Here is a 115343-nt window from a genome sequence, read left to right as displayed (position 1 = left end):
TTGATGGTATAAAATCGTCGGCCTTCAAATCGCTGTTGCCAGAGTGGAGCCTCAATCTGCCGCTGAGCGAGCAAGGGTTGGCCTGGCTGCCTCCGTCACTGCTGATTTTACTGGTTGCGGTAATTTACGACAGACTGTGTGGCCGTCAGGAAGTGACGGTACATCAATAATATCGTTAATGCCTGATAGCGCTGGGGCGGTAGGGATAGCGTACTGCTCCAGCACAAGGTTGGGTTTATGCACCACAGGTCTTTGCCTGTGGTTTTTCTTTTTGTAATGTTTTTCTTTCTATAAGACAGGGTTGCTTATCAATGGAACAACCATCCTCCAAGCTCAAGCGTGGGTTAAGCACGCGGCATATCCGCTTTATCGCCCTTGGCTCGGCGATCGGAACCGGTCTGTTTTATGGTTCCGCGAGTGCGATCCAAATGGCTGGCCCCAGTGTGTTACTGGCTTATCTGATCGGCGGGGTTGTCGCGTATATCATCATGCGCGCACTGGGCGAAATGTCGGTGCACAACCCGCAGTCCAGCTCGTTTTCCCGCTATGCGCAGGACTATCTCGGGCCATTAGCGGGGTATATCACCGGCTGGACCTACTGCTTTGAGATGCTGATTGTCGCCATTGCCGATGTGACCGCGTTTGGTATCTACATGGGCGTCTGGTTCCCTGCCGTGCCGCATTGGGTGTGGGTTCTGAGTGTGGTGCTTATCATCGGTGCCATTAACCTGATGAATGTGAAAGCCTTTGGTGAACTGGAGTTTTGGCTCTCTTTCTTCAAAGTCGCCACCATTATCATCATGATCGCAGCCGGGATCGGCATCATCATCTGGGGCATTGGCAACGGGGGGGAACCGACGGGTATCCACAACCTCTGGAGCAATGGCGGGTTCTTCAGTAACGGCGTGATGGGGATGATTCTGTCGCTGCAACTAGTGATGTTTGCGTATGGCGGCGTGGAGATTATCGGGATTACGGCCGGTGAGGCCAAAGACCCACAGAAGTCTATCCCTCGCGCGATTAACTCTGTGCCATGGCGTATTCTGGTGTTCTATGTTGGTACGCTGTTCGTCATTATGTCAATTTACCCATGGAATCAGGTAGGCACCAACGGAAGCCCGTTCGTGCTGACGTTCCAGCATATGGGCATTACGGCGGCGGCAGGTATCCTGAATTTTGTTGTGATTACCGCGTCGCTGTCGGCGATTAACAGTGATGTCTTCGGCGTAGGCCGTATGTTGCACGGGATGGCGGAGCAGGGGCATGCACCGAAGGTGTTTAGCCGTATTTCCAAACAGGGTATCCCGTGGGTCACGGTGGTTGTGATGATGATGGCGCTGCTGGTGGCGGTGTACCTGAATTACATTATGCCCGGCAAAGTTTTCCTGGTGATTGCTTCACTGGCCACCTTTGCGACGGTGTGGGTATGGATCATGATTCTGTTTTCTCAGATCGCTTTCCGCCGTCGTCTGAGCCCGGATGAAGTGAAGGCGCTGGCGTTCCCACTGCGCGGCGGCATCGTGACCTCCGTGTTCGGTATTGTCTTCCTGTTCTTTATCATCGGGTTGATTGGCTACTTCCCGGACACGCGCGTGTCACTGTATGTCGGCATCATCTGGATATTGCTGCTTTTAGTGGGCTATGTCTGGAAGAAGAAGCGTCAGAACGCGGTAGCGGCACAGAATTAAGTAGTCGCTTGCTATTAGAAGAATCGAGGTTGCTGACAAAGTCCGCAGAGCGGGAGTAACGGATAGATCGTAAAGACGCTGTGAATACGTCCATGTACACTCGGCTTGCGCAGATATGAATCTCATCCCTGAGATTCACCCTTTCAGGGCCGTCGCAAGCGACGTTCAAAAACGTTCCTGACGTTTTTGTCCGTGGCGCAAACGCTTTACTCTTCTATTCCATTACTCCCGTTTTCATTCGGTGTCAGCCGCTTTCGTTCCTTTGCATGAGATATTACGCTTTCGGCGTCGTCATTTGCTGCGCCATGATCCGCATATCGTGGCCGGTTGGTATTTGATGAATGCGGAGATCGAACTCCGGTAAGATCGCAAAGATATGGTCGAAAATATCAGACTGAATGCTTTCGTAATCGACCCAGGCGGTCGTGTTGGTAAACGCATAAATCTCCAGCGGTACCCCTTCTGACGTTGGCGCAAGCTGCCGTACCATCAGCGTCATCCCTTTATGAATACCCGGATGCGTGCGCAGATAAACCTGAAGGTAGGCGCGGAACGTGCCTAAATTCGTCAAACGACGGCCGTTCAGCGGTGATGTCAGGTCGGAGTCGGACTGGGCATTATGCTGCTCCAGTTCACTCTTCTTGTTCTGAATATAAGGCGACAGAAGCTTGCTGCGCAGCAATCGCGCCTGCTCGTCTTCCGTCATAAAATGCACGCTGGTGGTATCGATATTGATACTACGCTTGATGCGCCTGCCCCCAGATTCGGACATCGAACGCCAGTTCTTAAAAGAATCGGAGACTAACGCGTAGGTGGGAATGGTGGTGACGGTATTGTCCCAGTTTCTCACTTTTACCGTTGTCAGCCCGATATCGATAACGGCTCCGTCAGCGCCGTATTTGGGCATTTCGAGCCAGTCTCCCAGCGTTAACATGTCATTGGCGGAGAGTTGGATGCCCGCGACCAATCCCATAATCGGATCTTTGAACACCAACATCAGGACGGCGGCCATCGCGCCTAGCCCACTGATCAGAATCAGCGGCGATTTCCCGATGAGCAGTGACACCACCATGATGCTGATAACGATGGTGGCAATTAGTTTCAGGCTCTGGAAGATACCGCGCAGCGGCAGCTGGCTGGCGACTTTGGTACGGGCGGAAACGTTGAGCAGAACATCGAGGAGCGAGAACAAGGACAGCAGCGCAAAAACCATGATCCACACTTGGGAACAGATGATGAGCGCTTCACGGGTTTCACTCTGCGAGGGAAGCCACACAAAGACCTGAATATTCAGGATCACCCCTTGTAGCAAGAAGGCCAGCCGGTTAAACAAGTTGTGTTGCGTCAGCGCCTGCTTCCACCCGTGTCCCTCGGTTTTTCCCGGCTTATTGAGTGAGCACAGTACCATTCTTTTCAGCACAACCTGATGAAAAATCAGGTGGATGACGGCAGAAATGAGCAATATCAGCCCGAGAACAATCAGTAACGCAATGAGGCTAGCGTGTTGTATTCCAGCTTCTCTCAGCCATAGCGCGAGATTTTGTTGCATGCGTTCTCCTTTTATTCCAGTGAATCTGTCGTGCATGAACACGATGTGGCTTTAAGGCTAAGGATTTAGCGCCCCTAGTCAACCTTTTGTATTATTTAAGATATCGTCGGGAAGAGGCGGTGAGAGGTGAGGAAGAACAGAGGGATAACTTGCGGGCAAAGAAAAAGCCAGTCGCATCGCGACTGGCTTGGTCATCATATTGCCATGTCGGCAGGATGAGGAATTACAGCTTGTCTGCGTTCTCAGACAGGTATTTCGCTACGCCGTCTGGTGACGCGCCCATACCGGATTTCCCTTTTTCCCACTGCGCCGGGCACACTTCGCCGTGCTCTTCGTGGAATTGCAGGGCATCAACGGTACGCAGCATTTCATCGATGTTACGACCCAGCGGCAGATCGTTCACCACCTGGTGACGAACTACGCCGTTTTTGTCGATCAGGAAAGAACCACGCAGTGCAACACCAGCTTCTGGGTGCTCAATGCCGTAGGCCTTCTGGATTTCGCGCTTGATGTCAGCAACCATCGCGTATTGCACTTCGCCGATGCCGCCTTTGTCCACAGGGGTTTTACGCCATGCGTTGTGAACAAACTCGGAGTCGAAGGAAACGCCAACCACTTCTACACCGCGTTTCTTGAACTCGGCATAGCGGTGATCGAAAGCAATCAGCTCTGACGGACAAACGAAGGTGAAGTCCATCGGCCAGAAGAAGATCACGGCAGCTTTACCGTTGATGTGCTTCTTCAGGTTGAAATTTTCGACGATTTCGCCACTGCCTAAAACGGCAGCTGCGGTGAAGTCTGGGGCTTGACGAGTTACCAGGACCATAATTACTCCTGTAGATAGCGGTTAATGATCGGATGATATAAAAAACAGCGAGTAGTATAGGGACTCTGCCTAAGTGAATACAGGCAAAGAGACCAATCAATGAGATAGTTTCTGTCTATTGAACTCATCGCTATTTCCTTTCAAGGGGCTAGATTAACCCTTTTGATGGAAAGGACAATACGCCGCGTAGAAAAACGGAAAAGTCGCGATCTTACAGCTGCTGCGCTTTCGCTAATTGCATCATCCGTGGATAAAACTGCCAGAAGAGTGTTTCAAATTGGTGATAGTGCTGCTCGATATCCTGAAAAGAGCCGGACAGCGCCGCCAGTTTCGGACGGCGTACCGACATTCTGTGTAGCACATCGGCGATAAACGGCAGCTCTGCGTAACGGGTCATCCAGCGTTCCGGCCACAGATAGCGATTCAGGTTCTGAAAGCGTTCCGGCGTTTGCGCCAGATGCGGCTCGATTTGTGATTGCGCCTCGTCGATAAAGGCTTGCAAGGGCGTGTCTGGCACCAGCTGTAGCCAGTGACGCGCAAGATAGTGATCCCACAGGACATCCAACGTAATCGGCGAAACGCGGCGGAATTCATCGCTGAAATACTGACGTGCCTGTTTGACTTCCGGCAGGCTGTCGGTCAGCGAATCAACACGACGATGCAGACGAATACCCGCGACGATCTCGTCAGCGTAGCTGTCCTGCGGGTTGCCGCGCACGAAATCCGCCATCAGATTACCTAATAGGGAGCTGTCGGCCAGCGTGGCCAGGTGGAGGTGGGCAAGAAAATTCATCGTGACAGTATATACCTTTTCTATTGGATATCATGCATTCCACGACTCAGGTGCTTATTTCTTGCAGCCATGCGCTTGCGGCTCTAGACTAGGCCGCCCATTTTTAATGTATTACAGCTAAGTGAATTGCCATGCGTGTTACCGATTTTTCGTTTGAACTTCCTGAATCATTGATTGCCCATTATCCACAAGCAGAACGCAGTGGGTGCCGCCTGCTATCGCTGGACGGGCCGACGGGAAATCTGACGCACGGCGTGTTTACCGATTTGCTGGATAAACTGAATCCCGGCGATCTGCTGGTGTTCAACAATACGCGCGTGATTCCTGCTCGTCTGTTTGGCCGTAAAGCCAGCGGCGGCAAACTGGAAGTACTGGTCGAGCGTGTGCTGGATGACCATCGGGTACTCGCGCACGTTCGGGCGTCAAAAGCGCCAAAACCGGGTACGGAGCTGCTGCTGGGCGATGACGAAAGTGTCAAGGCCACGATGACCGCTCGCCACGATGCGCTATTTGAGCTGCATTTCGATGATGATCGTGATGTTCTGTCGATCCTGAATGATATCGGCCACATGCCGTTACCACCGTATATCGACAGGCCGGATGAGGATGCCGACCGTGAGCTTTATCAGACGGTGTATAGCCAACGTCCAGGCGCCGTAGCGGCACCGACGGCGGGCTTGCATTTTGATGAGCCGATGTTGGCCGCGCTGCGCGAGAAAGGCATCGACATGGCGTTCGTTACGCTGCACGTTGGGGCGGGGACTTTCCAGCCTGTGCGCGTCGATACGATTGAAGATCACATCATGCACGCCGAATATGCCGAAGTGCCGCAGGACGTCGTTGATGCTGTTCTGGCGTGTAAAGCGCGGGGAAATCGTGTGATCGCCGTTGGTACTACCTCAGTACGTTCACTGGAAAGTGCCGCGCAGGCCAGCCAGAACGCTGCGATCGAACCGTTCTTCGGCGATACCAAAATTTTCATCTATCCGGGCTATCACTACCGCATTATCGATGCGCTGGTGACCAATTTCCATTTACCCGAATCGACGTTAATCATGCTGGTGTCGGCCTTTGCTGGTTACCAGAACACGATGTCTGCCTACCGCCAGGCGGTGGCAGAGCAATATCGTTTTTTCAGCTACGGTGATGCGATGTTTATTACGCACAATCCGATGGCCGAACAGGAAAACGTGGGCTAAACCCACTTTCCACATAATAGGAACGCCACAGACCACGCTCTGTCAGGCGTTAATACATCATTACCATCAGACTGTTTTTCTGATGCAGGAGGCTAAGTGAAGTACGAATTACAAACAACGGACGGCCGTGCGCGACGCGGTAGATTGATTTTTGAACGTGGCGTAGTGGAAACCCCGGCTTTTATGCCCGTGGGGACGTACGGCACGGTGAAGGGCATGACGCCGGAAGAAGTGAAAGAGACCGGCGCACAGATTCTGCTCGGCAATACGTTCCATTTGTGGCTGCGTCCCGGTCAGGAAATCATGAAGCTGCATGGCGATCTGCACGACTTCATGAACTGGCACGGCCCGATTCTGACGGACTCCGGCGGTTTTCAGGTGTTCAGCCTCGGCGATATTCGCAAGATTACCGAACAGGGCGTGCATTTCCGTAACCCGATCAACGGGGACTCGATTTTCCTTAGCCCGGAAAAATCGATGGAGATTCAGCACGATCTCGGTTCCGACATCGTCATGATCTTTGATGAGTGTACGCCGTACCCTGCCGATTGGGATTACGCCAAGCGCTCTATGGAGATGTCACTGCGCTGGGCAAAACGCAGCCGTCAGCGTTTTGATGAGCTGGAGAATAAAAATGCGCTGTTCGGTATTATTCAGGGAAGTGTTTACGAAGATTTACGTGATGTATCCGTAAAAGGGCTGGTAGACATTGGCTTTGATGGGTACGCTGTGGGCGGTTTGGCTGTCGGTGAGCCGAAAGAAGATATGCACCGTATTCTGGAGCACGTTTGCCCGCAGATTCCAGAAGATAAACCGCGCTACTTGATGGGCGTTGGCAAGCCGGAAGACTTGGTCGAAGGTGTCCGCCGCGGTGTCGATATGTTTGACTGTGTGATGCCAACGCGCAACGCGCGTAACGGGCATCTCTTCGTGACGGATGGCGTAGTGAAAATCCGTAATGCGAAGCATAAAGATGATGTCAGCTCGCTGGATGAACACTGTGATTGCTACACGTGTCGCAATTATAGCCGCGCCTACTTGCATCATCTTGACCGTTGCAACGAAATACTCGGAGCACGACTCAATACCATTCATAACTTGCGTTATTATCAGCGTTTAATGGCAGGTTTACGCCAAGCCATTGAAGAGGGTAAATTAGAGCACTTTGTGGTGGATTTTTACCAACGCATAGGTAAACCGGTTCCACCGCTTGCTGAAAAAGACGTTGCCGCAAGCAACTGATAGTCCGTTTTTTATGCATTGTATCTTGTTATGAATTGTATTTTGTTGTGAAGCGTTTTTACGATTATAAGGTTGATAACTTATCTTTTTGATAGCTTATCTTTTGACAAAAAAGAGGATATTTAAATGAGTCTTTTCATCTCCGATGCTGTCGCTGCAACTGGCGCTCCGGCTCAGGGAAGCCCGTACTCTCTGGTTATTATGCTGGCCGTTTTTGGTCTGATTTTCTACTTTATGATCCTGCGCCCTCAGCAAAAACGTGCCAAGGAACACAAAAAGTTAATGGATTCTATCGGCAAGGGCGATGAAGTCTTAACGACCGGTGGTCTGGTTGGTCGCGTAACCAAAGTGTCCGAAACTGGCTATATTGCGATTGCGTTGAACGAGACCAATGAAGTGGTTATCAAACGTGATTTCGTGGCTGCCGTGCTGCCGAAGGGCACGATTAAGGCCCTGTAATTTCCGATTTTCCCGAAGGGAACTGCCGTGTTAAATCGTTATCCTTTGTGGAAGTACCTGATGCTGGTCGTGGTGTTGTTTGTCGGCCTGCTCTACGCACTTCCTAACCTATATGGTGAGGATCCGGCGGTACAAGTTACTGGCGCGCGGGGAACCGCCGCCAGCGAAACGACGCTGATCCAAGTCCAGAATGTTTTAAAAGAACAGAATATTACCAGTAAGTCGATTGCATTGGAAAACGGTGCAATTCTGGCTCGCTTCTCTAACCCTGATGTTCAGCTCCGTGCGCGTGAAGCGCTCGTTAATGAGCTGGGCGAAAAGTTCGTCGTTGCACTTAACCTTGCACCTGCTACGCCAACCTGGCTGCGGTTGTTGGGCGCTGAACCGATGAAATTGGGGCTTGACCTGCGCGGTGGCGTTCACTTCCTGATGGAAGTGGATATGGATACGGCGCTGGGTAAACTACAAGAACAAACCATGGACTCTTTGCGCAGCGATCTGCGTGAGAAGAACATTCCTTATGCCTCTGTGCGTAAAATTGATAATTACGGTGTCGAAATTCGTTTCCGTGATGCTCAAACGCGTGATGAGGGCATCAACTATCTGACTACTCGTCACCGTAATCTGGTTCTCAGCAGCAGCGGCAGCAACCTGCTACGCGCAGTGATGTCTGATGAACGTCTGCGTGAAGCACGTGAATACGCCGTACAGCAGAACATCAATATCCTGCGTAACCGTGTGAACCAACTGGGTGTTGCTGAGCCTCTGGTACAGCGTCAGGGTGCCGATCGCATCGTCGTTGAGTTGCCGGGTATTCAGGACACGGCGCGCGCGAAAGAAATTCTTGGTGCAACCGCTACGCTGGAATTCCGTCTGGTCAACAGTAATGCTGATGCAACCGCAGCGGCGAACGGCCGTGTGCCGGGCGACTCTGAAGTGAAGAACATGCGTGATGGCTCACCAGTGGTGTTGTTCAAGCGTGTGATTCTGACAGGCGACCATATTACCGATTCGACATCGAGTACGGATGAATACAACCAGCCTCAGGTGAATATTTCTCTGGACAGCGCGGGTGGTAACACCATGTCCAACTTCACCAAAGACAGTATCGGTAAGCTGATGGCGACGCTCTTTGTGGAATACAAAGACAGCGGCAAGAAAGATGCAACTGGCCGTTCGATATTGGAAAAACACGAAGAAGTGATCAACGTAGCGACGATTCAGTCGCGACTGGGTAACAGCTTCCGTATTACCGGCATTGATAACCCGAACGAAGCGCGTCAGCTTTCTCTGCTGCTGCGTGCGGGTGCGCTGATTGCACCGATCCAGATCGTTGAAGAACGTACCATTGGGCCAACGCTGGGGATGCAAAACATCACTCAGGGGCTGGAAGCCTGTTTGTGGGGCTTGATCGCATCGATCCTCTTTATGGTCTTCTTTTACAAGAAGTTTGGTGTCATCGCGACCAGTGCACTGGTTGCTAACTTGGTGTTGATTGTCGGCGTGATGTCGCTGCTGCCAGGGGCGACGCTGACCATGCCGGGTATCGCGGGTATCGTGCTTACGCTGGCGGTGGCTGTCGATGCTAACGTACTCATTAACGAACGTATCAAAGAAGAACTCAGTAATGGCCGCTCCGTGCAACAGGCCATTCATGAGGGCTACAAAGGTGCATTCAGTTCGATTGTTGATGCGAACGTCACGACGTTGATTAAAGTCATCATCCTGTATGCGGTGGGTACCGGTTCTATCAAAGGGTTTGCTATCACGACTGCGATTGGGATTGCGACCTCAATGTTTACGGCGATCGTCGGTACTCGTGCCATCGTTAACCTGCTTTACGGCGGTAAACGTATCAACAAGCTGTCTATCTAGGAGTGCGTTGTGGCACAGGAACAGGAATACAACATTGAACAACTAAACCATGGGCGTAAAGTCTATGATTTCATGCGCTGGGATACATTGGCATTTATCATTTCCGGCCTGCTGATCATTGCTTCTATCGCGATTATGGGTGTTCGTGGTTTCAACTGGGGACTCGATTTTACCGGTGGTACGGTCATTGAGATTAACCTTGAGAAACCGATTGATCTCGATGTCCTGCGTAGTTCATTAGAGACCTCTGGGTTTTCAGAGCCGCAGGTGCAGAATTTCGGTAGCAGCCGTGACGTGATGGTACGTATGCCACCCGTTTCTGGCAGCGAGAACGAAGCGCTTGGAAACAAAGTGCTGAAGGTAGTGAATGAGACCTTCCAGCAGCATGCGACGGTGAAACGTATTGAATTCGTCGGTCCGAGTGTGGGGAGTGATTTGGCACAGGCGGGCGCATTGGCGCTGATGTCAGCGCTGATTGCTATCCTCATTTATATCGGCTTCCGTTTTGAATGGCGTCTTGCTTTGGGGGCTGTACTGGCTTTGGGGCACGATGTGATCATCACGATGGGTCTGTTGTCTCTGTTCTCTATTGAGATTGACCTAACGATCATTGCGTCGCTGATGTCGGTAATTGGTTATTCACTTAACGATAAGATCGTGGTGTCTGACCGTATTCGTGAGAATTTCCGCAAGGTTCGTCGTGGCACACCTTACGAAATTACCAACATCTCTCTGACACAGACGTTGCATCGTACCATCATCACATCGGCGACCACACTGGCGATGATTGTGATCCTTATGGTCTTCGGTGGAGCCTTGTTACATGGCTTCTCGTTGACGATGTTTATCGGTGTGATCATCGGTACGATTTCTTCTATCTATGTTTCTTCCGCTCTGGCGTTGAAACTGGGTATGAAGCGTGAAAACCTGATCGTTCAGAAAGTGGAAAAAGAAGGGGCGGACCAACCGTCTATCCTGCCTTAATTTGCTGACTGTAAACATAAAAAACCCCGCGTTGCTGCGGGGTTTTTTGCATCTTAGCGTTGGGAAATGCGTTCATATCCTAAATAATTCGAGTTGCATGCAGGCGGCGACACAGTGAATCCCCAGGAGCTTACATAAGTAAGTGACTGGGGTGAGCGAGGAAAGCCAACGCACATGCGGCTTGAAGTATGACGGATATATTAAGGGGACTCGGTGGCGGCAACCAGTGGCGGACTTTGTATTTCCTGAACCTGATGTAAACGAACGAAGCCGAGTTCTTCCGGCGACAGACCGCTCAGGCGCAATTCAATAATCGCCTCGGCTTTTGGTAACAGAGTAGGGGAGACGACAAACGACTGTGTTTGCGTGTCGCTAGCTAAAGGCTTACCGCTCACTGGGTCGAGCCGTCCCCAGTCAAGCTGTGCGCCAAAGGCCTGTAACCCCTTCGCATCAAGCGTGCGAATGTGCAGCAACGCGCTTGTTCCGTTCGCTTCCGTCTCGATATTGCGTAACGACACGTTGAGTCTGCCAATACTGCTTTCCAGCACTGTGCTGGTTTTTGCTGCTGGCAGTAAATAAACGCCGGAGGTGGACTGGGAATTCAACGCATTTTGTCGCTCTAATGCCGTGGCCTGATCGGTCAGCGTTTGTAATTGTTGATTGAGCTGGCCTACCTGATTTTGCAATTTTGGCATCTGGCGCTGTTCAGCGCACCCTGCTAGCAAAATGAGCGCTGGCAGGAAGGTCAGTACGCGATATCGGGTTCTCATGTCTGTGGTTCCCCTTTCGATGTTTTTATTCATTGATCCGTTGATCCCTGTTGCTGAGTTTAGCTGCGATTAAGTCTAAGTCATAGGTGAGACAGCTTTTTTCATCCTATTACCGGAAGAGATGCGAACCCCCCCCCGCAACGTCAATCAGGAGTTTTGGTTAGTCCGTTAATTCAGGGTAAACTGTCGCTACGTTTAAGGATTACTGGTCAGGACACATCATGCATTGCCCATTTTGTTCCGCTGTTGATACCAAAGTCATTGATTCCCGTTTGGTCGGCGAAGGTTCGCAAGTACGTCGTCGTCGGCAGTGTCTGGTTTGTCATGAACGCTTCACCACGTTTGAAGTGGCTGAACTGGTGATGCCGCGAGTCATCAAAAGCAATGAAGTACGCGAGCCTTTTAATGAGGATAAATTGCGTAGCGGCATGCTGAAGGCGCTGGAAAAAAGGCCAGTCAGTTCTGATGACGTCGAAATGGCGATTAATCACATTAAATCCCATCTTCGTGCGACCGGAGAACGCGAGGTGACCACCAAGATGGTGGGGAATCTGGTGATGGAAGCGTTGAGAAAGCTGGATAAAGTGGCTTATATCCGCTTTGCATCGGTGTATCGCAGCTTTGAAGATATCCGCGAATTTGGCGAAGAAATTGCGCGTTTGCAGGATTAAGTTGCGTCGACGCAATAGAGATAAGAGGTTCGGGAATGAGCGCTTTTCAGGAAAACGGCTACTTGCCGCAGGATGAATTATACATGGCGCGCGCGCTAGAGCTGGCGCGCCGTGGCTGCTTCACGACAGCACCCAACCCTAATGTTGGCTGCGTGATTGTTCGTGATGGCGAAATTGTCGGTGAAGGCTATCATTTTCGTGCTGGTGAGCCACACGCGGAGGTGCATGCGCTGAGAATGGCGGGGGAGCGTGCACGTGGGGCGACGGCCTACGTCACGTTGGAACCGTGTAGCCATCATGGGCGAACGCCGCCTTGCGCCGATGCGTTGATTACTGCCGGCGTTTCCCGCGTGGTTGCTGCGATGCAGGATCCGAATCCACAGGTGGCGGGTCGTGGTTTGCATCGCTTACAGCAGGCGGGGATTGTCGTCAGCCATGGTTTTATGATGGCTGAAGCAGAGAAGGTGAATGTCGGCTTCCTGAAACGCATGCGGACGGGCTTTCCTTACGTGCAGCTTAAAATGGCGGCGTCTTTGGATGGGCGTACTGCGATGGCATCGGGAGAAAGCCAGTGGATCACCTCACCGCAGGCGCGGCAGGATGTGCAGCGCTTTCGTGCGGAAAGTGCAGCGATTCTGAGCAGCAGTGCGACGGTGTTAGCTGACGACCCTTCTCTCACTGTACGCTGGTCAGAGCTGGAGGCAGATGTGCAGAAACGCTATTCAGAAGCGGATCTCAGGCAGCCCGTGCGGGTGATTGTGGACAGCCAGCAGCGCGTCACACCACAGCATCGGATTGTTAGCCAACCGGGCGAGACCTGGCTGGCGCGCGTGCAGGCGGACGAACAAGCGTGGCCGCAGGGCGTTGAACAAGTGATGCTACCACAGCACAATGGCGGTGTTGATCTGGTTGCGTTGATGATGGTGCTGGGGAGACGGCAGATTAACTCCGTCTGGGTCGAAGCTGGGGCCAGTCTGGCCGGTGCGCTGCTTAATGCTGGCGTTGTTGATGAACTTATCGTTTATCTTGCCCCTAAACTGTTAGGTGAAAATGCCCGTTCGCTGTGCCTCTTGCCCGGACTGGATCAACTGTCTCAGGTACCGGAATTTGATATCGCAGACGTTCGCCAGGTTGGCCCAGATTTGCGATTGCGTCTGAAACCTAAATTCTGATGTGTATGTAAATACGTGGTGCAGGTCCGACAAAACCGGATACGTGCCAACAAAAATTATGATAGAATCCGCCCCCCTGCGGGCCATAAAGACCAGATACAAGGAAAGCTATGAACGTTATCGAAGGTATTGTTGCTACTCCTGATGCCCGTGTGGCGATTGCGATTGCGCGTTTTAACCATTTTATTAACGACAGCCTGCTGGACGGTGCGATTGATGCATTGAAACGCATCGGTCAGGTTAAAGACGAAAACATCACCGTTGTCTGGGTGCCGGGTGCTTACGAACTGCCATTGACGGTTCGTGCGCTGACCAAAAGTGGGAAAAATGGCGGATATGATGCCGTTATTGCTCTGGGAACGGTCATCCGTGGTGGAACAGCGCATTTTGAATTTGTTGCTGGTGAATGTAGCTCAGGCCTGTCCTCTGTTGCGATGGACAGTGAAATCCCTGTCGCTTTCGGCGTTCTAACGACGGAAAGCATTGAGCAGGCGATTGAGCGTGCCGGTACGAAAGCGGGGAACAAAGGTGCTGAAGCTGCTTTGACCGCGCTAGAAATGATTAATGTATTGAAGGCGATTAAGTCAGCCTGATTAAGTAAGGGGAATTCCGTGAAACCTGCTGCTCGTCGCCGCGCTCGTGAATGTGCGGTTCAAGCGCTTTACTCCTGGCAGTTATCTAAAAATGATATTGCCGATGTTGAACACCAATTCCTGAGCGAGCAGGATGTCAAAGATGTCGACATTACCTATTTCCGTGAATTGCTGGCGGGTGTTGCCACTCAGGCTGAGAAGCTTGATCAACTGATGGCACCTTTCCTGTCTCGTCAAATTGAGGAATTGGGACAGGTTGAAAAAGCGATTCTGCGTTTGGCGATGTTTGAGCTGAGCAAGCGCGAAGACGTTCCTTACAAGGTGGCGATTAACGAGGCCATCGAACTGGCTAAAATCTTCGGTGCCGAAGATAGCCATAAGTTTGTGAATGGCGTGCTAGATAAAGCTGCTCCGAGTGTACGGAAAGGCAAGAAGTAAAACGAATCGAATCAGGGCCGGATATCCGGCCCTGATCGCTTTTGAATGATAGGCTGGCTGGAAAGGTTATGGTTGAAGGCGAGTTTGACCTTATTGCCCGCTATTTTAATCGGGTCCGAAGTTCACGTCGCGATGTCGAGCTGGGCATCGGTGATGACTGCGCGTTACTGACGGTGGCAGATAAGCAGATGCTGGCGGTGAGTACCGACACGCTGGTATCTGGTGTTCATTTCCTACCTGATATCGATCCCGCCGATCTGGGTTACAAATCTCTGGCAGTCAATTTAAGCGATCTGGCTGCAATGGGCGCCGATCCTGCCTGGCTTTCTCTGGCCATTACCCTACCTAAAAGCAATAGCCAGTGGCTATCCGCGTACAGCGACAGCTTGTTTGAGCTGCTTGATTACTATGGCATGCAATTGGTAGGCGGGGATACGACACGTGGCCCGTTGAGCCTGACGCTGACTATCCATGGTTTGGTGCCAGCAGGTCGGGCGTTGACGCGCCGCGGAGCCAGAATTGGTGACTGGATTTATGTTACTGGTTCATTAGGCGACAGCGCGGCGGGTCTGGCTATCCTCCAGAATACCCTGCACGTTGAGGATGAAGAGTCGCGTCAGAGATTGATCCAACGTCACCTTCGTCCTCAGCCGAGAATCCTGCAAGGTCAGGCGCTGCGCGATCTGGCCAGCTCGGCCATCGATCTTTCCGACGGCCTCATCTCCGATCTACAGCATATACTTAAAGCCAGCGAGTGCGGCGCGCGTATTAATCTGGATGCGATCCCACAATCTGATTGGCTGCGGGGCTGCGTCGATGAAGAACAGGCGCTGCGTTGGGCGCTATCTGGTGGCGAAGACTATGAGCTGTGCTTCACCGTGCCGGAAATTAACCGTGGTGCGCTGGAACTGGCCTTGGGGCATCTCGGCGCTGACTACACCTGCATCGGGCAAATCGGGCCTTCTTCTGAAGGGCTACGCTTTTTCAGAGATAATAAAGTGACCGAGCTGAACTGGAAGGGGTATGACCATTTTAGCGAGCAAAACTGACTCTGCGGACAAGGCGAAAGGTGCTGAAGTGGCAAAACGCCGCTTACGGCTGAGTAACCCGTGGCACCTGCTGGCAACCGGGTTTGGCAGCGGTCTGTCTCCCTGGATGCCGGGTACGGTAGGCTCGCTGGCGGCGATTCCACTGTGGTACCTCATGTCGTTCCTGCCGCTTGAATTGTATTCGCTGTTGGTCATGCTGAGCATTTGCATCGGTGTTTACCTGTGCCATCAGACCGCGAAAGATATGGGCGTTCACGATCACGGCAGCATCGTCTGGGACGAATTTGTCGGCATGTGGATTACCCTGATGGCGATCCCAGTGGATAAATGGCAATGGGTGGCAGCTGGGTTTGTCGTCTTCCGCTGTCTGGATATCTGGAAACCCTGGCCGATTCGCTGGTTCGATCGCAACGTGCATGGCGGCATGGGGATCATGATCGATGATATTGTCGCGGGGGTGATCTCTGCGGGTATTATCTACTTCATCGGCTATCACTGGCCGATATTCTGACGCTATTGTGTTATTGAACGACTGACATTATTGAACCGGGGCCATGTGCCCCGGTTATCGTTAACGGCTTATTCCATCCACTGTGCGATTCTGCGTTCGATGCCAGCGGCATCCAGACCCAGATCGGCACGGATTTCTTCCTGAGAACCTTGTGGGATAAAGACGTCTGGTAGCCCAATGTTCAGCACCGAGACAGCAAGGCGTTTCGCCATCAGGAATTCATTCACGCCGCTCCCTGCACCGCCCATGACCGCATTCTCTTCCAGCGTCACAAACGTGCTGTGGGACTGCGCCAGCTCTTCAAGTAACGCTTCATCCAGTGGCTTAACAAAACGCATGTCGACGAGGGTGGCGTTTAACTTCTCTGCCGCAATCTGGGCTTCTGGCAATAGCGTCCCGAAATTCAGGATTGCGATCGTTTCGCCCTGACGACGTACCACGCCTTTACCGATTGGCAGTTCTGAGAGTGGCGTCAGCTCCGTCCCCGTACCGTTTCCGCGCGGATAGCGCACCGCCGTAGGGCCTTTCTGGTAGTGATAGCCCGTGTGCAGCATCTGGCGACACTCATTTTCATCGCTGGGCGTCATGATGATCATGTTCGGGATACAGCGTAAGAAAGAGAGATCGAACGCGCCCTGATGTGTTTGTCCATCCGCCCCCACAATACCGCCGCGATCGATAGCAAACAGAACGGGTAGATTCTGGATTGCCACATCGTGAATGACCTGATCGTAGGCACGTTGCAGGAAAGTGGAATAAATAGCGACAACCGGATGATAACCACCGACAGCCAGACCAGCAGCAAACGTGACGGCATGCTGTTCGGCAATCGCGACGTCAAAATATTGTTGTGGATAGTCGCGGGAGAATTGCACCATGCCCGAACCTTCGCGCATTGCAGGCGTGATTGCCATCAGCTTGCTGTCTTTGGCGGCTGTTTCTTGTAGCCATTGACCGAAGATTTTGGAATAGGTGGGTTGGGCACCTTCTTTGCTTTTCGGCAATGTACCGCTGGCCGGATCGAATTTCGGCACGGCGTGCCAACTGATCGGATCCTGCTCGGCAGGGGCGTAACCTTTGCCTTTCTTCGTCATGATGTGCAGGAGCTGCGGGCCTTTCAGGCTGCGCATATTTTTCAGCGTATGCGCTAGCGCCTGAACGTCGTGGCCGTCAACTGGGCCGATATAGTTAAAACCCAGCTCTTCAAATAGCGTGCCCGGCACGACCATGCCTTTAAGGTGTTCTTCGGTGCGTTTTACCAGCTCTTTGATAGGCGGTAGGCCGGATAAAACCTTTTTACCGCCTTCGCGCAGGCTGGCGTAGAGCTTGCCGGATAACAGCTGTGCCAGATGGTTGTTCAGTGCTCCGACGTTTTCTGAAATCGACATTTCATTGTCGTTCAGCACAACCAACAGATCGGATTTGATATCGCCCGCGTGGTTCATCGCCTCAAAGGCCATGCCTGCGGTAATCGCGCCGTCGCCAATCACACAAACGGTACGGCGGCCTTTGCCTTCACGCTCGGCCGCAACGGCCATGCCCAGTCCAGCACTGATTGAGGTGGATGAATGCCCGACGCTTAATACGTCATAGTCGCTTTCATCACGCCATGGAAAAGGGTGTAAGCCGCCTTTTTGGCGGATCGTTGAAATACGATCGCGACGACCGGTAATGATCTTGTGCGGATAAGCCTGATGGCCGACATCCCAAACCAGATGATCGAAAGGGGTGTTATAGACGTAATGCAGTGCAACCGTTAATTCAACCGTCCCTAACCCTGAAGCAAAATGGCCGCTTGAACGGCTGACGCTGTCCAGCAGATATTGGCGCAGCTCATCGCACAGCTTTGGCAGGCTCTCTTTTGGCAACAACCGAAGTTCATCCGGTGTTTCCACTAACGCCAATGTAGGGTACTTCGCGGTATCAAAACTCATTAGAGACTCATTAGGTAATTACTTATCGCGTTCAACGATGAAATTCGCCAGCGCTTGTAATGGGGCAATATTCAGGGGAATTGAGCTGGATGCGACGAGGTCGTCAAGCGATGCCAGTGATTCCTGATAGAGCTCCTGTGCTTTTTTTCGTGCGTTATCTAACCCCAGTAAACTGGGATAGGTGCTTTTACCTAGCTGCTGGTCTGCACCCTGACGTTTGCCTGTCGTCGCGCTATCGCCAACAACATCGAGAATATCGTCCTGAACCTGAAAAGCGAGCCCAATCGCATTAGCGTAGCGATCCAGATGGGGCAACGCGTCACGGCCTGCTTCACCGGCTGCTAGCGCGCCTAGTCGGACTGCCGCGCGAATCAAGGCACCGGTTTTGTGGCGGTGAATCCGCTCTAATGCGGCCAGATCGACCTGATGACCTTCCGCTTCCAGATCGAAAGCCTGACCACCGCACATGCCTGCAACCCCGCTGGCGTGAGCCAATTCTGAGAGCATCGCCAGCCGATCGCGGTCAGAGACCTGTGGCATCGGTGCATCGGTCAAAATGGAGAACGCCAGCGTTTGCAATGCATCACCTGCCAGAATGGCATTAGCTTCACCAAATTTGATGTGGCAGGTCGGCTGCCCACGGCGTAAATCGTCGTCGTCCATCGCCGGTAGATCGTCATGAATCAATGAATAAGCATGGATACATTCGACTGCCGCAGCAGGGGCATCCAGACTCTCTAACGGCATACCAAACAGTTCGCCAGTAGTATAAACCAGAAACGGGCGCAGGCGTTTGCCTCCTAAGAGTGAGCCATACTCCATCGCATTGACCAGTGGACTACGCTGAAAGGGGAGGTCGGCGATGAAATTCCCCAACATACGGTTCGTGCGTTGGTAATGCGCATTCAGTTTCGTGCTGAAATCGGTCATAGCGAGTCGTTATCCGGCGTAAACGGTGACAGCGGCGCTTCGGGATCGTCGCTCAGCAGGATTTGTACGCGCTGTTCTGCCTGTTGCAGTTTTTGCTGACCCTGGCGAGCGAGCTGGATGCCATGCTCAAACTCATTTAGCGCATCGTCCAGCGGCAGTTCGCCTGATTCTAGGCGGGTAACGATTTTTTCCAGTTCGTTCAGCGAGCTTTCAAAGCTGACTGGCTGCTCGGTCTTCTTAGGCATAGTGGTTTCAGAATCCTGGTGTTATACGCCGTTGGCTTGTGGCGGCAGAGCGTGGTGTTGCGTGTGGTCATCCGTGGATGCGCAACAATTATACGGTTAAAGCGCACAGTATATCTTCATATAATGATATACTCCGCGCCTTGGATGCTATTGGTAAAATCATCCCTGTTCTGGCTGATTTTACCGATAACGTGATTTTAGTGCTCAGGGTAAATTTATTTACGCCTTTCTGACCAAGTAACGACAGCCACCATGAAGTTTATCATTAAATTGTTCCCGGAAATCACCATCAAGAGCCAATCTGTGCGGTTGCGCTTTATCAAGATTCTAACCGGAAACATTCGCAACGTATTAAAACACTATGATGAAACGCTGGCGGTTGTCCGTCACTGGGATCATATCGAAGTTCGGGCCAAAGACGAAAGCCAGCGTGAGGCAATTCGTGATGCGCTGACAAGAATTCCCGGCATTCACCATATTCTGGAAGTTGAAGATCACGCCTATACCGACGTGCACAATATCTTTGAACAAGCGCTGGCGTTGTACCGTGAGCGGTTGGAAGGCAAGACGTTTTGTGTGCGAGTGAAACGCCGCGGTAAGCATGAATTCAGCTCACAGGACGTAGAACGCTACGTCGGCGGTGGTTTGAACCAGCACATTGAAACGGCGCGAGTCAACCTCACTGCACCGCAGGTCACCGTGCATCTGGAAATCGAGCAGGACCGTCTGCTGCTGATTAAGGGGCGCTATGAAGGTATCGGCGGTTTCCCGATCGGTACGCAAGAAGATGTGCTGTCACTGATTTCCGGTGGTTTCGATTCCGGCGTATCCAGCTATATGTTGATGCGTCGCGGATGTCGTGTGCATTACTGCTTCTTCAACCTTGGCGGTGCAGCACATGAGATTGGAGTGAAACAGGTCGCACACTATCTGTGGAATCGCTTTGGTAGCTCACATCGGGTGCGTTTTATTGCTATCGACTTCGATCCTGTCGTGGGTGAAATTCTCGAGAAGGTCGACGACGGCCAAATGGGCGTCGTGCTGAAGCGCATGATGGTGCGTGCGGCCTCCAAAGTTGCTGAGCGCTACGGTGTTCAGGCGCTGGTGACTGGGGAGGCGTTAGGGCAGGTGTCCAGCCAGACGCTGACCAACTTACGTTTGATCGATAATGCCTCTGACACGCTGATTCTGCGTCCGCTGATTTCTCATGATAAAGAACACATTATCAAACAGGCTCGTGAACTCGGAACAGAAGATTTCGCCAAAACGATGCCGGAATACTGTGGTGTAATCTCGAAAAGCCCGACGGTGAAGGCGGTGAAAGCGAAGATTGAGGCCGAAGAAAGCCACTTCGATTTTGCTATCTTGGATCGCGTGGTGAGTGAAGCTCGGAATATTGATATCCGTGAGATCGCCGAGCAGACCAAGCAAGACGTGGTTGAAGTGGAAACGGTCGCGTCGTTTGCGCCAACCGACGTGCTGCTGGATATCCGTGCGCCGGATGAGCAGGACGATAAGCCGATTGAACTTGATCAGGTCGAAATCAAATCCTTACCGTTCTACAAGCTGGGTACGCAGTTTGGCGATTTGGATCAGAGCAAAACCTATCTGCTCTACTGTGAGCGTGGCGTGATGAGCCGCTTGCAGGCGCTATACCTGCGTGAGCAAGGTTTTACCAATGTGAAGGTATACCGTCCGTAATTAATATAGAAAGGCGCGCAAGCGCCTTTTTCATCTACGCTAATCGCGATAGTTATGAATTCCCGGTGGCAGGATGAGCTGTGCGGCGACTTCGGCGGCTTTTTCTTTTCCCAGCAGCAAATCAATGATCTTCAAAGCGAAATCCATGCTGGTGCCTGGCCCCTGCGTGGTTAACAGATTCACACGCGGATCGTAGACGACGCGCTTTTCCATCCATTTTTCTGGCGCAATCTTATCCTTAAACGCCGGATAACCCGTCATATTTCCCACGGGGAACAATTGGTGATACTCCAGTACCAGCGCAGGCGTTGCACACATCGCAGCGACAATTTTCCCGTCCAGATGCGCTTGTCGAATGCATTCCACCAGTATTGGGCTATCGCGGAAGCACTCCGCACCTTGCAGTCCACCCGGTAACACCAGCACATCGAAAGGCCGATCGGCGACGGTAGCCAGTGGGGCATCTGCCAGTAGCCTTACTCCACGCGAGCAGACGATTTCCAGATTGCCATCGCTGGCTACGCTGGCAAGCGTGACCTGAATACCTGCCCGGACAAGCAAATCGATGGTCGTGACGGCCTCAGTTTCTTCACTACCAGGTGCCAGACACACCAGTGCCGATGCGGTCATAATCATTTTCCTTTTGCTTAATGTAGTCAAACAGACGAGCATTTTCGGGGAGCGTCAGGCCGTGGAGACGCGCACGGTGCAGTAAATACCCGGTAATGTAATCAATTTCGGTATGCCGCTGGGCGATGATGTCCTGCAACATCGATGAGGTGTTTGCCGCCGTGTTCTGAATAATTTGATTCACGTATAGCAGCAGACTATCTCGTGATGTATGGAAGCCTTCTCGTTCCATGACGCTGGCCACTTCCTGACAAAGTGACACAATCAGTTCCGGGTAGGCAGAAAGCTCACCATTAGTGCAGTGATATTTCACCGTCAGCGGATTGATAACGCAGTTAGCCGCCAGTTTCAGCCAGCAGGTGGCGCTAATGTTGGTGTGCCAGGCCACATCAGGCAAAGCCTGATGCAGTACTTCAGCTAAATGGCTTTGACTGCTGTCACCGTTAAATGTGCCAATATGCGTTGTGCCTGCCGCAACGTGTACGACGTTATTGATGTCGCGTCGGGCGGCGTGGGTGGTGATGCCGAGCACCAGTGGCTGCTGCAACGACGGTAATTCTTCCCGCGTGCCCATCCCATTGTGTAAAAGTAGAATCGTGCACTGTGGGTTGAGCTGCGGCAACAGCACGGTAATGGCATCGGAAACCTGCCAGGCTTTTAGCGTCACCAGCAGAAGTTCGCTTTGGGCAAGGTGATCGGGGTCGTTCGCTGTCAGGTTGAGATTACAGTGCTGACCGTCCAGCATAGTGACATTGACTGGACAATACGGTTGCGGAATGCGCAGCCATCCCTGGACATCATGCCCTTGCTGATGCAACGCGGCGAGCCAAAGTTGACCTAGCGCGCCACAGCCAAGAACGGTGATTTTCATGTACGTCTCCCCTATTTGATGCGGGCGCTGTCGTTCTGCCATGATAGGCTATCATTCATGTCACGATCCTGTGTTATTCGGCCTGTTTGCCGGATGCCGAGTAAAAATCGGGATTGTGTCTGGCATCTTGCTTATCGCAGAAGAGCGGTTATTATGCTCGCCAGCCAAATTTGTCAGGAGAGCGAATTATGCCATCTTTCGATATTGTTTCGGAAATTGATATGCAGGAAGTCCGTAACTCGGTGGAAAATGCGACGCGCGATCTGAGCACCCGTTGGGATTTTCGTAATGTTCCGGCCAGCTTTGAACTGAATGAGAAATCACAGAGTATCAAAGTGGCCAGCGAGTCTGATTTTCAGGTACAACAGCTGGTTGATATTCTGCGTGAAAAGCTGGTTAAGCGGGGTATTGAAGGCGGTTCACTGGAAATCCCAGAAGAAATGGAACACAGCGGAAAAACGTACAGCGTGGAAGCGAAGCTGAAGCAAGGTATTGAAACGACGCTGGCGAAGCAAATCATCAAGCTGATTAAAGACAGCAAGCTGAAAGTGCAGGCGCAGATTCAGGGTGAACAGGTTCGCGTCACCGGTAAATCACGTGATGATTTGCAGGGCGTGATGGCGTTGATTCGTGGCGGAAATCTGGGGCAGCCGTTCCAGTTTACCAACTTCCGCGATTGATACCTTTAGTCAGCCGCCGATGAACCGAAAGGCCAGCAAAAGCTGGCCTTTCTATTTAGTTCTGTCCTACCAACTGTTCTAGCTGCTGCCGATTGGTCTTTTTGTTGTCGATCTTCACATAGGCGCTGTATTCATCCGGCACAATAACCACTTCTGCAACGCCGGATTGGGTACGAATTTTCTGTTCCAGTTCACTATCCTGCAAGGCTAAATCAGACAGCGTGATTCTCAGGCTACTGAGATAAGGCGGCTCTTGCATGGTGAAGCTGACGAGTAGCCAGATGGCCGCAATGGCCGCGCCAGCCATAAAGACGGCAGACGCGCCATAAAGCTCAAACAGGCCGCCGCCGAGGCTTCCGCCAATTGCCACACCGATAAACTGCGTGGTGGAATAAACGCCCATCGCGGTGCCTTTATATCCTGCTGGTGATTCCTTGCTAATCAGCGATGGCAGTAGCGCTTCCATGACGTTGAAGGCCAGGAAGAACAGCTGTACGCCGATGATAATTTGCCAAAGATGGTTACCCGCCGCCCATAAGACAACCTCTGAGGCGATCAGCACCACGATACAGCCGATGAAGACCTGCTTCATTCGTCTTTTCACTTCAGCATAAATGATAAAAGGCACGACGCCGACAAAAGAGATCAGCATCGTGACCAGGTAGACTTTCCAATGGTCCTGCGGTATCAAGCCCACAGATTCCATTACGCGCGGCAGGGCGACGAAGCTCGACATCAATAGAATATGCAGACACATGATGCCGATATTCAGTTTCAGCAGGCGGCTATTGCTGAGCACTTTGCGGAAACTGCCGCGCACCATCGCCGATTCTCGATTCAGAACGTGTGCAGGCGCAGAAGGAATAAAGGTCAGCGTGATGACAATGCCTGCGAGTGACAGAAGGGCGATGCCCCAGAAGAGCGCCTGTAAACCGAAGGCATGGGTAATGATAGGCCCAACGACCATGGCGATAGCAAAGGTGACGCCGAAGCTCACGCCGATAAACGCCATGGCTTTGGTTCGGTTCTGTTCACGCGTCAGGTCAGAAAGCAGCGCCATAACGGCAGCGGAGATTGCCCCTGCGCCTTGCAGTGCCCGGCCAAGGATAATGCCCCAGATAGAGTCGCCCAGTGCAGCAATGACGCTGCCGAGAGCAAAAATCAACAATCCCCCAACGATCAGGGGTTTTCTGCCGATGCGGTCAGAGGCTAGGCCAAAGGGAATCTGGAAAATAGCCTGCATCAGGCCATAAATACCGATGGCAATACCGATCAGCGCTTCACTGGCGCCCTGTAAGGCCATGCCGTAAGTCGTTAGCACAGGCAGCACCATGAACATGCCAAGCATGCGCAGTGAAAAAACGGCTCCCAAACCCCATGTGGCACGTAATTCGCCAGGGGTCATTTTATTATCGTTCATGTGTACCTCTGAAAAGCAATTGCCACTATTTTAGTGCGTTCTTGGTCAGACAGTAAACGATAGGTTTGTTACGTGATTTGGCGGAGGAGACCGTAGGGGAGGGGAAAAGAAAAAAACGCAGGGGCATTTTCCAACATTGCGTGACGGTCTGAAGGGGACGTGCAGAAAATAGGACATAAAAAAACAGGCGGACAAGCCACCTGTTTTTCTTAATGTATGTAACGCTACTTGTGATTAACGCAGGTAGGTCAGCATGATTTCATGCGCGGGTGCCATTGAATCCACAGACATCATGACGCTCAGTGACGTAATCGCGACAATGGAGAAAACAAACAGTTTTCTTGCCCATACACGGTCATCAATCGCATTTTTATAGCCTGACAGCGCCATACCCAACCACCAGACGCTCACTGCTGCGGCAACGATCAGATATTTATAGCCGGCATAGCCGCCGAGAGACAGCATTAGCGTCGCTACCGCAAACGCTACGATATAGAGCGTGATGTGGTGTTTCGCAACGGAGATGCCTTTCACAACAGGCAGTACCGGGATGTTGGCGGCCTGATAATCCTTGAAGCGGAAAATCGCAATCGCGTAGGAATGCGGCATCTGCCACAGGCTAAAGATCAGCAGCAGAATCAACGCGCCAGCGTCGAACTGGTTGCTGACGGCACAGTAACCGATAACCGGTGGTGCCGCGCCAGACAAGCTGCCAATCAGCGTGCCATAGACAGAATGCCGCTTCATGTACAGACTATACACACCGACATACACCACGAAGCCCATCACCGCCAGCCACATGGCCAGCGGGTTAGCCGCGATGTAAAGCAGAGCAAAGCCCGCAATACCTAACAGCGATGCGTAAACCAGCGTTACCTTCAGCGAAATCAGTCCCTTTACCAGAACCCGATTTTTGGTTCTCTCCATTTTCTTGTCGATGTCGCGGTCAATGACGTTGTTAAACACGCAGCCAGATGCAACGACTAACGACACACCCACGAGGGTGGCGAAAAACAGGGGATAATCAATGCGGCCTTGGGCCGCAAGGAGAAATCCACCGATAACGGAAATCAGATTTCCGAAAATAATTCCTGGTTTAGTAACTTGCAGGTATTGCTTAATCATCTTTTACGGCTCTGTTACTGGATCATCATATTGTGGTGTGCGCTCATCATAATCCAGATGGAGCCCACGACGACAATAGCGATAATCAGGACGGCAAACACAAGAGCCACCACGTTCCAGCGCTCTTCTGAGGACGTATTCAGGTGCAGGAAGTACACCAGATGCACCAGAATCTGAACCACTGCACATCCCACCACCGTGAAAAGAATGGCGCTATGTGAGGCAGTGCCGCTCATGACCATACTGAAAGGAATCACTGTCAAAATTACTGACAGTACAAAACCTATTACGTATGACTTGACGCTGCCGTGGCTAGCACCTGAATGATCGGTTGTTGAATGACTCATTAGATTGCCCCCAGCAGATAAACAACGGTGAAGACACAGATCCACACCACGTCAAGGAAGTGCCAGAACAGGCTCAGGCACATCAGACGTGTTTTGTTGGTTGCCGTCAGGCCACGTTTGGACACCTGAAGCATCATGATGACCAACCAGATCAGACCGCCCGTTACGTGGAGCCCGTGAGTGCCGACCAGTGCGAAGAAGGCGGACAGGAACGCGCTGCGATCCGGGCCATAGCCTTCCACGATCAGGTGATGGAATTCATAGATTTCCATCCCGATAAACACCAGACCGAACAAGAACGTTATGCCCAGCCAGGCATTAACCTGAGATTTGTTACCCTTGTTCATGGCGATCATCGCCATGCCATAGGTAATACTACTGAACAGCAACGCGAACGTTTCTACCAGCACGAAGGGCAGTTGGAAAATGTCCTTCCCGCTTGGGCCACCTGCGGTACCGTTAACCAGTACCGCATAGGTCGCGAACAGTGACCCGAAAATAATCAGGTCGCTCATCAGGTAGACCCAGAAGCCGAATACTTTATTGGCGCCTGTGTCGTGGTGCCCATGCTCGGCATGGGCAGTATTGTGGTTAGTCAGAGTTTCAGTTGACATGTTTCACGCCTGCCTTACTGAGTTGATCAAAATTCTGATTCTCAATTTGCTCAATTTCTTTAACCGGCACGTAGTAATCCACGTCTTGATTAAAGCTATGCACAATCCAGGTCACAATCATGCCTGCGAAGCCAGCGATGGCCAGCCACCAGATATGCCAGATCATGGCAAAACCGAATACCAGGCTGAATGCGGAGATAATCACACCGGCGCCGGTGTTCTTCGGCATGTGAATCTCTTCATAGCTGGCAGGGCGCTTGTAAGCTTCACCTTTCTCTTTCGCTTCCCAGAACGCATCACGTTCGTCAACATGCGGCACGACAGCGAAGTTGTAGAACGGTGCAGGAGAAGAGGTTGCCCACTCCAGCGTACGTCCACCCCACGGATCGCCCGTCAGGTCACGGTTCTGGTGACGGTCACGGATACTGACGTAGAATTGGATCACCTGACACAGCACACCGATACCGATCAGCACTGCACCGATGGATGCCACAACCAGCAAGGCGTGGAATTCAGGGTTGATTTGCTGGCTCAGACGACGCGTCATCCCCATGAAGCCGAGGACGTACAGCGGCATGAAGGCAACGAAGAAGCCAATAATCCAGAACCAGAACGCACGTTTACCCCAGGTTTCGTTCAGGGTGAAACCAAAGGCTTTCGGGAACCAGTAAGTAATACCTGCGAAGCAACCGAACACCACACCGCCGATGATCACGTTATGGAAGTGAGCAATCAGGAACAGGCTGTTGTGCAGGACAAAGTTCGCGCCTGGTACGGCCAGCAGTACGCCGGTCATCCCACCGATGGTAAAGGTGATGATGAAGCCCGTGGTCCACAGCATCGTGGAGTGAGACTGAATACGGCCTTGATACATGGTGAACAGCCAGTTGAAGATTTTAACCCCGGTTGGGATTGAAATAATCATGGTGGCTATACCGAAGAAGGCGTTGACGTTCGCGCCGGACCCCATGGTAAAGAAGTGGTGCAGCCAAACGATGAACGACAGAACCGTAATCGCAATAGTTGCCCACACCAGTGAGGTGTAGCCAAACAGACGTTTTTTACAGAAGGTGGCAACCACTTCGGAGTAAACACCAAAGATCGGCAGCACCAGAATGTAAACCTCAGGATGACCCCATGCCCAAATCAGGTTGATGTACATCATCATGTTGCCACCCATATCATTGGTAAAGAAATGGGTGCCGAGGTAACGGTCAAGCGTCAGCAGCGCAATGGTAACGGTCAATATTGGGAATGCGGCAATGATCAGCACGTTGGTACACAGTGCCGTCCAGGTAAATACTGGCATTTTCATCAGCGTCATGCCAGGTGCGCGCATCTTCAGAATGGTGGCGAAGAAGTTAACACCTGTCAGCGTAGTACCGATACCGGATATCTGTAGACTCCATATCCAGTAATCGACCCCGACGCCGGGACTGTACTCCTTTCCTGAAAGCGGCGGATACGCCACCCAACCCGTCTGTGCGAACTCACCTACCCCGAGAGAGAGGTTGATCAAGATAACGCCCGCAACAAACAGCCAGAAGCTAAGGGAGTTCAGGAAGGGGAAAGCAACGTCACGCGCACCGATCTGCAAAGGAACCGCAAGGTTCATCAGACCAACGACGAACGGTGTCGCCACGAAGAAGATCATGATCACACCGTGCGCGGTGAAAATCTGATCGTAGTGGTGAGCGTTTAGGAAGCCTTCTTGCCCAGCAGAGGCCAGCACCTGCTGGCCACGCATCATGATGGCATCGGCAAAACCACGTATCATCATCACCAGACCGACGATGATGTACATGATACCGATTTTCTTGTGGTCGACGGAGGTGAACCATTCGGCCCACAGCCATTTCCACTTGCCGAAATAGGTTATTGCCGCTAGCAGCGCAAGGCCGCCAACGATGATCGCCGCCACGGTGACCATAATAATGGGTTCGTGATACGGAACCGCATCGAGTGTAAGTTTTCCGAACATCGTATTATCCCTCGGCTCCTTTGTGCGAGCTATGCTCGCCCATGTTCATACCCTCACCGTGTTGCATGTTTTCTTCGTGCTTCATGCCTTCACCATGATGTTGCATGTTCATGCCGCTGCCTGTGAATTTGCGAATAAGATTATTAAACAAATCCGGCTGGACACTGGAGAAGTATTCGACAGGATGGAATTCACTTGGTTTAGCTAAAGCGTTGAATTCATCCATAGTATTCAGTGTCTTAGGGGACGACCGAACGTTCGCAACCCACTGTTCGAACTCTTGTTGAGTTGGTGTAGCAATTGCGGTGAACTTCATACCAGAGAAGCCTTTACCACTATAGCCGCCAGAGATACCGTCATATTTACCCGGTTCGTTAGCGATCAGGTGGAGCTTCGTCTGCATTCCGGCCATGGCATAGATCTGTCCACCAAGACGAGGGATGAAGAAGGAGTTCATCACGGAGTCGGATGTAATCTTGAACGCAACAGGTACGTTGGCAGGGAAAGCCAGTTCGTTAACCGTCGCGATACCCAGGTCCGGGTAAACAAACAGCCATTTCCAGTCAAGCGAAACAACTTCGACATTGATAGGTTTGACGTCTGATACCAGTGGCTTATAGGGATCAAGCGAGTGGGTCGTCTTCCAGGTAATCGTCCCAAGAATGACGATAATGATAATTGGTACAGTCCAAACTACTGCTTCTATCTTATTGGAGTGTGACCAGTTCGGGGTATATTTTGCCTTTTCATTGGAAGCACGGAACTTCCAGGCAAAAGCTATCGTCATAACGATAACGGGAATCACAACGATCAACATCAGCCCGATGGCAGTCAGTATTAACGATCTTTGCTCTAACCCGATCTCTCCTTTGGGGTTCATCAGTGCCATATCGCAACCGCTCAGTAGAGCAGTGGCTGCAAATAAAGACAGCATCCCAAAAATTGTATTGTATTTCTTGAGTCTCATCTAGCGACCTCAATAACAAGGGCTCTATTGTCATTTTACGCGAGCGGGCATTTTACGGGAAGGTTACTGCACTGTAAACATGATTAAGGTTATGTCAGCCGTTTGTTGCTGTTTTTTGCCCTTAATGTCACAAAGATAGCCAAAATAAAAATGGTATTGAAAAACAGCAAATTAAGAGGCTACCCCGATAAGAGTATGGATGGATAATAAGAAATTACAACTCACCATAACGCTTATTTTCTATTTCCGATTTAGTGAAAATTTTTGTTCAATCTGCGTTTTTGATGACAAATGAAATTAGTTCTGACGGATTTTTACGAGGAAATAAAATTCCAGCTAGCAAGATAATTATGGGAAAAATAATTAAATAAAGGAAAACTGTAATAGGTTCAGGCAACATGCGGGCGCTGCCTGAACGAATATCGTCAGTGTGTTGACGGTTTTGATGCACGTCTGAGCGACAGGTAATCCAGCAAGCTACCGAAGAAAATGCCCAGCAGAGCGAGTGCGCCGCCTGCGGCGAGCAGGTACTCTGCTACCTCTGGCAGTGAGGACCATTCCAGCGCATTGCTGATCAGCAGCATGAGCCACAATGCCAGCACGATCGCACCCAATCCTAACAAATATAAAGCTTTCTTGTAATAGCTCTGGAAATTTGTTCGTAACTGAAAGGTGTCGGTTTTCTGGGTAAACTCCAACGTCTCACGGCAGATCAGCAGGATGGCCAGGCCCGGTAATGCGGCAAAAATCGAGAACAGGTAGAACCATGCCCAGCCATAGGATTCGACAAACCAGCCTGCGATAGGGCCAACGTAAACCCGTCCGACGGCGGCAAGGGCGGAAAGCAGAGCAAACTGTGTGGCTGAGAACGACTTATTACATAGCGTCATCAATAGTGCGACGAATGCTGCTGTCCCCATACCGCCGCAGAGATTTTCCAGAAAAACAGCGGTAGCCATGGTGAACAGATTTTTGGCGGTTATAGCCAGCAGCCAGTACCCCGCGTTGGATACGGCCTGAAGAATACCAAACAGCATCAGCGCTCTGAACAGGGAGAGCCGCTGCATCAATAATCCGCCGTAAATGGCTCCCACGATGGTGGCGAAGAGTCCAAGCGTCTTATTAACCAGCCCGACATCACCGGCATTGAAACCAACGCCGCGAATCAGGAAGGTTGTCGTCAGGCTGACCGCAAAGGCGTCACCGAGCTTGTATAACACGATAAGCAGAAGAATGAGCCAGGCGTTGTTGCGTGCGAAGAAATCGCGCAGGGGGGCAACAATCGCTTGTTCCATGCTGCGTGGTGCTGGCTGACTATTAAGTGGTTCCGGTGCTAACAGGGTCGCGAACACACCGATCAGCATGAGTCCTGCCATTAACCAATAGGTGGCCTGCCAGCCGAAATAGCGATCGGCCATCCATAACGCCAGTCCACCAGAAACCAGCATCGCCAGACGATAACCTAATACCGAGGTGGCTGCGCCTGTGCCGCGTTCTTCTGGGGGAAGTAAATCCGTCTTATAGGCATCAAAAACAATATCCTGAGAAGCGGAGCAGAATGCGACCAGAACCGCCAGCGCAGCCAGCCACCAGAGATCGCGAGCCGGGTTCATAAACCCCATACCAATAATGGCAGCAATCAGCAGAAGTTGACTGACTATCAGCCAGCCGCGGCGTCGGCCGAGAAACGGTGGGGTGTAGCGATCCATCAGCGGGGACCACAGGAACTTGAATACGTAGGCCTGACCAACCAAAGAGAAGAAACCAATGGTTTTCAGATCGACATTCTCGATGGTCATCCAGGCTTGCAAGGTGCCGGAGGTCAATGCCAGTGGTAAACCGGAAGCGAAGCCAAGCAACAGCATAAAAAGCGAATTACGTTGGCTGAACAAAGCAATGATGCGACTAAACATGAAGAGTCCTTTCCCTTGCTCCGTGAGCGTTCAGGAGCAAGGGAAGCGGCGTACAGAAATTAACGGGCGTTTTCTTTGATAAAGCTACTTACTGTTGTGTCTTGTGCCATGTCGTTGATGACATCGCCTAACACCGTGTTAACGGCATTGGTAATGTTCTCATTATTGGCAGTAAACGCGCCCTGAACGTTATAGGTTGAGCGGTAGTTCTTCACCTGCTTGTTGCCATTTGCTGCCTGAGAAATGATGGAGATATCTGCTTTGGTGGTGATGTTGTAGCGCAGGTTGCCTTCGGAGACATCGGCGTACAGGTGGTTAACCACGATCTGCAAGGCTACCGGGCCGCCAGTACCGATCATGTAACCACGCGCGGTCATTTGTTTCTCCAGCGCTTCTTGCAACAGGAAACGCAGATCGCGAGAAGGCGTCAGCGTAATCAGTTGGCCATCGCGATTCACTTTCGCCAGAGCCTGATCGGCGCGTTGGTCTGCACCATTGATACTAATCGTTACGCCCATCAGCGTCGGGTCCTGGGAAGGCAGGCTGATTTTTGGGGTGATGTTCAGCGTGTTGCTTTTTGCTGCACATCCTGCAAGCAGAATGACGGCCAGAAGAGGGAAAAATAATTTTTTTAACATTCGTATTTTCTCAGTAATGATTAGTGTGGTGAGCTGACAAATATTGTTGATATCATATCATCGCCACAGGCAGGAAAAAGAGCCGATAGCAGGTAAATTGTCCTGAAATTCATCTTTTTCATGCCGTTGACCCAGAAAAACGTTTTTATCACATCAATACCGCCGATGATATCTCCACTCTTCGTGACCCTTTTTTCTTCTTTGTCATGCCGCTCTTAGGCATAACAGATTGAAAAAACGCTAAGGTTATACTGATTCGGACATCGGTGAATGACAGCAATGTCGCGTTGATATCACATTTTCCCCAAGCCGAAAGGGTAGTCGTATGATGCGTGAAACGATAGAAGAAAAGCTGCGTGTGGGTTTTGAACCCGTTCATTTAGAAGTGATTGATGAGAGCTATCGCCACAACGTGCCTGCGGGAGCGGAAAGTCATTTTAAAGTTGTGTTGGTCAGCGATAAATTCACGGGCGAACGTGTGATTGGGCGGCATCGCGCAGTCTATGCCGTACTGGCCGCGGAGCTGGCGGGGTCGGTGCATGCACTCGCGCTACATACGTATACGACAAAAGAGTGGACCAGCTTGCAAAATGCGGTCCCTTCTTCACCGCCTTGCGGTGGCGCTGGCATCCTTTCTTAAGTCATGAATATGGCCCGTTCCTGACATATCGGGACGGGTTACTGACAAAAGTGTGAATCTGTTGCTGTAATAGTCTGCCCGCCGTTCTCGACTCATCCCTTCTATATCGCTATAATGCTGCGTCTATTTTTCCTGAATGTATTCGGGACGCTTCTGACTACAGGGACGGGGTTGGCAATTTCCCGGTTCTGCGAGGTTTATTTAAGCCTGTGCGCCTTGGTGCCAGCGCTGAATCAGCCCTGCTGTCGTGAGAGTTTTCGTCGCGAGAATAGTTTTGGGGTTGACCGATCACTGTGATTTTTTGAGGTAACAAGATGCAAGTTTCAGTTGAAACCACTCAAGGTCTGGGACGTCGCGTAACGATTACCGTTGCTGCTGACATCATTGAGAGTGCGGTGAAGAGCGAGCTGGTCAACGCGGCCAAAAAAGTACGTATTGACGGTTTTCGTAAAGGCAAAGTGCCGATGAATGTTGTTGCTCAGCGTTATGGTGCCTCCGTGCGTCAGGACGTATTGGGTGACCTGATGCAGCGCAACTTTGTTGACGCGATCATCAAAGAAAAAATTAATCCGGTTGGCGCGCCTAACTATATCCCTGGCGAATATGCTGTAGGCGGCGACTTCACTTACTCTGTTGAGTTTGACGTGTACCCGGAAATCGAACTGAAAGGTCTGGATGCGATCGAAGTTGAAAAACCGGTTGTTGAAGTGACTGATGCTGACGTTGATACCATGCTGGACACGCTGCGTAAGCAACAGGCAACCTGGAAAGAAACTGACCGCGCTGCGGCAGCGGAAGATCGTGCAACGATCGATTTCACTGGTTCTATCGACGGTGAAGTCTTTGAAGGCGGAAAAGCGTCCGACTTCGTTCTGGCAATGGGCCAGAACCGCATGATCCCAGGCTTTGAAGATGGCATCGTTGGTCACAAAGCGGGTGAAGAATTCACTATCGACGTGAACTTCCCAGAAGATTACCACGCTGAAAACCTGAAAGGAAAAGCGGCTCAGTTCGCTATCGTTCTGAAGAAAGTTGAAGAGCGTGAGCTGCCTGAACTGACTGAAGAATTCATCAAGCGTTTCGGCGTGGCTGATGGCTCTCAGGAAGGCCTGCGTGCTGAAGTTCGTAAAAATATGGAACGTGAGCTGAAAGGCGCGGTGCGTAACCGTGTGAAAACTCAGGTTCTGGACGGACTGATCAACGCCAACGAAATCGACGTGCCAGTTGCACTGATCGATGGCGAAATCGACGTTCTGCGTCGTCAGGCTGCACAGCGTTTTGGCGGCAACGAGAAGCAAGCGCAGGAATTACCGCGTGAGCTGTTCGAAGAGCAAGCTAAACGCCGTGTTGTTATCGGTCTGTTGCTGGGTGAAGTTATCAGCACCAATGAGCTGAAAGCTGACGAAGCACGCGTTAATGCGCTGATCGAAGAGATGGCTTCTGCTTACGAAGATCCACAGGAAGTTATCGAGTTCTACAGCAAAAACAAAGAGCTGCTGAACAACATGCGTAACGTCGCTCTGGAAGAGCAAGCGGTAGAAACCGTACTTGCTAAAGCGAAAGTCGTTGAGAAATCAGTAAGCTTCAACGAACTGATGAATCAAACAACTACGGCATAAACCTTGTTGAGATCAACATTGTTTATTGCGTAGCGGGGATGCTTCCCTATCAAAGCCCGTGCCTTATGGCGCGGGCTTTTTGCTTGTGGCGTTCGCAATATACTGATGATTATCGTTTAGGTGGTACTTAACGCCGGCGTTTAGCGCCTTCGCCTCCGCTAGTGAATCGACGAGAGAGGGTCGCCTGAAATTGCACTATGATTAACTCATGCAGAGAATTTGTTAGGTCAGGCAATGAGTTAAACCACAACGTTGCCGTGCCGATAACGTATTAAGAATAAAATAATTGGTTCTTTAATAGAGAACGATTGATAGTGTAAGCTTGAAATACAATGCGTGTGCCCCCATTCACTGAAGAGGAAAAGTGGGCACAGCAGGTCATGATTCTCGGCCATATGGGTTGTTCAGCAAGGACGAGGCAGGGTTCCATAGTCATCCCCCCCTATCTCTAGTAGAATTGAACAATGCAATCATTGAACAACGCTAAGAGTGCCAGACGCATTTTATCTAGGAGACGTGAATGTCATACAGTGGCGAACAAGAAAGACAAGCACCTCATATGGCGTTAGTGCCGATGGTGGTTGAACAGACCTCGCGTGGGGAACGTTCTTACGATATCTATTCCCGTCTGCTAAAAGAACGGATAATCTTCTTGACTGGCCAGGTCGAAGATCACATGGCGAACTTGGTCGTGGCACAGATGCTGTTTCTGGAAGCCGAAAACCCAGAAAAAGACATTTATCTGTACATTAATTCCCCAGGTGGCGTCATTACTGCCGGTATGTCCATTTATGACACCATGCAGTTTATCAAGCCAGATGTCAGCACGATCTGTATGGGACAGGCCTGTTCTATGGGCGCTTTCCTGTTGACGGCGGGAGCCAAAGGTAAACGTATTTGCCTGCCTAACTCGCGCGTCATGATTCACCAGCCATTGGGCGGTTTCCAAGGGCAGGCAACGGATATTGAAATCCATGCCAAAGAAATACTGAAAGTAAAAGCCAAGATGAATGAGCTGATGGCGAAACATACGGGTCAGCCTCTTGAAGCGATAGAGAGAGACACCGAGCGCGATCGTTTCCTCTCTGCCAGTGAGGCAGTAGACTACGGTTTGGTAGACTCCGTATTCACTAACCGTGGGTAATAATTCGCCATATTAGCGGTCTGGTGTAGCTAAAAATCAGTGTTCGACCGATAGTCTGTTGTGCGAGGTTATTTTACGCGTATTGGCTATAAGTATCGGCGTTCGTTGTAGCGGTATCGCTGTGGTTGGCCTGCGGGCAAAAGACGAAAAAGAGGTTTAACTCATGACAGATAAGCGCAAAGACGGTTCAGGAAAGTTACTGTACTGCTCTTTTTGCGGCAAAAGCCAGCATGAAGTGCGTAAGCTGATTGCCGGGCCGTCGGTGTATATCTGCGATGAATGTGTTGACTTGTGTAACGACATTATTCGCGAAGAAATTAAGGAAGTGGCGCCCCACCGTGAGCGCAGTGCGTTGCCGACGCCACACGAAATTCGCCGCCACCTTGACGATTACGTTATCGGACAAGAGCAGGCCAAGAAGGTATTGGCCGTTGCGGTATATAACCACTATAAACGCTTGCGTAATGGTGACAGCAGCAACGGGATCGAACTGGGTAAAAGTAACATCCTGCTGATCGGCCCTACGGGGAGCGGTAAGACGCTGCTGGCAGAAACGCTGGCGCGCTTCCTGGATGTCCCGTTCACGATGGCGGATGCCACTACGTTGACCGAAGCGGGTTACGTCGGTGAAGACGTCGAGAACATCATTCAGAAGCTGTTGCAGAAGTGCGATTACGATGTGCAGAAAGCGCAGCGTGGCATTGTCTACATCGATGAAATCGACAAGATTTCTCGTAAGTCAGACAACCCGTCGATCACTCGTGACGTATCTGGTGAAGGCGTGCAGCAGGCGTTGCTGAAGCTGATCGAGGGCACGATTGCTGCGGTTCCACCGCAGGGCGGGCGTAAGCATCCGCAGCAGGAGTTCTTGCAGGTTGATACCTCTAAGATCCTATTTATCTGCGGCGGCGCGTTTGCGGGTCTGGACAAAGTGATCGATCAACGTACCGATACAGGTCGCGGTATCGGCTTTAATGCAACGGTGAAAGGATCGGCTGACAAAGCAACAGAAGGCGAGCTGTTAAGCAATGTTGAACCGGGTGACTTGATTAAATTCGGTTTGATTCCTGAGTTTATCGGCCGTCTGCCAGTGGTGGCTACGCTGCGAGAACTGAGCGAAGAAGCACTGATTCAGATTCTGCGTGAGCCGAAGAATGCGCTGACCAAGCAGTATCAGGCGTTGTTCAATCTCGAAGGCGTTGATCTGGAATTCCGCGATGAAGCGCTGACGGCGATTGCCAAGAAAGCGATGGTGCGTAAAACCGGTGCGCGTGGTTTGCGTTCTATCGTTGAAGCAGCTCTGCTGGATACCATGTATGACCTGCCATCGCTGGAAAGTGTGGATAAAGTCGTCATTGATGAATCCGTGATTGCGGGCCAATCTGAGCCATTGCTGATCTATGGCAAGCCTGAGACACAGCAGGCGTCCGGCGAATAATTAATCAATTTGGCTGTATCAAAAAATAAAAATGGGGGATTTTATCCCCCATTTGTTTTTTACACGCATGCTGGTCGTTGAATGTGAGATATTTATCCCCATATACTCAAATACCTATTTGATGAAACCCGTGAAAACCGCGTTTCACGAGATTCCCATAACCTGGCGGAAACGAAACTAAGAGAGAGCTCTATGAACCCTGAGCGTTCCGAACGCATAGAAATCCCCGTATTGCCCTTGCGCGATGTGGTGGTTTATCCGCACATGGTCATTCCGTTGTTTGTTGGTCGGGAGAAATCGATTCGGTGCCTTGAAGCCGCAATGGATCATGATAAGAAGATCATGCTGGTGGCACAGAAAGAAGCCTCAACGGATGAGCCAAGTATTAACGATCTTTTCTCAGTAGGGACGGTAGCCTCAATTCTTCAAATGCTGAAACTGCCGGACGGCACGGTAAAAGTGCTGGTCGAAGGGTTACAGCGTGCGCGTATTACGACACTTTCTGACAGCGGTGAGCATTTCGCTGCACACGCAGAATATCTTGATTCCCCAGCGATTGATGAGCGCGAGCAGGAAGTGCTCATGCGCACGGCGATCAATCAGTTTGAGGGATACATCAAGCTGAACAAGAAGATCCCGCCGGAAGTGCTGACATCTCTGAACAGCATTGATGATGCTGCGCGTTTAGCCGACACCATTGCTGCACATATGCCGCTGAAACTGGCTGATAAGCAGTCTGTACTTGAAATGTTCGATATCACTGAACGTTTGGAGTACCTGATGGCGATGATGGAATCCGAAATCGACCTGTTGCAGGTAGAAAAACGGATTCGTGGCCGCGTTAAGAAGCAAATGGAAAAAAGCCAGCGTGAGTACTATCTGAATGAGCAAATGAAAGCTATTCAGAAAGAGCTGGGTGAGATGGATGACGCACCGGATGAACTTGAAGCGTTAAAACGCAAGATTGAAGCGGCGAAAATGCCGAAAGACGCGCGTGAGAAAACCGAAGCAGAATTACAAAAGCTGAAAATGATGTCACCGATGTCAGCGGAAGCGACAGTGGTGCGCAGCTATATCGACTGGATGGTGCAGGTACCGTGGAATGCACGCAGCAAAGTGAAGAAAGACTTGCTGAAAGCGCAGGAAATGCTGGATACCGATCATTATGGTCTGGATCGCGTAAAAGAACGCATCCTCGAATACCTCGCAGTACAGAGCCGGGTCAGCAAGATCAGAGGGCCGATTCTCTGTCTGGTAGGGCCTCCTGGCGTGGGTAAAACCTCGCTCGGTCAGTCTATCGCCAAAGCGACCGGACGCCAGTATGTGCGTATGGCGCTGGGTGGCGTGCGTGACGAAGCAGAAATCCGCGGTCACCGCCGTACCTATATCGGTTCCATGCCGGGCAAACTGATCCAGAAAATGGCAAAAGTTGGTGTGAAAAACCCGCTATTCCTGCTGGATGAGATCGACAAGATGTCTTCTGACATGCGTGGCGATCCGGCTTCTGCCTTGCTGGAAGTGCTCGATCCTGAGCAAAACGTGGCGTTTAACGATCACTATCTGGAGGTCGACTACGATCTGTCCGATGTGATGTTTGTTGCGACGTCTAACTCCATGAACATCCCGGCACCGCTGCTTGACCGTATGGAAGTTATTCGTCTTTCCGGCTATACCGAAGACGAAAAACTGAATATCGCCAAACAGCATCTGCTGCCGAAACAGATCGAACGTAATGCGCTGAAAAATGGCGAGCTGTCGGTAGAAGACAGCGCGATTGTTGGCATTATCCGTTATTACACGCGTGAAGCTGGCGTACGTAGTCTGGAGCGTGAAATCTCCAAGCTGTGCCGTAAAGCAGTAAAAACACTGTTGATGGATAAATCCACTAAGCATATCCAGATTTCGGGCGATAACCTTAAGGATTTCCTTGGGGTACAGCGCTTTGACTATGGTCGTGCGGACGATGAAAATCGCGTAGGGCAGGTGACCGGACTGGCCTGGACGGAAGTGGGCGGCGACCTGCTGACGATTGAAACGGCCTGCGTACCGGGCAAAGGTAAGCTGACTTATACCGGTTCACTGGGTGAGGTCATGCAGGAGTCGATTCAGGCTGCGCTTACCGTGGTTCGTGCCAGAGCGGAAAAATTAGGCATCAATGCTGATTTTTACGAGAAGCGTGATATCCACGTTCACGTTCCAGAAGGTGCGACGCCGAAAGACGGTCCAAGTGCGGGTATCGCGATGTGTACCGCGCTGGTTTCTTGTTTGACCGGTAACCCAGTGCGTGCCGATGTGGCGATGACGGGGGAGATTACCCTGCGTGGCTTGGTATTGCCGATTGGTGGTCTGAAAGAGAAACTGCTGGCTGCACACCGTGGTGGTATCAAGACGGTATTGATTCCTGATGACAACAAGCGCGATCTGGAGGATATCCCACAGAACGTGATTGCCGATCTGAACATCCATCCGGTGAAACGTATTGAGGAAGTGTTAGCGTTAGCGTTGCAGAATGCGCCTTCTGGTATGCAAGTGGTCTCGACGCCTAAAGCCAAGACCAAAGCCAAGGTAAAATAGTGACCTGTCGCAAAAACCCTTGAGAAAATCAGGGCTGGTGAGTGAAATCGTGCTTGCCAGCTTTTTTTTGTACCGCTAAGTTAGAGCACTGTTAGTTTTAGCCGTCACTGGCTAAGCATGGCAGCATTAATAATAAGTTGCGTATCGCGTCTTGGGACATTGAAGCGCGATAAGAGAATTCCAGAGGGGATGACAGAGTGAACAAGTCACAATTGATCGACAAAATTGCCGCAGATGCTGATATTTCCAAAGCGGCAGCAGGGCGTGTGTTAGATGCAATTATTAGTTCCGTTACCGAATCCCTGAAAGAAGGGGATGATGTTGCTTTGGTCGGTTTTGGTACTTTCTCAGTGCGTGAGCGTGCTGCTCGTACTGGCCGTAACCCGCAAACGGGTAAGGAAATCAGCATCCCTGCGGCGAAAGTACCAGGATTCCGTGCTGGTAAAACGCTGAAAGACGCCGTTAACTGATTATTACGTCACAGGTTTGGCGTATAACCACTTTGGTCGCCAAACAATACCTGACGCAATGGTATTGGTAGGGTAAGATACGGGGCGCATCATTTTATGATGTGCCTTTTATTTATTAGGACTATACATACCCGGCACATGGCAGACGTGGCGGGCAATAAGCTTAAGTGCGCCCTAGCCTTGTATTGGGCTATAGCAATCGCAAGGATGCATGGCTCCGGCCAGCGCAGGGAGTTTTATCCATTCTACAGCGGAGTGTTGTCACATTATGATGGACAATTTACGTACGGCCGCGAATAACGTCGTGCTCAAAATTATTCTTGCTTTGATCATCGCATCATTCGTTCTAACTGGCGTTGGTGATTATCTTATTGGTGGTTCAGGAGATTACGCTGCAAAGGTGAACGGGCAAGAAATTACCCGCGCACAGCTTGAGCAGGCAGTACAGAACGAACGCAGTCGTCAGCAGGAAACCTTGGGGGAGAATTTCTCTCTTCTGGCGAGTAATGACGGCTACATGCAGCAATTGCGTAGACAGGCACTCTCCCAACTCATTGATGAAACCTTGCTGGATCAGTATGCCAACAAGCTGGGGTTGAACATCAGTGATGAGCAAATCAAACAGGCGATCTTTGATGTTCCTGCGTTTCAGACCGACAACCGTTTTGATAATGAAAAGTATCTGGATCAGGTTCGTCGTCTTGGCGTAACGCCGGATATGTATGCGCAGATGCTGCGTAAACAACTGACTTCACAGCAACTGATTCGTGGCTTTGGCAATACCGCATTCCTGCTGCCGCAGGAGATCGATAATCTGGTGAAACTGGCTGCACAAGATCGTGTTGTCCGTGTTGCAACCATTGATATTGCTGCCAAGGCGAAAGCGCAGACGGTTGCTGACGATGAGATCCAGAGTTATTACGATCAAAACAAAGGGAATTTCATCGCACCAGAAGAATTCAAAGTCAGCTATATCACGCTGGATGCGGCAAGCATCATGGACGGCGTGAAAGTAGACGATGCTGCCATCAACGATTTCTACGAACAGAACAAGAGCGACTATTCCCAACCTGAGCGCAAGAAATTCAGCGTGATTCAGGTGAAGAATGAGGCCGATGCAGCGTCTATTCTGGATGCGCTGAAGCAAGGTGGTGATTTCGCTACGCTGGCGAAAGAAAAATCGACGGACGTTATCTCGCGCCGCAACGGTGGCGATCTGGGATGGATGGACGAAAACAGCATGATTGATGAGCTGAAGCAGGCAAAACTGACAGAGAAAGGTCAGGTTTCCGAAGCGATTAAATCCTCTGTTGGCTATCTGATTGTCCGTCTGGATGAGGTTCAGCCGCAGCAGGTCAAACCGTTGAGCGAAGTGCGTGCCGAGATCGCTGAGAAAGTGAAGCACGAAAAAGCGCAGGATGGTTACTATGCGCTGCAACAAAAAGTCAGCGAAGCGGCCAGCAATGACAACGAGTCTCTGGCTTCAGCAGAAGAAGCGGCTGGTGTGAAAGCCACGCAGACCGACTGGTTTACGCGTGAGAAAGTTCCCGCTGCGCTGAACTTCCAACCGGTAACGCAGGCTATCTTTAGCGGTGCGCTGCTGGGCGAGAATGGTGCTGCGGGCAACAACTCCGATGTGATTAATGTCGACGGCGATCGTGCTTTCGTTCTGCGTATCACTGAGCACAAGCCTGAAAGTACTCGCCCTCTGGATCAGGTTCGTACCGAGATCGTAGAGACGCTGAAACGTCAGAAGGCTGAACAGCAGACACGTGTAGACGCTGAAAAAATTCTGGCTGAACTGAAGCAAGGTAAAGATGATGCGCTTAAAGCGGCGGGCCTGAGCTTTGGTGAGGCAAAAACGATGTCTTCTATCTCTCAGGGTGATGCAACGGCCGAAGCAGTCTTTGCTATGCCACATCCAGAGAAAGATAAGCCATCTTATGCGATCACTCAGGATCAAGCTGGCAATGTCGTGCTGGTCGCGCTGGATAGCGTGACGCCACATCAGCTAAACGATGAGCAGAAAACACAGTTTGCTAGCCAGGTTCAGCAAGGTTCTCTGGGCGCACTGTTTGATTCCCTGCTGTCCAGCTTACGTAGTCAAGCGAAAATCAAGATGGGCAATGCGGCGCAAGAACAGCAATAAGCTCCGCAAAAATTTGCAAATCGTTGCAACAACAAAAGGCCGCTTTCGCGGCCTTTTCCACATTTAAATTCTGCTGTTTGCGGTGTTGATGGGTCTGCGGCAAGGTAGCTGTGCTGTCACACACAAGGAGGAAACAGCATGAAAAAATCAGGAATAAAAGCACTGTGCTTAATTATTGGGATGAGCTTGTCTGGGTTGCCATTACTGAGTCAGGCGGCACCTAAAGCCGTCGACAGTACGGCAACCGCGGTGAAGTCTACGCCAGCAGATCAGAAAGTGGAAAAAGCAACGCTGCCTGATGGTGATGAAGATAAGGTAAGCATTAATGCAGCAAACGCCGCCGATTTGGCGGAAATAATGAACGGTGTCGGTCTGAAAAAAGCGGAAGCGATAGTGACCTATCGTGAGCAAAATGGTCCTTTTACCCAGATCGATCAATTAACTGAGGTCCCAGGAATTGGGGCGGCGTTGGTTGAGCGTAATCTCTCTCGTTTAAAACTGTGATGTCAGTCGCAGCCCAGTAGAGCATTTCCTCTGGGCTGCGAACCTCTGCTAGGCTAATTATCAGGTCATACCAGTTGTTGATGTTGTCACAGGAGTATTACCGCTATGCAGGTTTTCATTACCGTTCGTGGTTATCATATTGATGTTTATCAGCACGTTAATAACGCGCGTTATCTGGAGTTTCTGGAAGAGGCACGTTGGCAATGGCTGGAAACGTTGCCTGCTTTTGGCTGGATGCATAGCAACAATGTCGCTTTTGTCGTGGTGAACATCAATATCAACTATCGCAAGCCTGCCGTTCTCGGTGACGTGCTGCGTATTGATAGCGAGCTACTACAGATGAATACGAAAAGCGGCGTGATCAGCCAGAAGATAACCCGAGTGTCTGATGAAAGCGACGTGGCCGATGCCACGCTGACGTTTGTCTGCATTGATTTATTGACACAAAAATCACTGCCGTTGGAGGGAGAACTGCTGGAACACCTAAACGAGATTCGCCGTTAACATGAAGCAGCAGGCCACTACCTGTACGGTGTGGCCTGTTCTTTTTACATGGCGTGATGGTTCTGCGTGTAGGGCTCTGCGTAGCGACGTGAAGTCTCAGCGTAACCCCGCTTTCTGCTTCAGCGATGCCATGATAGCCACGGAGTCGTTTTGATATTGCGCAAGCCCGTTTGCTCGCAAATGGCAGGCGGCACATTGACCACATCCATCACCCTTGATGCCGTTATAGCAGGTTAGCGTGTGGTAACGGACGGTATCGAGTTGCTGGTAATGATCCGCCAGCGCCCAGGTTTCCGCCTTATTAAGCCACATCAGCGGGGTTTCAAAACGGATATCGCGGGCAATACCTAAAACAATCGCCTGGTTCAGTGCCTTGACGAATTCGTCGCGGCAATCAGGGTAACCGGAAAAATCGGTCTCACATACGCCAGTAATGACGGCCTCGGCACCAACCTGATAGGCGTAGATGGCGGCGAGCGTTAGGAAAAGAATATTTCTTCCCGGAACGAAGGTATTGGGGATGCCTTGCGCATTGGCATCGTAATCGGGGACTGGAATACTGTCACGCGTCAGGCTGCTGGTAGCGAGTTCATTCAGCAAGCCGACGTCGAGAACCTTATGCGCGGTTGCCCCCAGTTTCTGGCTGAGTTCCCGAGCGACATCAATTTCCGCGCGGTGGCGTTGTCCATAATCGAAGGTGATGCAGTGGACGTCATCATAATCTTGCAGAGCCTGAATCAGGCAGGTTGTGGAATCTTGTCCACCGCTAAAAACGACAACAGCACGCTTCATTCTTCATTCACCTTAACGCGACGTTAACCGCAATACGTCATTAATGCACTGCGGTGTAAAGTCACTATTTTACCTGAAAAGCTATGTTATCTGAAAAAACACGCTATCTGAAAAACACGTTATTTGAAAAAACCAGTTACCTGAAAAATAGCTTGGCTGTCGTTACGTCAGGCTGGATTCAGGGGAAAGGTGAGATATCTTCGGATTGTTCAGCACATTGAGATAAGAGCTAATGTCACCAATATTTTTTTCTACCCAACTGCTGTTGTAGTAGGTGTCCAGATAGCGTTCGCCGCTGTCGCAGAGCAGCGTCACAATCGCACCTTTTTGGCCTCGGTTCACCATCTCTTTGGCCAGTTGCAGCATTCCCCAGACGTTGGTGCCGGTGGAAGCGCCTGCTTTGCGGCCTAACACGCTTTCCAGCCAGTACAGCGTTGCGATGCTGGCGGCATCCGGCACTTTGATCATGCTATCAATGACGTCAGGAATAAAAGACGGTTCGGCACGCGGACGGCCAATACCTTCGATCCGACTGCCACATGGGCCAGTAATGGAGCGATCCCGCTGTTGGTAACAGTCGTAGAAGACGGAGTTTTCTGGATCGACGACGACCAGTTGTGTATCCAGCCCCTGATAGCGAATGTAGCGACCGAGCGTGGCTGACGTACCGCCCGTTCCTGCGCTCATCACAATGTAATCCGGTACGGTATGCGGTTCACGTGCCATTTGGCGGTAAATGCTGTCGGCAATATTGTTGTTGCCGCGCCAGTCAGTAGCGCGTTCTGCGTAGGTGAACTGATCCATATAATGGCCGTTCATCTCTTGCGCGAGCTGCTCAGATGCCGCATAGATTTGTCCTGCCTGTTCGACAAAATGGCAGCGCCCGCCATAGAAAGCGATTTGCTCGATTTTTCTTTTTGCGGTGCAGGAAGGCATGACGGCGATAAATGGCAGGCCAAGCAAACGTGCAAAATAGGCTTCTGACACGGCGGTGCTGCCGGATGATGCTTCAATAATCGGCGTGCCTTCTTTAATCCAACCGTTGCACAGCCCGTAGAGAAATAAGGAACGAGCCAGACGATGCTTCAGACTGCCGCTGGGATGTGTGCTTTCATCCTTGAGGTAAAAATAGATACCGGGATAATCCGGCAGGGTCAGACGGATAAGATGCGTATCAGCCGAACGCTGAAAATCTGCTTCGATAGCGCTGATGGCATTTTTAACCCAGGCATTGGTCATGATGAAAACTCGGTTAGGCAGTGATGCGAATAGAGTAACGAGTTTTCAGGATAAAAAAATTACCTTTTTATCTCCTTTCGGCTAATTTAAGGGAATAACTTACCCTTTTATTCTTTATGTGTGGATTTTTTTTCTATTGAGGTGAATGGCGAATTGCTATCTTTAAAATTATGATAACAACGGGGGCTTACGCAACGAAGGTCGGTAATGTCATTGCTGTGTTGATGTTGCCAATAATGCTATCACCATGATTCTGGGCGGGAAGAACATTACTTTTCTCTCTTAATGGGGGAGAGTAGGGGGAGCTTTCTATCGGCGGCGCTATTTTTAGGTAAAACTACATTAGGTAAAACCATATTAGGTATAACTATGTTGGATAAAATTGATCGCACATTGCTGAATATGCTGCAACAGGATTGCACGCTTTCGCTACAGACGCTGGCTGATGCGGTGAATCTGACATCCACGCCGTGCTGGAAACGTCTAAAGCGTCTGGAGGAGGAAGGGATCATCCGGGCTCGGGTGGCACTGCTGGATAATGAGCGTCTGGGGCTAGGGCTGACGGCGTTTGTTTTATTGAAGACGCAGCAGCATAACCGAGACTGGTATCAGACTTTCACCCGCGTGGTGTCCGATATGCCGGAGGTGCTGGCTTTCTATCGCATGGCTGGCGAATACGATTACCTGATGCAGGTTCAGGTCGCTGATATGAAAAGCTATGATGATTTCTATAAACGGCTGGTGAATGGAATTCCCGGGCTGGTCGATGTAACATCTAGCTTTGCTATGGAACGAATCAAACATACCACGGCACTGCCCTTATCCCTGTGATTCATCATCCATCCGTCTTTTGTATAATCGCTTGTCTGAGTCTGTCATGACCCGTCTGGCTATTGGAATGAAAACCGCGTGAGACTTTTTGCTCAACTGAGTTGGTATTTTCGCCGTGAATGGCGGCGTTATCTGGGTGCTGTGGCGCTATTGATTGCGATTGCTATTCTCCAATTGCTGCCCCCTAAACTGGTCGGCGTGATTGTCGATGGTGTAACGCAGCACGGCATGTCGATGGCCGAAATGATGAAGTGGATTGGCGTGATGCTGTTGACTGCCATCATGGTCTATCTGCTGCGCTACGTGTGGCGCGTGTTTCTGTTTGGGGCGTCATACCAGTTGGCGGTTGAACTACGAGAGGATTTTTATCGCCAACTGAGCCGTCAGCATCCGGCATTTTACCAGCGCCACCGTACCGGCGATCTGATGGCGCGCGCGACTAACGATGTCGATCGCGTGGTCTTTGCCGCCGGAGAAGGCGTGCTGACGCTGGTCGATTCAATGGTGATGGGCTGTGCCGTATTGGTTGTCATGTGTACTCAAATCAGTTGGGAGCTGACCCTGTTGGCGCTGCTTCCGATGCCGGTCATGGCGATTTTCATCAAACGCTATGGCACCCAACTGCATAACCGTTTTAAATCCGCACAGGCCGCGTTTTCTTCGCTTAACGATCAGGCGCAGGAAGGTTTGACCAGCATTCGGATGATTAAAGCCTTCGGGTTGGAAAACTATCAGTCCGCGCGTTTTGCACAGGTTGCGGCGGACGCCGGTGCCAAAAATATGCATGTTGCCCGCGTTGATGCCCGCTTCGATCCCACCATTTATATTGCCGTCGGGCTGTCGAATTTGCTGGCGATTGGCGGCGGCAGTTGGATGGTGATTAACGGTTCGCTGACGTTAGGTTTGTTGACCAGCTTTGTCATGTATCTGGGATTGATGATCTGGCCGATGCTGGCGCTGGCCTGGATGTTTAATATTGTTGAGCGTGGTAGCGCGGCATATAGCCGTATTCGTCAACTGCTTGCGGAAGAGCTCGTGGTGAAAGACGGTGAGGAATCATTGCCTGCCGAGCGAGGCGTGCTGGAAGTGAATATCTCCGCGTTTCGCTACCCGGATAATACCCGTGATGCTTTACAACATATTCAGTTTACGCTGGCACCGGGCAATATGCTGGGGTTGTGTGGGCCGACAGGCTCGGGGAAAAGTACGCTGCTGGCATTGATATTGCGTCATTTCGATACCCAATCGGGAGAAATTCGTTATCACGATCGTCCATTGAGCGCCATTCGGTTGGATGAACTGCGCAGCCGTTTTGCCGTTGTGGGGCAAATGCCTTTTTTGTTTTCCGATACCGTGGCGCAAAACATCGCACTGGGTCGGCCTGATGCTACCCAACAAGAGATTGAACAGGCGGCGCGGCTTGCGAGCGTTCATGACGACATTCTGCGTTTACCTCAGGGTTACCAGACGGAGGTCGGAGAGCGCGGCGTGATGTTATCGGGCGGTCAAAAACAGCGGATCGCGATTGCCCGAGCGCTGTTGCTGGATGCTGAAATTTTGGTGCTGGACGATGCGCTGTCTGCGGTTGATGGGCGAACGGAACACCAGATTTTGCAGAATCTCAAAACATGGGGCGAAAAGCGGACGCTGATCATCAGCGCACATCGCTTGTCAGCTCTAACCGAAGCGAATGAAATCGTTGTGTTACAGCAAGGACAAACGGTGCAGCGTGGCACACACCGGATGCTCGCGGCACAACCCGGCTGGTATCGGGATATGCATCGTTATCAACAGCTGGAGGCGGCGCTGGATGATGTGCCGCAGTTGGAAGGAACGAAAAATGAATAGCCCTCAACAGTTTTGGCCAACCCTGAAACGTCTGCTGGCCTATGGTTCCCCCTGGCGAAAACCGCTGATGTCAGGTGTCGTGATGTTGTGGGTTGCTGCCGCCGCAGAAGTTTCCGGCCCTATATTGGTGAGCTATTTTATTGACGATTTGGTAGCAAAAGGCCAGTTCCCGCTGGCGATTGCGGCGGGCCTGGCAATGGCCTATATCCTGCTGCAAATCCTGGCGGCTTCGCTGCATTATTTCCAGACGCTGCTGTTTAACCGCGTTGCGGTCGGTGTCGTCCAGCAACTGCGCATTGATGTGATGGATGCGGCGTTGCGCCAGCCGTTGAGCACATTTGATACACAACCCGTCGGGCAACTGATTTCACGCGTCACCAATGACACCGAAGTGGTTAAAGATCTGTACGTCATGGTGGTGTCAACGGTATTACGCAGTGCGACGTTGGTGGGTGCGATGCTGGTGGCGATGTTCAGCCTGAACTGGCAGATGGCACTGGTTGCACTGATGATTTTCCCTGCGGTAGCGACGGTTATGGTGCTGTACCATCGCTTTAGTACGCCGATTGTGCGCAAGGTGCGGAGCTATCTGGCTGACATCAATGATGGCTTCAACGAAGTGATTAATGGCATGGGCGTGATTCAGCAGTTTCGCCAGCAGGCCCGCTTTGGCAAGAAACTGGGGGCTGCCAGCCATGAGCACTATGAAGCGCGGATGAAGTCTCTGCGTCTGGAAGGTTTCCTGCTGAGGCCGTTGCTGAGCCTGTTTGCCGCGATGGTGCTGTGTGGCTTGTTAATCCAATTCGGTTTCAGCTCAATAGGATCGGTTGGCGTCGGAGTCTTGTACGCGTTTATCAACTATTTGGGCCGTCTGAATGAACCGCTGATTGAACTGACAACTCAACAAACGATGTTACAGCAGGCGGTTGTTGCTGGTGAGCGTATCTTTGAACTGATGGATGGCAAAAAGCAACGCTACGGCGATGATGAGCGTCCTCTGGCGACGGGGCGCGTCGATATTGACGATGTTTCTTTCTCGTATGGCACAGAAAAACGCGTGCTACAGAATATTTCTCTGACGATACCAGAGCGCGGATTCGTCGCGCTGGTCGGGCATACCGGCAGTGGGAAAAGTACGCTAGCCAGTTTGCTTATGGGGTATTACGCGCCGGATGAGGGTGAGATTCGACTCGATGGCCGTCCGCTGTCGACGCTCTCTCATGCGGTGTTGCGCCAAAATGTGGCAATGGTGCAACAGGATCCGGTTGTGCTGGCGGAATCCATGTTTGTGAATGTGACGCTGGGGCGTGATATCAGCGAAGAGGCCGTCTGGCGCGTGCTGGAAGTAGTGCAGCTTGCTGAACTGGTTCGGGCTTTTCCTGAAGGATTGCATACGCGCATTGGCGAGCAGGGGAATAACCTGTCTACCGGACAAAAGCAGCTGTTGGCGATTGCGCGGGTACTGGTGCAAACGCCTAAAATCCTTATTCTCGATGAAGCGACGGCGAATATTGATTCAGGTACGGAGCAGGCGGTGCAAAAGGCGCTACGTATTATCAGGGAGCAGACAACCCTGATTATTATCGCCCATCGGCTTTCCACTATCGTTGAGGCCGACACGATTATGGTGCTCCATCATGGGCAAACCGTTGAGCGGGGAACGCATGAGCAACTGCTGCAACAGCAGGGGCGCTATTATCAAATGTATCAATTGCAGCTCGCCGGAGAGGATCTTGCAGCCACCAGCACTGAGGCTTGTCCTGCGCACTGAGACTGATCTGGGATAGTATCTCGTTCTGCACCGCGTTGTGTGGTGCAGACTGACAGTCTAGTCGTGGCTTCGCACCATCAATAGGCATCGTGATTCTGGTTTTCCCCTGCGCTGCACTGAAAATACTCTTCGCGCACTAAATTAGTGCAATTCTTGCCCGATTCTTCCTGCATTTCTTTCCCCCCGGGTTTTCTTTTTGCCCTTTCTTATCGTTAATAGCGTTCTCTTTCCTGATTTGTGCCAGATAAATCATTTATGGCACACCCTTTGCTTTAGTCATGACGTAGACCGACTTCATAGAGCATGTAATCGAACAAGTGACGGGCGAAAGCCCGAACGTAATGGCTAGGGGGAAGATAAATGAAACTGGTTACTGTGGTGATAAAACCATTCAAGCTGGAAGATGTACGTGAAGCGTTATCTTCTGTCGGCATCCAGGGACTCACCGTCACTGAGGTGAAAGGATTTGGTCGTCAGAAAGGACATGCGGAGCTATACCGCGGCGCAGAATACAGCGTTAACTTTTTACCCAAGGTAAAAATTGATATCGCGATTGCAGACGACCAACTGGATGAAGTGATCGACGTTATCAGCAAAGCTGCGTACACCGGAAAAATTGGTGATGGCAAAATTTTTGTCGCCGAGTTGCAAAGGGTTATCCGTATTCGTACGGGTGAAACTGACGAAGCCGCACTTTAATAACACCTAGCGTAGATATGTAAATAGGGATGGATGAAAATGAAAAAACGACTCTCTTCATTAGGTCTCGGTGTGGCGGCATTACTCCCGTCCTGGGCAATGGCTGCGACACCGACGATTGATAAAGCGGACAACGCTTTTATTATGATTTGTACCGCATTGGTACTCTTTATGACTATACCGGGCATCGCACTGTTTTACGGCGGCCTGATTCGTTCTAAGAACGTTCTGTCCATGATGACGCAGGTGAGTGTCACGTTTGCGATGGTTTGTATCCTGTGGGTCGTTTACGGATATAGCTTGGCTTTCAGTGAAGGTAACGCCTTCTTCGGTGGTTTCAGCACCTTTATGCTGAAAGGCATCGGGATTGAATCCATCAGTGGCACCTTCTATCAGTTCGTACACGTGGCTTATCAGGCTTCCTTTGCCTGTATCACCGTTGCGCTGATTGTCGGGGCGATTGCTGAGCGTATCCGTTTCTCTGCTGTACTGATCTTTGTTGCGCTGTGGCTGACGTTCTCCTACCTGCCGATGACGCACATGGTATGGGGTGGTGGCTATCTGGCTGCGGATGGCGCGCTGGACTTCGCTGGTGGTACGGTGGTTCACATCAACGCCGCAGTTGCTGGGTTGGTTGGTGCTTACCTGCTGGGCAAACGTGCTGGTTTTGGCAAAGAGGCCTTCAAACCGCATAACCTGCCGATGGTCTTTATCGGTACGGCGATCCTGTACATCGGCTGGTTTGGTTTCAATGCGGGTTCTGCGGGTGCTGCGAACGGTATCGCCGCTCTGGCTTTCCTGAACACCGTTGTTGCGACTGCCGCTGCAATTCTGGCATGGGTTGGCGGTGAGTGGATGGTTCGCGGTAAGCCTTCTCTGCTGGGCGCATGCTCTGGCTGTATCGCGGGTCTGGTGGCAATCACGCCAGCTGCGGGTACGGTTGGCGTGGGTGGCGCACTGATCATCGGTCTGGCCGGTGGTGTTGCAGGCCTGTGGGGTGTAACGGTACTGAAAAGATGGCTGCGTGTGGATGACCCGTGTGATGTGTTCGGTGTTCACGGCGTGTGCGGTATCGTTGGCTGTATCCTGACTGGCGTATTCACTTCTGTATCACTGGGCGGTACGGGCTATGCGGAAGGCGTAACGATGGCACACCAGATTTGGGTGCAGCTGTTCAGCGTGATTGTTTGTCTGGTATGGTCTGGCGTGGTGGCATTTGTCGCCTTCAAGATTGCGGATATGGTTGTCGGCCTGCGTGTACCTGAAGACCAAGAGCGCGAAGGTCTGGACGTCAACAGCCATGGCGAGAGCGCTTACAACCAATAAGATCGCGTAAATTAATCATTGAGATAGTTAGAATAGAGTAAGCAGGCGTGAGGGGAGACTCCACGCCTGTTTTATTATCAGTCTTAAACCAACCCCCTCCAGATGAGGTGGTCTTTTACGTTTCGAGGCTGCCGCAAGGTTTACGGCTGGCGACGACGTATGACGCCTTCCTGCACGCTGGATGCAACCAGCACGCCTTCCCGAGTATAGAATTGCCCACGAACGAAACCACGAGCACCGGATGCAGACGTGCTTTCTACGGTATATAACAGCCAGTCATCCAGCCGGAAATCACGGTGGAACCACATTGAGTGATCGATGGTAGCGACCTGCATACCCGGCTCCAAAAAGCCAACGCCGTGAGGCTGCAAAGCCGTGAGTAGGAAATTGCAGTCAGACGTATAGCCGAGCAGATATTGGTGAATACGCTTATCGTCTGGCAGCGTGCTACTGGCACGACACCAGACGTGTCGCACCGGCTCGTCTACTTCGCCTTTTAGTGGGTTATGGAATTTAACCGGGCGTATCTCAATCGGGCTGGCCTGAATAAATTTATCGTGAAAGCGGGGCGGCAGAAGGTGCTGCATGTCTTGTGCGATTTCCTGCTCGGATTTCAGATTTTCTGGCGGTGTGACGTTTGGCATCACATTTTGGTGCTCGAACCCTTCTTCATGACTTTGAAATGAGGCCGTCATATAAAAAATAGGGCGGCCATTTTGGATTGCCCTAACGCGTCTGGCGCTGAAGCTGTTGCCATCGCGCAGGTTTTCAACGTCATAAATAATCGGTTTCTGGCTATCGCCGGGTAGTAAAAAGTAGCTGTGGAAAGAGTGAATGTTGCGCTCCACGGGGACAGTCTGTTTGGCGGCTGACATCGCCTGGCCGACGACTTGCCCACCAAAGACCTGACGTAGCCCCAAGTCATCGCTTTGCCCGCGAAATAGCCCTTCTTCGAGTTTCTCTAAATGCAGGAGGTCGAGAAGGTGTTGTAATGATTGACTCATGGTATCGGCCCCAATGGATGTGAATAAATAATTATCTGTTTGTTTTTAAGGTATAAAATGTTTTTCTATGGGTTTTTACTGCAATGAATGTGTGGGTTTCAGGAAAATATCAGAATTTTGCACCATCATTATTGTGTTGGGTGAATCATACTATTTATGAGTGCCGGTTTTCGATACCGGTAGTCTGACAATAATAAAGGAGACTGACCGAATGAAATTATGGCATATATTAGGCGGTATCACGTTATCGATGACTCTGGTTGCATGTGCACAGAGGAATGATTATGGCGTTTCTCCTCAAACTGGCGCACCTGTCACCTCTGTTTCTTCACAGCGCCCGGCTGTTGCAATGCCAGCGGTAACCGGTACGGTGAATATTCGTCAGCGCATTGCACTCCCTCACAACGCCGTTTTAACCGTTACGGTGTCTGATGCATCGCTGGCAGATGCACCTTCAAAAGTGATCACTCAGCGCGTGACGCGTACAGAAGGAAAGCAGGCGCCTTTCCAATTCGAGTTACCGTATAACCCAGCCGATATTCAGCCCAACGCGCGTATCTTACTCAGCGCAGCCGTTGCGATCGATAATCGTATCGTGATGGTGACGGAGAACGTCTTGCCGGTTATTAGCAACGGGGTAAATAAGGCCGATTTGGTGCTGGTACCTGTCGCTTCTGTTCCCTTACCCGCGAAAAATCAGGGATCAATGATGTCTAACCCGACAAATCAGACTCCTCATATGCTTCAGGGGCAGCCTGACTCGTCATCTATGGCACCACAGACCATCTGGTAATTTATCTGGATACGCGCCGTTATGGCGCGTATTGCCAGCGATATTTCGCCAGATCAACTTTTCCCTGACGATTGAAAATGATGCCCTCCGCCTGTAGTGCTGATTTTTGACGCACATAGTCTCCGCCGACCAGCGATATTTCGCCTTTACGATTGATTACCCGATGCCAGGGGAGTTTGCTGTCTTTCGGCAGACGTTTTAATACTCCGCCGACTTGTCGGGATGCTCTGGGTGAATCAGCCATCTGCGCGATGTCGCCATAGGTCGCTATTTTTCCATAAGGGATTGCCGCGACGATTTGAAACACGCGCTGGCGGAAATTATCGTTTTCTTCTGACATCCGCGGATATTCCTGCTGTTCCTGAATCGATTGAACATCATAGTGGCACAGCGGGGGTGAGTAAGAAAACAACGGTTAGTCGGTGTTAGCTTGCAATTGCCTATCCCATCGCCGATAATGCACACCGCTTTGTGACACGTTGCAATTATCATGTGCAAGCCGTTATAAAGTCGTCAATGGAGGCCCTGTCGGTTCTCCCGCAACATTAACCTGTGGATTCGGTCAGGTCCGGAAGGAAGCAGCCGCAGCAGGAGACGTGTGTGCCGGGATGTAGCTGGCAGGGCCTCCACCATTTCTGCCCTCGTTAGCCGCTTCATCGCCAGACTGCTCTTCATTTCCTGCACATAAACGACATTTTCTGCCATAAACCCGTTGTCTGACATACATAAACGCTGAGCCGCCATTCTTTGCTCGATAGGTGTCATTTACCGATCGCTGTTTCTTCGAGAGGATGACCGTGTATCTTTACCTGGCGAGTAATAATTGCGGTAATTATTACCTCCCCTGTTTTTATCATGAGAATACTATTAGCGATGCTATCGATGCGATTGTTATAAACGATGAGTGTCGGGAAAATAAGCGTGAGATGTGAGAAAGAATTCATTTTCACTTAATATAAAAAATACAATTTTTTACAAGTCTTACGCCATTAATACGTTAAAAAGATAATAAAAACAAAGGCCGATAATATTATCGGCGCAGTGTATTTAATGTCAGTTTTTGTATGCGTTTCGTTAGGAATTAACGAACGTATCGCCATACTGCAGTAGGGACTTTGTCGTAGAGTTTGTTCATCGTTAGTTCTGCCAGACGATGATCGGCTGCGGAAAAGAACATCTCCAGTTCATCATTAGAGAGTTCATACTTATTTTTTTCAATAACGCGTTCGAGAGTGTCAATGGTTGTGCATTTACGCAAACGCATCAAATAGTCGATTTTTTTCATAATGGCCTATGCAAGCAGTACCTGGTGGTTAAAAAATATAAATAAATTATTACTTAAGTTTTAGCAGGCGTACAGATGTTCTCCCCTGAGAACATTCCGAATAATTTTGCTTTGGACTTCTGCCAACGCCGTAGTTCAGCATCATTAATACCATAGTTGCTAAACAAGACGTAAGTATCATCCAAATACTTTTCAACCTGCTCTGAAAGCTCACTTTCGTTAGGGTATTTTATTTTAAATGTGAGAATAAACGTAGCGATATGCTCAATAAGTTCATTTAATTGGAGATTGATCGCAGATGTTGGATCATTGACCCAGCCATGACTGCTATCGCCTAACGTCGCTATGCTTTCGTCACACAGATTCTCACATAAGAATCTGAGTTGGGCAATATCATAATGTTTTGGTGTGTACTCATCCATATCAATCCCTCCGTTAAGCCGTTATTCAGTGTTACTGCGGTTAACACCTGGTAAACAGGTAGACTGATGAAGCTTACAAGATAAAACGTTAACGTTGTTTCGTATTCATGTTGTTGCAGACAGGGCGTTGAACCATTGTGATTTGTTCTGTAGTGAATGAGAAAACAGTGATTATCGTCCCTCCCAGTATCTACTATGTCGAGAAATAGGGTCGGCGTAAATACCAACATCTCATGACTTAACCTTAAGTATAGCTATACCATGTTGGTTACGGTTACGTCATTCTATATATGACTATAGCAAAAACGTTCGTAAAATTCGCGGATAATAGGTAAGGTTTTCACTGCTATTTATTTTGATTAATCCTAATATTTTTTGTTGTAACAATGAGCATAGAATAAACGCGTCTGGGGCTTATTTAATTATTTTTATCTGAAAATATGAGAAATGGCAGAAGGAATGCGAAGAGACTGATCAGTGTTTAAGGGCTTTTGGCACTCGTTATCTTGTTGTTTCAGCAGTTTTTTTATGCGAATCATCCCGTGCAGTTTTGTTAGCACTATAACACCTACTGTATCGGGATGAAGTCGAGAACGATTAACCTTTTTTCTTTTTTCCGCCTTGTACGGCCTTAAAGCGCGGGTTGGATTTGCATATAACGTAAATTCGCCCGCGACGGCGGACCACAATACAATCCTTATGACGATTCTTTGCTGAACGTAGCGAACTAAGCACCTGCATTTTATAGCCCTCTCTGATTACTTGAAGAAGTTGCCAAAGCGCTGCTGGAAGCGCGCAGTACTGCCTTCTTTGGAATATTCTTTTTGCTTCCCTGTATAATAGGGATGCGATGCCGAAGAAACGTCAATGATGACGTAAGGGTAACTGGACCCCTCCAGCTCAATGGTTCGATCGGTTTTAATCGTTGATCCCGTTTTGTAATAAACATCCGCGCTGGTGTCATGGAATACCACTGTGCGATAGTTAGGATGAATACCTGCTTTCATAGCTACCTCATTTGTTATGTTATAACATATCTATTATGTTGCGCTTTTTTGACATCAGGATCAACCATTATGTTGTTGCAAGGCTGCAGCATTCTCTAAGCCACTATAGAGTCGGATAACGATGTAAGCGGTACTGTACTCGTTTGGTGAGAATGCGCTGAGCGATGGGCAGGAAAGTAAAAAAGGCCGCTTGCGCGGCCTTTTAGGAGAGATATTGATGGATGTTCAGCCTTAGTGCGCTGTTGTCTCGTCTACTTTCTTGCCAAAACGGCGGCGGACAACAACAAAGAACACCGGAACGAAGAAGATAGCCAGCACGGTTGCTGTAATCATCCCGCCCATTACGCCAGTACCAACGGCGTTCTGTGCACCGGAGCCTGCACCACTACTGATAACCAGCGGCATGACACCGAGGATAAAGGCAAGTGACGTCATCAGGATTGGACGCAAACGCATACGAACGGCATCAAGCGTTGCTTCAATGAGTCCTTTCCCTTCTTTTTCCATCAGATCTTTAGCAAATTCGACAATCAATATGGCGTTCTTCGCCGATAGCCCTATGGTTGTCAGCAGGCCCACCTTAAAGTAAACGTCGTTTTCAAGACCTGTCATATTCGCTGCAATTAACGCACCGATGATCCCCAATGGAACAACCAGCATGACGGAGAATGGTATTGACCAGCTCTCATAAAGCGCTGCCAGACACAGGAACACGACAATCAGTGAAATGGCATAGATTGCAGGTGCCTGGTTGCCAGATAGCCGCTCTTGATAGGACATACCCGTCCATTCGTAGCCGATACCTTGCGGTAACTGAGCCACGAAACTTTCCATCAATGCCATGGCTTCGCCGGTACTCTTACCTGGCGCGGCTTCACCTTGGATCTGCATGGAAGGTTGGCCGTTATAACGTTCCAGACGCGGTGAACCATATTCCCAGTGGCTCTGCGTGAATGCAGAGAATGGCACCATTTGGCCGTTGCTACCGCGGATGTACCAGTTTTTGATGTCATCTGGCAACATACGGAAAGGCGCATCGGCCTGAACGTAAACTTTCTTCACGCGACCGCGATCGATAAAGTCATTTACATAAGAACCACCCAGCGTGGTTGCCAATGTTGAATTGATATCCGACAGTGACACACCAAGCGCCTGTGCTTTTTCCTGATCGATATCGAGACGGAACTGCGGTGTATCTTCCATCCCGTTAGGACGAACTTGTACCAGCGTATCAGGATGTTGTGCCGCCATGCCTAGCAGTTGGTTACGTGCTTCCGTCAGTTTTGCATGCCCAAGGTTAGCCTGGTCAATCAACTGGAAGTCGAAACCTGTTGCAGTACCCAGTTCGATAATCGCAGGAAGGTTGACGGCGAAAACCATCGCTTCTTTATACTGGCTAAAGGCCGCGTTTGCTCGGCCGGCAATCGCCATAACTTTATTTTCTGCGCCGCTTCGTTCACTCCAGTCACTCAGGCTGGCGAAGGCCAGACCGACATTCTGCCCACGACCAGAGAATCCGAAGCCCGACACCGTAAATACAGATTTGACGTTACTTTTCTCATTCTCGAGATAGTAGTTCGTCATTCTGTCCATGATTTTCTGCGTGTTTTCCTGCGTCGCACCGGAAGGCAACTGAACGATGTTCAGGAGAACCCCCTGATCTTCGTCTGGCAGGAAGGATGTCGGCAGACGTAAGAACAGAAATGCCAGACCGACAACAATCAGCAGATAGATGACCAGATAACGGCCCGTGCTACGCAGAATATTTGCTACGCTATCGGTGTAGTGATGTGTGCTTTTCTCAAACAGTCGGTTGAACCAGCCGAAGAAGCCTTTCTTCTCACCGTGATCGCCTTTGGCAATCGGTTTTAGCAGTGTTGCGCAAAGCGCTGGCGTCAAAACCAACGCGACCAGAACCGACAGCACCATCGCAGATACGATTGTGATGGAGAACTGGCGGTAGATTGCCCCTGTGGAGCCACCAGTAAATGCCATCGGGACGAATACCGCGGACAGTACCAGTGCAATACCGACCAACGCGCCCTGGATCTGCTCCATGGATCGTTTGGTCGCTTCTTTAGGCGGTAGACCTTCTTCCGCCATGACACGTTCCACGTTTTCCACGACGACAATGGCGTCATCCACCAGAAGCCCGATGGCGAGAACCATCGCGAACATCGTCAGGGTGTTAATGGAATAACCAAACGCTGAGAGGATCGCAAACGTCCCGAGCAAGACGACCGGCACCGCAATGGTTGGGATCAGCGTGGCACGGAAGTTCTGCAAGAACAGATACATCACCAAGAATACCAGTACGATAGCTTCTACCAGCGTTTTCACAACTTCGTTGATGGAGATCTTAACGAAGGGGGTTGTATCGTACGGGTAAACGACTTTCAAGCCTGCAGGGAAGAACTCTTCCGCTTTCGTCAGTGCATTTTTTACTGCGGTTGCCGTATCCAACGCGTTTGCACCGGTTGCCAATTTGATACCGATACCGGCAGCGGGCTTACCATTGAAACGTGCTATAACGTCGTAGCCTTCTGCACCTAGCTCAACGCGAGCAACGTCTTTAAGGCGAACCTGAGACCCATCAGCGTTAACCTTCAGCAGAATTTTAGAAAACTCCTCTGCTGAATTAAGACGGGTCTGCGCAATGATCGAAGCGTTTAACTGCTGACCGGGAACCGGTGGCGCGCCACCCAACTGCCCTGCGGCGATCTGGTTGTTTTGCACTCGGATCGCTGCGGTAACATCGCCGGCTGTTAACTGGTAATTATTCAGTTTGTTCGGATCCAGCCAGATACGCATCGCGTACTGGGAACCAAACAGCTGCGCATCACCTACGCCAGATGTACGGCTGATTGGGTCTTTAACGTTCGCGGCCACGTAGTCGGCGATATCTTCCTGCGACATTTTACCGTCTTCACTGATGAAGGCGGCAACCATAAGGAAGCTGCTACTTGATTTCTGAACGTTAACCCCTTGCTGCTGGACTTCTTGCGGCAGCAGCGGCATAGCCAGTTGCAGTTTGTTCTGCACCTGAACCTGCGCGATATCTGCATTCGTACCGGCATCAAAGGTCAGCGTAATCTGTACTGTACCTGAGGAGTCACTGCTTGATGACATGTACATCAGATTATCGATACCGTTCATATTCTGTTCGATAACTTGCGTCACGGAATCTTGCAGCGTTGATGCATCGGCCCCTGGATAGTTTGCTGTTATTTCAATCGCGGGTGGTGCGATCGTTGGATATTGGGCAATCGGTAATTTAACAATTGCCAGCAACCCCGTCAGCATCACCATGATGGCGAGTACCCATGCAAAAATGGGTCGATCTATAAAAAACTTAGCCATGAATTATACCGGCTCCTGTTAGAACGTCTTAAGACTTCGCGGGTTCTGCTGACGCTTGCTGCGCCTGCTGGTTTTCTTGAGCGACTTCTTTAGTTTTCACTTGTGCACCAGGTCTGATTTTTTGCAGACCAGTGACGATAACGCGATCACCCGCTTTCAGGCCTTCGGTAACCAACCATTTGTCACCAACGGCCTTACTGGTTTTCAGCGCACGGGGTTCTACTTTGTTGCCTTCTCCAACCACCATCGCCGTGGCCTGGCCACGTGGATCGCGGGTGACACCCTGCTGTGGAACTAACAAGGCTGTTGGGTTAACGCCGGAATCAAGACGCGCGCGCACAAACATTCCGGGGAGGAGGTTGTGCTGTGGATTAGGGAAAATGGCACGTAGCGTGATGGAACCGGTGGTTTCATCGACCGTGACATCGGAGAACTCTAATGTACCTGCCTCAGTATATTCAGTACCGTTTTCCAGCAGCAGGCGGACATTGGCTTTGCCTTCACTTTGTTTCAGTGTGCCGTTTTCCAACTCTTTCTTCAGTTGTAGGAAATCATTACTGGACTGCGTGACGTCAACATAAATCGGATCAAGCTGTTGAACGGTCGTTAATGCGGTTGCTTGCCCAGTTGCGACTAATGCGCCTTCCGTTACCGTTGATTTACCTACACGGCCTTCGATTGGAGAATTAACTTTGGTGTAAGCCAGATTGATTTGTGCGGTGTCCACTGCTGCTTTGGCAGCCTGAACGGCGGCATCAGCTTGACGAGAAGTCGCGACAGCCTGATCGTAATCCTGCTTGCTGACGTAGTTGGTGCCCAGCAGCGGCTTATAGCGATTAACGGTCAAACGGGCAATTTCTGCTTGAGCCTGAGCCTGAGCGAGTGAACCTTTGGCGCTGTTGTAGCTTGCTTGGTATGTCGCAGGATCGATTTGATACAGCGATGCGCCAGCTTTAACGTCAGATCCTTCAACGAAGTTGCGTTTGAGGATAATGCCGCCAACCTGTGGGCGAACCTCAGCAATGCGGTAAGCACTTGTGCGGCCCGGCAGTTCGGTCATGACATTCAGTGCTTCTGTCTTTAACGTAACAATACCCACTTCAGGCATTTGCTGCTGTGCGCCGCCTTGCTGATTATTGCCGCTATCACATCCTGCGAGCATTAAGCCGCCGGAAAGCATCAGAACTGCCGCCAGAGGCGTTAGCCCTCTGTTTTTGTTCATAGATAAACCTCAAGTGTCCGATTTGAAATTGACCAATGGATCACAAGCTCAAAACCCATTGCTGCTATAGTTTTATGTTCATGCTATGTTACATACATACTTGAATGTATGTAAATCTCACTTTCCTTCAAATACAGCGATATGGCACGAAAACCCAAATTATCATGGCACGAAAAACCAAAAAACAGGCTCAGGAAACCCGACAACAGATACTGGATACTGCGTTAAGAGTGTTCTCTGAGCATGGTGTGTCCGCGACTTCATTGTCTGACATTGCCACCGCTGCTGGTGTGACCCGCGGTGCTATTTATTGGCATTTTAAGAACAAAGCCGAAATCTTTGATGAGATCTGGGCGTTAGCAGAGTCAAAGATCAGTGAGTTTGAAATAGAGTATCAGACAAAATTCCCTGATAATCCACTCTGTGTGATGCGTGAATTATTGATTTATATGCTGCGTTTGACAGTTAGTGATACGCACTGGCGCTCTATTATGGAAATCGTTTTTCACAAATGTGAGTTTGTCGGTGAAATGTTGCAATCGTATAATGCGCGCAAAGAGCTCTATCTTTCCTGCTATGTCGATATTGAAGAGAATCTGAGTGAGTGCATCCGTCTGGGCATGTTGCCAAAGGATATTCATCCTCGTCGTGCGGCAATTGCCCTGCGTGCCTATTTTTCTGGTGTGATGGAGAACTGGCTATTTATGCCAGAAAGTTTCGATCTCGATCAGGAAGCCCCTGCGCTGGTGGATGCCTTTATTGATATGCTGCATTTTAGCCCGGCGCTACGTAAACCCGCCGAGTAAGCGATTGAACGACGGCGCTAGCACCCGTTGCCTCTACGTGTTTTAGGCAGAGGATTTGGCGTCATCGTCTTCGTGTAATAGCTTTTTTTCAAAATCGGTGCGCACAATCTCTAATGCGGCCAGCGCGATACGCGGTTCGATCTGGTTTTCTTCCAGTAACATAATCAAATCGACCGCCAGCTTGACGTCGGGTGGGGCGTTTTCAAGTGACATGAACCCGTTCCTCTTTTTCCTCGGTGAATCCGCCGCGCTATAGTCCTTGTTCTCGGCGTTCTATCTGACGTTCCAGTCGCGACAGCGCCTGACGGCAGCGTGACAGCCGTCCTTCCAGCGCCGCCAGCTCTTTCTGTAATCGTTGTTGTTCGCTAAAGAGCGTCTGCGTGGTGAGCAGGCTTTCTCTATCCTGCATCATGGAAAGTAAGCGGCGTTCATAATCCTGATGTTCCGCCAGCTTGTGATACACATCTTCCGGCTGTGGGGCGGCATTTTGCTCCTGCTTGCGTAATGACTGCGTCGCCAGCTCCCGCTGCAATGCGGCTATCTGGCTGACTAGCTTTTCAGCCAGAAATGCCACGCGATCGGTACGCTGCTCTGCAACTAACTGCTTGATCGTTTGCAGATTTTTTTCAACTTCGGCGCGATAGTCACGTAGCCGAGTGCCGTAGCTGCTAAAAAGCTGACGATCAAAGCGCGATTGCGGCACGGCTTTATCCGCTAGTGGTTCAAGCTCTTTCGCCAGCGTGTTAATTTGTTGTTCAAGCGCCTGCAGCAATCGATGCGTGTTCACTTTTTTCCCTTACGGTAAGGCTGATGCTTCAGCGAGTCGGTGCGTGGTAGATCGACACAGTGAGTCTACGTCACCTTAATACACTGCATGAGGATATCTTAACTCATTCATCGGGCAAGGTGGTGATAAAGTGTGATGGATATTGTCGTAGACAACGCATATTGAGTAGACAACGCATAGTGGTCGTGAACAACGTATAAAGGTGAATATGTATCGCGTGTTGCTGATGATAGTAGGGTGGGTTTCCGTTGTGCTGGCAACGTTGGGCGTCGTGTTACCTTTATTACCGACAACGCCTTTCTTGCTACTGGCCGCCTGGTGTTTTGCCCGCTCGTCCCCGCGTTTCCATGACTGGCTACTGTACCGCTCTTGGTTTGGCAGCTATCTGCGTCATTGGCAGCAACATCGGGCGTTGCCGCCGGGGGCAAAATGGAAGGCTGTCACCATGATTCTGTTAACGTTCGCGCTGTCACTCTGGCTAGTTAAGCTGGTATGGGTCAGGATTTTGTTGTTGGTCATTTTGGCTATTTTGCTGACCTTCATGCTTCGTTTACCTGTGATTGATCCAGAACAACAAACGCAGGGCGCAGATCCGAAAAGATAGTGTAAGCGGCGGCCGTCTGTGACGGGAATACAAAAAATACGCACCCAGAGTGCGGATAGTTGCATTTACCCGTCACTTTGACTAAATTTTACCGTTTTCGTGCGCGGGTCGCCATTTTCCTCTTTGTCATAATGCCTCTTCATCACCTCATGCGATGATGAAAGCCTTGTGGTGACCGGCATTGGTATGTTCAGAACGTTTTATCAGGCACAACTATGATGACCGTAACAGCGCAGCAGCAGGCAGAATTAATTAAAAACAGTATCAAAAGCATCCCCGATTATCCGAAGCCGGGCATACTGTTCCGTGATGTCACCAGCCTGCTGGAAGCTCCTGTGGCCTATGCAGCCAGTATTGAGATGCTGGCAAACCGTTACCGCAACACTGGTGTGACGAAGGTTGTTGGTACGGAAGCGCGTGGTTTCCTGTTTGGCGCTCCGGTTGCGTTGGCGCTGGGCGTAGGGTTTGTTCCCGTGCGTAAACCGGGCAAGCTGCCACGTCCGACTCTCAGTGAGAGCTATGAACTGGAATACGGTTCAGATACGCTGGAAATTCATGCCGATGCGATCTCCGCTGGCGATAATGTACTGGTAATTGACGACCTGTTGGCAACGGGCGGTACGCTCGAGGCCACGGTGAAATTGATTCGTCGTCTGGGTGGGTCGGTAAACGATGCTGCGTTTATCATCAATTTGTTCGATCTAGGTGGCGAGCAGCGTCTGACCGAGATGGGTGTCACCTGCTATAGCTTGGTTGACTTCCCCGGACATTAATCATAACAGCCTCGCCGATAGCGGCGTGGCTGTGTTAGCATGATCGCCTCAATAACTCGACTGTTGCGGTATTGATGAGCTATCAGGTTCTTGCCCGTAAGTGGCGTCCCCAAACCTTTACCCATGTTGTCGGTCAGGAACATGTCCTGACCGCGTTGGCTAACGGCCTTTCCCTAGGCAGAATTCATCACGCGTATTTGTTTTCCGGCACCCGCGGTGTCGGGAAGACGTCGATTGCCCGTTTGTTGGCAAAAGGGCTGAATTGCGAACAGGGCGTGACGGCAACGCCTTGTGGTCAGTGTGACAACTGCCGTGAAATCGAGCAGGGCCGTTTTGTCGATTTGATCGAAATCGATGCCGCTTCTCGCACGAAAGTCGAGGACACGCGCGATCTGCTGGATAATGTGCAGTACGCTCCTGCGCGTGGGCGATTCAAGGTGTACCTGATTGACGAAGTACACATGCTATCGCGCCACAGCTTTAATGCGCTGCTGAAAACGCTGGAAGAGCCGCCTCCGCACGTTAAATTTCTGCTGGCGACTACCGATCCGCAAAAACTGCCGGTGACCATTCTGTCGCGTTGCTTGCAATTTCATCTCAAAGCGCTGGATGTCGAACAGATTCGCGCGCATTTGGAGCAGGTATTACAGGCAGAAAATCTCGTCAGTGAGCCGCGTGCGCTACAGCTTCTGGCACGTGCTGCCGATGGGAGCTTGCGTGATGCGCTGAGTCTGACCGATCAGGCCATTGCCATGGGGCAAGGTCAGGTCACAACCGCTTCCGTCAGCCACATGCTGGGAACGCTGGATGATGAGCAGCCGTTGGCACTTATTGAAGCGCTGGCGAAAGGCGATGGTGTGCAGGTCATGTCGCTGTTAGACCAGGTCGCGGCGCGGGGTGTCGATTGGGAATCGCTGTTGGTCGAAACTCAGACACTGTTGCATCGGATTGCGATGGTTCAACTATTGCCCGCTGCATTGGGTGATGATTACGCTGCAGTTGAAGCCCGTATGCGGGAGCTCGCGCGTGCGCTACCACCGGCGGACGTGCAGCTTTATTACCAGACGATGCTCATTGGTCGCAAAGAATTGCCTTTTGCGCCCGATCGTCGGATGGGCGTTGAAATGACGCTACTGAGAGCGCTGGCGTTTCATCCCAGTCAGATTATCGCTGAACCTGTGGCACCCGTAAGCGCGGCGCCTGCTCAGGTTGCGCGTGCGCCGTCTATTCAGCCTCTTGTACAGCAGCCCGGTACTAGAGCATCGGCGACGGTTCGTGCGCCAATTCAGCCAAGCAGTGAGCCGCATGAAAACGTGCAGCCGCCATCTTATTCTCCTGAACCACCGCTGGATGCCTCTGCGTATGCGCCGCCGTTAGGGGAAATGCCTGCTTCAACGGGTTCTGCGGATCAATATGGTGAGAGCGAGCTACCTGATGCGACTTCTCAACTGTTACAGGCTCGCAGCCAACTCCTGCGAAAACAGGGGAGTACGCCACCAAAAAAGGCTGATCCGGCAGCGTCTGACAATACGCGGCCGGCAACCTCAGCGCTGGAGCGATTAGCTTCTGTGACTGAGCGCAGCATTCAACGGCAAAACGCGAAGACGTCTTCCTCCGAGCCCAAAAAGCCGGAAGCGTATCGTTGGCGGGCGCAGAATAAAGTCGAAGAAGAGAAGGTCGACGTCGCAACGCCAAAAGCGCTACGCTCGGCATTAGAACACGAAAAAACGCCGGAACTTTCAGCACGACTGGCGGAAGAGTCACTGGAACGAGATGCCTGGGCTGCGGAAATCCATCGCCTGACGCTGCCAAAGCTGGTACAACAACTGGCACTCAATGCGTTTAAAGAGAGCGAAGAGGCGGGCAAAGTCCATTTGCACCTGCGTTCATCCCAGCGGCATTTGAATTCGCCGGCGGCGCAAAAGACGCTGGCGGACGCATTGACGGCTCACTACGGGCATCCTGTAGAATTGCTGATTACTGAAGACGACAATCCGGCGGTGCGGACGCCGCTGGAGTGGCGTCAGGCCATCTATGAAGAGAAGCTGGCGCAGGCGCGTCAGTCAATTCTGGCCGATACAACGATTCAAACGCTGCGGCGTTTCTTTGATGCGGAACTGGACGAAGAAAGTATCCGCCCTGTTTAACCGCTGCGAGTGCGCAGCCCGACGTGATAGAGAGAAAACTATGTTTGGTAAAGGTGGAATTGGCAACCTGATGAAGCAAGCCCAGCAGATGCAGGAAAAAATGCAGCAGATGCAGGAAGAAGTGGCGAATCTGGAAGTCACGGGCGAATCGGGTGCAGGTCTGGTGAAAATTACGATCAACGGTGCGCATAACTGCCGCCGTGTTGAGATCGATCCAAGCCTGATGGAAGACGATAAAGAGATGCTGGAAGATCTGATCGCTGCAGCGTTCAACGATGCCGCTCGTCGTATCGCGGAAACGCAGAAAGAGAAAATGGCAGCGGTTTCCAGCGGTATGCAACTGCCGCCGGGCTTCAAGATGCCGTTCTGATGCAGACCAGTCCGCTTCTTGAGTCATTGATGGAAGCGCTGCGTTGCCTGCCGGGTGTTGGGCCCAAGTCGGCGCAGCGCATGGCGTTTCAACTGCTGCAACGTAACCGCAGTGGCGGTATGCGTCTGGCGCAGGCGTTGACGCGGGCGATGTCCGAAATCGGTCACTGTAGCGATTGTCGGACATTCACCGAGCAGGACGTTTGTGCGATTTGCTCGAACCCACGCCGCCAGCAAAACGGGCAGATTTGCGTGGTAGAAAGCCCGGCTGATATTCACGCCATTGAACAGACGGGGCAGTTTGCTGGTCGGTACTTTGTACTGATGGGGCATTTGTCGCCGCTGGATGGCATTGGCCCGGACGATATCGGTTTGGGACGGCTGGAAGAGCGCCTGCAGGTGGAATCGATAAGCGAAGTGATTCTGGCGACTAATCCGACAGTAGAAGGCGATGCGACGGCAAACTATATCGCTGAACTGTGCGCACAACACGGCGTGATGGCCAGCCGCATTGCACACGGTGTTCCCGTTGGCGGTGAGCTGGAAATGGTCGATGGCACCACACTTTCCCATTCGCTTGCCGGTCGTCAGCCTTTCCGGTTTTAATCTGTCGGCTGCCAGTAGGATTATCTGGCAGCCGCAGTCTTATTTTCCTCTTTCCTCTCACCGTTTTCTTTTTTCGCTGAAATTTACCCCTTGAAATCACCTTGGTTTATCCCCACCTGCTACTAATCGTCAGTTTAATCAGCCTGAATAATATTAGGATTGAGGTAAGCAACAATGAGTATGAAAGGCCAAGAAACTCGCGGGTTCCAGTCCGAAGTTAAGCAACTCCTGCATTTGATGATTCATTCGCTCTATTCCAACAAAGAAATCTTTCTGCGTGAATTGATCTCCAACGCCTCCGATGCGGCAGACAAATTACGTTTTCGTGCGCTGTCCGCACCAGAACTGTATGCGGGCGATGGCGACCTGCGCGTGCGGGTGTCTACGGATAAAGAAAAACGTACGCTGACTATTTCTGACAACGGTATCGGCATGAGCCGTGACGAAGTCATTGATAATCTGGGTACGATTGCGAAATCCGGCACCAAGGCTTTTCTGGAATCTATGGGTTCCGATCAGGTTAAAGATAGCCAACTGATTGGTCAGTTCGGCGTGGGTTTCTACTCCGCCTTCATCGTGGCAGATAAAGTGACTGTGCGTACCCGTGCCGCAGGTGCGAATGCCGATCAGGGCGTGTACTGGGAATCTGCCGGGGAAGGTGATTACACCATCGCCGACATCACCAAAGACGATCGCGGTACGGAAATTACTCTGCATCTGCGCGAAGGTGAAGATGAGTTCCTGGATGACTGGCGTGTGCGTTCTGTCATCAGCAAATATTCAGACCATATCGCGTTGCCGGTCGAAATTGAAGCCCAGACGGAAAGTGAAGAAGAAGGCGGTGAGTCCACCGTTAGCTGGGAAAAAATTAACAAGGCGCAGGCGCTGTGGACGCGCAGCAAATCAGAAGTCAGCGATGAAGAGTACAACGAGTTTTATAAGCATATCTCCCACGACTTTACTGATCCGCTGAGCTGGAGCCACAATCGTGTGGAAGGTAAGCAGGAATATACCAGCCTGCTGTACATCCCAGCGCGTGCACCGTGGGATATGTGGAACCGCGATCATAAACATGGCTTAAAGCTCTACGTTCAGCGCGTCTTTATTATGGATGACGCCGAGCAGTTTATGCCGAACTACCTGCGTTTTGTTCGTGGTCTGATTGATTCCAACGATCTGCCGTTGAACGTTTCTCGTGAGATTTTGCAGGACAGCCGTGTGACGCAGAACCTGCGTAATGCACTGACTAAACGCGTGCTGCAAATGCTGGATAAACTGGCGAAAGACGACGCAGAAAAATACCAGACGTTCTGGCAACAGTTTGGTCTGGTGCTGAAAGAAGGCCCGGCGGAAGACGGCAGCAACCGCGAAGCGATCGCGAAACTGCTGCGCTTTGCCACCACGCAATCCGACAGCTCCGTACAGACGGTATCGCTGGAAGACTACGTTAGCCGGATGGTGGAAGGTCAGGACAAGATCTATTACATCACCGCAGACAGCTATGCCGCGGCGAAGAGCAGCCCACATCTGGAGCTGTTCCGTAAGAAAGGTATTGAAGTGTTGCTGTTGTCCGAGCGCATTGACGAATGGATGATGAGCTACTTGACCGAGTTCGACGGTAAATCCTTCCAGTCAGTCAGCAAAGCGGATGATACGCTGGATAAACTGGCTGATGAAGAAAACGATGCGCAGAAAGAAGCACAGAAAGCGCTGGAGCCGTTTGTTGAGCGTGTGAAAACCCTGCTGGGCGAGCGCGTTAAAGATGTGCGTTTCACCTACCGTTTGACCGATACGCCTGCGATTGTCGTGACGGATGCGGACGAGATGAGCACGCAGATGGCGAAACTGTTCGCTGCGGCAGGCCAGCAAGCACCGGAAGTGAAGTACATTTTTGAACTGAACCCGGAGCACGCGCTCATTAAACGTGCGGCTGACGTTTCTGATGAAGCGGAGTTTGGCGAGTGGGTCGAGCTGCTGCTGGATCAGGCTCTGCTGGCCGAACGCGGTACGCTGGACGATCCGAACCTGTTCATCCGCCGTATGAATCAGCTGTTAAGTGCCTAATAGTGATATCCTCCAGACCCCGGTGTTAACTGGGGTCTTCCCCCGATTTTACGTTTCCTTCCGTTATTGGGCGTTTCTTCGTCTACACTCAATGGCAACATTGGGCAGACGGCAAACCGTATTTTTAGGTATCTTGCTTTTTTTCATCTGCCTGCGCGTTGCTGAAGCGAGCCCGTTCCTTGAGCATAAGCGTCTGGAATGGTATGGTTTAGCGTTTTTCAAATTTATTTTATAAATATTACATAGCAAGGGGATTTACGCGATGCGTATTATTCTGCTGGGCGCTCCGGGCGCAGGCAAAGGTACTCAGGCTCAATTCATCATGGAGAAATACGGTATTCCGCAGATTTCCACGGGTGACATGCTGCGTGCAGCGGTAAAAGCGGGTACTGAATTGGGCAAGCAGGCTAAAGAAATCATGGACGCAGGTAAACTGGTCACTGATGAATTGGTCATTGCTCTGGTTAAAGAACGCATCGCCCAAGAGGATTGCCGTAACGGTTTTCTGCTGGATGGCTTTCCACGCACCATTCCACAAGCTGATGCGATGAAAGATGCAGACATCAATGTGGATTACGTTATCGAATTTGCAGTTCCTGACGAACTGATCATCGATCGTATCATTGGCCGTCGCGTGCATGCGGCGTCTGGTCGTGTCTATCATGTAAAATTCAATCCGCCTAAAGTTGAAGGCAAAGACGACGTGACGGGCGAAGATCTGACTATTCGTAAAGACGATCAGGAAGATACCGTACGTAAACGTCTGGTTGAGTACCATCAGCAGACTGCCCCACTGGTTTCCTACTATCAGAAAGAAGCGGAAGCAGGCAACACGCGCTATTTCAAAGTGGAAGGCACGCGTAAAGTGGAAGAAGTTCGCGCAGAACTGGAAACCATTCTGGGCTAATTTTTCTACACGAATCATACCCAAACATCTGAATGCCAGACTATCATCTGGCATTTTTTCGTTCTGAAATCCTCGTTTGCTTTGTTTCCTCTATTGATAGCATTGGCGTTATCCCTGCTATCTACCCGTATTTGTTTAGTTTTTTTTCGCTACAATATACCCGTCATACTTCAAGCTGCATGTTCGTTGGCTTCCCTTGCTCACCCCAGTCACTTACTTGAGTAAGCTCCTGGGGATTCGTGCGGTTGCCGCCTGCCTGCAACTCGAATTATTTAGTGTATGGGAATTTGATGTTACGCACTGGCGGGCTGAGAGAAAGCCTGCTTCTCCATAAAAGGAAGACGGCGATGAAACAAGAGAAATACGGCGTGCTGATGGTGAACTTAGGGACGCCCGATGCACCGACGCCGCAGGCGGTAAGGCGTTATCTGGCGGAGTTTCTAAGCGACCGACGCGTAGTGGATACGCCGCGTCTGCTATGGTGGCCGCTGCTGCGCGGCATCATCCTGCCAATCCGCTCACCGCGAGTGGCGAAACTCTATCAGTCGGTCTGGATGGAGGGGGGATCGCCGCTGTTAGTGATTAGCCGCCGACAGCAGCAGGCACTGGCCGCGCGCATGCCGGAAACGCCCGTTGAGCTGGGGATGAGCTATGGTTCACCCAGTCTGCGTTCGGCGCTGGATAAGCTACTGGCACAGGGTGTCACACAGTTGGTTGTCTTGCCGATGTATCCGCAGTATTCCTGTTCAACCACTGCAGCCGTGTGGGATGGGTTAGCCGCGCAACTGCGTGATAATCGCCAACTGCCTGCAATTCGCTTTATCCGTGATTACGCCGAACACCCTGCTTATATTGCGGCGTTGAAGCACCGTGTCGAGCAGTCTTTTGCTGAACACGGCGAACCCGACAGATTAGTGATCTCCTATCACGGTATCCCCGTGCGGTATGCCAATGAAGGGGATGACTATCCGCAACGTTGTCGGGCGACTACAGAGGCACTGATTGCCGCGCTGGGGCTGCCGGAAGGAAAAGTAATGATGACCTTCCAGTCGCGTTTTGGCCGTGAACCCTGGCTGACGCCATATACGGATGAAACCATGCAGGGGCTGCCCGCACAGGGAATCAAACACATTCAGATTATGTGCCCAGGTTTTGCGGCTGACTGCTTGGAAACGTTGGAAGAGATTCAGGAACAGAACCGTGAGATCTTCCTGCATGCTGGCGGAGGGGCATTCCACTATATTCCCGCGCTCAATGACGATCCGCTGCACATTGATCTGCTGGAACAGTTAGTGAGTAAAGCAGAGTAGGGGTAAGGGCGTTTTTATCTAGCAACGTTTGGCGGGTATATCGCACAACGTAAAAAAATGGCGGGCTTATATTTGCCCGCCATTTTCGTATTCAGCATGTAGCCACTTAGATAGGGCACGCCTGAGGTGCAGGTGGGATATCATCCAGCTTCAACAACGTGATCATGCTGTTGGCGATTTCCCGTTCCCCCATCACTACCTCGTTGGCACCGTGCTCGATAATGTAGCTGACTTCATCGTCATAGTGTGCGCGGGCAATAATTTCTAGGTCTGCACGCTTCTCACGAGCTGCCGCGACGACTTCTCCCGCCTCATAACCGTTCGGGATGGTCAGCAATAGCCAACGAGCGCAGTCCAGACGCGCAATATCCATGATTTCAGGCTTGGTGGCGTTGCCCAATACGGCTTTAATTCCCTGCTCACGCAGCGCATCAACCCGTGTACGCGAATTCTCAATGACGACGATAGGAATTCCTGCTTGATGCAGTTTGGCACCAATCAGGCTACCAACACGGCCATAGCCAACCAGTAGCGCATGGTTGCACATATCGACAGGAATCTGTTTCTCTTCCTCAATCGCTTCTTCCACAATCTGTTCTTCTATTGTTTCGTTCTTCGCCAGATAGCGTTCAAGCAGGGTAAACAGCAACGGGTTTATCATGATGGAGAGTATGGCACCGGCCAGTACCAGATTCCGTCCTTCTTCGGACAGCAGCCCCAGCACAATACCGAGTCCGGCCAAAATAAAGGCAAATTCACCGATTTGCGCCAGACTGGCGGAAATCGTTAATGCTGTCCGCTTCGAGTGACCAAAGAGCCGGACCAGCACGAAAGCGGCGGCCGACTTACCGAACACGATAATCGCCAGCGTGATCAGCACGGAAATCGGGTCGTTCAGCAGGATCATCGGATCAAACAGCATACCGACGGAAACGAAGAACAGTACGGCGAAGGCATCGCGCAGCGGTAGCGTGTCGTGCGCCGCACGCTGGCTGAGTTCAGATTCGTTCAATACCACGCCGGCGAAGAATGCGCCCAGCGCAAAGGAGACATCAAACAGTTTCACCGCGCCAAAGGCGATACCCAGCGCCATTGCTAACACTGCCAGCGTGAAAAGCTCACGTGAGCCAGTACTGGCGCTTTTTGCCAATACCCACGGCACCAGACGACGACCGACGACAATCATCAGGGTAATAAATGCAATCACTTTACCGATGGTCCAGGCCAAATCGGTTAGCAGTTTGCTGGTGTCGGCATGCTCAGCGCCGATCATGTCGCCGAAGGCCGGTAGCAGAACCAGCGTAAGGACCATCGCCAGATCTTCCACAATAAGCCAGCCGATGGCGATTTGACCACGTTGACTATCAATAAGCTGTCGTTCTTCCAACGCGCGTAGCAGAACCACAGTACTGGCGGTTGAGAGGCAAAGGCCGAAAACCAGGCCGCTCGCCAGGCTCCAGCCCAGCATGGTGGATAACCCCATTCCAAGCAGCGTTGCCACGGCAATCTGGGCTATCGCGCCGGGAATGGCGATGGACTTTACCGCCATGAGATCTTTTAGTGAGAAGTGCAGACCAACGCCAAACATCAGCAGGATTACGCCAAGTTCCGCGAGTTCTGATGCCAGTGAAGTATCGGCAACGAAGCCGGGTGTAAAAGGACCGACAAGAACGCCTGCGGCAAGGTAACCAACAAGGGGAGAGATACGCAGGCGGTGTGCCAGAATACCAAGGAGGAAGGCAAGAACCAGCCCCCCAGCGATAGTAGAAATTAGCGGTGTTGCAGCATGCATCCCAACTCCTTGTGCCATAGGTGAAACGTAATTGAGCGGATTTACCCTTCTTGCTTTGAAGTTACAGCGTGGTTAGCAGCGCTTACGTACCCTTATGACTTTTATTATGTACCGAAAAGCGTATTGGGATTCGTTCGTTTGCTGTTTGGCTGCAACGCCAATTACTCTGGGTATAGATAAATTCTATTGCATATAGCGAAATGTTGCTTGGATAAAAGTGGTATTTTATGAAAAATATCAGTTTCTCCAGTTAAAGGTAGTCTAACACAGATTTAGGGATGGTTTCTCACGATAAGCATTGATAAACATGCGTAATTATTCTGATGGCATGATGTTATGGGCTGTAATGCCCTACGGCTTTCCCGTGTATTCAGCGGAATGGTTTTATCCACTGACGTAAAACCCCAGAAAATAGGGGATAAACGGTGTGTCGTTGGGTTATTCCGATGAAGTATCCATATTAGCAAGAGTTCGTGACGGCGTGACGACAGTGCCAAGCCCGAGTGATATCACTCTCGCTGCTATACCTAATCTGATTTTGTTGGCTACCGCACATTGCTGACGGACAGCGTGAATGCGCCTCGCGCATTGTTCATCTTGCTGTGCTAGTTTGTGTGGTGAATTTCTCAGTGGTTCCACTGGGTCTTTAAAATAAACGGAGATTTATCATGCGCTTTTCAGTAAAAGCTCTGGGATGTGCGATGGCGGTATCGCTCGCGCTAACACCTGTAATGTCAATGGCTTGGGAAAAAGACAAAACATACGCCATCACTATTTTGCATACCAATGACCATCACGGCCACTTTTGGCATAACGATCACGGTGAATATGGATTGGCCGCACAAAAAACGCTGGTCGATCAGATCCGTCAGGAAGTGGCGAGTAAAGGTGGCAGCGTACTGCTGCTTTCCGGTGGTGATATTAATACTGGCGTGCCTGAGTCCGATTTGCAGGATGCAGAGCCAGATTTCCGCGGTATGAACATGGTCGGCTATGATGCGATGGCGCTCGGCAACCATGAATTTGATAATCCGCTTTCTGTCCTGCGTCAGCAGGAGAAATGGGCGAAATTCCCGCTGTTATCAGCCAATATCTACCAAAAAAGCACCAGTCAGCGCCTATTTAAGCCTTATGCCCTGTTCGACAAGCAAGGTGTGAAAATCGCGGTTATCGGCCTGACAACGGACGATACGGCCAAATTAGGCAATCCTGAGTATTTTACCGATATCGAATTCCGTAACCCTTCTACGGAAGCGAAGCAGGTTGTTGAGCAATTGCGTAAGAGCGAAAAGCCCGATGTGATTATTGCCGCGACGCACATGGGACACTATGACGACGGTAATCACGGTTCTAATGCGCCGGGTGATGTGGAAATGGCGCGTAGCCTGCCTGCCGGCTATCTGGACATGATTGTCGGTGGCCACTCGCAGGATCCGGTCTGTATGGCGCAGGAAAATAAAAAGCAGGTGGGTTATGTGCCGGGCACGCCTTGTGCTCCCGATCGTCAGAACGGTACCTGGATTGTTCAGGCACATGAGTGGGGTAAATATGTCGGCCGTGCCGATTTCACATTCCGCAATGGTGAATTGAAACTTGAGCATTACCAACTGATTCCGATCAACCTGAAGAAAAAGGTAGAGAACGACGGCAAGACTGAGCGTGTTTTCTATACGCATGAAATCACGCAAGATCCTGACGTCATGAAAATGCTGACGCCGTTCCAGGAAAAAGGGCAGGCACAGTTGGGCATCAAGATCGGTAGCGTGAAAGGCAAGCTGGAAGGCGATCGCAATCAGGTACGTTTCCGTCAGACCAATCTGGCGCACGTGCTGCTGTCTGCACAGCTTGAGCGTGCAGGGGCTGATTTTGCCATCATGAGCGGCGGCGGTGTACGTGATTCAATTGAATCCGGTGATATCACCTATAAAGATGTACTGAAGGTTCAACCGTTTGCCAACACGCTGGTTTATGTGGATATGAAAGGCAGCGACGTCGAGAAGTATCTGGCTGTCGCGGCAAATAAAAAGGTGGATTCTGGTGCCTATGCGCAATTCCTCAACGTCAGCCTGACAGCAGACGGGCAGGGCGTACAGAACGTGAAAATCAAAGGCGAGCCGTTGCAGGCAGATAAAGTTTACCGTATGGCAACGCTAAACTTTAATGCGATGGGGGGCGATGGTTATCCGCGCCTTGATAATCTGCCGAGCTATGTGAACACCGGTTTTGTCGACGCTGAAGTGCTGAAGCAATATATCGAGAAGCATTCCCCGCTGGATGCGGAAGCCTACGCGCCGAAAGGCGAGATCGTTTATAAGTAATTAATAATCATGGCGGTTCTTGTCTCTTAACTAATGACATAAACCGCCATTTTTTCTTCCTCTAAAATTCTTCTGCAAAACGGTACGCAATTTAAACAGCTGTAGTTGAAGGCTTTGTTGATGGATGCCTTTCAATGCTAAACGTTCGTCTTGAGATGGACTCATATACGCAACGAAAAAATATTGTTGAATCGACCGACTCAGGGCGAGATCTAACTCACTTTGTGTGGTTATTATGCTCAAAATAGATACGATTTCAGTTCAAAGAATGCACGTCAGATACATAATTACCGATTGATAAAAGGTTATTAATATATGGGTATTATCAAATTTCTTGAATTGTATGCGTTTTAAGCAAAGTGGAATCCCGCCCTGTCGACCGACTAGTATTAGTACGTTACACATAATATGTATTATTGTGATAAGAGTTGTCGCGATGTTAATCGGTTTATTAATTTCAGAAGCCCGCCATGAGTGCGGTTTTTTTGGCTTAAATGGCACGGCTTCTTTTGTACCCACAGCGCAAATTAATAAATAAACAATCTTACGCTCTTTTATCAGAGCGTTGCATGTACACATCCTTTTGTTATCACACGTAATCGACGTAGCGACCATTGATCGACTGGTATTGAACGTCAACGATGCGTCCAGTTGGAAAGTACAGTCGCCTGCGGAAGTGTAAATCCGCTGGCGCACGGACAGCGTGACATTCCGCACCGCGACGGCAGGTAATTACAAACTGGCGTATCAGGTTCCGTAATCGTTCACCACATTCAACACTCTACTGGCCGCGAACGTCGCGGCCTTTTCGTTTTATACCGCCCAATTTATCCCCAGCCACTTACTGCGTCATTCTAACCGCTTAGCTCGCTATTCTGCCGCCTACCCAAATACCCGCCCTACGTGCGTACGCGATGGCGTAATGTGCCGCCATTATTTTCCTTTATCTGAAATGTGCGATAACCCGCGTTATCGCACGACGCATTACCAGGGTTTATTTTTCTAAAGCTAAAAAATCAAACGATTGTGATTTTTAATTGAAGGATGTCTTATGAAGAGCAGTTCCATTCTTAAACACATCCCCTGGATGATTCTTGGAATCATCGGGGCTGCCTGCCTTGGCGTAGTCGCATTACGCCGCGGTGAGCATATCAGTGCATTATGGATTATTGTTGCTTCTGTCGCCGTTTACCTCGTGGCTTATCGATACTACAGCCTGTATATCGCACAAAAAGTCATGCAGTTAGATCCGACCAGAGCAACCCCCGCCGTTGTGAATAACGACGGTCTTAACTATGTGCCGACGAACCGTAACGTCCTGTTCGGGCACCATTTTGCCGCTATCGCAGGGGCGGGGCCGCTGGTTGGGCCGGTGCTGGCCGCGCAGGTCGGCTACTTGCCGGGCACCTTATGGCTGCTGGGCGGCGTGGTGTTGGCGGGGGCCGTGCAGGACTTCATGGTGCTGTTTATTTCGACCCGTCGTAACGGCGCGTCGTTAGGCGAAATCGTTAAGAAAGAATTAGGCCCGGTACCGGGTACGATTGCGCTGTTCGGCTGCTTCCTTATCATGATCATCATTCTTGCCGTGCTGGCGCTGATCGTGGTGAAAGCTCTGGCAGAGAGTCCGTGGGGCGTCTTTACCGTGTGTTCTACGGTGCCGATCGCGCTGTTTATGGGCATTTACATGCGCTTTATCCGTCCGGGTAAAGTCGGTGAAATCTCGGTCATCGGGATCGTGCTGCTGGTGTTGGCAATCTGGTTTGGTGGTGTTGTGGCACATGACCCGTACTGGGGCCCAGCGCTGACTTTCAAAGATACGACCATCACCTACACGCTGATTGGCTACGCCTTCGTGTCCGCACTGCTGCCGGTATGGCTGATTCTGGCACCGCGTGACTATCTGGCGACCTTCCTGAAAATTGGCGTTATCGTCGGTCTGGCGATTGGTATCGTCATTCTGAATCCTGACCTGAAAATGCCAGCGGTAACGCAGTTTGTCGATGGTACTGGTCCGGTCTGGAAAGGTACGCTGTTCCCGTTCCTGTTTATTACTATCGCCTGCGGTGCCGTATCTGGCTTCCACGCGCTGATAGCTTCCGGTACTACGCCTAAACTGATGGCTAACGAAAGCGATGCGCGTTTCATCGGTTACGGTGCCATGCTGATGGAGTCTTTTGTGGCAGTGATGGCGCTGGTTGCGGCATCTATCATCGAACCGGGTCTGTACTTCGCAATGAATACCCCGCCGGCGGCGTTGGGTATTACGATGCCGGATCTGCATCGTCTGGGCACAGCAGATGCGCCGATGATTCTGGCACAGCTGCAGGACGTATCCGCACACGCGGCGGCGACGGTGAGCTCTTGGGGCTTCGTGATTTCTCCTGAGCAGATTATGCAAACGGCGAAAGACATCGGTGAACCTTCCGTTCTGAACCGTGCAGGCGGTGCACCTACGCTGGCTGTCGGTATCGCACACGTGTTCCACCAGATCATTCCTGGTGCCAACATGGGCTTCTGGTATCACTTCGGTATTCTGTTTGAAGCGCTGTTCATTCTGACAGCACTGGATGCAGGTACGCGTGCAGGTCGCTTCATGCTGCAAGACCTGTTGGGTAACTTCGTTCCGTTCCTGAAGAAAACTGACTCTTTGATTGCTGGTATGATCGGTACGGCTGGCTGCGTCGGTCTGTGGGGCTACCTGCTGTATCAAGGCGTGGTTGATCCGCTGGGCGGCGTGAAGAGCCTGTGGCCGCTGTTCGGTATCTCTAACCAGATGCTGGCTGCGGTAGCGCTGGTGCTTGGTACGGTTATCCTGATTAAGATGAAACGTACACAGTACATTTGGGTCACGCTGGTTCCGGCGATTTGGCTGCTGATTTGTACCACCTGGGCGCTGGGTCTGAAACTATTCAGTGACAATCCTCAGTTGGAAGGTTTCCTCTACATGGCGAACATGTTCAAGGGCAAAATTGCGGAAGGTGGTGCCGATCTGAGCGCGCAGCAGATTTCGAACATGAACCATATCGTGACCAACAACTATACCAATGCCGGTCTGAGCATTCTGTTCCTGATCGTGGTGTACAGCATTATTGCGTACGGTATTAAAGCGGCACTGGCTGCACGTAGAGTGGCTGAGCGTACCGATCAGGAAACCCCGTATGTTCCGGTTCCTGAAGGTGGCGTGAAAGTCTCTTCCGGCCACTAAGTGATTCGTGCCCGTCAAATTTTGCGAAACAGCTAGCAAGGCTGAACGTGAAAGATGACGGGTACAGATACCCTGTATAATGTTATACAGGGTATTTTTTATCTCGCCGCTCTTGCAGGCGATGGTCTGGAGGTAATGATGTTTGGCAATCTGGGAAAAGCAGGAAAATATTTGGGCCAGGCGGCGCGTATGCTGGTCGGTATGCCAGATTATGATACCTATGTGCAGCATATGCAGACTAATCACCCCGATAAACCTGCGATGACGTACGAAGAATTCTTCCGCGAACGCCAGCAGGCGCGTTACGGTGGAGACGGCAAAGGCGGGATGCGCTGCTGTTAACGACTTGGGACCTGTTATGACTCAATCTTTATCCTCTGATGTGGCTAAACCCGTGTATGTCACCATTCTGACCGGGTTTCTCGGTGCAGGAAAAACGACCTTATTACGGCATATTCTGAATGCTGAGCACGGCTACAAGATTGCCGTGATTGAAAACGAATTCGGCGAAGTCCCGATTGATAATACGTTAATCGGCGAACGGGCCAGCCAGATTACGACGCTGAGCAACGGCTGCATCTGCTGCACGCAGTCTAATGAACTGGCCGATGCGCTGCTCGATCTGGTCGATGGCGTGGATAACGGCACGTTGGATTTTGATCACGTCATCATTGAATGCACCGGTATGGCCGATCCAGGGCCGGTGGCGCAGACCTTCTTCTCGCATGACGTTATCTGTGAACGCTTTGTGCTGGACGGAATTATCACGCTGGTGGATGCTGTACATGCGCAGCAACAGCTCGATCAGTTCACCATCGCCCAGTCGCAAATTGGCTATGCCGACCGCATACTGCTAACCAAAACCGACGTGGCAGCCGAAGACGAAACGCTGCTACCGCGTCTTCAGCGGATCAATGCGCGTGCACCGATCTACCCTGTGGTACATGGCGATATCGATCTGAGCGTGCTGTTTAACATCGATGGTTTTGTTCTTGGCGATAATGTCCTCAGCGACAAGCTGGACGTGAAAACGCCAATATTTCGCTTTGTTGCTCCTACGCAAAATAACGTGCAATCAATCGTTGTGTATCTCGATAAGGCAGTTGAGCTTCAGTCTGTTTCCGATGTGATGGAAAACCTGCTACTGCAATTCTCCGATAATCTGCTGCGTTATAAAGGGATTCTGGCCATCAACGGTGATGAACGTCGCCTGCTGTTTCAGGGCGTTCAGCGCTTGTATAGTGCTGACTGGGACAGAGAATGGCAGCCTGATGAAGACAGAAAGAGCGTGCTGGTGTTTATCGGTGTGGATTTACCTGAACAGGAAATCCGTGACGCTTTCGCTCGCCTGAGGGCATAGCGCCATTTATTTTCTCTGTGCTGGTCGCTCAGGCCAGCACGATTACCCTCAGTCCTGCTTTCTTCTGCCTCCCTTGCACGGTTTACGCGATGCACTGCCTGACAAGGTCGGCTTCTGTCATACGTCAATTTTCTTGGTGTGAATAGGGCAATTGCACGAAAAAAATCCTACCTTATTGTAATTATTACGAATACATCTAAAACGTGATCGCCCCTCGCTTTTTAATGGAATTGGAGTGGTATTTTATTAAAACGATATTTCATTTTTAGTGAGGTTAAGTATGCGTAGTGGTCTTGCCCTGTCATTAATGGCTTCCTGTATTACGTTGGGTATTCAAGCGGGTACCGCACAAGCAGCCAGTTCAGTGAAATTTCCTGATAAAACCTGTGACGTCACGCAATACGGGGCCGAAGGCCACCGCCTACAAATCGCACTGAATACCCAAGCTTTCCAGAAAGCCATTGATGATTGTGCTGCGGCCGGCGGCGGAACGGTACATGTTCCTCGCGGTAACTATCTGGTCGATCCACTGTTCCTGAAAAGTAACATCAGACTGGATCTGGCAAAAGATGCGACCATCGTTGCATCGACCGAAGTGGCGGCGTATCGCGCGACGGAACAAACCAAGTACGCTGAAGCGGAAAATGGCTGGCTTCCCTTTATCAGTATTGCCGATGCACAGAATGTGGCTATCACTGGGCAGGGCACGATTGATGGACAAGGCGCTGTCTGGTGGGAACGCTGGCGCGAGAATATTCGTGCAACCGGTAAGAAAGGCGGCACCGATCGTCCACGTCTGATTTATATCAAAAGCTCTAGTAACGTGCTGGTGGACGGCGTTACGCTCACGCACTCCCCGAGTTTCCACGTTGTGATGCGTTACTCGCATGATGTGGATGTGAACGGTACTCGGATTTTGTCGCCGTGGCATGCGCCAAACACCGATGCTATCGACCCGATCGACAGCCAGAATATCCGTATTACCAACAACTATATCGACTGTAATGACGACCATATCGCGATAAAAGCCGAGAAGCCGGATAGTCGCTTCCCGAATGGCGTCGTGGATAACATCTATATCGCCAATAACATCCTGAAGCAGGGGCGCGGCATCTCTATCGGCAGCGAAACCTCCGGTGGCGTGAATAACGTGCTGGTCGAAAATAACCAGTTCGAAGGTTCCATGTACGGTATTCGTATTAAAACCCTGCGCGGTAAAGGCGGTGAAGTGAAAAACATCACTTACCGTAATACCAAAATGGTGGATGTTGAAATCCCGCTGGTCTTTGCCGCTTACTACAAAGCTGCGCCGATTGTGCAGGCTGAAGTAGATAAGATGCTGGCCGAAGGCGGCTTCACGATGGGGGAGCAAATTTACCCGCCGGATACCGATCCAGAGCAGCCGTTTGATCAGTACAAGACGCCGCATTTCAGCAATGTGACGATCGAGAATCTGGAGTCGACCGGTAAGACCAAGGCCGCCGCGTACATTATCGGCGTGCCGGAAGCGCCGCTCAGTGGTTTCCATTTTGATAACGTGCGCATTGATGCGGATAAAGGGATTCGCGTAAGGAATGCGGAGCTGCAAACTAAAGGCCTGACGCTGAATGTGAAAGAAGGCCCAGTGATGCAGTTGGATAAAGGGGCGAAAGTCGATCAGTAATCGATTATACCCTAAATAATTCGAGTTTCAGGACAAAACGTTAACGTTTTGAACAGCGCTTGCGCTGACCCCAAAGGGGTGAGGCCACAAGGCCGAATAACGCGGCAAGGGAAGGAATCCCGATGAGCTTACTCAAGTAAGTGATTCGGGTGACTGAGAGCAGCCAACGCACATGCAACTTGAAGTATGACGAGTATATGAAGCGGTAGCAGGGGACACACTGGCCGTGGAGTCCTCTGCTATCTGCTTCGCTTTGATGCTACATCGCCTGGCTGGTTATGTTCGTTTAATTACGGGCATTAATCATGCTTGGCGATATCGGCAAAAGTAGCGCGCAGCAGGCGTGCCAGATCGTCAGCCGACAGCTCAATATCCAACCCACGTTTACCACCGGAAATGAAAATAGTACTGAACTGACGCGCCGGTTCATCAATCACGGTCGGCAGTAGTTTCTTTTGCCCCAGCGGGCTGATTCCACCTACCAGATAACCTGTTACGCGCTGAGCGATGGCGGGATCGGCCATATCGGCTTTTTTGGCCGACAGCGCGCGAGCGACTTTCTTGAGATCCAGCATGCCGGCGACTGGCGTGACGGCCACGGCGAGATTTTTTGCATCACCATTCAGAGAAACGAGCAGCGTTTTATACACCTGCTCTTTATTCAGCCCCAGCTTTCTGGCCGCTTCTTCGCCAAAATTGGTTTCGTCGCTGTCGTGGTGGTAGCTGTGTAGCGTAAAGGCGACCTTGTTTTTTTCGAGCAGATTGACTGCGGGTGTCATGATTTCACTATCCTTAACCCTGTAGCGGGCTTTATCTTGCAGACGCGGCTACGCGCCATAACGTGTTTTTTCATGGAATTGCGGTATGACCGTTTTTGAGCAGCGTGGGTAAATTCTCATCGCCATACAGATGCAGTGCGCCTACGGCCACAACGTAATTTCCGGGTGGCAACGCCTGAAGCTGCTGTTGCCAGCGGCGGTTACGCTGACCCATCAGCAGGTCTGTCATTTCATTACTGAACGTCGCAGGGATATCCGGTGTATATTTCCCAGGACTGCTGTCTAGCCACCAACCGACCATCGTTTGTAGCAAATGTGCGTTGGTGCGCCAGTGTTTAATCGTATCTTCCAGCAACAGCAGGCCGCCCTGCGGCAGTTGTTGTAATAAATCAACCTGCGTCTGCTGACCTTCCAGCTCGATAACCTGAATACCGTGAGATTTCGCGGCGTTGATTAACTGATAATCGATGCCGTAGTCGGGACGTAAGCCCAGCAACTGCGCCTGTCTTGCTTGCAACATCAGCGCGGTCTGCCAGGCCGGCAGCGTACTGATATTGCTCTCATCGAAAGAAAGCGACTCACAAATTTTTTGCAGTTGGTGGTAGTTTTCTGGGCTGAGGCGCTGCATGAGCGGCGGTTCGACGTCACTGTAGCCGAAGGGGGAATGTGAATCGGATATATCGGCTTCGACGATAAGTGCGGTTGCCTGCCGGAGCTGTTGCAGCAATGTATCCGGCAGCGGTGCCATATCTTTGCTACCCATATGAATACTACCGACCAGATGCAACTGCCGTTCATTGGCAAGCCGAACGTCTATCGCTGGGTAGGCATAAGCCAGCGGTGAGATAAAGCCAAGAAAAGTCCCGATTCTACGCAGCAGTTGCCCCATTGATTCCGCCTCCTGATGTGGAATAACTATGCTAAACGCTAGACGCGGAACAATACAAGGTATACCAATCCTAAGGGCACGGAAGCCTACGTGTTTGTCTACTCACTTCCTATCGATTCTCCCTAGGCGTAAAACATTGATGAGTGTGTATTGGTGTGTATAATAAAAATCAGGTTAGGAGGATACATGAAATCAACCGACCTGATAAAGGAGCTGGCAGCGGCAGGTTGTGAGTGCAAACGGCATAACGGCGGGAGTCACCAAATATGGTGGTCACCTATTACTGGAAAAACGTTTCCAGTGCCGCATCCAAAAAAGGATTTACCACTTGGAACTGTCAAATCCATCAAAAAAATGGCGGGGATCTGATCCCCGCCTTTTCGGAGGCAATATGTTTTTTTCAGTCGGTGTAGAAACGCCAAAAGATGATGCTACGGCATATGGGCTGATCGTTCCGGCATTGTGTACTGATGATTACGGCTGCTTCTCTGCGGCGGACAGCCAGCAAGAGATTGCACGCATGGCGCGGGAAGCGATTTTAACCCTTATTGATGAAGCCGTGAGCCGTGGAAATCTGGACATTAGACGACTTAATGACGCTGGACACCTCATCTATGCGGCGATGCCAGATTTTGCGGACTACGATAGTTGGTTCGTGCTGGATGTCGATCTATCGGCTTTTGAGGGAAAGCCACAGCGATTGAACATTTCTCTTCCCGATACGTTGATACAGCGTATTGATAATCGCGTGCGAGAGCAGCCGGGTACTTATCGCGATCGCAGCCATTTTTTGGCAGAAGCCGCACGCCATGAGTTGGAATGAGCGCGGCTGAATTGGTCTGGCTACAGGCGAGAAAAATCGTGACGATGCCCGGCAAAGTAAAACGCGGCACGTTGTTGAGACGTGCCGCGTTTGCATTACTGACGTTTAGGTTTAAAACGCAGCAGGCGGTTGGCGTTGCTGACCACCGTGATGGAGGAGAGCGCCATCGCGGCACCGGCTACCACCGGGCTGAGTAGCGTACCAGTCAGCGGGTAGAGTACGCCCGCAGCAATGGGAATCCCCAGCGAGTTATAGATAAACGCGCCCAGCAGGTTTTGCTTCATATTGCGCAGCGTGGCATTGGCGAGCGCCAGCGCATCGGCGACGCCGTGCAGGCTATGGCGCATCAGCGTGATGGCGGCGGTTTCAATCGCGATATCGCTGCCGCCTCCCATTGCGATGCCGACATCGGCCTGTGCTAGTGCCGGAGCATCGTTGATTCCATCGCCAATCATCGCCACACGTTTGCCCTGAGCCTGTAGCTTTTTGATGGCTTCAGCTTTGCCGTCTGGCAGCACCCCGGCAATCACCTGATCGATACCCGCGTCTTTCGCGATGCTCTTCGCCGTGAGCGGATTATCCCCCGTTAGCATGACGAGCTGATAGCCCTGCTGGTGAAGGCGCTGCAAGGCGCTGACGCTATCCGTCCGCAGCGGATCGTGGATAGATAACACTGCAATGAGGTGACCATTCGCCGCAAGCAGTACCGGCGTGATGCCGTGCTGAGCCTGTTCATTGATCAGCCCTTCACCTGCGGTGATATCGACCTGATGCTGTTTGAGCAGCGCCGGATTCCCCAGCAGCAGGTCGGCGTCGCCGATCTTGCCGCTGACGCCGAGGCCGCGCAGCGTACGGAACTGTTCGGCTTGTGTGAGCGTCAAATTCTCTGCGTGTTCAAGAATCGCTTTTGCCAGCGGGTGATTTGAGCCTTGCTCCAGCGAAGCCGCCCAGGCCAGCGCCTGTGATTCTGTTACGTCACCGAAGGTATGAATCGCCACGACGCGCGGCTGACCTTCGGTTAGCGTACCGGTTTTGTCAAACACCAGCACATCCAGCTTGCTGGCCTGCTGCAAGGCATCGGCATCACGCACCAGCACGCCAAACTCTGCTGCCCGTCCGACGCCGGAAATAATCGACATCGGCGTTGCCAGCCCAAGCGCACAGGGGCAGGCAATGATCAGAACGGTCGTGACGATAATGAGCGTGTAGACCATCTGCGGCTGTGGCCCTACGAAGAACCAGATCGCGCCGCTGAGAAGCGCAATGGCCACGACGACGGGAACAAACACGGCAGAAATACGATCCGCTAGCTGGCCGATAGCAGGCTTACTGCTTTGCGCCTGCCTGACCAGTCGGATGATTCGCGACAGGGTCGTTTGGTTGCCGATCGCGTCTGCACGAAAGAGGACGCTGCCGTCGGAAACCAGAGTGCCGGCGTGAACCGTATCGCCGGACGTTTTGGCTTGCGGGATCGGTTCTCCAGTCAGCATGGCTTCATCTACCCACACTTCACCTTGCAAAATCTCACCGTCGACAGGAATACGATCGCCGGTTGTCAGACGCAGCGTCATGCCGGACTGCACGTCGGACAGTTGAATAGATTTCTCACCTTCCGGCGTCACGACGCGTGCGGTGGGCGGCGTCAAATCCAGCAGCCGTTCCAGTGCACGCGAAGAGCGCTGACGAGCGCGCTGTTCCAGCGCATGACCGAGGTTGATTAAACCGATGATCATGGCGCTGGCTTCATAGTAAAGGTGACGCGCCGCCATCGGGAAAAGATCCGGCCACAGGTTAACGGTAATAGAGTAAAGCCAGGCGGCACCCGTTCCCAGCGCGACCAGCGTATCCATGGTCGCAGTGCCGTTTTTCAGGCTGCGCCAGGCGTTACGGTAAAAATGACTACCAGCGAACACCATCACCGCCAGCGTCAAAATACCGATGACCAGCCACGGTGTTTGGCTTTCCGGCGTCAGGCTCATGCTGCCGCCCAGTACGCCCCACAGCATCAGCGGCACACCAAGCAGCAATCCCAGCGCGGCTTGCCATTGGAAACGGCGAATCGCCTGCTGAGAGCTTTGCTGCTGGCGCGCGCGGCGTTCTTCTTCGTCCTGAATAATTTCCGCGCCATAGCCTGCTTGCTCAACGGCAGCAATCAGCGCTTCCGGCTCGGCATGACCGCTGACCAACGCGCTGCGTTCGGCCAGATTGACGCGCGCCTGCGTGACGCCACTGACGTTTTGCAGCGCTGTCTGTATACGGTTTACGCAGCTGGCGCAGCTCATGCCCTGAAGCAGGAGCTGCACGCTGTCATCATCGCGAGTGGCGTGTATTGTCGTTGCCGGAAGAGTACTCTCGGCCGCTGGCAGCGCTTCCGGCGTTGTCGCTACCTGTGCCAGCGGCTCAGTTTTTGGGTGAACGTTCTCCTGCACGCTGGCGTGATAGCCGGCTTCTTCAATGGCACTAATTAGTGTCGTGGCCTCAACATTGCCATACACGGTTGCTTGCTCTTTGGTGACATCTATCGCCACAACGCCGGGAATAGCTTCCAGCACTTTACGCGTAGCGGCGACGCAGTGGTTGCAGCTCAGGCCGGAAAGCTGGAGAGACACATCTGGTGTAGTAGCAAGCTGTGCTTCGTAGCCAGCCTGCTCAATGGTGTCGATCAACGTCTGCGAATCAACGTCGCCGCTGACGCTGGCGTACTGTTGGGTGACGTCGGTTTGTTCGACCGCAGGCAGCGCATCCAGTGCTTTTTTAACGCGCTGGACACAGTGTCCGCAGGTCAGTCCCTGCAATGACAACAAGACAGTTTGTGACATAGTAATTTTTCTCCCGTGATCACAGCCGGCGGCGAAAGACATTGACCGGCCATCTGATTTCTACTAGTTATTGGGTAAGGTAAACCTTCTAGCAAGGGGAGGGTCAAGGGGGAAATCATGAATATCAGTGATGTTGCGAAAAAAACCGGTCTTAGCAGTAAAACCATTCGCTTCTATGAAGAGAAAGAACTTCTGACTACGCCGCTGCGTTCTGAAAATGGTTACCGCAGCTACGACGAACATCATGTCGAAGAGCTGACGCTGCTGCGTCAGGCGCGTCAGGTCGGTTTTAATCTGGATGAATGCCGGGAACTGGTGACGCTATTTAACGATCCGCTGCGGCGAAGTGCGGATGTCAAAGCGCGAACCTTGCAGAAAGTGCAAGAAATCGAGATGCATATCGAAGAGCTAAAAACGATGCGTGAACATTTGCTGGCGCTGGCCGAACAGTGTCCGGGGGATGGGGGAGCAGACTGTCCGATAATCAATAATCTGGCGGGCTGTTGTCAAAAGAGAAAAGAGTGATAAAGGGGAGACCTACTCCCCCAATAATGTGTTGTTAGCGCTCAACCGGTCGCACATGCAGCGTGATACCATCAATGGCAATCACTTCAACAGGCGTACCGACGGGCAGATCCTGTTCTGATTTCACGCGCCAACTGCTGTCACCGATGTTTACTCGGCCGAAACCGTTGATCACTGGATCGGTCAGCGTAGCGCGCAGGCCAATCAGTTGCTGCCCGCGCTGGTTGAGTGTCGATTGTGGGCGTGACAGCGTCCGTTTGCGCAGCCAATACCACCAGAGCAGTGCCGTAACGATCGTCAGAATGGCAAAAATCGTTCCCTGCCATGGCCAGCCCATCGGCATGACCCACGTTAGTAGCCCAACCAATACCGCTGATAAACCGCTCCACAGCAAATAGCCACTGGCGCCCAGCATTTCGGCGGCTAACAGCAGGCCGCCAAGCGACAGCCAGAACCAGTGCGCATTTTCCATCACCAGTTCAATGCCCATTAGTGACCTCGGCTATCTTTGCTGTCTTTAATCAGTTCCGTAATCCCGCCAATGGCGCCCATCAGATTGCTGGCTTCCAGCGGCATCATGATCACTTTGCTGTTATTGGAGGAGCCGATCTGCTGCAAGGCGTCGGTATATTTCTGGGCAACAAAGTAGTTAATCGCCTGAATGTTGCCTGCTGCGATGGCCTCGGACACCATTTTAGTCGCCTGTGCTTCCGCTTCGGCTGCACGCTCACGTGCTTCGGCTTCCAGGAAGGCGGATTGGCGCTGGCCTTCGGCCTTCAGAATCTGCGACTGTTTTTCCCCTTCAGCTTTCAGGATCGCGGCCTGACGTACCCCTTCGGCTTCCAGAATATCGGCACGCTTGTTACGCTCTGCTTTCATCTGCGCATTCATGGCTGCAATCAGTTCCGCGGGCGGGCGGACGTCGCGGATTTCAATACGGGTGATTTTCACGCCCCACGGGTTTGTGGCTTCATCAACAATGTGCAGCAAGCGGGTGTTGATGCTATCGCGCTGAGACAGCATTTCGTCCAGTTCCATCGAGCCCAGTACGGTACGGAAGTTGGTCATGGTGAGGTTTACGATAGCCTGTTCCAGATTGCTAACTTCATAGGCAGCACGCGCGGGATCAATGACCTGAATAAAGCAGACTGCATCAATGGCTACATTGGCATTATCGCGAGAGATAATTTCCTGAGAGGGAATATCCAGCACCTGTTCCATCATATTAATTTTGCGGCCGATGCGATCCATAAACGGCACGACCAGATTCAGCCCTGGCATCAGTGTCTTGGTATAGCGACCAAACCGTTCCACAGTCCATTGGTATCCCTGAGGTACGATTTTGATGCCTGACCAGACGATGATGAGTGCAACAAAGATCAAAATAGGAATGACGGTAAGCATGTTTTAAAACCTCCAAGCTGTTTTATATCAGTCGAAAGACAATGTCTGCAGATAGTGTAACGCACTTGAGTATGAATGCGGGCAGGAAATGCGCCCGCCAGCACGAGCGAGGGAGATTAGCCTATGGGGAAGAACGGGGCTAAATATCGAGTTCGATGTCGCCCTGCGGCATACAGCAGCAGGGGAGGATTTCATCCTGTTGGATGCAGGCCAGAGGGGTTTGCCGATACGCGACTCTGCCTTTTACCAGACGCAGCCGACAGGAACCGCAATAGCCTGAGCGGCACTGATATTCAATGCTGACTCGGTTGGATTCCAGCACATCCAGCAGGGAAGGGCCGTCGTCTGAACAGGAAAACTGCGCACCGGATGTGCGCAGCGTGATCGTTGGGTTGCTCATCGATTACAGTTGGAAATCGCTCAGATCGTCGTCGCTGATTTCTGAATCGATCTGACCGACCAGATAGGAGCTGACTTCAACTTCCTGTGGCGCGACCTGTACGTTATCGGACACCAGCCAAGCGTTGATCCACGGGATGGGGTTGGTGCGCGTCTGGAACGGCAGCGGTAGCCCAACCGCCTGCATGCGGATGTTGGTGATGTATTCCACGTACTGGCACAGAATATCTTTGTTCAGACCAATCATCGAACCATCACGGAACAGGTATTCAGCCCACTCTTTTTCTTGCTGAGCAGCCAGCACGAACAGGTCATAACACTCTTGCTGACACTCTTCGGCAATCTGCGCCATTTCTGGGTCGTCATGGCCGGAACGCATCAGGTTCAGCATGTGCTGCGTGCCGGTCAGGTGCAGCGCTTCATCACGGGCAATCAGCTTGATGATTTTGGCGTTGCCTTCCATCAGTTCGCGTTCTGCAAAAGCGAAGGAACAGGCAAAGCTGACGTAGAAGCGAATCGCTTCGAGCGCGTTTACGCTCATCAGACAGATATACAGCTGCTTTTTCAGCGTATGCAGATTCACGGTCACTGTCTTGCCATTCACCTGATGTGTCCCTTCACCCAGCAGATGATAGTAGCTGGTCATCTCAATCAGCGAGTCGTAGTAACCGGAGATATCCTTGGCACGTTTCAGAATCTCTTCGTTCGTGACGATATCGTCAAACACCAGCGATGGATCGTTCACGATATTACGAATGATGTGCGTGTAGGAGCGTGAGTGAATGGTTTCCGAGAACGCCCAGGTTTCCACCCAGGTTTCCAGCTCAGGGATAGAAATCAGCGGCAGCAGCGCCACGTTTGGGCTGCGTCCCTGAATAGAATCCAGCAGCGTTTGGTATTTCAGGTTGCTGATGAAGATATGCTTTTCATGATCGGGCAGCGCCTGATAGTCGATGCGATCGCGGGACACGTCGACTTCTTCTGGACGCCAGAAGAAGGACAACTGCTTTTCGATCAACTTTTCGAAAATTTCATACTTTTGCTGATCGAAACGCGCGACGTTAACTGATTGACCGAAGAACATCGGTTCGAGCAACTGGTCATTTTTGTTCTGTGAAAAAGTGCTATAGGCCATGAGTCTCTCCAAAAAAATGCCGTGAGCATTTTTTAACGCCGCGTATGAAGGCCCATAAGGGACGGGCAGCGGCGCCTACTATAAAAGATGAAAGGCTGCATCGGCAGCCTTTCATTATTGGCTTAAATCTTACACGCGCCGCCTTCGCAGCCGTCGTCCTGTGGTTCTGCCAACAGGTCGTCTTGTACGTCTTCAGCGCCGTCACGGGTGTTTTGGTAATACAGTGTTTTAACCCCGAATTTGTAGGCTGTGACCAGATCTTTCAGCAACTGTTTCATCGGCACTCGACCTGATGGGAAACGTGACGGATCGTAATTGGTGTTGGAGGAGATCGCCTGATCGACAAACTTCTGCATCAGCCCCACCAGTTGCAGATAACCATCGTTATTTGGCATATCCCACAGCAGTTCGTAAGCATCTTTCAGCGTTTCGTACTCTGGCACAACCTGGCGCAGAATGCCGTCTTTGGACGCTTTGATGCTGATATGGCCGCGTGGTGGTTCAATACCGTTGGTGGCGTTGGAGATCTGAGATGACGTCTCAGACGGCATCAGCGCGGACAGCGTGGAGTTACGCAGACCGTACGCTTTGATGTCGTTACGCAGTGTTTCCCAGTCGAGATGCAGCGGTTCGTTACAGATCGCATCCAGATCGCGCTTATAGGTATCGATAGGCAGAATACCCTGCGAATAGGTGGTTTCATTGAACCACGGGCAAGCACCTTGTTCGCGTGCCAGCACATTCGACGCCTTCAACAGATAGTACTGAATTGCTTCAAACGTTTTGTGTGTCAGGCTGTTGGCGCTGCCGTCAGAGTAACGCACACCATTTTTCGCCAGATAGTACGCGAAGTTGATCACACCAATACCCAGTGTGCGGCGACCCATCGCACCACGCTCTGCCGCAGTAATCGGATAGTCCTGATAATCCAGCAAGGCATCCAGCGCGCGCACGGCCAGCGTCGCGAGCTCTTCCAGATCGTCTAAGCTGTTGATGGCACCGAGGTTGAAAGCCGACAGCGTACACAGCGCGATTTCACCGTTTTCATCATTCACGTCGTTCAGCGGCTTGGTCGGCAGTGCGATTTCCAGACACAGGTTTGACTGGCGAACGGGGGCAATCTGTGGATCGAACGGGCTGTGCGTGTTGCAGTGGTCAACGTTCTGAATATAGATGCGACCCGTAGAAGCACGTTCCTGCATCATCAGAGAGAACAGTTCGACCGCTTTGATGCGCTGTTTGCGGATGCTGTCATCCTGCTCATATTGCACATACAGGCGCTCGAATTCATCCTGATCGGCGAAGAAGGCATCGTACAGTCCGGGTACGTCAGACGGGCTGAATAGCGTAATTTCTTCACCTTTTACCAGACGTTGATACATCAGTTTGTTCAACTGCACGCCGTAGTCGAGGTGACGAACGCGGTTGCCTTCTACACCGCGGTTGTTTTTCAGCACCAGCAGGCTTTCCACTTCCAGATGCCAGAGCGGATAGAACAGCGTGGCAGCCCCGCCGCGTACGCCGCCCTGAGAGCAGGATTTCACCGCCGTCTGGAAGTGTTTATAGAAAGGAATACAGCCAGTGTGGAAGGCTTCACCACCGCGAATTGGGCTGCCGAGCGCACGAATGCGGCCTGCGTTGATGCCGATACCGGCACGTTGGGAAACGTATTTTACGATCGCGCTGGAGGTCGCGTTGATGGAATCCAGACTGTCGCCACATTCGATCAACACGCAAGAGCTGAACTGACGTGTTGGCGTACGTACGCCCGCCATGATTGGCGTCGGCAGAGAAATTTTGAACGTCGAGATCGCGTCATAAAAACGTTTAACGTAATCCAGACGCGTCTCACGTGGGTAGCCGGAGAACAGGCAGGCAGCGACCAGAATGTACAGGAATTGGGCGCTTTCGTAGATATCACCGGTGACGCGGTTTTGTACTAGGTATTTCCCTTCCAGCTGTTTTACCGCCGCATAGGAGAAATTCATGTCACGCCAGTGATCGATGAAAGCGTCCATCTGGGCAAATTCTTCGGGGCTATAGTCTTCCAGCAGGTGTTTGTCGTACTTGCCCAGTTCCACCATTTTGGTGACGTGAGTCAGCAGCGCTGGCGGCTCAAACTGGCCGTAGGCTTTCTTACGCAGATGGAAGATAGCCAGACGCGCGGCCAGATATTGATAATCCGGGCTTTCGCGCGAGATCAGATCGGCTGCGGCCTTAATGATGGTTTCATGGATATCAGAGGTTTTGATGCTGTCATAAAACTGAATGTGTGAACGCAGTTCGACCTGAGAAACGGAGACATTGTGTAAACCTTCTGCGGCCCAGGTAATGACGCGGTGGATTTTATCCAAATTGATTCTTTCTTTACTGCCATCGCGCTTGGTAACGAGCAAGCTCTGGTTCATGTTGGGATTTACCTGTTGGTGAAAATAAAAAATATCCCCTGTTTATTCACAGAAGTGCCTCTGTGACTAACTCTGTGGATAAATACTAGATATAGATATTTTTTAATAAATGGCTACTACATGGTGAGTATTTTAGTCTGGATTCGTTTGAGTACAAGGCTTGATTTTGGTGTTAGTTTCAGGTTGCCGAACCGTTGGTTTCTCGAAATCCTGATTTTGTAAGGGCTAAGAGGATGTCAATATTCTGTAAAAAAAATAAGTCGTGGTCATTTTGTTGGTTTTTCAGGTAAAACCTAGAAAATTGCGCGGTGAAAAACCACGCAATTTTTAAGAGTGTTCTTAATCGGTTCTATTTATCGTGCCGAGTGTGTAGCATGTAGTTCACGTCCACGTTTGGACCCAGTTTAAAATGGTCCGTCAGCGGGTTGTAGTGCAGCCCGGTGATATGCTTTTCACGCAGTGGTGTACTGTCAACCCAGTGCATCAGCTCTGCTGGTCGAATGAACTTTTTAATGTCGTGCGTGCCGCGCGGTACCATTTTTAGCACGTACTCAGCACCGATAACGGCCATCATCCACGCTTTCGCATTGCGGTTGATGGTGGAGAAAAAGACGTGCCCGCCCGGTTTGACCAACTTGGCGCAGGCCTGCACCACGGATTGCGGGTCAGGAACGTGCTCCAGCATTTCCATGCAGGTGACGACATCGTAGAGGCCCGGATGCGCGTGTGCATGCGCTTCTACCGTTTCCTGCACGTAATTGACGGCGACACCGCTTTCTAGTGCATGTAAACGCGCGACCTGCAACGGTTCTGCGCCCATATCGAGCCCGGTGATGTCCGCGCCTTCACGCGCCATGCTTTCGGCCAAAATACCGCCGCCGCAGCCGACATCCAGCACTTTCTTGCCGAACAGGCCTTCCGCATGCTGAGAAATATAGCCCAGACGCAGCGGATTAATGCGGTGCAAGGGTTTGAATTCGCCTTCTAAATCCCACCAGCGTGAAGCGATTGCCTCAAATTTGGCAATCTCCTGATGGTCAACGTTCGGAGTTTGATTGTCTACATTCATGTGTCATCACTGCCTTTCGTCATCTTTATACTGCCGCGAGTATACTCCCTTCGCGCTGCAACGTGCAGCGGTGTCGCTTTTCTCCGCAAGGTGTTTTTCTCTACAAAGTAATTGTCCACTGGGAAAACCGTCTGTTCCGAGCGGAAGGGAGTTTCCCCCGAAACGGCGCTTTGTGATATAATTTTTCACCTTTTGAACAGTTCACTTTTCTGAACGGTTCACGTTTCTGAACACGGGTAGATGCCTAAATAGAGGGATAGCGGCTCCATGAGCGACCTTGCCAGAGAAATCACACCGGTCAACATTGAAGAAGAGCTGAAAAGCTCGTATCTGGATTATGCGATGTCCGTTATTGTCGGGCGTGCATTACCAGATGTTCGAGATGGACTGAAACCGGTACACCGCCGCGTACTGTATGCGATGAGCGTACTGGGCAACGATTGGAACAAACCGTATAAAAAATCCGCCCGTGTCGTCGGGGATGTCATCGGTAAATACCACCCACACGGCGACTCTGCCGTTTATGAAACTATCGTGCGTATGGCGCAGCCTTTCTCACTGCGCTACATGCTGGTCGATGGTCAGGGCAACTTCGGTTCGATTGACGGCGACTCCGCGGCGGCAATGCGTTATACCGAAATTCGCATGTCGAAAATTGCTCATGAACTGCTGGCCGATCTCGAAAAAGAGACGGTCGATTTTGTGCCGAACTATGACGGCACCGAGCAGATTCCTGACGTCATGCCAACGCGTATTCCCAACCTGCTGGTTAACGGTTCTTCCGGTATCGCTGTCGGGATGGCAACGAACATTCCACCGCACAACCTGACGGAAGTTGTGAACGGCTGTCTGGCGTATATCGACGATGAAAACATCACCCTTGAAGGGTTGATGGAACACATCACAGGCCCGGATTTCCCAACGGCGGCGATCATCAATGGCCGACGCGGCATTGAAGAGGCCTATCGCACTGGGCGCGGTAAAATTTACATCCGTGCGCGTGCTGAAGTGGAAGCGGACGCGAAAACCGGACGTGAAACCATCATCGTGCATGAAATTCCGTATCAGGTGAACAAAGCACGCCTGATCGAGAAAATTGCCGAGCTGGTCAAAGATAAGCGTATCGAAGGTATTAGCGCACTGCGTGACGAATCCGATAAAGACGGTATGCGTATCGTCATCGAGATTAAGCGTGACGCCGTGGGCGAAGTAGTACTGAATAATCTGTATTCCCAGACGCAGCTTCAGACGTCATTCGGCATCAACATGGTCGCTCTGCATCAGGGCCAGCCGAAGATCATGCCGCTCAAAGACATTCTGGCCGCGTTTGTGCGCCACCGTCGTGAAGTGGTGACGCGTCGTACCATTTTTGAACTGCGTAAAGCCCGTGACCGTGCCCATATACTGGAAGGTCTGGCGATTGCGCTGGCGAACATCGATCCGATTATCGAGCTTATTCGCCGTGCGCCATCACCTGCTGAAGCGAAAGCCTCGCTGATTGCACAGGCGTGGGAACTGGGCAGCGTGGCGGCGATGCTGGAACGTGCGGGCGATGATGCCGCGCGTCCAGAGTGGCTGGAGCCAGAGTTCGGTATCCGTGACGGTCATTACTACCTGACGGAACCGCAGGCGCAGGCGATTCTGGATCTGCGTTTGCAGAAGCTGACCGGCATGGAGCACGAAAAGCTGCTGGATGAATATAAAGCGCTGCTGGCGGAAATTGCCGAGCTGCTTTATATCCTCAATAGCCCTGAGCGTCTGATGGAAGTCATCCGCGAAGAGCTGGAAGCGATCAAAACGCAATACAGCGACGAACGTCGTACGGAAATCACGGCGAACACCGCTGACATCAACATCGAAGACCTGATCAATCAGGAAGATGTTGTCGTCACGCTGTCTCACCAGGGTTACGTGAAGTATCAGCCGCTGAGCGACTATGAAGCGCAGCGTCGCGGTGGTCGTGGCAAGTCTGCTGCTCGTATAAAAGAAGAGGACTTTATCGATCGTCTGCTGGTGGCGAACACCCATGATACGATTCTGTGCTTCTCTAGCCGTGGCCGTCTGTACTGGATGAAAGTATACCAACTGCCGGAAGCGAGCCGTGGCGCGCGCGGTCGTCCGATCGTCAACCTGCTGCCGCTTGAGGCCGATGAGCGTATCACCGCGATTCTGCCGGTGCGTGAATACGAAGAAGGCCGTCATATCTTCATGGCAACCGCGAGCGGTACCGTGAAGAAAACGGCGCTGACGGAATTCAGCCGTCCACGTAGTGCGGGGATCATTGCGGTTAACCTGAATGAAGGTGACGAGCTGATTGGCGTTGACCTGACCGACGGTAGTGATGAAGCGATGCTGTTCTCTGCGGAAGGCAAAGTGGTTCGTTTCTCTGAGCAGGCGGTGCGTTCCATGGGTCGTACTGCAACGGGGGTTCGCGGTATCAATCTGCAAGGCGAAGATCGCGTCGTTTCTCTGATCATTCCTCGCGGCGAAGGCGATATCCTGACCGTTACGCAAAATGGCTTTGGTAAGCGTACTGCCGTGAGCGAGTACCCGACCAAGTCGCGTGCGACGAAAGGGGTTATCTCTATTAAGGTTAGCGAACGTAACGGTAAAGTGGTTGGCGCGGTTCAGGTTGATGCCGCAGACCAGATCATGATGATCACCGATGCGGGAACGCTGGTGCGTACGCGCGTGTCTGAAGTCAGTATCGTTGGCCGTAACACGCAGGGTGTTACGCTGATTCGTACGGCGGAAGATGAACATGTTGTCGGCCTGCAACGCGTGGCCGAGCCGGTAGAAGATGAAGAGCTGGATGGCGTGGTAAAAGTTGAAGGCGAAGTTGCCGAAGACGATGATGCTGCCGACGACATTGATGGCGATGATGATATCGCTGAAGATGACGAATAAGTCTTTTCAGTAAACCGGAATGAGTAGAGTAAGCCAGCGCGATGCGCTGGCTTTTTTTATCGACTCTCGGTAGTGTATCAGTCAACTAGTTCTTCCATTATTCAACGGTATCCATTTGAAGTATCTCGCCTCATTCCAGACCACATTAAAGGTGTCCCGCTATTTGTTTCGGGTTTTGGCGGTCATGCTGTGGGTATTGGGCGCGCTGATATCCGTTTTTTATATCACTAAAGTATTGAATGAAAAAGAATCAGCACTACGGCAGGCGTATAACCTCAGCTTTGATCAGTCGCAGGGTTACATCCGACACGCGTCGGATATTGTGCGCGAACTCCAGTATCTGGCGGTAAATCGCCTGATGCTGGCAAGAGAAAAGGCAGAGTCGCCAGCAGAAGGAGGCTCCGGTGTCTCCGTGTATGCGTTGGCTCCCGGCGCAACCTGTTCCACACAATATGGTGGGAATGCGGCGCTGCTCTCATTGAGCCATTTCTTCAACGGCTGGCAGGATAATTTCTCCGCCGTCTACGATCTTAACCGGGTCTTTTTTGTCGGTGGCGATCGGCGCTGTATGGTTGATTTTGGCATCCGTAACCAGTCACTTGACCGCGATAACTTGCTTAAAAATGTGCAGGATCGGTTTCAGGATCAGAAGAAGAGTCGCACCCAGAGCGGACGCGATGAAACGATCTATTGGATTACCCCCGCTTCGATTCCCGATGTCGGCTATTTATATGCGCTGACACCGATTTATGTGGATAACAAGCTGGAAGTCATCATGGGGATTGAACAGACGATTCGTCTGGATGATTTCGTCACCATGGGTAAATTTCCAATTAGCGCCCGACTGCTCGATCAATATAATCAGGTTGTTTTGCAATTTTCCGATGATAAAGAGCGTTACGCTTCTTCGGTAGAGGGCTATCCCTCCGATCATAACTATTTTGGTTATGTTAATGGGTATGATGAACTCATTCTGAAGAAATCGCTGCCGCCGACGTCGTTCAGCATCGTGTATTCGCTGCCGTCAAAGGTGCTGCTCTCCCATATCAGCGCCTTGATGATCAATATGCTGATGCTGAATATGCTATCGGCTATCTTACTGTTTATACTGGCGTTGGTATTTGAGCGGAAAATGCTGTTGCCAGCGGAAGTGAATGCGTTCCAGTTGGAAGAAAACGAGCAGTTTAACCGCAAGATTGTCGCATCTGCACCGGTAGGCATTTGTATCCTGCGTATTAATGATGGCACGAACATCCTCAGTAACGAACTGGCGCACAACTATCTCAACCTGCTTACCCACGAGGATAGGCTGCGCATTACCCGCATCATTTGCGAGCAGCAGTCCAAGTTTGTGGATGTCATGACCAGCCGCAATCATCACCTGCAAATCAGCTTTGTCCATTCGCGCTATCGTAATGAAAACGTGGCGATTTGTGTGCTGCTGGATGTCAGCGCACGCGTCAAAATGGAAGAATCGCTACAGGAAATGGCGAATGCCGCCGAGCAGGCAAGCCAGTCTAAATCGATGTTCCTTGCCACCGTCAGCCATGAATTGCGTACGCCGCTGTACGGGATTATCGGTAACCTCGATTTACTGCAAACCAAATCGCTACCGCAGGATGCCAATCGTCTGGTTGCCGCGATGAACAATTCTTCCTCGCTGCTGCTGAAAATCATCAGCGATATCCTCGATTTTTCCAAGATTGAGTCGGAGCAGTTGAAGATCGAAGCGTGTGAGTTTGCGCCGCATGAAGTCATTAGCCACATCACCAGCAACTATCTTCCGCTGGTGGTCAAGAAACGCCTGACGCTGTACTGCTTTATCGATCCGAATGTGCCGGTTAGCCTGTTCGGCGATCCCGTACGTTTGCAGCAGGTGTTATCTAACCTGCTGAGTAACGCCATCAAATTTACAGACACGGGCTGCATTATTTTCGAGGTCGGTTGCCGCGATGGTTATCTGGAATTTGTGGTGCGTGATACCGGCGTGGGGATTCAACCTCGCGAGGCGGTGAAACTGTTTGACCCGTTCTTCCAGGCCGGAAGCGGTGTCCAGCGGCATTTTCAGGGCACGGGATTAGGGCTGGCGATTTGTGAAAAGTTGGTCAATCTGATGGATGGAGACATTACCATCGAATCGGAACCGGGTCTCGGTAGTCTGTTTGGCGTTAGAATTCCGCTGTATAAAGCGCGTTATACCCCAGTGGTGATCAACGCGAGTTTGCAAGGGAAAACGTGCTGGTTGAGGATACGCAATGCCCGACTGGAGGCTTATTTGCTGACGCTGTTGCAGGAGCAGGGGCTGCAGGTAGCGCGTTATCAGAATCAAACCGTGTCGCCTGATGATGTGATGATTAGCGATTCTGCGTCAGAAGAGGACGTTAACGTTCGGGCGCATATTGTAATGAGTGGCTCGCATAACGGGTTAGCGCAGGAAGTGAGAGATGGGCACTGGGTGCAAGGGACGTTTGCGCCTCAACATCTGCCGGATTTGCTGGAGAAAATCTATCGCTCAGAAAGCGAGGACAGACATCGTATCGAGATTTCACCGCCGTTGACCAGCTACATACGGGCTGAAAACGGCGACATTATGATTCTGGTGGTTGACGATCATCCCATCAACCGTCGACTGCTGGCGGATCAGCTCAGTTCTCTGGGCTATCAGGCGATGACGGCGAATGATGGCCTAGATGGGCTGAGCGTGTTGAGTAAACATCATATTGATATCGTGCTGACGGATGTCAACATGCCGAATATGGATGGTTATTTGTTCACACGACGTATGCGCGAGCAGGGGTTACGTTTCCCAGTTATCGGTGTAACGGCAAATGCGTTGGCGGAAGAAAGAGAGCGTTGCCTCGGGGCTGGGATGGACCACTGTTTGTCAAAACCGGTTACGCTGGATACGTTGCAGCAGGCGTTGACGCATTACAGTAACGTGGTGCGTCAGGCAAGAACCGCTGAGGAATAGCCTGCACCAGCGGCTGCCGGTGCAGGAGAGGAAATCCTTAGTCTACCTGTGTGGCGCCGCCGTTAACGGAGGACAGGTAATTTAGCAGGGCGATATCGTTCTCGACGCCCAGTTTGGTCATGGCTGACTTCTTCTGGCTACTGATCGTCTTGATACTGCGATTCAGTTTTTTAGCGATTTCGGTAACCAAAAAGCCTTCTGCAAACAAGCGCAGCACTTCACTTTCTTTCGGGGACAGGCGTTTGTCGCCGTAGCCGCTAGCGCTGATTTTCTCCAGCACTTTGGATACGCTGTCTGGGGTGAATTTCTTCCCTTTTTGCAGGGCAGCCAGCGCCTTGGGTAAATCGGTCGGCGCACCCTGTTTCAGTACGATGCCTTCAATATCCAAATCCAGCACCGCGCTCAGAATTGCCGGATTATTGTTCATGGTAAGAACAATAATAGAAAGGTGAGGAAAATGGCGCTTAATGTATTTAATGAGGGTAATACCATCGCCGTATTTATCGCCTGGCATGGATAAATCGGTGATTAAAACATTAGCGTCCAGCTTAGGTAGGTTATTGATCAGCGCTGTTGAGTCTTCAAATTCGCCAACCACATTGACCCATTCAATCTGCTCCAGTGATTTTTTGATGCCAAAAAGAACAATAGGATGGTCGTCAGCAATAATTACGTTTAAGTTACTCATCGTTTTGGTTACTCATCTTGTTGGCTACCTTGCTGCCCTTTAGGTTCTAGTGGGGATAGTAATGCACTGACAAACCTCTCAATTTCATGAAGGTTAGCCTCGATCTGTTCACTATCATGCGCGGTAATGTGCTGTTCAAGCTGTTCACACAACTGTTTGCCAGGATGCAGATTAAGCATGGCAAACACGCCTTTCAGCCGGTGTGCCGTCTGCGAAAGCGACGGAAAATCGCCTGCTTCCCCTTCAGTATACAGCCTCTTTATATCATCCGGTACTGTCTCCACGAACAGCGAATAATAGTCGCTTGCTGCTAATTGTGCGGCGTAAAATTCGACATTATCCGGATCCCCTTCCTGTAGCGCATTGGGTGATGTTTCCAGTTGTAGCTCAATCAGCTTAAGTAATGCCTCCAGCAGGAGGTGACTGATATTATAATTTACCCGCAAACGGCGCGGGCCCAAAGGCGTTACTGTGTCATCGTCATGACTCAACAGCAGCGTATAATCTGCTTTTTTCTCCGGGTCGTCAGTCATGCAGATATCTGCTTCCTGATTAATCTGGCGTTCATCGTTAACCAGATAATTTGCCCCCCAGTTCGTCAGCATATTGCCGACAATATGCTGAACTTCATCAGACGTCACATCCAGCAGAACGGTAATACCATCCAGCAGTTTTTCTTCCTCAACGGGAAGCGCTTCCGGCTCCAGTTTTAACGTCAGAATATAGTGTGTGCCTAATCCGGCCTTACTGTTGATAGTTAACGCGCCGCCCAGTTTATTACAGAGTTGATTGCACAAAAATAAGGTCAATCCTGAATTTTGTCCGAAACGATCGGACGCCGCAGGATGCAGGAAAGGGTGTCGAATATTTTCCTGCTCTTTGCCTGAAACATTCGTTCCCGTATCGCTGATCTGAATAATCAGCGTATCCGACTCATTATTTTTTCTATCAATCGACACCGTAATCTTGCCGTAATCCGTATTGGTCACCGAATAATTCAGCAACAGCGCCAGCGTCTTTTTCAACAACTCGGCGTCGCCCACGTAGGTTTGATTCATATCCAGATTGTAATGATGGAATAGGATCAGACCTTTTTGATTCAATCGTGGCAGTAGCTCAAGGAGAACATGGTCGATAGCCGCCAGCAGTGAAAAACTCTCGTTGATCACATTCCATTCCTGCGCTTCCAGTTTCTCGTGCAAGGCGATATTTTCCAGCAGCTCAATCGCACAGCGGGTATCCGCCGTTAGCTGATCCAGCGTGGGTGCCGGCACGGTTGCTGTCTCACTGTGGCGTAGTGCATGAATATGCTGCCGTAGTGAAATCAGCGGCTGTTTGAATTCGCTGAGCAGGTTTTGGAATAACCGTTTTCTGGCATGAATATTCTTTTCGTATTCACGCTGGGCGAGTAGCAGTTTGCGCTGTACCAGAATCTCTTTGTCCTGTTCACGCAGCAGGAAGAGGCAATAGTCAGGCGAATAGTGGCTACGGATTTGGCGGATTTCATACATCTCATTATTAATCGTGACCTGAATGATACCCTGATGTTCGTCCGCCATATTGGTTATTTTTTGCAGGCTCAGGTGCGGAAGCAACTGTTCTGCGCGCTCATTCTGTATAACGACTTTATTGTTGCTGAAATCATAAACCAGCACGCCCATTGGGATTCTACCCGTGGTTTCGCGGTAAATATCCAGCGTCTTTTCCAACTGACGAGAGACATCCTCGCCGGGATGCGCATACTGCCGACGGAAAAGATAAAAGCCGACGACGGACAAACTCAGCAGAACCAGATTCAGCAGCAGAAGCCAGACGTTATTACGCAATGAATCAATTATCAGGGCTTTTACTGGCACCTGAAAAACGATTTTTATCGGTGCATTGACGAGCGTGGCGGAGATTTCAAGATTAGAGCCATGAAGCTGAATGTCAGCCGTGCCCTCGCCATTATTGTTGTCCATATTGCTGGCCGCTGGCGTATCCGGCTTCAGCATAAGAAGCTCACGCGGAATGGTGTCTGGGATTAAATCGTTAATCGGTAAATCGAACGCCAGAATCGTCGCCAGATGGCCCGGCTGATTGAATGTGGTGCGCAGCGTAAAATAGTAGTCGTTATAGAAGCGTAATTTACGCAGCGGGGAAAAACTTTCGCGCTCGTCTAATACATTCGCCTGTTGCAGCATTTCCGTCCGGCGGGCTTCGGCGATGACCGTAATGTAATTACCACGGAACTGCGAGGAGATATCTTTTAGCGTCTGCGTGGAAATCATCGTCAGGCTGTTGTCGATACCATTCAGGTAATACATGGAATAGACGCTATTTTCCGCTCCCCAGAGAATATCAAGATAACGTGATATCCGGCGAACCGAGGTGAGCGTCCCTTTATCGTGTTGCCCAAAAATCAGCGCGTCCGTTTTCTGACCATTTTTTTCTACGTAGAAAACATTCGGCATTAAATTAATGGCGGTAATGTTGGTGTCGCTCGCGGCGGTTTCGCTGTTCAGGCTGCCGTATATTTGATAGGTGAAAAAACGATAGGTATCGACGCGTTTTTGTATACCCTGAGCAATGGTCGTCAGCGAGTGTTTTTTGTCCGCCAGTAAATCGTTGATGTAGTTATAGCCAAACGTTCCGGTAATCAGGAGCGAGAGCACGGTAAGGAGTGAAAAATAACGCAGGATCATGGCTGGCATCAATTAACGCTCCTGATTAGCGGATAACGGCACGCGCGCTGGCGCTAACGCCCAGCAATAACAGTGCGACAAACCCGAATGCGGTAGCCAAATTGCTGAACTGTGCAATAAAGCCAAGAATGGTCGGGCCGATCAGAATACCTGCATAGCCTACGGTAGTAATGGAGGCTATGGCCAGATTCGGCGGCATGATCTTTTGATTCCCTGCTGCGCTGAACAGGATCGGCACCACATTCGATGCGCCGATGCCCACCATCACAAAGCCCAGAATGGCGGTGATCGCATTATCAATGCTGATCGTTAACACCAGACCGAGTGCGGCGCAGAGGCTGCCACCGGTCAGAATCGCGTAGCGGCCGAGCGCATTAACGATGCGATCGCCGTTCAGCCTGCCCAGTGTCATCGCGACGGAAAACGCTGCATAGCCCATGCCCGCTTGCGCGCCGCTCAGGTTGCGTTCAACCGTTAAAAAGAGGGCGCTCCAGTCCAGTATGGACCCTTCGGCTAAAAACATAATGAAGCACAGTGAGCCAATGAACATCACCCAGCCGCGCGGGATGACAAACAGCGGGCCGCCTTCATCTTGATTTGTGGTGCGCAGCAGGTGTTGATGCGCCGTTGCCATCGCTATCAGCATAAGTGCGACAATCGCCAGAATTGCCATCAGCGGGGACAGCCCAAGCCACAGCAGGGCGCTGACGCCGCCTGCGCCGGCAATCCCTCCGATGCTAAAGAAACCATGAAAGCCTGACATCATCGCCCGGCCGCTGGCCCGTTCGACGATGACAGCCTGAATATTCATCGCGACATCAATCATCCCCATGGATGCGCCGAAAAAGAGCAGCGTTATCGCCATCAGAGGCAGCGTTTCCGCCTGTGTCAGCGCGGGCAAGACCAGACAAAGCAACGCGCTTGCCAGCAAAATAACGCTACGGCACCCCAGTTTGCTGGTGAGGAAACCGGTCAGCGGCATGGCTAAGAGTGAGCCAATACCGAGAGAAAGCAGCAACATCCCCAGAGAGGCATCACTGATAGCCAGCCGCGTTTTGACAAAAGGCACCAGCGGCGCCCAGGACGCCATAGCAAAGCCCGCAACAAAGAAAACGATGCGCGTGGCTGCCTGTGCTTTCTTGCCTGGCAGATTCTGATTAATGCATAACGGGTTGGAATTCAGTGTCGTACTCATCCTGATGAGGCTATCCGGTCGACGTAACAAAGGCCTATTTTTACCATAGTTAGCAGTCTGAATGGAAAGAATCCTGGTGTACGGTTTTTAAGCGAGGGAAGAAGGAAGCGGTGGGGTAGTGGCGCGGGCAAAAAAATGCCGATTAGATAATCGGCAAAAGAATCGGTCAATTAAAGCAATAATGATGATGGAGGAGGATTTTAGAGCGATGCGGGCGACCCGTTTTGCCGTTTGGTGCGATTTTAGTCCGTGTTCACCGTTATGGTCATGAAGATAACCCTAAAAAGTGCGGTGGGACGTACCCTGCTGAGGGTAGCCTTTTGGTCTTGCGTAACCTCTCACCCACGACGTGTTTTTTTCCCGTATAATCCCCTACTTTGTGTTAGGTCTCCGGGGTAACGGTGAAACAACTTTCCGACTTGCTGCAGCATTTGCAGCAGGATTTGCGCGAGCCACAGCCTAAACGCGCAGGTTTCAGACAAATAACGCGTTCGTTGACCCTCAGCGACGCGTCTGAGCTATTTTCGTGGCTGGCAACTCAGCCAGTGTACCCCCAGTTCTATTGGCAGCACCGTCAGGATCGTGAAGAAGCCGCCGTGTGCGGCAACGTGTGCGGGTTTCGCCACATTCAGGATGCTGAGGCATTCCTTGTTCAGCAGCAGTGCGATCCCGATGTGCGCATCTGGGGGCTGAACGCGTTTAATCAAACGAAAGAGGACGGGGCTTCTTCACCCGGCTACCTGTTTTTGCCCCGTGCCGAACTGCGGCGTCAGGATGATACGCTTAGCCTGACTATTAACCTGTTCAGTGATACGTCATTGCAGCAGGATGCCATTGAAGCCTCGGCGTTTATTAACCTGCTTCTGCCGCCCGCTCCACAGCCTCTTTTACATGCGGAAGTGCAGTCCGTCGGGCATCAGCCGGAGCGTCAGGGATGGATCGATTTGCTCCAGCGAGCGCTGCATGACATCAATGCTGGGCTGATGGAAAAAGTGGTTCTGGCGCGTGCAACCACACTCACGTTGACGCAGCCGCTACAGGCCACCACCTTTATGGCCGCCAGCCGAGCGGCAAATCACCACTGTTTCCATTTCATGCTGGCGCACGATGCGCGTCATGCGTTTCTCGGTTCCAGCCCAGAGCGGCTTTATCGCCGTCGGGGTAGCGAACTGGAAACGGAAGCGCTGGCGGGGACGGTGGCAAGCGATCGCGATGCGCGCAAAGCCACGGAACTGGCCGACTGGCTGATGAATGACACCAAAAATCAGTGCGAGAACATGCTGGTGGTGGATGATATTTGTCAGCGATTACAGCAGTCCGCGCTGTCGTTGGATGTGATGCCACCGGAAATTGTGCGCCTGCGTAAAGTACAGCATCTGCGCCGTACCATTCACGCCACGCTGCGCACCGCATCCGATAGCGCGTGCCTGAATGCGTTACAGCCCACGGCTGCCGTCGCGGGCCTGCCGAGACAAGAGGCTCGCCGTTTTATTGCTGAACATGAACCGTTTGAACGCGGCTGGTATGCGGGTTCCGCAGGTTACCTTTCGCGTCAGCAGTCTGAATTCAGCGTGGCGCTACGTTCGGCTGAAGTACGGGATCATGTTTTAACGCTTTATGCCGGAGCCGGAATTGTGGCGGGTTCTGATCCAGAACAAGAATGGCAGGAGTTAGAAAACAAAGCAGCAGGGCTAAGATCCCTGTTAGACGGTGATATGTCATAGTTTTGTTTTAGGGTTGTTGTGCGAGGTACTGGTTTATATCAAAGTCAGCGCGATAAAAAAAAATATAATAAGGCTGATCTCGATGTTTGCTGAAGGTCAACCAGGCCGACAACAGTTCGATCATTCGTATTTTGCCTATATCCATCATTTTCTGTGAGCATACAGCCAGTACACAGGAAGATGGCGGGAATAACCTGCAACCTGAGTTGTTGAGTACAACATGTCAACAAGTGTATTTAATCGCCGCTGGGCTACATTACTGCTGGAATCGCTGACCCGCCACGGTGTCCGGCATGTCTGCATCGCGCCTGGTTCTCGTTCCACCCCGCTGACGCTGTCTGCGGCGGACAATCACGCACTGATTTGCCACACGCATTTCGATGAGCGGGGGCTTGGGCATCTGGCGCTGGGGCTGGCAAAAGCCTCACGTGAGCCGGTTGCGATTATCGTGACGTCAGGCACCGCCGCGGCGAACCTTTATCCTGCCATCATCGAAGCTGGGCTGACCGGCGAACGGCTGGTGGTGCTGACAGCCGACCGCCCGCCGGAGCTGATTGATTGCGGTGCGAATCAGGCGATTCGCCAACATGCACTGTATGCTTCACACCCCACGCTGGCGCTGGATTTACCACGCCCCACGCCCGACATTCCGGCTAGCTGGCTGGTTTCCTCTGTGGATAGCGCAATGGCGCGACTGACGCACGGCGCGTTGCACATTAACTGCCCCTTCGCTGAACCGTTGTACGGTGCCGATGACGGCACGGCGTATCAGGACTGGTTAATGACGCTGGGCGACTGGTGGAACAGCCGTGAACCCTGGCTGCGTGAAATGCGCCAGAGTACGCTGGCGGTCCAGCCGGACTGGCCGCAGTGGCGACAGAAGCGGGGCGTTGTCCTCGCCGGTCGCGTGACGCCAGAACAAGGTGAACAACTCGCGGCGTGGGCGAACGAACTGGGCTGGCCGCTGATTGGTGACGTCCTGTCGCAAAGCGGGCAGCCGTTACCCTGTGCGGATATTTGGCTGGCGCATCCTGACGCGACGGCTCGTCTGCGGCAGGCGGAAATTGTCTTGCAGTTCGGCGGCAGCCTGACCGGTAAGCGCCTGCTGCAATGGCAAGAACAGTGCCAGCCGCAAGAATTCTGGTTAATTGACGATTTGCCGGGACGGCTGGATCCGGCTCACCATCGCGGGCGTCGTCTGGTGGCGGACGTGGGCGAATGGCTGTCTGCGCATCCGGCGCATAAACAAGCGCTGTGGGCGGATTTGTTGGCGGATATTGCCGACAAAACGCAGCGGCAGATCGACGCGCATCTGGCTTCCCGTTTTGGTGAAGCGCAGCTGGCGCAGCGCATACCGGCGCTGTTGCCGCCGGATGGACAGCTCTTTGTCGGCAACAGCCTTGTAGTACGCCTGATCGACGCGCTGGCGCAACTCCCGCAGGGATATCCGGTGTTCGGTAATCGCGGAGCCAGCGGTATTGATGGCCTGATCTCCACGCTGGCCGGTGTACAGCGTGCCACGTCAAAAGCCACGCTGGGCATCGTTGGCGATCTTTCTGCGTTATACGATTTGAATGCGCTGGCGCTGCTGCGTCAGGCTCCCGCACCGCTGGTGCTGATTGTGGTGAACAATAACGGCGGCCAGATATTTTCCTTGCTGCCGACGCCGGTTGCCCAGCGTGAAGCGTTTTACTGCATGCCACAAAATGTGGAATTCGGGCACGCGGCCGCGATGTTTGGTTTGAATTACGTGCGCGCCGAGAGCTGGGAACAGCTGGCGAATACGGTGGCGGATTGTTGGACTCTGGGCGGCGTCACGCTGCTGGAAGTGGTGGTTGAACCGAAGGACGGCGCAGCAACGCTTAATGAACTGGTCGCGCAGGTGGCGACGTGGGCGCACTAGAGTTTCAAGAGCTAGGCTGCCGGAAAGTGACGCAGGGCGCGGTGACTTCTGGGCAAGCGTGGCTGGTATGCCTGCATGGTTTATTAGGCAGTGGCGAAGACTGGCTACCCGTTCTACCGTTTTGTCGTGATTGGCCGGTGTTGCTGGTGGATTTACCCGGACACGGTGCATCGCGAACGATTTTCACAACAGATTTTGCCGATGTCAGCCGCCAGTTAAGCAAGACGCTGTTGGATCAAGGCATTGAGAATTACTGGCTGCTAGGCTATTCGCTCGGTGGGCGTATCGCGATGTATCACGCCTGCAACGGACAGCATGACGGCATGCTGGGGCTGCTGGTCGAAGGCGGTCATCCCGGTCTGGCAACGCCGGAATTGCGTACGGAGCGTATCCACCATGATGCACGCTGGGCGCAGCGCTTTCGTCAGGAGCCGCTGCCAGCGGTCTTGCAGGATTGGTATCAGCAGGCGGTGTTTGCCGATCTGGATTCAGCGCAGCGTGAACAGCTGATTGCGCGCCGCAGCGCGAATCACGGTGCATCTGTTGCGGCAATGCTGGAAGCGACCTCGCTGGGACGACAGCCCTTTTTAGCGAAACACCTCCGGCACCTGTCGATACCTTTTGTTTACTTATGCGGTGCCAGCGACGTGAAGTTTCAAACGCTGGCGGCGCAATACGGCCTGCCGTTACTGAGCGTGGCTCAGGCGGGTCATAATGCTCATCAGGCGAATCCAACGGCCTATGCCGAGCGGGTTCGCTCTTTTCTTTTGCATCACGTTAAGGATTGATAACTATGCTTTATCCGAGTGAAGACCTGCTTTACGCACCCATTGAATGGCACGATTGCAGCGGCGACTTCGCCGATATTCTTTACCATAAATCCATCGATGGCATTGCCAAAATCACGATTAACCGTCCTCAGGTTCGCAATGCGTTCCGTCCGCAAACGGTAAAAGAGATGATTCAGGCGCTCGATAATGCCCGTCACGACGACGGCATCGGGACGATTATTCTGACTGGTGCTGGCGATAAGGCATTCTGCTCCGGCGGCGATCAGAAAGTACGCGGCGACTACGGCGGTTATCAGGATGACAGCGGTGTGCATCACCTGAACGTGTTGGATTTCCAGCGTCAGATTCGTACCTGTCCGAAGCCGGTTGTTGCGATGGTCGCGGGCTATTCCATCGGTGGCGGACACGTCCTGCACATGATGTGTGACCTGACGATTGCGGCAGATAACGCGATCTTCGGTCAAACGGGTCCACGCGTCGGTTCTTTCGACGGCGGCTGGGGCGCGTCTTACATGGCGCGCATCGTGGGTCAGAAGAAAGCGCGTGAAATCTGGTTCCTGTGCCGCCAGTACGATGCGGCGCAAGCGCTGGATATGGGGCTGGTGAACACCGTGGTTCCGCTGGCCGATCTGGAAAAAGAGACGGTGCGCTGGTGCCGTGAAATGCTGCAAAACAGCCCGATGGCACTGCGCTGCCTGAAAGCGGCGCTGAACGCAGACTGCGACGGTCAGGCTGGCTTGCAGGAACTGGCGGGTAACGCCACCATGCTGTTCTACATGACGGACGAAGGGCAAGAAGGCCGTAACGCGTTCAACGAAAAACGTCAGCCTGACTTCAGCAAATTCAAACGGAATCCGTAATGCGCCAGGTCACTCTCTATCGTTACAGCGTGCCGATGGAAGCCGGAGTGGTGCTGCGTAATCAGCGTCTGAAAACCCGAGATGGGCTTATCGTTCGCCTGCAAGACGGCGAACGATTGGGCTGGGGCGAGATTGCGCCGCTGCCGGAATTCAGCGTGGAAACGCTGGCAGAGGCGGAATCAGCCGCGCTTGAACAGCTAAAATCGTGGGCGGCAGGGGCGGCATTTTCTGACGATCTTCCGCCGTCTGTTGCCTTTGGCTTGAGCTGTGCGCAGGCCGAACTGGATCAGCGTCTGCCGCAGGCGGCGGACTATCGCAAAGCGCCATTGTGCAGCGGCGATCCTGACGAGCTGTTTGACATGCTACAGGCGATGCCGGGCGAGAAAGTAGCAAAGATCAAAGTCGGCCTGTACGAAGCGGTGCGTGATGGCATGATCGTTAACGTGCTGCTGGAAGCCTTGCCGGATCTGAAACTCCGTCTGGATGCCAACCGCAGTTGGACGCGTGCTAAAGCGGACGGCTTTGCCCGCTACGTCGCGCCGTCATTGCGTTCGCGCATTGCCTTTCTCGAAGAGCCTTGCAAAACCCGTGAGGAGTCTCGTGAGTTTGCGCGGGAAACGGGTATCAGCATTGCCTGGGACGAAAGCGTGCGCGATGCGGATTTTCGGGTGGAAGCCGAGCCGGGCGTAAGTGCGATTGTGATCAAGCCTACGCTGGTCGGTAGCCTTGCTCGCTGCCAGCAACTGGTGCAGGAAACGCATCAGGCTGGATTAACGGCGGTGATTAGCTCCAGCATTGAATCCAGTCTGGGCTTAACGCAACTGGCGCGTTTGGCGCACTGGCTGACGCCGGACACGATCCCTGGGTTGGACACGTTGGATCTGATGCAAGCGCAGGTGATTCAATCTTGGCCGGATAGCGCGTTACCGCTGCTGGCTGCTGAGCAACTGGACGTGGTATGGCAATCCTGACTGACTGGCCGTGGCGACACTGGGCTAACCAGACGCCCCAGCCTGTTTCGTTGAATGAACTTGTTTCGTTGAATGAGCCCGTTTCGTTGAATGAGTCTGTCGCCTTGATTGATGATGAAACCCGCTGGAGCTGGCAGTCGCTTGCACAGCGGGTGGATCATCTGGCAGCGCATTTCACACAGCAGGGCGTGATGGCTGACAGTACGGTCGCGCTACGCGGGAAAAATAGCGTCCAGATGCTGTTCAGCTATTTGGCGCTGTTACAGTGCGGCGTGCGCGTGCTGCCGCTGAATCCACAGTTACCTGATGCATTAACCGAGGCGCTGCTGCCCACGCTGAATGTGGCGTATGGTCTGTGCCTGAATGATAAACCGTGGCCGAATGCGATACGCACGCTTTCTTTGCCGCCCATTTCTTTGTCATCAGACTCTTCGCCATCAGGCGATACCGAAGAAAGTCACTGCATCGACCGATTACGCTGGCAGGCCGATCTGCTGGCGACGCTGACGCTGACATCCGGCTCCAGCGGGATGCCAAAAGCAGCGGTGCATTCATTTGCTGCCCATCTCTCCAGCGCGGAAGGTGTGGTGCAGATGATGGCATTTTCCTCCAGCGATAGCTGGCTGTTGTCGCTTCCGCTCTTTCACGTTTCCGGGCAGGGGATTGTCTGGCGCTGGCTTGCGACTGGGGCAACGCTCGTTGTCCGCGCGCATCAGCCTCTGGATAAGGCATTGCGCGATTGCACCCATGCTTCTCTGGTTCCAACGCAACTGTGGCGACTGCTGTCAGAGGGGATATTCCCTTCGGCATTGAAGGCCGTATTGCTTGGCGGCGCGATGATTCCGCAGGCGCTTACGCAACAGGCAGAAGCGCGAGGCGTTAGCTGCTGGTGTGGCTATGGCCTGACGGAACTGGCGTCTACGGTCTGCGCGAAACGTGCTGACGGGCGTTCGGGCATCGGCCTGCCGCTGCACGGGCGAGAGATTCGGCTGGCGGAGGATGAAATTCTGCTGCGTGGCAGCACGCTGGCCGCGGGCTATTGGCGTGACGGGAAACTGATTCCACTGGTCGATGATGACGGCTGGTTCCATACGCGGGATCGCGGGCGATTTTCCGGGGATGAATGGCACATTCTGGGGCGTCTGGATAACCAATTCTTCAGCGGTGGGGAAGGGATTCAGCCCGAGAATATCGAAGCCGTACTGTTGGCGCATCCTGATGTTCAGCAGGCCTGCATTGTGCCTGTTGACGATGCGGAGTTCGGCCACCGTCCTGTTGCGGTATTGGAGGTGGCACAAGCCACGACGCTTGATGCAATACGCGATTGGCTACAGCCACAGCTTGCCGGATTTCAGCGCCCGGTCGCGTATTATGCGCTGCCCGCTGAACTGAAAAATGGTGGGATTAAGCTCTCTCGCCAGCAGGTGAAAAGCTGGGTCAATGCCATGCACCATTCGCCCAACACAACAGGCCGCACAGCGCGGTCGTAGGTTAGTTGTCCGGTGCGCTGGTGCCGGATTTCACCACTTTTCCTTCGCTCATCATCGTTTTCTTCTACCTATTTTATCGTCATCCATGATGATTACTCTTGTTCACTTTGTCTTTTTTGCGCAAATAGGCAGCGCTTATTGCTGCTATTGTCAGCAGTGCTGAAGGCAAACTTTCATGATTATTAAAAGAATAAATCGCTGCTCAGGGCAATTTCATGCTGGAGTGAGAGGGCGTTTCGGGTAGAATCGGCAACGATAACACCTTTACACGCGCGTTTAACGACGGTTTTTAAGGATATTGAAAATGAAAAAGTTTGTGATTGCCTGTGCAGGAAGCTTGTTACTTGCAAGTGCTTCTGTACATGCCATTAGCCTTTCCGGGGAAGCAGGTCGCGATTACGCGGGTGCCAGTGCGGGCTTCGGTCTGGGTATTCCTGGGCTTGCGGGCAATGTGAGCTATGCCCACGGCGACAACAACAATGATGTATACGGCTTCGGCCTGGGATACACCATTCCTGTTGGCCCACTCAAACTGACGCTGGGTGGTAAAGCACTGTACCTGAATCAGGAGCATGGTAATGATGGCTATGGTGTTGCACTGGGCGGTGGTGTGCAGTGGCCGCTGAGCCGTCAGTTCTCACTGTATGGTGAGGGTTACTATTCACCGGATTCCTTCTCCAGCCATGTTGATCACTATGTTGAAGGGAAAGCAGGCGTACGCTGGCAGGTGTTTGCACCGCTGAGCGTTGATGTCGGCTACCGCTATATCAATATGGCGCGTGAGAACGGCCCGGATAACAGACTGGCGGATTCTGCCTATATTGGCGTTGGTCTGAGCTTCTAATAGCTATCTGAAGTTCAAAAGAAAAAGAGCGTGAATGTTGAGTTCACGCTCTTTTTTTATGCCTAGGCGTCGCTGAAAAAGATTAGCTGATTGACGGTAGCCAGCCTGCCACCATCGCCAGTTGGATCAAGATAATCGCTACGCCGCTGGTGAAGACCAGTGCCAGGACCGGCGCGCCACCGCGCGTTGCGCGTATTTCAGGGTGCTGTTTGCGTACCTGCCAGCTCAGTAGAACGGGAATAAGCAACGCCAGCACGGCTAGCGCAATCGCCGCATAGCCTAGCGCCATCACAAAACCTTGCGGATAAAAGAGAGCAAACACCAGAGGTGGGATAAAGGTCAGCAAGCCCGTTTGTGCACGCCCGATGATGCCATTTTTACGTTTAAACAGATCGGCTAAATAGTCGAACAATCCAAGCGCCACGCCGAGGAAAGAGGTCGCCAGTGCCAAATCGGCAAACAGGTGGACGGCCAGTTCAACGTGCGGAGAGGCAACCAGCGTGCGAATCGCCTGCATCAACCCATTCAATCCCGCCTGATCGGCCAAAATAGCGTTGAATGTTGAAGAACTGAGGCTGCCCAGCATCACGAGCTGCCAGAAAATATAGGCAATCAGCGGTATTACACTACCAATAAGGAATATTCGGCGCAGCTTACGACTGTCGCCCCCCATGTAGTGCACGATACTGGGGATACTGCCATGAAAGCCGAACGACGTCAGAATGACCGGTAATGCCGAGAGCGTCAGACCCTGTTGCAGCGGCAGCGTTAGTAGGTTGACGCGCTGAATATGCGGCACCATGACGGCCAGCATAATGACGAGCATTAGTACTTTGCCGCTAAACAGGATGCGGTTAAATAAATCGACGGAGGAGGTGCCGATACAGACTACGCCGCCAGCAACCAGCGTGAAGAGCAGAATGCCTGCGGGCAATGGAAGTGAGTAGCCACTCCACTGGCTAATGCTGCTGGCGAGCAGCTCGCCTGCGCCGCTGATATACGCTGCCGTGAGCGCATACATCAGAAATAGCATACTGAAACCGGTGATCCACTGTCCCCAGCGGCCGAGGTAGATTTTTGCCAACGTGCCTAGCCCAGTGTGCGAAGGCTGATGCTGATACACTTCAACTAGCAATAAGGCGCTGTAACACATCAATGCCCACAAACCGATTAATATCATCAATGTAGTACCAAACCCGACGCCAGCGGTTGCTAGCGGCATCGCCAACATTCCAGCGCCGATAGTGGTGCCTGCAACGATAAAAATGCTGCCAAGAGTACGATTTTTCACCTATTCCTCTATATATAGCGTGGCTATACTCCAAATAATTCGAGTTTCAGGTAGGCGGCAAGGGAAGGAATCCCGATGNNACTTGAAGTATGACGGGTATATCCAGATATTTTTGGCAGCAGGGTAGAGTATTCAGTGATTTCTGTCAAAACGCCGTTACGAGGAGTGTAATTTTATATTTACACTGAAGCGAGGCTCGTCGGCGGTGGCATATTTTGTGGCGGGCTGAAAGAAATATTGTGTTTGTTCATCCGACTTTTTAAAGTGGTTTCAGGATCGTCACGAGGAATAAAAAAATGCTTAGGGTCGAGATGTTATGTACCGGCGATGAAGTGCTGCATGGTCAGATTATTGATACCAATGCGGCCTGGCTGGCGGATTATCTGTTTCAGCAGGGATTACCGATGACCAGCCGGATGACGGTGGGGGACGATCTCGATGCGCTGGTGACAGCGATAACGCAGCGTAGCCAGATAGCCGATATCCTGATTGTGAACGGCGGTTTAGGGCCGACCAGCGACGATCTCAGCGCGTTGGCGGCAGCCAACGCAGCAGGAGAAGGGCTGGTTGAGCACGCGGAATGGCTGGCGCGTATGGAAGCGTTCTTTGCCGAGCGCGGCAGAGTGATGGCACCGAGCAACCGTAAACAGGCACAAATCCCCGCCAGTGCGGAAATGGTGGATAACCCGGTGGGCACCGCCTGTGGCTTTGCCCTGCAATTGAACAAATGCCTGATGTTTTTTACGCCGGGCGTGCCGTCTGAGTTTAAGGTCATGGTCGATCAGCAAATTATGCCGCGTCTGCGCGAGCGTTTTGCTGTCGCGGATGCCCCGCTGTGCCTGCGTTTGACCACTTTTGGCCGATCTGAGAGCGATCTGGCAAGCCAGTTGGACGGCATGGCGTTACCGTCGGGCGTGGTGTTGGGCTACCGCTCCTCTATGCCGATTATCGAGCTCAAGCTGACCGGCCCTGCTGCACAGCAGGAAAACATGGAGCAACTGTGGCAAACGGTGCGCACCGTGGCAGGGGAAAATACCATTTTTGAAGGCACCGAGGGGTTACCGGCACAGTTGGCACGGCGTCTGGCTGAACGTGATATGACGCTGGCAGTGAGTGAACATTTCACGGCAGGATTGCTCAACTGGCAGCTCCAGTCGGCAAATACGCCGCTGGCGGGCGGAGAACTGCTGGCAAAGGTTGAGGATACTAACCTGTCTGGGCTAGTGAACTATGCTCGCCATCTGGCGGAGTGTCAGGGGGCGTCGTTAGCGCTGGTTGTGGGTAACCGGAATGATGCGGAGCTGTCCTTAGCGCTGCATACGCCGGAAGGATCTTTCGCCCAAACGATACAGTTCAACGTACAGCGCTACAGCCTGAAAACGCATCAGGAAGTCGTTGCAATGCTGGCGATGAACATGCTGCGTCGCTGGCTAAACGGCTGGTCAGTGTACGGCGGACACGGTTGGATCACGGTGTTGAAGACGCTGTAGTCAGCGGGGAATTACCGAGGATCTTATCCTTAACCTGCCTTAGCCACACTTCTATTCGGCTTTCGGGGTTAGTTTCGTGCGCGATAATACCGTCATTTTCATGCTACCTCGTAGCAC

General features: G+C 51.7%; 100 protein-coding genes and 1 other RNA gene (1 of these 101 running past the window's edge). 58 read left to right on the top strand and 43 right to left on the bottom strand.

Translation table 11 applies throughout. The annotated features are described in order from the left end of the window. Together brnQ and proY are read left to right on the top strand one after the other, a co-directional pair. Positions 1 to 170: the end of a branched-chain amino acid transport system II carrier protein gene (gene brnQ / locus H0248_RS12730; RefSeq protein WP_180786195.1), read on the top strand. It extends 1150 nt beyond the left edge of the window; the window shows 170 of its 1320 coding nt (coding positions 1151-1320); the start codon falls outside the window, past its left edge; the stop codon is at positions 168 to 170. 141 nt (positions 171 to 311) lie between these two features. Continuing rightward, positions 312 to 1688 (top strand): proline-specific permease ProY, encoded by a 1377-nt coding sequence (gene proY / locus H0248_RS12725; RefSeq protein ID WP_180786194.1) that lies wholly within the window; start codon positions 312 to 314, stop codon positions 1686 to 1688. Between the two features lie 274 nt (positions 1689 to 1962). Here proY and H0248_RS12720 read toward each other — a convergent pair whose 3' ends face one another. The 3 genes from H0248_RS12720 to H0248_RS12710 form a co-directional block, all read right to left on the bottom strand. Next, the gene (locus tag H0248_RS12720; protein ID WP_180786193.1) at positions 1963 to 3237 is read right to left on the bottom strand and encodes a mechanosensitive ion channel family protein; all 1275 of its coding nucleotides are present in this window, start codon (positions 3235 to 3237) and stop codon (positions 1963 to 1965) included. A gap of 223 nt (positions 3238 to 3460) precedes the next feature. After that, a complete protein-coding gene (locus H0248_RS12715; RefSeq protein ID WP_010299049.1) occupies positions 3461 to 4063 on the bottom strand; it encodes a peroxiredoxin C in 603 nt (200 codons plus the stop codon). Positions 4064 to 4274: 211 nt separating this feature from the next. Continuing rightward, positions 4275 to 4856: an acyl carrier protein phosphodiesterase gene (locus tag H0248_RS12710; protein ID WP_039274427.1), complete on the bottom strand. Its 582-nt coding sequence runs from the start codon at positions 4854 to 4856 to the stop codon at positions 4275 to 4277. A 131-nt stretch (positions 4857 to 4987) separates the two neighbouring features. On the opposite strand from H0248_RS12710, the gene queA reads away from it, so the two are divergent. The 5 genes from queA (at position 4988) to secF (ending at position 10615) form a co-directional block, all read left to right on the top strand. Beyond that, complete coding sequence (gene queA, locus H0248_RS12705; protein WP_039511016.1) at positions 4988 to 6055, top strand: tRNA preQ1(34) S-adenosylmethionine ribosyltransferase-isomerase QueA; 1068 nt, start codon at positions 4988 to 4990, stop codon at positions 6053 to 6055. A gap of 96 nt (positions 6056 to 6151) precedes the next feature. Then, positions 6152 to 7297 carry a tRNA guanosine(34) transglycosylase Tgt gene (gene tgt / locus H0248_RS12700; RefSeq protein ID WP_014914511.1) on the top strand — a complete coding sequence of 382 codons (1146 nt, stop codon included), beginning with the start codon at positions 6152 to 6154 and terminating at the stop codon, positions 7295 to 7297. Between the two features lie 126 nt (positions 7298 to 7423). Then, complete coding sequence (gene yajC / locus H0248_RS12695) at positions 7424 to 7756, top strand: preprotein translocase subunit YajC (protein WP_010282033.1); 333 nt, start codon at positions 7424 to 7426, stop codon at positions 7754 to 7756. 27 nt (positions 7757 to 7783) lie between these two features. Continuing rightward, entirely contained in the window at positions 7784 to 9631 is a 1848-nt protein-coding gene (gene secD / locus H0248_RS12690; protein WP_071822569.1) for a protein translocase subunit SecD, read from the top strand. 72 nt (positions 9632 to 9703) lie between these two features. Then, positions 9704 to 10615 carry a protein translocase subunit SecF gene (gene secF, locus H0248_RS12685; protein ID WP_219609161.1) on the top strand — a complete coding sequence of 304 codons (912 nt, stop codon included), beginning with the start codon at positions 9704 to 9706 and terminating at the stop codon, positions 10613 to 10615. A 200-nt stretch (positions 10616 to 10815) separates the two neighbouring features. Here the strand turns inward: secF and H0248_RS12680 are convergent, their stop codons facing one another. Beyond that, entirely contained in the window at positions 10816 to 11385 is a 570-nt protein-coding gene (locus H0248_RS12680; RefSeq protein ID WP_180786224.1) for a SadB/YajI family lipoprotein, read from the bottom strand. A gap of 221 nt (positions 11386 to 11606) precedes the next feature. Between H0248_RS12680 and nrdR the strand changes: the two genes are divergently transcribed. The 6 genes from nrdR (at position 11607) to pgpA (ending at position 15819) form a co-directional block, all read left to right on the top strand. After that, complete coding sequence (nrdR, locus tag H0248_RS12675; RefSeq protein WP_005975999.1) at positions 11607 to 12056, top strand: transcriptional regulator NrdR; 450 nt, start codon at positions 11607 to 11609, stop codon at positions 12054 to 12056. Between the two features lie 35 nt (positions 12057 to 12091). Further along, the gene (ribD, locus tag H0248_RS12670; protein ID WP_180786191.1) at positions 12092 to 13228 is read left to right on the top strand and encodes a bifunctional diaminohydroxyphosphoribosylaminopyrimidine deaminase/5-amino-6-(5-phosphoribosylamino)uracil reductase RibD; all 1137 of its coding nucleotides are present in this window, start codon (positions 12092 to 12094) and stop codon (positions 13226 to 13228) included. 110 nt (positions 13229 to 13338) lie between these two features. Next, on the top strand, positions 13339 to 13821 hold the full coding sequence (gene ribH, locus H0248_RS12665) for a 6,7-dimethyl-8-ribityllumazine synthase (RefSeq protein WP_180786190.1): 483 nt from the start codon (positions 13339 to 13341) through the stop codon (positions 13819 to 13821). 18 nt (positions 13822 to 13839) lie between these two features. Next, a complete protein-coding gene (gene nusB, locus H0248_RS12660) occupies positions 13840 to 14259 on the top strand; it encodes a transcription antitermination factor NusB (RefSeq protein ID WP_010282066.1) in 420 nt (139 codons plus the stop codon). A gap of 68 nt (positions 14260 to 14327) precedes the next feature. Further along, on the top strand, positions 14328 to 15308 hold the full coding sequence (thiL, locus tag H0248_RS12655; RefSeq protein WP_180786189.1) for a thiamine-phosphate kinase: 981 nt from the start codon (positions 14328 to 14330) through the stop codon (positions 15306 to 15308). Then, complete coding sequence (gene pgpA / locus H0248_RS12650) at positions 15283 to 15819, top strand: phosphatidylglycerophosphatase A (RefSeq protein WP_039284188.1); 537 nt, start codon at positions 15283 to 15285, stop codon at positions 15817 to 15819. Before thiL ends, pgpA begins: the two co-directional genes overlap by 26 nt. A gap of 68 nt (positions 15820 to 15887) precedes the next feature. Here pgpA and dxs read toward each other — a convergent pair whose 3' ends face one another. The 3 genes from dxs to xseB are packed head-to-tail and all read right to left on the bottom strand — an operon-like array spanning position 15888 to position 18928. Next, positions 15888 to 17753 (bottom strand): 1-deoxy-D-xylulose-5-phosphate synthase, encoded by a 1866-nt coding sequence (gene dxs, locus H0248_RS12645; RefSeq protein ID WP_180786188.1) that lies wholly within the window; start codon positions 17751 to 17753, stop codon positions 15888 to 15890. Positions 17754 to 17771: 18 nt separating this feature from the next. Next, positions 17772 to 18683: a (2E,6E)-farnesyl diphosphate synthase gene (gene ispA, locus H0248_RS12640; RefSeq protein WP_180786187.1), complete on the bottom strand. Its 912-nt coding sequence runs from the start codon at positions 18681 to 18683 to the stop codon at positions 17772 to 17774. Next, positions 18680 to 18928 (bottom strand): exodeoxyribonuclease VII small subunit, encoded by a 249-nt coding sequence (gene xseB / locus H0248_RS12635; protein WP_010282080.1) that lies wholly within the window; start codon positions 18926 to 18928, stop codon positions 18680 to 18682. Before xseB ends, ispA begins: the two co-directional genes overlap by 4 nt. A gap of 252 nt (positions 18929 to 19180) precedes the next feature. Between xseB and thiI the strand changes: the two genes are divergently transcribed. Then, positions 19181 to 20629: a tRNA uracil 4-sulfurtransferase ThiI gene (gene thiI, locus H0248_RS12630; protein WP_180786186.1), complete on the top strand. Its 1449-nt coding sequence runs from the start codon at positions 19181 to 19183 to the stop codon at positions 20627 to 20629. 39 nt (positions 20630 to 20668) lie between these two features. Here thiI and yajL read toward each other — a convergent pair whose 3' ends face one another. Further along, a complete protein-coding gene (gene yajL / locus H0248_RS12625) occupies positions 20669 to 21259 on the bottom strand; it encodes a protein deglycase YajL (RefSeq protein ID WP_161528394.1) in 591 nt (196 codons plus the stop codon). After that, positions 21222 to 22130 carry a 2-dehydropantoate 2-reductase gene (gene panE / locus H0248_RS12620; protein WP_180786185.1) on the bottom strand — a complete coding sequence of 303 codons (909 nt, stop codon included), beginning with the start codon at positions 22128 to 22130 and terminating at the stop codon, positions 21222 to 21224. Before panE ends, yajL begins: the two co-directional genes overlap by 38 nt. 188 nt (positions 22131 to 22318) lie before the next feature. Here panE and H0248_RS12615 point away from each other — a divergent pair, with 188 nt between their 5' ends. Then, the gene (locus H0248_RS12615; RefSeq protein ID WP_180786184.1) at positions 22319 to 22810 is read left to right on the top strand and encodes a YajQ family cyclic di-GMP-binding protein; all 492 of its coding nucleotides are present in this window, start codon (positions 22319 to 22321) and stop codon (positions 22808 to 22810) included. A gap of 55 nt (positions 22811 to 22865) precedes the next feature. Here H0248_RS12615 and H0248_RS12610 read toward each other — a convergent pair whose 3' ends face one another. The 8 genes from H0248_RS12610 to H0248_RS12575 form a co-directional block, all read right to left on the bottom strand. Beyond that, positions 22866 to 24230, bottom strand: a complete 1365-nt coding sequence (locus tag H0248_RS12610) for an MFS transporter (protein WP_180786183.1) — start codon at positions 24228 to 24230, stop codon at positions 22866 to 22868. A 234-nt stretch (positions 24231 to 24464) separates the two neighbouring features. Next, positions 24465 to 25355, bottom strand: coding sequence for a heme o synthase (gene cyoE / locus H0248_RS12605; RefSeq protein ID WP_010282097.1), 891 nt, complete (start codon positions 25353 to 25355; stop codon positions 24465 to 24467). Positions 25356 to 25369: 14 nt separating this feature from the next. After that, positions 25370 to 25702: a cytochrome o ubiquinol oxidase subunit IV gene (locus H0248_RS12600; RefSeq protein ID WP_010282099.1), complete on the bottom strand. Its 333-nt coding sequence runs from the start codon at positions 25700 to 25702 to the stop codon at positions 25370 to 25372. Continuing rightward, positions 25702 to 26316, bottom strand: a complete 615-nt coding sequence (locus tag H0248_RS12595; RefSeq protein WP_180786182.1) for a cytochrome o ubiquinol oxidase subunit III — start codon at positions 26314 to 26316, stop codon at positions 25702 to 25704. Before H0248_RS12595 ends, H0248_RS12600 begins: the two co-directional genes overlap by 1 nt. Beyond that, positions 26306 to 28297 (bottom strand): cytochrome o ubiquinol oxidase subunit I, encoded by a 1992-nt coding sequence (gene cyoB / locus H0248_RS12590; RefSeq protein WP_119873853.1) that lies wholly within the window; start codon positions 28295 to 28297, stop codon positions 26306 to 26308. Before cyoB ends, H0248_RS12595 begins: the two co-directional genes overlap by 11 nt. A 4-nt stretch (positions 28298 to 28301) precedes the next feature. Next, entirely contained in the window at positions 28302 to 29264 is a 963-nt protein-coding gene (gene cyoA / locus H0248_RS12585) for a cytochrome o ubiquinol oxidase subunit II (RefSeq protein WP_180786181.1), read from the bottom strand. Between the two features lie 425 nt (positions 29265 to 29689). After that, positions 29690 to 31177 carry a muropeptide MFS transporter AmpG gene (gene ampG, locus H0248_RS12580; RefSeq protein WP_180786180.1) on the bottom strand — a complete coding sequence of 496 codons (1488 nt, stop codon included), beginning with the start codon at positions 31175 to 31177 and terminating at the stop codon, positions 29690 to 29692. A 59-nt stretch (positions 31178 to 31236) separates the two neighbouring features. After that, positions 31237 to 31815 (bottom strand): lipoprotein, encoded by a 579-nt coding sequence (locus tag H0248_RS12575; protein WP_039274486.1) that lies wholly within the window; start codon positions 31813 to 31815, stop codon positions 31237 to 31239. Positions 31816 to 32140: 325 nt separating this feature from the next. Here H0248_RS12575 and bolA point away from each other — a divergent pair, with 325 nt between their 5' ends. The 9 genes from bolA to H0248_RS12530 all read left to right on the top strand — a co-directional run bounded on the left by bolA (position 32141) and on the right by H0248_RS12530 (position 42857). Next, positions 32141 to 32455: a transcriptional regulator BolA gene (gene bolA, locus H0248_RS12570; protein WP_039274489.1), complete on the top strand. Its 315-nt coding sequence runs from the start codon at positions 32141 to 32143 to the stop codon at positions 32453 to 32455. Between the two features lie 314 nt (positions 32456 to 32769). Then, positions 32770 to 34074 carry a trigger factor gene (tig, locus tag H0248_RS12565; RefSeq protein WP_010304174.1) on the top strand — a complete coding sequence of 435 codons (1305 nt, stop codon included), beginning with the start codon at positions 32770 to 32772 and terminating at the stop codon, positions 34072 to 34074. Between the two features lie 520 nt (positions 34075 to 34594). After that, entirely contained in the window at positions 34595 to 35218 is a 624-nt protein-coding gene (clpP, locus tag H0248_RS12560; RefSeq protein ID WP_010282141.1) for an ATP-dependent Clp endopeptidase proteolytic subunit ClpP, read from the top strand. 163 nt (positions 35219 to 35381) lie between these two features. Further along, a complete protein-coding gene (gene clpX, locus H0248_RS12555; RefSeq protein ID WP_180786179.1) occupies positions 35382 to 36656 on the top strand; it encodes an ATP-dependent protease ATP-binding subunit ClpX in 1275 nt (424 codons plus the stop codon). A 192-nt stretch (positions 36657 to 36848) separates the two neighbouring features. Further along, positions 36849 to 39230, top strand: a complete 2382-nt coding sequence (lon, locus tag H0248_RS12550) for an endopeptidase La (protein WP_180786178.1) — start codon at positions 36849 to 36851, stop codon at positions 39228 to 39230. Between the two features lie 197 nt (positions 39231 to 39427). Further along, on the top strand, positions 39428 to 39700 hold the full coding sequence (gene hupB, locus H0248_RS12545; protein ID WP_132452462.1) for a nucleoid-associated protein HU-beta: 273 nt from the start codon (positions 39428 to 39430) through the stop codon (positions 39698 to 39700). 268 nt (positions 39701 to 39968) lie between these two features. Then, a complete protein-coding gene (ppiD, locus tag H0248_RS12540; RefSeq protein WP_180786177.1) occupies positions 39969 to 41849 on the top strand; it encodes a peptidylprolyl isomerase in 1881 nt (626 codons plus the stop codon). Between the two features lie 138 nt (positions 41850 to 41987). Then, positions 41988 to 42353, top strand: coding sequence for a helix-hairpin-helix domain-containing protein (locus H0248_RS12535; protein WP_180786176.1), 366 nt, complete (start codon positions 41988 to 41990; stop codon positions 42351 to 42353). A gap of 105 nt (positions 42354 to 42458) precedes the next feature. Next, entirely contained in the window at positions 42459 to 42857 is a 399-nt protein-coding gene (locus H0248_RS12530) for an acyl-CoA thioesterase (RefSeq protein WP_180786175.1), read from the top strand. Between the two features lie 96 nt (positions 42858 to 42953). Here H0248_RS12530 and queC read toward each other — a convergent pair whose 3' ends face one another. Then, positions 42954 to 43649 carry a 7-cyano-7-deazaguanine synthase QueC gene (queC, locus tag H0248_RS12525; RefSeq protein WP_010282163.1) on the bottom strand — a complete coding sequence of 232 codons (696 nt, stop codon included), beginning with the start codon at positions 43647 to 43649 and terminating at the stop codon, positions 42954 to 42956. 162 nt (positions 43650 to 43811) lie between these two features. After that, on the bottom strand, positions 43812 to 44888 hold the full coding sequence (locus tag H0248_RS12520; RefSeq protein ID WP_180786174.1) for a PLP-dependent cysteine synthase family protein: 1077 nt from the start codon (positions 44886 to 44888) through the stop codon (positions 43812 to 43814). A gap of 369 nt (positions 44889 to 45257) precedes the next feature. Between H0248_RS12520 and H0248_RS12515 the strand changes: the two genes are divergently transcribed. From H0248_RS12515 to amtB, 5 genes are all read left to right on the top strand, one after another. After that, on the top strand, positions 45258 to 45719 hold the full coding sequence (locus H0248_RS12515) for an Lrp/AsnC family transcriptional regulator (protein WP_005976040.1): 462 nt from the start codon (positions 45258 to 45260) through the stop codon (positions 45717 to 45719). Between the two features lie 78 nt (positions 45720 to 45797). After that, positions 45798 to 47567, top strand: a complete 1770-nt coding sequence (locus tag H0248_RS12510; RefSeq protein ID WP_180786173.1) for a SmdA family multidrug ABC transporter permease/ATP-binding protein — start codon at positions 45798 to 45800, stop codon at positions 47565 to 47567. Beyond that, positions 47560 to 49338, top strand: a complete 1779-nt coding sequence (locus H0248_RS12505; protein WP_180786172.1) for a SmdB family multidrug efflux ABC transporter permease/ATP-binding protein — start codon at positions 47560 to 47562, stop codon at positions 49336 to 49338. Before H0248_RS12510 ends, H0248_RS12505 begins: the two co-directional genes overlap by 8 nt. Before the next feature lie 360 nt (positions 49339 to 49698). Next, on the top strand, positions 49699 to 50037 hold the full coding sequence (glnK, locus tag H0248_RS12500; RefSeq protein ID WP_002208627.1) for a P-II family nitrogen regulator: 339 nt from the start codon (positions 49699 to 49701) through the stop codon (positions 50035 to 50037). A gap of 39 nt (positions 50038 to 50076) precedes the next feature. Beyond that, positions 50077 to 51363, top strand: coding sequence for an ammonium transporter AmtB (amtB, locus tag H0248_RS12495; RefSeq protein WP_180786171.1), 1287 nt, complete (start codon positions 50077 to 50079; stop codon positions 51361 to 51363). Positions 51364 to 51503: 140 nt separating this feature from the next. Here the strand turns inward: amtB and tesB are convergent, their stop codons facing one another. Further along, a complete protein-coding gene (gene tesB / locus H0248_RS12490; protein WP_014914538.1) occupies positions 51504 to 52367 on the bottom strand; it encodes an acyl-CoA thioesterase II in 864 nt (287 codons plus the stop codon). Positions 52368 to 52578: 211 nt separating this feature from the next. On the opposite strand from tesB, the gene H0248_RS12485 reads away from it, so the two are divergent. Further along, positions 52579 to 53160 carry a YbaY family lipoprotein gene (locus H0248_RS12485; protein ID WP_180786170.1) on the top strand — a complete coding sequence of 194 codons (582 nt, stop codon included), beginning with the start codon at positions 52579 to 52581 and terminating at the stop codon, positions 53158 to 53160. A gap of 19 nt (positions 53161 to 53179) precedes the next feature. Here the strand turns inward: H0248_RS12485 and H0248_RS12480 are convergent, their stop codons facing one another. Beyond that, entirely contained in the window at positions 53180 to 53500 is a 321-nt protein-coding gene (locus H0248_RS12480; protein ID WP_180786169.1) for an MGMT family protein, read from the bottom strand. 186 nt (positions 53501 to 53686) lie between these two features. On the opposite strand from H0248_RS12480, the gene ffs reads away from it, so the two are divergent. Continuing rightward, positions 53687 to 53783, top strand: an RNA gene (gene ffs / locus H0248_RS12475) — signal recognition particle sRNA small type. Between the two features lie 458 nt (positions 53784 to 54241). Here the strand turns inward: ffs and H0248_RS12470 are convergent. The 6 genes from H0248_RS12470 to H0248_RS12445 all read right to left on the bottom strand — a co-directional run bounded on the left by H0248_RS12470 (position 54242) and on the right by H0248_RS12445 (position 60456). Next, positions 54242 to 54445 (bottom strand): HHA domain-containing protein, encoded by a 204-nt coding sequence (locus H0248_RS12470; protein ID WP_005976087.1) that lies wholly within the window; start codon positions 54443 to 54445, stop codon positions 54242 to 54244. 53 nt (positions 54446 to 54498) lie between these two features. Further along, positions 54499 to 54867 (bottom strand): Hha toxicity modulator TomB, encoded by a 369-nt coding sequence (gene tomB, locus H0248_RS12465; RefSeq protein WP_010282247.1) that lies wholly within the window; start codon positions 54865 to 54867, stop codon positions 54499 to 54501. A gap of 597 nt (positions 54868 to 55464) precedes the next feature. After that, positions 55465 to 55608: a type B 50S ribosomal protein L36 gene (gene ykgO, locus H0248_RS12460; protein ID WP_072012464.1), complete on the bottom strand. Its 144-nt coding sequence runs from the start codon at positions 55606 to 55608 to the stop codon at positions 55465 to 55467. Between the two features lie 17 nt (positions 55609 to 55625). Beyond that, positions 55626 to 55874 carry a type B 50S ribosomal protein L31 gene (locus tag H0248_RS12455; protein WP_180786168.1) on the bottom strand — a complete coding sequence of 83 codons (249 nt, stop codon included), beginning with the start codon at positions 55872 to 55874 and terminating at the stop codon, positions 55626 to 55628. Between the two features lie 231 nt (positions 55875 to 56105). Beyond that, entirely contained in the window at positions 56106 to 59234 is a 3129-nt protein-coding gene (locus tag H0248_RS12450) for an efflux RND transporter permease subunit (protein WP_180786167.1), read from the bottom strand. A 28-nt stretch (positions 59235 to 59262) separates the two neighbouring features. After that, entirely contained in the window at positions 59263 to 60456 is a 1194-nt protein-coding gene (locus tag H0248_RS12445; RefSeq protein WP_180786166.1) for an efflux RND transporter periplasmic adaptor subunit, read from the bottom strand. Positions 60457 to 60620: 164 nt separating this feature from the next. Between H0248_RS12445 and acrR the strand changes: the two genes are divergently transcribed. After that, on the top strand, positions 60621 to 61262 hold the full coding sequence (acrR, locus tag H0248_RS12440) for a multidrug efflux transporter transcriptional repressor AcrR (RefSeq protein WP_180786165.1): 642 nt from the start codon (positions 60621 to 60623) through the stop codon (positions 61260 to 61262). A gap of 42 nt (positions 61263 to 61304) precedes the next feature. Here acrR and rsmS read toward each other — a convergent pair whose 3' ends face one another. Both rsmS and priC read right to left on the bottom strand, forming a co-directional pair. Continuing rightward, complete coding sequence (rsmS, locus tag H0248_RS12435; RefSeq protein ID WP_180786164.1) at positions 61305 to 61475, bottom strand: pleiotropic regulatory protein RsmS; 171 nt, start codon at positions 61473 to 61475, stop codon at positions 61305 to 61307. A gap of 37 nt (positions 61476 to 61512) precedes the next feature. After that, on the bottom strand, positions 61513 to 62049 hold the full coding sequence (gene priC, locus H0248_RS12430; RefSeq protein ID WP_180786163.1) for a primosomal replication protein PriC: 537 nt from the start codon (positions 62047 to 62049) through the stop codon (positions 61513 to 61515). Positions 62050 to 62257: 208 nt separating this feature from the next. On the opposite strand from priC, the gene H0248_RS12425 reads away from it, so the two are divergent. The 8 genes from H0248_RS12425 to hemH all read left to right on the top strand — a co-directional run bounded on the left by H0248_RS12425 (position 62258) and on the right by hemH (position 70829). Beyond that, positions 62258 to 62653, top strand: coding sequence for a DUF454 family protein (locus H0248_RS12425; protein WP_010286235.1), 396 nt, complete (start codon positions 62258 to 62260; stop codon positions 62651 to 62653). Positions 62654 to 62871: 218 nt separating this feature from the next. Then, the gene (apt, locus tag H0248_RS12420; RefSeq protein ID WP_180786223.1) at positions 62872 to 63426 is read left to right on the top strand and encodes an adenine phosphoribosyltransferase; all 555 of its coding nucleotides are present in this window, start codon (positions 62872 to 62874) and stop codon (positions 63424 to 63426) included. 74 nt (positions 63427 to 63500) lie between these two features. Then, positions 63501 to 65573: a DNA polymerase III subunit gamma/tau gene (dnaX, locus tag H0248_RS12415; RefSeq protein WP_180786162.1), complete on the top strand. Its 2073-nt coding sequence runs from the start codon at positions 63501 to 63503 to the stop codon at positions 65571 to 65573. Positions 65574 to 65613: 40 nt separating this feature from the next. Then, positions 65614 to 65943 carry a YbaB/EbfC family nucleoid-associated protein gene (locus tag H0248_RS12410; protein ID WP_010286242.1) on the top strand — a complete coding sequence of 110 codons (330 nt, stop codon included), beginning with the start codon at positions 65614 to 65616 and terminating at the stop codon, positions 65941 to 65943. Further along, the gene (recR, locus tag H0248_RS12405) at positions 65943 to 66548 is read left to right on the top strand and encodes a recombination mediator RecR (RefSeq protein WP_014914551.1); all 606 of its coding nucleotides are present in this window, start codon (positions 65943 to 65945) and stop codon (positions 66546 to 66548) included. The genes H0248_RS12410 and recR overlap by 1 nt, the downstream gene beginning before the upstream one ends. Before the next feature lie 180 nt (positions 66549 to 66728). After that, a complete protein-coding gene (gene htpG / locus H0248_RS12400; protein ID WP_180786222.1) occupies positions 66729 to 68612 on the top strand; it encodes a molecular chaperone HtpG in 1884 nt (627 codons plus the stop codon). A 262-nt stretch (positions 68613 to 68874) separates the two neighbouring features. Then, positions 68875 to 69519, top strand: a complete 645-nt coding sequence (gene adk, locus H0248_RS12395) for an adenylate kinase (protein ID WP_110163771.1) — start codon at positions 68875 to 68877, stop codon at positions 69517 to 69519. 347 nt (positions 69520 to 69866) lie between these two features. Further along, the gene (hemH, locus tag H0248_RS12390; protein WP_180786161.1) at positions 69867 to 70829 is read left to right on the top strand and encodes a ferrochelatase; all 963 of its coding nucleotides are present in this window, start codon (positions 69867 to 69869) and stop codon (positions 70827 to 70829) included. Positions 70830 to 70935: 106 nt separating this feature from the next. On the opposite strand, the gene ybaL is transcribed toward hemH, so the two are convergent. Beyond that, a complete protein-coding gene (ybaL, locus tag H0248_RS12385; RefSeq protein WP_180786160.1) occupies positions 70936 to 72621 on the bottom strand; it encodes a YbaL family putative K(+) efflux transporter in 1686 nt (561 codons plus the stop codon). A 668-nt stretch (positions 72622 to 73289) separates the two neighbouring features. Here ybaL and ushA point away from each other — a divergent pair. From ushA to H0248_RS12360, 5 genes are all read left to right on the top strand, one after another. Continuing rightward, positions 73290 to 74939 carry a bifunctional UDP-sugar hydrolase/5'-nucleotidase UshA gene (gene ushA, locus H0248_RS12380; protein ID WP_180786159.1) on the top strand — a complete coding sequence of 550 codons (1650 nt, stop codon included), beginning with the start codon at positions 73290 to 73292 and terminating at the stop codon, positions 74937 to 74939. Between the two features lie 1051 nt (positions 74940 to 75990). Next, complete coding sequence (locus H0248_RS12375; protein WP_180786158.1) at positions 75991 to 78144, top strand: carbon starvation CstA family protein; 2154 nt, start codon at positions 75991 to 75993, stop codon at positions 78142 to 78144. A gap of 138 nt (positions 78145 to 78282) precedes the next feature. After that, the gene (locus H0248_RS12370; protein WP_005976130.1) at positions 78283 to 78486 is read left to right on the top strand and encodes a YbdD/YjiX family protein; all 204 of its coding nucleotides are present in this window, start codon (positions 78283 to 78285) and stop codon (positions 78484 to 78486) included. A gap of 16 nt (positions 78487 to 78502) precedes the next feature. Continuing rightward, complete coding sequence (gene yjiA / locus H0248_RS12365) at positions 78503 to 79504, top strand: GTPase (RefSeq protein WP_180786157.1); 1002 nt, start codon at positions 78503 to 78505, stop codon at positions 79502 to 79504. A 280-nt stretch (positions 79505 to 79784) separates the two neighbouring features. Continuing rightward, the gene (locus tag H0248_RS12360; protein ID WP_180786156.1) at positions 79785 to 81167 is read left to right on the top strand and encodes a glycoside hydrolase family 28 protein; all 1383 of its coding nucleotides are present in this window, start codon (positions 79785 to 79787) and stop codon (positions 81165 to 81167) included. A 299-nt stretch (positions 81168 to 81466) separates the two neighbouring features. Here H0248_RS12360 and ybaK read toward each other — a convergent pair whose 3' ends face one another. Both ybaK and H0248_RS12350 read right to left on the bottom strand, forming a co-directional pair. After that, a complete protein-coding gene (ybaK, locus tag H0248_RS12355) occupies positions 81467 to 81946 on the bottom strand; it encodes a Cys-tRNA(Pro)/Cys-tRNA(Cys) deacylase YbaK (RefSeq protein WP_180786155.1) in 480 nt (159 codons plus the stop codon). 70 nt (positions 81947 to 82016) lie between these two features. Continuing rightward, on the bottom strand, positions 82017 to 82835 hold the full coding sequence (locus tag H0248_RS12350) for a TraB/GumN family protein (protein ID WP_180786154.1): 819 nt from the start codon (positions 82833 to 82835) through the stop codon (positions 82017 to 82019). Positions 82836 to 83021: 186 nt separating this feature from the next. Here H0248_RS12350 and H0248_RS12345 point away from each other — a divergent pair, with 186 nt between their 5' ends. Both H0248_RS12345 and H0248_RS12340 read left to right on the top strand, forming a co-directional pair. Further along, positions 83022 to 83204: a type II toxin-antitoxin system HicA family toxin gene (locus tag H0248_RS12345; protein ID WP_039485998.1), complete on the top strand. Its 183-nt coding sequence runs from the start codon at positions 83022 to 83024 to the stop codon at positions 83202 to 83204. 22 nt (positions 83205 to 83226) lie between these two features. After that, positions 83227 to 83658, top strand: coding sequence for a type II toxin-antitoxin system HicB family antitoxin (locus tag H0248_RS12340; RefSeq protein WP_039312292.1), 432 nt, complete (start codon positions 83227 to 83229; stop codon positions 83656 to 83658). 95 nt (positions 83659 to 83753) lie between these two features. Here H0248_RS12340 and copA read toward each other — a convergent pair whose 3' ends face one another. Then, positions 83754 to 86477 carry a copper-exporting P-type ATPase CopA gene (copA, locus tag H0248_RS12335; protein ID WP_180786153.1) on the bottom strand — a complete coding sequence of 908 codons (2724 nt, stop codon included), beginning with the start codon at positions 86475 to 86477 and terminating at the stop codon, positions 83754 to 83756. 117 nt (positions 86478 to 86594) lie between these two features. On the opposite strand from copA, the gene cueR reads away from it, so the two are divergent. After that, positions 86595 to 87002, top strand: coding sequence for a Cu(I)-responsive transcriptional regulator (gene cueR / locus H0248_RS12330; protein ID WP_039502918.1), 408 nt, complete (start codon positions 86595 to 86597; stop codon positions 87000 to 87002). Between the two features lie 34 nt (positions 87003 to 87036). On the opposite strand, the gene H0248_RS12325 is transcribed toward cueR, so the two are convergent. The 6 genes from H0248_RS12325 to ubiG form a co-directional block, all read right to left on the bottom strand. Continuing rightward, a complete protein-coding gene (locus H0248_RS12325; RefSeq protein ID WP_010284077.1) occupies positions 87037 to 87492 on the bottom strand; it encodes an NfeD family protein in 456 nt (151 codons plus the stop codon). Further along, positions 87492 to 88406 (bottom strand): SPFH domain-containing protein, encoded by a 915-nt coding sequence (locus tag H0248_RS12320; RefSeq protein WP_180786152.1) that lies wholly within the window; start codon positions 88404 to 88406, stop codon positions 87492 to 87494. The genes H0248_RS12325 and H0248_RS12320 overlap by 1 nt, the downstream gene beginning before the upstream one ends. A 139-nt stretch (positions 88407 to 88545) precedes the next feature. Further along, complete coding sequence (gene yfaE / locus H0248_RS12315) at positions 88546 to 88806, bottom strand: class I ribonucleotide reductase maintenance protein YfaE (RefSeq protein ID WP_010284079.1); 261 nt, start codon at positions 88804 to 88806, stop codon at positions 88546 to 88548. A gap of 3 nt (positions 88807 to 88809) precedes the next feature. Continuing rightward, entirely contained in the window at positions 88810 to 89940 is a 1131-nt protein-coding gene (gene nrdB, locus H0248_RS12310; protein WP_010284080.1) for a class Ia ribonucleoside-diphosphate reductase subunit beta, read from the bottom strand. Between the two features lie 122 nt (positions 89941 to 90062). Continuing rightward, positions 90063 to 92348, bottom strand: coding sequence for a class 1a ribonucleoside-diphosphate reductase subunit alpha (nrdA, locus tag H0248_RS12305; protein WP_180786151.1), 2286 nt, complete (start codon positions 92346 to 92348; stop codon positions 90063 to 90065). A 349-nt stretch (positions 92349 to 92697) separates the two neighbouring features. Beyond that, positions 92698 to 93417 carry a bifunctional 2-polyprenyl-6-hydroxyphenol methylase/3-demethylubiquinol 3-O-methyltransferase UbiG gene (ubiG, locus tag H0248_RS12300; protein WP_180786150.1) on the bottom strand — a complete coding sequence of 240 codons (720 nt, stop codon included), beginning with the start codon at positions 93415 to 93417 and terminating at the stop codon, positions 92698 to 92700. 267 nt (positions 93418 to 93684) lie between these two features. Between ubiG and gyrA the strand changes: the two genes are divergently transcribed. Beyond that, entirely contained in the window at positions 93685 to 96324 is a 2640-nt protein-coding gene (gene gyrA, locus H0248_RS12295; RefSeq protein ID WP_180786149.1) for a DNA topoisomerase (ATP-hydrolyzing) subunit A, read from the top strand. A 115-nt stretch (positions 96325 to 96439) separates the two neighbouring features. Then, on the top strand, positions 96440 to 99295 hold the full coding sequence (gene rcsC, locus H0248_RS12290; protein ID WP_180786148.1) for a two-component system sensor histidine kinase RcsC: 2856 nt from the start codon (positions 96440 to 96442) through the stop codon (positions 99293 to 99295). 37 nt (positions 99296 to 99332) lie between these two features. Here the strand turns inward: rcsC and rcsB are convergent, their stop codons facing one another. Genes rcsB through H0248_RS12275 form a run of 3 tightly spaced genes read right to left on the bottom strand, consistent with a single transcriptional unit; the run spans position 99333 to position 103862 of the window. Continuing rightward, entirely contained in the window at positions 99333 to 99983 is a 651-nt protein-coding gene (gene rcsB, locus H0248_RS12285; protein WP_005976164.1) for a response regulator transcription factor RcsB, read from the bottom strand. Between the two features lie 8 nt (positions 99984 to 99991). Next, positions 99992 to 102676, bottom strand: coding sequence for a phosphotransferase RcsD (gene rcsD, locus H0248_RS12280; protein ID WP_180786147.1), 2685 nt, complete (start codon positions 102674 to 102676; stop codon positions 99992 to 99994). Between the two features lie 16 nt (positions 102677 to 102692). Beyond that, a complete protein-coding gene (locus H0248_RS12275) occupies positions 102693 to 103862 on the bottom strand; it encodes an MFS transporter (RefSeq protein WP_180786146.1) in 1170 nt (389 codons plus the stop codon). 401 nt (positions 103863 to 104263) lie between these two features. Between H0248_RS12275 and menF the strand changes: the two genes are divergently transcribed. The 7 genes from menF (at position 104264) to H0248_RS12240 (ending at position 112445) form a co-directional block, all read left to right on the top strand. Continuing rightward, entirely contained in the window at positions 104264 to 105586 is a 1323-nt protein-coding gene (gene menF / locus H0248_RS12270; protein ID WP_180786145.1) for an isochorismate synthase MenF, read from the top strand. A 220-nt stretch (positions 105587 to 105806) separates the two neighbouring features. After that, entirely contained in the window at positions 105807 to 107489 is a 1683-nt protein-coding gene (menD, locus tag H0248_RS12265; RefSeq protein WP_180786144.1) for a 2-succinyl-5-enolpyruvyl-6-hydroxy-3-cyclohexene-1-carboxylic-acid synthase, read from the top strand. Beyond that, entirely contained in the window at positions 107477 to 108277 is an 801-nt protein-coding gene (menH, locus tag H0248_RS12260; protein WP_180786143.1) for a 2-succinyl-6-hydroxy-2,4-cyclohexadiene-1-carboxylate synthase, read from the top strand. Before menD ends, menH begins: the two co-directional genes overlap by 13 nt. A gap of 5 nt (positions 108278 to 108282) precedes the next feature. After that, positions 108283 to 109140, top strand: a complete 858-nt coding sequence (menB, locus tag H0248_RS12255) for a 1,4-dihydroxy-2-naphthoyl-CoA synthase (RefSeq protein WP_180786142.1) — start codon at positions 108283 to 108285, stop codon at positions 109138 to 109140. Next, positions 109140 to 110111, top strand: a complete 972-nt coding sequence (gene menC / locus H0248_RS12250; RefSeq protein WP_180786141.1) for an o-succinylbenzoate synthase — start codon at positions 109140 to 109142, stop codon at positions 110109 to 110111. Before menB ends, menC begins: the two co-directional genes overlap by 1 nt. Continuing rightward, positions 110099 to 111601: an o-succinylbenzoate--CoA ligase gene (gene menE, locus H0248_RS12245; protein ID WP_180786140.1), complete on the top strand. Its 1503-nt coding sequence runs from the start codon at positions 110099 to 110101 to the stop codon at positions 111599 to 111601. Before menC ends, menE begins: the two co-directional genes overlap by 13 nt. 304 nt (positions 111602 to 111905) lie before the next feature. Further along, positions 111906 to 112445 carry a YfaZ family outer membrane protein gene (locus tag H0248_RS12240; protein WP_180786139.1) on the top strand — a complete coding sequence of 180 codons (540 nt, stop codon included), beginning with the start codon at positions 111906 to 111908 and terminating at the stop codon, positions 112443 to 112445. An 82-nt stretch (positions 112446 to 112527) separates the two neighbouring features. On the opposite strand, the gene tyrP is transcribed toward H0248_RS12240, so the two are convergent. Further along, positions 112528 to 113736: a tyrosine transporter TyrP gene (gene tyrP / locus H0248_RS12235; RefSeq protein ID WP_180786138.1), complete on the bottom strand. Its 1209-nt coding sequence runs from the start codon at positions 113734 to 113736 to the stop codon at positions 112528 to 112530. A 296-nt stretch (positions 113737 to 114032) separates the two neighbouring features. On the opposite strand from tyrP, the gene H0248_RS12230 reads away from it, so the two are divergent. Then, positions 114033 to 115226 carry a nicotinamide mononucleotide deamidase-related protein YfaY gene (locus H0248_RS12230; protein WP_180786137.1) on the top strand — a complete coding sequence of 398 codons (1194 nt, stop codon included), beginning with the start codon at positions 114033 to 114035 and terminating at the stop codon, positions 115224 to 115226. The last annotated feature ends 117 nt before the right edge of the window (positions 115227 to 115343 follow it).

It is taken from the genome of Pectobacterium brasiliense (assembly GCF_013449685.1).
GTDB lineage: Bacteria > Pseudomonadota > Gammaproteobacteria > Enterobacterales > Enterobacteriaceae > Pectobacterium > Pectobacterium brasiliense_A.
The sequence above is the reverse complement of the archived record's forward strand: the minus strand, read 5'-3'. Positions and strand labels throughout refer to the sequence as shown.

Coding starts and splice junctions, on each gene's coding strand:
- menD (WP_180786144.1), top strand. CDS start 105,807: ATGTCAACAAGTGTATTTAATCGCCGCTGGGCTACATTACTGCTGGAA.
- H0248_RS12710 (WP_039274427.1), bottom strand. CDS start 4,856: ATGAATTTTCTTGCCCACCTCCACCTGGCCACGCTGGCCGACAGCTCC.
- lon (WP_180786178.1), top strand. CDS start 36,849: ATGAACCCTGAGCGTTCCGAACGCATAGAAATCCCCGTATTGCCCTTG.
- glnK (WP_002208627.1), top strand. CDS start 49,699: ATGAAACTGGTTACTGTGGTGATAAAACCATTCAAGCTGGAAGATGTA.
- H0248_RS12680 (WP_180786224.1), bottom strand. CDS start 11,385: ATGAGAACCCGATATCGCGTACTGACCTTCCTGCCAGCGCTCATTTTG.
- H0248_RS12455 (WP_180786168.1), bottom strand. CDS start 55,874: ATGAAAGCAGGTATTCATCCTAACTATCGCACAGTGGTATTCCATGAC.
- H0248_RS12720 (WP_180786193.1), bottom strand. CDS start 3,237: ATGCAACAAAATCTCGCGCTATGGCTGAGAGAAGCTGGAATACAACAC.
- ubiG (WP_180786150.1), bottom strand. CDS start 93,417: ATGAATGTAGACAATCAAACTCCGAACGTTGACCATCAGGAGATTGCC.
- yajC (WP_010282033.1), top strand. CDS start 7,424: ATGAGTCTTTTCATCTCCGATGCTGTCGCTGCAACTGGCGCTCCGGCT.
- panE (WP_180786185.1), bottom strand. CDS start 22,130: ATGAAAATCACCGTTCTTGGCTGTGGCGCGCTAGGTCAACTTTGGCTC.
- thiL (WP_180786189.1), top strand. CDS start 14,328: ATGGTTGAAGGCGAGTTTGACCTTATTGCCCGCTATTTTAATCGGGTC.
- ushA (WP_180786159.1), top strand. CDS start 73,290: ATGCGCTTTTCAGTAAAAGCTCTGGGATGTGCGATGGCGGTATCGCTC.
- ybaK (WP_180786155.1), bottom strand. CDS start 81,946: ATGACACCCGCAGTCAATCTGCTCGAAAAAAACAAGGTCGCCTTTACG.
- H0248_RS12320 (WP_180786152.1), bottom strand. CDS start 88,406: ATGCTTACCGTCATTCCTATTTTGATCTTTGTTGCACTCATCATCGTC.
- ribD (WP_180786191.1), top strand. CDS start 12,092: ATGAGCGCTTTTCAGGAAAACGGCTACTTGCCGCAGGATGAATTATAC.
- ybaL (WP_180786160.1), bottom strand. CDS start 72,621: ATGCATGCTGCAACACCGCTAATTTCTACTATCGCTGGGGGGCTGGTT.
- H0248_RS12480 (WP_180786169.1), bottom strand. CDS start 53,500: ATGTCAGAAGAAAACGATAATTTCCGCCAGCGCGTGTTTCAAATCGTC.
- H0248_RS12445 (WP_180786166.1), bottom strand. CDS start 60,456: ATGAACAAAAACAGAGGGCTAACGCCTCTGGCGGCAGTTCTGATGCTT.
- htpG (WP_180786222.1), top strand. CDS start 66,729: ATGAAAGGCCAAGAAACTCGCGGGTTCCAGTCCGAAGTTAAGCAACTC.
- gyrA (WP_180786149.1), top strand. CDS start 93,685: ATGAGCGACCTTGCCAGAGAAATCACACCGGTCAACATTGAAGAAGAG.
- H0248_RS12325 (WP_010284077.1), bottom strand. CDS start 87,492: ATGGGCATTGAACTGGTGATGGAAAATGCGCACTGGTTCTGGCTGTCG.
- yjiA (WP_180786157.1), top strand. CDS start 78,503: ATGACTCAATCTTTATCCTCTGATGTGGCTAAACCCGTGTATGTCACC.
- thiI (WP_180786186.1), top strand. CDS start 19,181: ATGAAGTTTATCATTAAATTGTTCCCGGAAATCACCATCAAGAGCCAA.
- H0248_RS12240 (WP_180786139.1), top strand. CDS start 111,906: ATGAAAAAGTTTGTGATTGCCTGTGCAGGAAGCTTGTTACTTGCAAGT.
- queC (WP_010282163.1), bottom strand. CDS start 43,649: ATGAAGCGTGCTGTTGTCGTTTTTAGCGGTGGACAAGATTCCACAACC.
- yfaE (WP_010284079.1), bottom strand. CDS start 88,806: ATGAGCAACCCAACGATCACGCTGCGCACATCCGGTGCGCAGTTTTCC.
- nrdR (WP_005975999.1), top strand. CDS start 11,607: ATGCATTGCCCATTTTGTTCCGCTGTTGATACCAAAGTCATTGATTCC.
- tesB (WP_014914538.1), bottom strand. CDS start 52,367: ATGAGTCAATCATTACAACACCTTCTCGACCTCCTGCATTTAGAGAAA.
- H0248_RS12715 (WP_010299049.1), bottom strand. CDS start 4,063: ATGGTCCTGGTAACTCGTCAAGCCCCAGACTTCACCGCAGCTGCCGTT.
- tig (WP_010304174.1), top strand. CDS start 32,770: ATGCAAGTTTCAGTTGAAACCACTCAAGGTCTGGGACGTCGCGTAACG.
- clpP (WP_010282141.1), top strand. CDS start 34,595: ATGTCATACAGTGGCGAACAAGAAAGACAAGCACCTCATATGGCGTTA.
- H0248_RS12515 (WP_005976040.1), top strand. CDS start 45,258: ATGTTGGATAAAATTGATCGCACATTGCTGAATATGCTGCAACAGGAT.
- H0248_RS12600 (WP_010282099.1), bottom strand. CDS start 25,702: ATGAGTCATTCAACAACCGATCATTCAGGTGCTAGCCACGGCAGCGTC.
- amtB (WP_180786171.1), top strand. CDS start 50,077: ATGAAAAAACGACTCTCTTCATTAGGTCTCGGTGTGGCGGCATTACTC.
- menB (WP_180786142.1), top strand. CDS start 108,283: ATGCTTTATCCGAGTGAAGACCTGCTTTACGCACCCATTGAATGGCAC.
- apt (WP_180786223.1), top strand. CDS start 62,872: ATGACCGTAACAGCGCAGCAGCAGGCAGAATTAATTAAAAACAGTATC.
- xseB (WP_010282080.1), bottom strand. CDS start 18,928: ATGCCTAAGAAGACCGAGCAGCCAGTCAGCTTTGAAAGCTCGCTGAAC.
- H0248_RS12610 (WP_180786183.1), bottom strand. CDS start 24,230: ATGAACGATAATAAAATGACCCCTGGCGAATTACGTGCCACATGGGGT.
- H0248_RS12530 (WP_180786175.1), top strand. CDS start 42,459: ATGCAGGTTTTCATTACCGTTCGTGGTTATCATATTGATGTTTATCAG.
- proY (WP_180786194.1), top strand. CDS start 312: ATGGAACAACCATCCTCCAAGCTCAAGCGTGGGTTAAGCACGCGGCAT.
- pgpA (WP_039284188.1), top strand. CDS start 15,283: ATGACCATTTTAGCGAGCAAAACTGACTCTGCGGACAAGGCGAAAGGT.
- H0248_RS12340 (WP_039312292.1), top strand. CDS start 83,227: ATGTTTTTTTCAGTCGGTGTAGAAACGCCAAAAGATGATGCTACGGCA.
- secF (WP_219609161.1), top strand. CDS start 9,704: ATGCGCTGGGATACATTGGCATTTATCATTTCCGGCCTGCTGATCATT.
- H0248_RS12360 (WP_180786156.1), top strand. CDS start 79,785: ATGCGTAGTGGTCTTGCCCTGTCATTAATGGCTTCCTGTATTACGTTG.
- ppiD (WP_180786177.1), top strand. CDS start 39,969: ATGATGGACAATTTACGTACGGCCGCGAATAACGTCGTGCTCAAAATT.
- queA (WP_039511016.1), top strand. CDS start 4,988: ATGCGTGTTACCGATTTTTCGTTTGAACTTCCTGAATCATTGATTGCC.
- H0248_RS12345 (WP_039485998.1), top strand. CDS start 83,022: ATGAAATCAACCGACCTGATAAAGGAGCTGGCAGCGGCAGGTTGTGAG.
- rcsD (WP_180786147.1), bottom strand. CDS start 102,676: ATGCCAGCCATGATCCTGCGTTATTTTTCACTCCTTACCGTGCTCTCG.
- H0248_RS12410 (WP_010286242.1), top strand. CDS start 65,614: ATGTTTGGTAAAGGTGGAATTGGCAACCTGATGAAGCAAGCCCAGCAG.
- ribH (WP_180786190.1), top strand. CDS start 13,339: ATGAACGTTATCGAAGGTATTGTTGCTACTCCTGATGCCCGTGTGGCG.
- H0248_RS12615 (WP_180786184.1), top strand. CDS start 22,319: ATGCCATCTTTCGATATTGTTTCGGAAATTGATATGCAGGAAGTCCGT.
- nrdA (WP_180786151.1), bottom strand. CDS start 92,348: ATGAACCAGAGCTTGCTCGTTACCAAGCGCGATGGCAGTAAAGAAAGA.
- dxs (WP_180786188.1), bottom strand. CDS start 17,753: ATGAGTTTTGATACCGCGAAGTACCCTACATTGGCGTTAGTGGAAACA.
- recR (WP_014914551.1), top strand. CDS start 65,943: ATGCAGACCAGTCCGCTTCTTGAGTCATTGATGGAAGCGCTGCGTTGC.
- ykgO (WP_072012464.1), bottom strand. CDS start 55,608: ATGCAGGTGCTTAGTTCGCTACGTTCAGCAAAGAATCGTCATAAGGAT.
- H0248_RS12230 (WP_180786137.1), top strand. CDS start 114,033: ATGCTTAGGGTCGAGATGTTATGTACCGGCGATGAAGTGCTGCATGGT.
- H0248_RS12595 (WP_180786182.1), bottom strand. CDS start 26,316: ATGTCAACTGAAACTCTGACTAACCACAATACTGCCCATGCCGAGCAT.
- cyoB (WP_119873853.1), bottom strand. CDS start 28,297: ATGTTCGGAAAACTTACACTCGATGCGGTTCCGTATCACGAACCCATT.
- H0248_RS12425 (WP_010286235.1), top strand. CDS start 62,258: ATGTATCGCGTGTTGCTGATGATAGTAGGGTGGGTTTCCGTTGTGCTG.
- yajL (WP_161528394.1), bottom strand. CDS start 21,259: ATGACCGCATCGGCACTGGTGTGTCTGGCACCTGGTAGTGAAGAAACT.
- bolA (WP_039274489.1), top strand. CDS start 32,141: ATGATGCGTGAAACGATAGAAGAAAAGCTGCGTGTGGGTTTTGAACCC.
- H0248_RS12450 (WP_180786167.1), bottom strand. CDS start 59,234: ATGGCTAAGTTTTTTATAGATCGACCCATTTTTGCATGGGTACTCGCC.
- adk (WP_110163771.1), top strand. CDS start 68,875: ATGCGTATTATTCTGCTGGGCGCTCCGGGCGCAGGCAAAGGTACTCAG.
- ispA (WP_180786187.1), bottom strand. CDS start 18,683: ATGACCGATTTCAGCACGAAACTGAATGCGCATTACCAACGCACGAAC.
- menE (WP_180786140.1), top strand. CDS start 110,099: ATGGCAATCCTGACTGACTGGCCGTGGCGACACTGGGCTAACCAGACG.
- H0248_RS12505 (WP_180786172.1), top strand. CDS start 47,560: ATGAATAGCCCTCAACAGTTTTGGCCAACCCTGAAACGTCTGCTGGCC.
- dnaX (WP_180786162.1), top strand. CDS start 63,501: ATGAGCTATCAGGTTCTTGCCCGTAAGTGGCGTCCCCAAACCTTTACC.
- menC (WP_180786141.1), top strand. CDS start 109,140: ATGCGCCAGGTCACTCTCTATCGTTACAGCGTGCCGATGGAAGCCGGA.
- H0248_RS12275 (WP_180786146.1), bottom strand. CDS start 103,862: ATGAGTACGACACTGAATTCCAACCCGTTATGCATTAATCAGAATCTG.
- cyoA (WP_180786181.1), bottom strand. CDS start 29,264: ATGAGACTCAAGAAATACAATACAATTTTTGGGATGCTGTCTTTATTT.
- cyoE (WP_010282097.1), bottom strand. CDS start 25,355: ATGATTAAGCAATACCTGCAAGTTACTAAACCAGGAATTATTTTCGGA.
- ampG (WP_180786180.1), bottom strand. CDS start 31,177: ATGTTTAGTCGCATCATTGCTTTGTTCAGCCAACGTAATTCGCTTTTT.
- clpX (WP_180786179.1), top strand. CDS start 35,382: ATGACAGATAAGCGCAAAGACGGTTCAGGAAAGTTACTGTACTGCTCT.
- H0248_RS12370 (WP_005976130.1), top strand. CDS start 78,283: ATGTTTGGCAATCTGGGAAAAGCAGGAAAATATTTGGGCCAGGCGGCG.
- rcsB (WP_005976164.1), bottom strand. CDS start 99,983: ATGAGTAACTTAAACGTAATTATTGCTGACGACCATCCTATTGTTCTT.
- tomB (WP_010282247.1), bottom strand. CDS start 54,867: ATGGATGAGTACACACCAAAACATTATGATATTGCCCAACTCAGATTC.
- H0248_RS12375 (WP_180786158.1), top strand. CDS start 75,991: ATGAAGAGCAGTTCCATTCTTAAACACATCCCCTGGATGATTCTTGGA.
- copA (WP_180786153.1), bottom strand. CDS start 86,477: ATGTCACAAACTGTCTTGTTGTCATTGCAGGGACTGACCTGCGGACAC.
- H0248_RS12520 (WP_180786174.1), bottom strand. CDS start 44,888: ATGACCAATGCCTGGGTTAAAAATGCCATCAGCGCTATCGAAGCAGAT.
- H0248_RS12535 (WP_180786176.1), top strand. CDS start 41,988: ATGAAAAAATCAGGAATAAAAGCACTGTGCTTAATTATTGGGATGAGC.
- H0248_RS12470 (WP_005976087.1), bottom strand. CDS start 54,445: ATGAAAAAAATCGACTATTTGATGCGTTTGCGTAAATGCACAACCATT.
- hemH (WP_180786161.1), top strand. CDS start 69,867: ATGAAACAAGAGAAATACGGCGTGCTGATGGTGAACTTAGGGACGCCC.
- rsmS (WP_180786164.1), bottom strand. CDS start 61,475: ATGTCACTTGAAAACGCCCCACCCGACGTCAAGCTGGCGGTCGATTTG.
- H0248_RS12575 (WP_039274486.1), bottom strand. CDS start 31,815: ATGTTAAAAAAATTATTTTTCCCTCTTCTGGCCGTCATTCTGCTTGCA.
- cueR (WP_039502918.1), top strand. CDS start 86,595: ATGAATATCAGTGATGTTGCGAAAAAAACCGGTCTTAGCAGTAAAACC.
- H0248_RS12350 (WP_180786154.1), bottom strand. CDS start 82,835: ATGGGGCAACTGCTGCGTAGAATCGGGACTTTTCTTGGCTTTATCTCA.
- acrR (WP_180786165.1), top strand. CDS start 60,621: ATGGCACGAAAAACCAAAAAACAGGCTCAGGAAACCCGACAACAGATA.
- nrdB (WP_010284080.1), bottom strand. CDS start 89,940: ATGGCCTATAGCACTTTTTCACAGAACAAAAATGACCAGTTGCTCGAA.
- H0248_RS12485 (WP_180786170.1), top strand. CDS start 52,579: ATGAAATTATGGCATATATTAGGCGGTATCACGTTATCGATGACTCTG.